This is a genomic window from Microbacterium sp. cx-59 (assembly GCF_020805625.1).
GTDB lineage: Bacteria > Actinomycetota > Actinomycetes > Actinomycetales > Microbacteriaceae > Microbacterium.
Genome location: NZ_JAJHGO010000011.1, coordinates 115111 through 218555, shown reverse-complemented (window position 1 = coordinate 218555; position 103445 = coordinate 115111). Strand labels below are relative to the sequence as shown.

At 69.7% G+C, this 103445-nt stretch carries 100 protein-coding genes and 1 pseudogene (1 of these 101 running past the window's edge); 22 read left to right on the top strand and 79 right to left on the bottom strand.

The genetic code is table 11. The annotated features are described in order from the left end of the window. Positions 1-453 precede the first annotated feature (453 nt). The 3 genes from LMI96_RS15970 to tyrS are packed head-to-tail and all read right to left on the bottom strand — an operon-like array spanning position 454 to position 3409. Positions 454-1302 carry a hypothetical protein gene (locus tag LMI96_RS15970; RefSeq protein WP_228362178.1) on the bottom strand — a complete coding sequence of 283 codons (849 nt, stop codon included), beginning with the start codon at positions 1300-1302 and terminating at the stop codon, positions 454-456. After that, positions 1299-2102, bottom strand: coding sequence for a DUF4184 family protein (locus LMI96_RS15965; protein ID WP_228362177.1), 804 nt, complete (start codon positions 2100-2102; stop codon positions 1299-1301). Before LMI96_RS15965 ends, LMI96_RS15970 begins: the two co-directional genes overlap by 4 nt. A gap of 2 nt (positions 2103-2104) precedes the next feature. Then, complete coding sequence (gene tyrS / locus LMI96_RS15960) at positions 2105-3409, bottom strand: tyrosine--tRNA ligase (RefSeq protein ID WP_223723483.1); 1305 nt, start codon at positions 3407-3409, stop codon at positions 2105-2107. A 62-nt stretch (positions 3410-3471) separates the two neighbouring features. Here tyrS and LMI96_RS15955 point away from each other — a divergent pair, with 62 nt between their 5' ends. Beyond that, positions 3472-4062 carry a hypothetical protein gene (locus LMI96_RS15955; protein WP_223723482.1) on the top strand — a complete coding sequence of 197 codons (591 nt, stop codon included), beginning with the start codon at positions 3472-3474 and terminating at the stop codon, positions 4060-4062. Between the two features lie 22 nt (positions 4063-4084). Here the strand turns inward: LMI96_RS15955 and LMI96_RS15950 are convergent, their stop codons facing one another. From LMI96_RS15950 to argC, 20 genes are all read right to left on the bottom strand, one after another. Continuing rightward, positions 4085-4729, bottom strand: coding sequence for a SatD family protein (locus tag LMI96_RS15950; protein ID WP_228362176.1), 645 nt, complete (start codon positions 4727-4729; stop codon positions 4085-4087). Positions 4730-4789: 60 nt separating this feature from the next. Beyond that, positions 4790-5557, bottom strand: a complete 768-nt coding sequence (locus LMI96_RS15945) for a phosphate ABC transporter ATP-binding protein (protein ID WP_223723497.1) — start codon at positions 5555-5557, stop codon at positions 4790-4792. A gap of 408 nt (positions 5558-5965) precedes the next feature. Then, positions 5966-6775 carry a sortase gene (locus LMI96_RS15940; RefSeq protein ID WP_228362184.1) on the bottom strand — a complete coding sequence of 270 codons (810 nt, stop codon included), beginning with the start codon at positions 6773-6775 and terminating at the stop codon, positions 5966-5968. Between the two features lie 206 nt (positions 6776-6981). Continuing rightward, positions 6982-7725: a hypothetical protein gene (locus LMI96_RS15935; protein ID WP_228362175.1), complete on the bottom strand. Its 744-nt coding sequence runs from the start codon at positions 7723-7725 to the stop codon at positions 6982-6984. A 1-nt stretch (position 7726) separates the two neighbouring features. Beyond that, on the bottom strand, positions 7727-8818 hold the full coding sequence (locus LMI96_RS15930) for a DUF916 domain-containing protein (RefSeq protein WP_228362174.1): 1092 nt from the start codon (positions 8816-8818) through the stop codon (positions 7727-7729). 150 nt (positions 8819-8968) lie between these two features. Continuing rightward, entirely contained in the window at positions 8969-10051 is a 1083-nt protein-coding gene (locus LMI96_RS15925) for a hypothetical protein (RefSeq protein ID WP_228362173.1), read from the bottom strand. A 31-nt stretch (positions 10052-10082) separates the two neighbouring features. Then, positions 10083-11183 (bottom strand): hypothetical protein, encoded by a 1101-nt coding sequence (locus LMI96_RS15920; RefSeq protein ID WP_223723477.1) that lies wholly within the window; start codon positions 11181-11183, stop codon positions 10083-10085. Positions 11184-11252: 69 nt separating this feature from the next. Beyond that, positions 11253-13748, bottom strand: coding sequence for a hypothetical protein (locus LMI96_RS15915; protein ID WP_228362172.1), 2496 nt, complete (start codon positions 13746-13748; stop codon positions 11253-11255). Positions 13749-13921: 173 nt separating this feature from the next. Then, positions 13922-15406 (bottom strand): phosphate ABC transporter substrate-binding protein PstS, encoded by a 1485-nt coding sequence (gene pstS, locus LMI96_RS15910; protein ID WP_228362171.1) that lies wholly within the window; start codon positions 15404-15406, stop codon positions 13922-13924. After that, on the bottom strand, positions 15403-16662 hold the full coding sequence (gene pstA, locus LMI96_RS15905) for a phosphate ABC transporter permease PstA (protein WP_228362170.1): 1260 nt from the start codon (positions 16660-16662) through the stop codon (positions 15403-15405). Before pstA ends, pstS begins: the two co-directional genes overlap by 4 nt. Next, a complete protein-coding gene (gene pstC / locus LMI96_RS15900) occupies positions 16659-17687 on the bottom strand; it encodes a phosphate ABC transporter permease subunit PstC (protein ID WP_228362169.1) in 1029 nt (342 codons plus the stop codon). The genes pstA and pstC overlap by 4 nt, the downstream gene beginning before the upstream one ends. A gap of 135 nt (positions 17688-17822) precedes the next feature. Then, entirely contained in the window at positions 17823-19589 is a 1767-nt protein-coding gene (locus LMI96_RS15895) for a PASTA domain-containing protein (RefSeq protein WP_228362168.1), read from the bottom strand. Next, positions 19586-20074, bottom strand: coding sequence for a hypothetical protein (locus LMI96_RS15890; RefSeq protein ID WP_228362167.1), 489 nt, complete (start codon positions 20072-20074; stop codon positions 19586-19588). Before LMI96_RS15890 ends, LMI96_RS15895 begins: the two co-directional genes overlap by 4 nt. Before the next feature lie 130 nt (positions 20075-20204). Beyond that, the gene (gene argH / locus LMI96_RS15885; RefSeq protein ID WP_228362166.1) at positions 20205-21635 is read right to left on the bottom strand and encodes an argininosuccinate lyase; all 1431 of its coding nucleotides are present in this window, start codon (positions 21633-21635) and stop codon (positions 20205-20207) included. Further along, the gene (locus LMI96_RS15880) at positions 21632-22759 is read right to left on the bottom strand and encodes a heparan-alpha-glucosaminide N-acetyltransferase domain-containing protein (RefSeq protein ID WP_228362165.1); all 1128 of its coding nucleotides are present in this window, start codon (positions 22757-22759) and stop codon (positions 21632-21634) included. Before LMI96_RS15880 ends, argH begins: the two co-directional genes overlap by 4 nt. A 5-nt stretch (positions 22760-22764) precedes the next feature. Then, the gene (argF, locus tag LMI96_RS15875) at positions 22765-23688 is read right to left on the bottom strand and encodes an ornithine carbamoyltransferase (RefSeq protein WP_223723468.1); all 924 of its coding nucleotides are present in this window, start codon (positions 23686-23688) and stop codon (positions 22765-22767) included. Continuing rightward, complete coding sequence (locus tag LMI96_RS15870; protein WP_228362164.1) at positions 23685-24941, bottom strand: acetylornithine transaminase; 1257 nt, start codon at positions 24939-24941, stop codon at positions 23685-23687. The genes argF and LMI96_RS15870 overlap by 4 nt, the downstream gene beginning before the upstream one ends. Next, the gene (argB, locus tag LMI96_RS15865) at positions 24941-25843 is read right to left on the bottom strand and encodes an acetylglutamate kinase (protein ID WP_223723466.1); all 903 of its coding nucleotides are present in this window, start codon (positions 25841-25843) and stop codon (positions 24941-24943) included. The genes LMI96_RS15870 and argB overlap by 1 nt, the downstream gene beginning before the upstream one ends. Continuing rightward, positions 25840-26997 carry a bifunctional glutamate N-acetyltransferase/amino-acid acetyltransferase ArgJ gene (argJ, locus tag LMI96_RS15860; RefSeq protein WP_223723465.1) on the bottom strand — a complete coding sequence of 386 codons (1158 nt, stop codon included), beginning with the start codon at positions 26995-26997 and terminating at the stop codon, positions 25840-25842. The genes argB and argJ overlap by 4 nt, the downstream gene beginning before the upstream one ends. Continuing rightward, positions 26994-28040, bottom strand: coding sequence for an N-acetyl-gamma-glutamyl-phosphate reductase (gene argC / locus LMI96_RS15855; RefSeq protein WP_228362163.1), 1047 nt, complete (start codon positions 28038-28040; stop codon positions 26994-26996). Before argC ends, argJ begins: the two co-directional genes overlap by 4 nt. Positions 28041-28411: 371 nt before the next feature. Here argC and LMI96_RS15850 point away from each other — a divergent pair, with 371 nt between their 5' ends. Continuing rightward, positions 28412-29542, top strand: coding sequence for an AAA family ATPase (locus tag LMI96_RS15850; protein WP_228362162.1), 1131 nt, complete (start codon positions 28412-28414; stop codon positions 29540-29542). A 70-nt stretch (positions 29543-29612) separates the two neighbouring features. Here LMI96_RS15850 and pheT read toward each other — a convergent pair whose 3' ends face one another. The 10 genes from pheT to infC all read right to left on the bottom strand — a co-directional run bounded on the left by pheT (position 29613) and on the right by infC (position 39079). After that, on the bottom strand, positions 29613-32132 hold the full coding sequence (gene pheT / locus LMI96_RS15845; RefSeq protein WP_223723462.1) for a phenylalanine--tRNA ligase subunit beta: 2520 nt from the start codon (positions 32130-32132) through the stop codon (positions 29613-29615). Continuing rightward, positions 32132-33178: a phenylalanine--tRNA ligase subunit alpha gene (gene pheS, locus LMI96_RS15840; RefSeq protein ID WP_228362161.1), complete on the bottom strand. Its 1047-nt coding sequence runs from the start codon at positions 33176-33178 to the stop codon at positions 32132-32134. The genes pheT and pheS overlap by 1 nt, the downstream gene beginning before the upstream one ends. A 79-nt stretch (positions 33179-33257) precedes the next feature. Next, positions 33258-34268 carry an amino acid ABC transporter permease gene (locus LMI96_RS15835; RefSeq protein WP_228362160.1) on the bottom strand — a complete coding sequence of 337 codons (1011 nt, stop codon included), beginning with the start codon at positions 34266-34268 and terminating at the stop codon, positions 33258-33260. Beyond that, the gene (locus LMI96_RS15830; RefSeq protein WP_228362159.1) at positions 34265-34921 is read right to left on the bottom strand and encodes an amino acid ABC transporter permease; all 657 of its coding nucleotides are present in this window, start codon (positions 34919-34921) and stop codon (positions 34265-34267) included. The genes LMI96_RS15835 and LMI96_RS15830 overlap by 4 nt, the downstream gene beginning before the upstream one ends. A gap of 57 nt (positions 34922-34978) precedes the next feature. Beyond that, on the bottom strand, positions 34979-35887 hold the full coding sequence (locus tag LMI96_RS15825; RefSeq protein ID WP_223723458.1) for a glutamate ABC transporter substrate-binding protein: 909 nt from the start codon (positions 35885-35887) through the stop codon (positions 34979-34981). A gap of 97 nt (positions 35888-35984) precedes the next feature. Continuing rightward, the gene (locus LMI96_RS15820) at positions 35985-36704 is read right to left on the bottom strand and encodes an amino acid ABC transporter ATP-binding protein (protein WP_374197495.1); all 720 of its coding nucleotides are present in this window, start codon (positions 36702-36704) and stop codon (positions 35985-35987) included. A gap of 170 nt (positions 36705-36874) precedes the next feature. Continuing rightward, positions 36875-37678, bottom strand: a complete 804-nt coding sequence (locus tag LMI96_RS15815; protein WP_228362158.1) for an RNA methyltransferase — start codon at positions 37676-37678, stop codon at positions 36875-36877. 87 nt (positions 37679-37765) lie between these two features. Then, entirely contained in the window at positions 37766-38152 is a 387-nt protein-coding gene (rplT, locus tag LMI96_RS15810) for a 50S ribosomal protein L20 (protein ID WP_223723456.1), read from the bottom strand. Positions 38153-38179: 27 nt separating this feature from the next. Continuing rightward, a complete protein-coding gene (gene rpmI, locus LMI96_RS15805) occupies positions 38180-38374 on the bottom strand; it encodes a 50S ribosomal protein L35 (RefSeq protein ID WP_223723455.1) in 195 nt (64 codons plus the stop codon). 48 nt (positions 38375-38422) lie between these two features. Continuing rightward, complete coding sequence (infC, locus tag LMI96_RS15800) at positions 38423-39079, bottom strand: translation initiation factor IF-3 (RefSeq protein WP_223723454.1); 657 nt, start codon at positions 39077-39079, stop codon at positions 38423-38425. Between the two features lie 210 nt (positions 39080-39289). Here infC and LMI96_RS15795 point away from each other — a divergent pair. Continuing rightward, a pseudogene (locus LMI96_RS15795) lies at positions 39290-39694 on the top strand (DUF1844 domain-containing protein); the annotation flags it as partial. Between the two features lie 116 nt (positions 39695-39810). On the opposite strand, the gene LMI96_RS15790 reads toward LMI96_RS15795, so the two are convergent. The 6 genes from LMI96_RS15790 to LMI96_RS15765 are packed head-to-tail and all read right to left on the bottom strand — an operon-like array spanning position 39811 to position 44126. Beyond that, the gene (locus LMI96_RS15790; protein WP_223723452.1) at positions 39811-40599 is read right to left on the bottom strand and encodes an SseB family protein; all 789 of its coding nucleotides are present in this window, start codon (positions 40597-40599) and stop codon (positions 39811-39813) included. Further along, positions 40583-41329: a bifunctional 1-(5-phosphoribosyl)-5-((5-phosphoribosylamino)methylideneamino)imidazole-4-carboxamide isomerase/phosphoribosylanthranilate isomerase PriA gene (gene priA, locus LMI96_RS15785; protein WP_223723451.1), complete on the bottom strand. Its 747-nt coding sequence runs from the start codon at positions 41327-41329 to the stop codon at positions 40583-40585. Before priA ends, LMI96_RS15790 begins: the two co-directional genes overlap by 17 nt. Before the next feature lie 58 nt (positions 41330-41387). Beyond that, the gene (hisH, locus tag LMI96_RS15780; RefSeq protein ID WP_223723450.1) at positions 41388-42035 is read right to left on the bottom strand and encodes an imidazole glycerol phosphate synthase subunit HisH; all 648 of its coding nucleotides are present in this window, start codon (positions 42033-42035) and stop codon (positions 41388-41390) included. Beyond that, positions 42032-42649, bottom strand: a complete 618-nt coding sequence (gene hisB, locus LMI96_RS15775; RefSeq protein WP_223723449.1) for an imidazoleglycerol-phosphate dehydratase HisB — start codon at positions 42647-42649, stop codon at positions 42032-42034. Before hisB ends, hisH begins: the two co-directional genes overlap by 4 nt. Next, positions 42646-43731, bottom strand: a complete 1086-nt coding sequence (locus LMI96_RS15770; RefSeq protein WP_223723448.1) for a histidinol-phosphate transaminase — start codon at positions 43729-43731, stop codon at positions 42646-42648. Before LMI96_RS15770 ends, hisB begins: the two co-directional genes overlap by 4 nt. 38 nt (positions 43732-43769) lie before the next feature. Then, positions 43770-44126, bottom strand: coding sequence for a LysM peptidoglycan-binding domain-containing protein (locus LMI96_RS15765; protein WP_223723447.1), 357 nt, complete (start codon positions 44124-44126; stop codon positions 43770-43772). A gap of 255 nt (positions 44127-44381) precedes the next feature. On the opposite strand from LMI96_RS15765, the gene lexA reads away from it, so the two are divergent. Together lexA and LMI96_RS15755 are read left to right on the top strand one after the other, a co-directional pair. Continuing rightward, positions 44382-45053 (top strand): transcriptional repressor LexA, encoded by a 672-nt coding sequence (lexA, locus tag LMI96_RS15760; protein WP_223723446.1) that lies wholly within the window; start codon positions 44382-44384, stop codon positions 45051-45053. 71 nt (positions 45054-45124) lie between these two features. Then, positions 45125-47284 (top strand): prolyl oligopeptidase family serine peptidase, encoded by a 2160-nt coding sequence (locus tag LMI96_RS15755; RefSeq protein ID WP_228362157.1) that lies wholly within the window; start codon positions 45125-45127, stop codon positions 47282-47284. A gap of 67 nt (positions 47285-47351) precedes the next feature. On the opposite strand, the gene hflX is transcribed toward LMI96_RS15755, so the two are convergent. After that, the gene (gene hflX, locus LMI96_RS15750; RefSeq protein WP_228362156.1) at positions 47352-48866 is read right to left on the bottom strand and encodes a GTPase HflX; all 1515 of its coding nucleotides are present in this window, start codon (positions 48864-48866) and stop codon (positions 47352-47354) included. A gap of 77 nt (positions 48867-48943) precedes the next feature. Here hflX and LMI96_RS15745 point away from each other — a divergent pair, with 77 nt between their 5' ends. Together LMI96_RS15745 and LMI96_RS15740 are read left to right on the top strand one after the other, a co-directional pair. Beyond that, on the top strand, positions 48944-49585 hold the full coding sequence (locus LMI96_RS15745; RefSeq protein ID WP_223723443.1) for a class I SAM-dependent methyltransferase: 642 nt from the start codon (positions 48944-48946) through the stop codon (positions 49583-49585). 59 nt (positions 49586-49644) lie between these two features. Then, positions 49645-50916, top strand: coding sequence for an MFS transporter (locus LMI96_RS15740; protein WP_308015784.1), 1272 nt, complete (start codon positions 49645-49647; stop codon positions 50914-50916). 26 nt (positions 50917-50942) lie between these two features. On the opposite strand, the gene dapF is transcribed toward LMI96_RS15740, so the two are convergent. The 15 genes from dapF to LMI96_RS15665 all read right to left on the bottom strand — a co-directional run bounded on the left by dapF (position 50943) and on the right by LMI96_RS15665 (position 65729). After that, on the bottom strand, positions 50943-51800 hold the full coding sequence (dapF, locus tag LMI96_RS15735) for a diaminopimelate epimerase (protein WP_228362154.1): 858 nt from the start codon (positions 51798-51800) through the stop codon (positions 50943-50945). 66 nt (positions 51801-51866) lie between these two features. Further along, entirely contained in the window at positions 51867-52289 is a 423-nt protein-coding gene (locus LMI96_RS15730; protein ID WP_228362153.1) for a GNAT family acetyltransferase, read from the bottom strand. Further along, a complete protein-coding gene (gene miaA / locus LMI96_RS15725; protein WP_228362152.1) occupies positions 52286-53206 on the bottom strand; it encodes a tRNA (adenosine(37)-N6)-dimethylallyltransferase MiaA in 921 nt (306 codons plus the stop codon). The genes LMI96_RS15730 and miaA overlap by 4 nt, the downstream gene beginning before the upstream one ends. Beyond that, the gene (gene miaB, locus LMI96_RS15720) at positions 53203-54753 is read right to left on the bottom strand and encodes a tRNA (N6-isopentenyl adenosine(37)-C2)-methylthiotransferase MiaB (RefSeq protein WP_228362151.1); all 1551 of its coding nucleotides are present in this window, start codon (positions 54751-54753) and stop codon (positions 53203-53205) included. Before miaB ends, miaA begins: the two co-directional genes overlap by 4 nt. Before the next feature lie 93 nt (positions 54754-54846). Continuing rightward, a complete protein-coding gene (locus tag LMI96_RS15715; RefSeq protein ID WP_228362150.1) occupies positions 54847-55380 on the bottom strand; it encodes a regulatory protein RecX in 534 nt (177 codons plus the stop codon). Between the two features lie 185 nt (positions 55381-55565). Beyond that, on the bottom strand, positions 55566-56618 hold the full coding sequence (gene recA / locus LMI96_RS15710; RefSeq protein ID WP_228362149.1) for a recombinase RecA: 1053 nt from the start codon (positions 56616-56618) through the stop codon (positions 55566-55568). Positions 56619-56861: 243 nt separating this feature from the next. Beyond that, complete coding sequence (locus LMI96_RS15705; protein ID WP_228362148.1) at positions 56862-57086, bottom strand: DUF3046 domain-containing protein; 225 nt, start codon at positions 57084-57086, stop codon at positions 56862-56864. Next, on the bottom strand, positions 57087-57395 hold the full coding sequence (locus LMI96_RS15700) for a helix-turn-helix domain-containing protein (protein WP_223723434.1): 309 nt from the start codon (positions 57393-57395) through the stop codon (positions 57087-57089). Between the two features lie 142 nt (positions 57396-57537). Further along, positions 57538-58074 (bottom strand): CinA family protein, encoded by a 537-nt coding sequence (locus LMI96_RS15695; protein ID WP_374197493.1) that lies wholly within the window; start codon positions 58072-58074, stop codon positions 57538-57540. Then, on the bottom strand, positions 58064-58648 hold the full coding sequence (gene pgsA, locus LMI96_RS15690) for a CDP-diacylglycerol--glycerol-3-phosphate 3-phosphatidyltransferase (RefSeq protein ID WP_228362147.1): 585 nt from the start codon (positions 58646-58648) through the stop codon (positions 58064-58066). The genes LMI96_RS15695 and pgsA overlap by 11 nt, the downstream gene beginning before the upstream one ends. Positions 58649-58675: 27 nt before the next feature. Continuing rightward, the gene (locus tag LMI96_RS15685) at positions 58676-61414 is read right to left on the bottom strand and encodes a DNA translocase FtsK (protein WP_223723432.1); all 2739 of its coding nucleotides are present in this window, start codon (positions 61412-61414) and stop codon (positions 58676-58678) included. Between the two features lie 54 nt (positions 61415-61468). After that, positions 61469-61963 carry a GNAT family N-acetyltransferase gene (locus LMI96_RS15680; protein WP_223723431.1) on the bottom strand — a complete coding sequence of 165 codons (495 nt, stop codon included), beginning with the start codon at positions 61961-61963 and terminating at the stop codon, positions 61469-61471. A gap of 23 nt (positions 61964-61986) precedes the next feature. Then, positions 61987-63663, bottom strand: coding sequence for a ribonuclease J (locus LMI96_RS15675; RefSeq protein ID WP_228362146.1), 1677 nt, complete (start codon positions 63661-63663; stop codon positions 61987-61989). Positions 63664-63769: 106 nt separating this feature from the next. Further along, a complete protein-coding gene (gene dapA / locus LMI96_RS15670; protein ID WP_223723429.1) occupies positions 63770-64741 on the bottom strand; it encodes a 4-hydroxy-tetrahydrodipicolinate synthase in 972 nt (323 codons plus the stop codon). A gap of 139 nt (positions 64742-64880) precedes the next feature. After that, the gene (locus LMI96_RS15665; protein ID WP_228362145.1) at positions 64881-65729 is read right to left on the bottom strand and encodes an endonuclease domain-containing protein; all 849 of its coding nucleotides are present in this window, start codon (positions 65727-65729) and stop codon (positions 64881-64883) included. 311 nt (positions 65730-66040) lie between these two features. Between LMI96_RS15665 and LMI96_RS15660 the strand changes: the two genes are divergently transcribed. Continuing rightward, positions 66041-66580, top strand: a complete 540-nt coding sequence (locus tag LMI96_RS15660) for an NUDIX hydrolase (RefSeq protein WP_228362144.1) — start codon at positions 66041-66043, stop codon at positions 66578-66580. Between the two features lie 32 nt (positions 66581-66612). Then, complete coding sequence (locus tag LMI96_RS15655) at positions 66613-67137, top strand: DUF6578 domain-containing protein (protein WP_228362143.1); 525 nt, start codon at positions 66613-66615, stop codon at positions 67135-67137. 21 nt (positions 67138-67158) lie between these two features. Here LMI96_RS15655 and thyX read toward each other — a convergent pair whose 3' ends face one another. Further along, a complete protein-coding gene (thyX, locus tag LMI96_RS15650; protein ID WP_228362183.1) occupies positions 67159-67857 on the bottom strand; it encodes an FAD-dependent thymidylate synthase in 699 nt (232 codons plus the stop codon). Between the two features lie 170 nt (positions 67858-68027). On the opposite strand from thyX, the gene LMI96_RS15645 reads away from it, so the two are divergent. The 4 genes from LMI96_RS15645 to LMI96_RS15630 all read left to right on the top strand — a co-directional run bounded on the left by LMI96_RS15645 (position 68028) and on the right by LMI96_RS15630 (position 70452). Then, positions 68028-68465, top strand: a complete 438-nt coding sequence (locus LMI96_RS15645) for a thioredoxin family protein (RefSeq protein ID WP_228362142.1) — start codon at positions 68028-68030, stop codon at positions 68463-68465. Further along, the gene (locus LMI96_RS15640; RefSeq protein ID WP_228362141.1) at positions 68458-69030 is read left to right on the top strand and encodes a DUF4395 domain-containing protein; all 573 of its coding nucleotides are present in this window, start codon (positions 68458-68460) and stop codon (positions 69028-69030) included. The genes LMI96_RS15645 and LMI96_RS15640 overlap by 8 nt, the downstream gene beginning before the upstream one ends. 95 nt (positions 69031-69125) lie before the next feature. Next, complete coding sequence (locus tag LMI96_RS15635; RefSeq protein ID WP_228362140.1) at positions 69126-69551, top strand: OsmC family peroxiredoxin; 426 nt, start codon at positions 69126-69128, stop codon at positions 69549-69551. Beyond that, complete coding sequence (locus LMI96_RS15630; protein WP_228362139.1) at positions 69544-70452, top strand: TIGR01777 family oxidoreductase; 909 nt, start codon at positions 69544-69546, stop codon at positions 70450-70452. The genes LMI96_RS15635 and LMI96_RS15630 overlap by 8 nt, the downstream gene beginning before the upstream one ends. A 36-nt stretch (positions 70453-70488) precedes the next feature. On the opposite strand, the gene LMI96_RS15625 is transcribed toward LMI96_RS15630, so the two are convergent. Together LMI96_RS15625 and dapB are read right to left on the bottom strand one after the other, a co-directional pair. Beyond that, on the bottom strand, positions 70489-70935 hold the full coding sequence (locus LMI96_RS15625; protein ID WP_223723421.1) for a tetratricopeptide repeat protein: 447 nt from the start codon (positions 70933-70935) through the stop codon (positions 70489-70491). After that, on the bottom strand, positions 70932-71744 hold the full coding sequence (dapB, locus tag LMI96_RS15620; protein ID WP_223723420.1) for a 4-hydroxy-tetrahydrodipicolinate reductase: 813 nt from the start codon (positions 71742-71744) through the stop codon (positions 70932-70934). The genes LMI96_RS15625 and dapB overlap by 4 nt, the downstream gene beginning before the upstream one ends. Before the next feature lie 37 nt (positions 71745-71781). Here dapB and LMI96_RS15615 point away from each other — a divergent pair, with 37 nt between their 5' ends. After that, positions 71782-72252: a GNAT family N-acetyltransferase gene (locus LMI96_RS15615; RefSeq protein WP_228362138.1), complete on the top strand. Its 471-nt coding sequence runs from the start codon at positions 71782-71784 to the stop codon at positions 72250-72252. A 266-nt stretch (positions 72253-72518) separates the two neighbouring features. On the opposite strand, the gene LMI96_RS15610 is transcribed toward LMI96_RS15615, so the two are convergent. From LMI96_RS15610 to LMI96_RS15600, 3 genes are all read right to left on the bottom strand, one after another. Further along, the gene (locus tag LMI96_RS15610) at positions 72519-73121 is read right to left on the bottom strand and encodes a histidine phosphatase family protein (protein WP_228362137.1); all 603 of its coding nucleotides are present in this window, start codon (positions 73119-73121) and stop codon (positions 72519-72521) included. Between the two features lie 56 nt (positions 73122-73177). Further along, positions 73178-74206 carry an aldo/keto reductase gene (locus LMI96_RS15605; protein WP_228362136.1) on the bottom strand — a complete coding sequence of 343 codons (1029 nt, stop codon included), beginning with the start codon at positions 74204-74206 and terminating at the stop codon, positions 73178-73180. A 209-nt stretch (positions 74207-74415) separates the two neighbouring features. Next, a complete protein-coding gene (locus LMI96_RS15600) occupies positions 74416-76695 on the bottom strand; it encodes a polyribonucleotide nucleotidyltransferase (protein ID WP_223723416.1) in 2280 nt (759 codons plus the stop codon). 327 nt (positions 76696-77022) lie between these two features. Here LMI96_RS15600 and LMI96_RS15595 point away from each other — a divergent pair, with 327 nt between their 5' ends. Next, positions 77023-77241: a hypothetical protein gene (locus LMI96_RS15595; protein ID WP_228362135.1), complete on the top strand. Its 219-nt coding sequence runs from the start codon at positions 77023-77025 to the stop codon at positions 77239-77241. 7 nt (positions 77242-77248) lie between these two features. Here the strand turns inward: LMI96_RS15595 and LMI96_RS15590 are convergent, their stop codons facing one another. Then, positions 77249-79213 (bottom strand): GDSL-type esterase/lipase family protein, encoded by a 1965-nt coding sequence (locus tag LMI96_RS15590; RefSeq protein WP_228362134.1) that lies wholly within the window; start codon positions 79211-79213, stop codon positions 77249-77251. A gap of 323 nt (positions 79214-79536) precedes the next feature. On the opposite strand from LMI96_RS15590, the gene LMI96_RS15585 reads away from it, so the two are divergent. Continuing rightward, positions 79537-80136 (top strand): DedA family protein, encoded by a 600-nt coding sequence (locus LMI96_RS15585; protein ID WP_228362133.1) that lies wholly within the window; start codon positions 79537-79539, stop codon positions 80134-80136. A gap of 28 nt (positions 80137-80164) precedes the next feature. Here the strand turns inward: LMI96_RS15585 and LMI96_RS15580 are convergent, their stop codons facing one another. From LMI96_RS15580 to LMI96_RS15570, 3 genes are all read right to left on the bottom strand, one after another. Beyond that, positions 80165-81352, bottom strand: a complete 1188-nt coding sequence (locus tag LMI96_RS15580) for an ATP-binding protein (protein WP_223723412.1) — start codon at positions 81350-81352, stop codon at positions 80165-80167. A gap of 99 nt (positions 81353-81451) precedes the next feature. After that, positions 81452-82096, bottom strand: coding sequence for an FMN reductase (locus LMI96_RS15575; protein ID WP_223723411.1), 645 nt, complete (start codon positions 82094-82096; stop codon positions 81452-81454). Further along, positions 82096-83298 carry an LLM class flavin-dependent oxidoreductase gene (locus tag LMI96_RS15570; protein ID WP_228362182.1) on the bottom strand — a complete coding sequence of 401 codons (1203 nt, stop codon included), beginning with the start codon at positions 83296-83298 and terminating at the stop codon, positions 82096-82098. Before LMI96_RS15570 ends, LMI96_RS15575 begins: the two co-directional genes overlap by 1 nt. Positions 83299-83429: 131 nt before the next feature. Here LMI96_RS15570 and LMI96_RS15565 point away from each other — a divergent pair, with 131 nt between their 5' ends. Beyond that, positions 83430-84587 (top strand): acyltransferase family protein, encoded by a 1158-nt coding sequence (locus LMI96_RS15565; protein ID WP_228362132.1) that lies wholly within the window; start codon positions 83430-83432, stop codon positions 84585-84587. Between the two features lie 37 nt (positions 84588-84624). Here the strand turns inward: LMI96_RS15565 and efeB are convergent, their stop codons facing one another. The 3 genes from efeB to efeU are packed head-to-tail and all read right to left on the bottom strand — an operon-like array spanning position 84625 to position 88096. Next, on the bottom strand, positions 84625-85944 hold the full coding sequence (gene efeB / locus LMI96_RS15560; RefSeq protein ID WP_228362131.1) for an iron uptake transporter deferrochelatase/peroxidase subunit: 1320 nt from the start codon (positions 85942-85944) through the stop codon (positions 84625-84627). Further along, positions 85941-87170 carry an iron uptake system protein EfeO gene (gene efeO / locus LMI96_RS15555; RefSeq protein ID WP_228362130.1) on the bottom strand — a complete coding sequence of 410 codons (1230 nt, stop codon included), beginning with the start codon at positions 87168-87170 and terminating at the stop codon, positions 85941-85943. Before efeO ends, efeB begins: the two co-directional genes overlap by 4 nt. Continuing rightward, the gene (gene efeU, locus LMI96_RS15550; protein ID WP_223723407.1) at positions 87167-88096 is read right to left on the bottom strand and encodes an iron uptake transporter permease EfeU; all 930 of its coding nucleotides are present in this window, start codon (positions 88094-88096) and stop codon (positions 87167-87169) included. Before efeU ends, efeO begins: the two co-directional genes overlap by 4 nt. A 188-nt stretch (positions 88097-88284) precedes the next feature. On the opposite strand from efeU, the gene LMI96_RS15545 reads away from it, so the two are divergent. Next, a complete protein-coding gene (locus tag LMI96_RS15545) occupies positions 88285-89289 on the top strand; it encodes an isopenicillin N synthase family oxygenase (RefSeq protein WP_228362129.1) in 1005 nt (334 codons plus the stop codon). A 198-nt stretch (positions 89290-89487) separates the two neighbouring features. Here the strand turns inward: LMI96_RS15545 and rpsO are convergent, their stop codons facing one another. Next, positions 89488-89757, bottom strand: coding sequence for a 30S ribosomal protein S15 (rpsO, locus tag LMI96_RS15540; protein ID WP_223723405.1), 270 nt, complete (start codon positions 89755-89757; stop codon positions 89488-89490). Between the two features lie 198 nt (positions 89758-89955). On the opposite strand from rpsO, the gene LMI96_RS15535 reads away from it, so the two are divergent. Further along, positions 89956-91254 (top strand): MFS transporter, encoded by a 1299-nt coding sequence (locus LMI96_RS15535; protein ID WP_308015782.1) that lies wholly within the window; start codon positions 89956-89958, stop codon positions 91252-91254. Between the two features lie 112 nt (positions 91255-91366). Next, positions 91367-92308, top strand: a complete 942-nt coding sequence (locus LMI96_RS15530) for a DMT family transporter (RefSeq protein WP_228362128.1) — start codon at positions 91367-91369, stop codon at positions 92306-92308. Positions 92309-92356: 48 nt separating this feature from the next. Here the strand turns inward: LMI96_RS15530 and LMI96_RS15525 are convergent, their stop codons facing one another. From LMI96_RS15525 to LMI96_RS15505, 5 genes are all read right to left on the bottom strand, one after another. Then, positions 92357-92914: a YceI family protein gene (locus LMI96_RS15525; protein WP_228362127.1), complete on the bottom strand. Its 558-nt coding sequence runs from the start codon at positions 92912-92914 to the stop codon at positions 92357-92359. 161 nt (positions 92915-93075) lie between these two features. Next, the gene (locus tag LMI96_RS15520) at positions 93076-93444 is read right to left on the bottom strand and encodes an FKBP-type peptidyl-prolyl cis-trans isomerase (protein WP_228362126.1); all 369 of its coding nucleotides are present in this window, start codon (positions 93442-93444) and stop codon (positions 93076-93078) included. A 165-nt stretch (positions 93445-93609) separates the two neighbouring features. Further along, positions 93610-94968 carry an NtaA/DmoA family FMN-dependent monooxygenase gene (locus tag LMI96_RS15515; RefSeq protein WP_223723401.1) on the bottom strand — a complete coding sequence of 453 codons (1359 nt, stop codon included), beginning with the start codon at positions 94966-94968 and terminating at the stop codon, positions 93610-93612. Continuing rightward, positions 94965-95963: an adenosine deaminase gene (gene add, locus LMI96_RS15510; RefSeq protein WP_228362125.1), complete on the bottom strand. Its 999-nt coding sequence runs from the start codon at positions 95961-95963 to the stop codon at positions 94965-94967. Before add ends, LMI96_RS15515 begins: the two co-directional genes overlap by 4 nt. Before the next feature lie 94 nt (positions 95964-96057). Continuing rightward, complete coding sequence (locus LMI96_RS15505) at positions 96058-97281, bottom strand: PrsW family intramembrane metalloprotease (protein ID WP_228362124.1); 1224 nt, start codon at positions 97279-97281, stop codon at positions 96058-96060. Between the two features lie 39 nt (positions 97282-97320). Here LMI96_RS15505 and LMI96_RS15500 point away from each other — a divergent pair, with 39 nt between their 5' ends. After that, on the top strand, positions 97321-98184 hold the full coding sequence (locus tag LMI96_RS15500; RefSeq protein ID WP_228362123.1) for a fumarylacetoacetate hydrolase family protein: 864 nt from the start codon (positions 97321-97323) through the stop codon (positions 98182-98184). Positions 98185-98242: 58 nt separating this feature from the next. On the opposite strand, the gene LMI96_RS15495 is transcribed toward LMI96_RS15500, so the two are convergent. From LMI96_RS15495 to LMI96_RS15475, 5 genes are all read right to left on the bottom strand, one after another. Continuing rightward, a complete protein-coding gene (locus LMI96_RS15495; protein WP_228362122.1) occupies positions 98243-98641 on the bottom strand; it encodes a DUF4190 domain-containing protein in 399 nt (132 codons plus the stop codon). Between the two features lie 89 nt (positions 98642-98730). Continuing rightward, positions 98731-100188, bottom strand: coding sequence for an aspartate ammonia-lyase (locus LMI96_RS15490; RefSeq protein WP_228362121.1), 1458 nt, complete (start codon positions 100186-100188; stop codon positions 98731-98733). Between the two features lie 128 nt (positions 100189-100316). Then, positions 100317-101225, bottom strand: coding sequence for a phosphodiesterase (locus tag LMI96_RS15485; RefSeq protein ID WP_228362120.1), 909 nt, complete (start codon positions 101223-101225; stop codon positions 100317-100319). A 55-nt stretch (positions 101226-101280) separates the two neighbouring features. Next, entirely contained in the window at positions 101281-101616 is a 336-nt protein-coding gene (locus LMI96_RS15480; RefSeq protein ID WP_223723394.1) for a peptidase, read from the bottom strand. Further along, on the bottom strand, positions 101613-102869 hold the full coding sequence (locus tag LMI96_RS15475) for an inorganic phosphate transporter (protein ID WP_228362119.1): 1257 nt from the start codon (positions 102867-102869) through the stop codon (positions 101613-101615). Before LMI96_RS15475 ends, LMI96_RS15480 begins: the two co-directional genes overlap by 4 nt. A 207-nt stretch (positions 102870-103076) precedes the next feature. Here LMI96_RS15475 and LMI96_RS15470 point away from each other — a divergent pair, with 207 nt between their 5' ends. Continuing rightward, positions 103077-103445, top strand: partial view of a molybdopterin-dependent oxidoreductase gene (locus tag LMI96_RS15470; protein ID WP_228362118.1) — the start only. 1230 nt of this gene lie beyond the right edge of the window; only the first 369 of its 1599 coding nucleotides appear in the window; its start codon is at positions 103077-103079; its stop codon lies beyond the right edge, outside the window.

Sequence of the window (103445 nt, the reverse complement as noted above, 5' to 3'; positions counted from 1 at the left end):
GTAAAAGAAAAATACTGACCAACCGGAATAAGGTCGGACAGCGAGTTTGAACTGACCAAAAGGATGCCATTACTGACAATCCATAACGCCAACCCTCGAAAGGGCTGGACTTGATCCAAAGGAATCTCCCTAGCCGAAGCTAGACGAGGTTATTTGGCATTTGACAAGTGCACGCTGTTGAGTTCTCAAGGATCGGACGCTCCCACCAGCTGACCTCACGGCCAACCCCGCAGGGCAACTTCCTTATCTTACCCGTCTCGGTCTCTCTGTCAAATCGTCGCGTCGTTCCGAAGAGGAACAGTGGGACAGCATCTGACTCGGACGAGCCGGGTTCCCCATCATACTCGCAGAACGAGTCTCACTCAAGGAGTGAAGTGAAGGGGGTGGTTCTCCGCTTGAGGGCGTCAGGCCTTCCGGCCTTCGCTCTTCCCTTTGGGGCGAACAAGTAAGAATTTACGTGGATCCCGGGGAGCGGGCAAATCCCGACATCCCCCCGGGCGTGTCGCCCGTGATTCCGCGGATCGACGATCCCCACCCCCGAACGCGGTGGATGACCGCGGTCTTCGGGTACTGCCCGGCGGGGTCGCCGATCTCGAAGAGATCGAGCATGAGCAGCATGGGGTACGACGTGGACTGGGCGATGCGCCGCACCACGATCCCTTCGCATCCGATCACCGTCTCCCCCGCTCCCCACACCACTGTCCACGTGTGCGGCCGAGTCCCCTCGAGCGGAAGAACGACCTCGCCCATGTCTGCGACCAGGCGGGGATCACGGTGCGCCTTGATCCCGACGCGCGCGGTTGTCTGCGGGCGCACCGCGTCGGCGTCGATCTCGAAGATGCAGATCTCGCCGGAGTCCTCCGCGCCGCAGTGCTCTGTGCCGACCAACCACGCCGCCAACATGCAGTGCGCGCCGTTGCTGGCGGAGACGGTGATGTCGATCCGTCCCCCGGATGGCGCCCAGAGCAGACGCTCGGGTATCTCCGTCCGTACGGTGAGTCCATCCGAGCGGTGCCGGTGCATCCCCTCCGCCGCGCCGAGCCTTCCGGCGGTCGTTCCCGTCTGCAGGTTCGAGACCCGGAGCGGCGCATCCTCCGGACGCCAGTCGAGCTGGTCGTCCTCGATGCGAAGCTCAAGTCCGCCCTCGGGCAGAACACGGTAACGAGCGGCCGACCGCTCGGGAGTCGTCCAGTGGGGAAGGTAGTGCGCCACCCACCGTTCCGGGGGCACCTCCCCCGAGAACGTCTCATCGAAGTCCGGCGGACCGTCCGCTGCCGGTAAGGACTCGACGCGCGGGGTCATTCTGCCGGCGATGCGGTGCGGGGCGCCCGAATTGCGCGCCGAATCTGGACCAGCACGCAGAGCGCGACCAGGAGCAGTGCCCAGATCGCGCAGGCCGGCGGAAGCACGCGATACGCGAGGTGAGCGACGGTGAACTCGCTCGTGAGAGGACCGTAGAGGGCGAGTCCCCCGAGCCAGCCGACCACGAGCACGACCGGGAGCGACACCCAGGCGGCGACCCGGACGGCCCCGGTGAGGAGGCGATCGACCCGTACCGGATGCTGCCGGCGCACCCAGAGCCATCCCGCGATCGCCAGAATCAGCAGCCCGAGCGCGCTCGAACCGTGCTGCACCCATTTGAGGCCGAGCAGCGGACCCCACTGCTCATCGAGTGCCGGCACGAGCTCGACACCGATCCGCCCCTCGTGGGTGAACGCATCCCACGCGATGTGGCTCGCAACGCCGAGCGCGAGCGACGCCAGCAGCAGCAGAACCGACCGCCACGACGGCCGCAGGGTTTCCGCCCAGCCGTCGGCGACGCCGCCGTCCCAGGACGCGGGAATCCGCGCCGCCAGCCATCGCGGGGAGAGCTCGCGCACCGCCGGCCGCAGCACGCACCGCCACACGAGCAGCAGCACGAGCGCGAGCAGCATCGTCGCCGGGATCCAGCGCGGGTCGTGCGTGACCGGATAGGTGATCGGCGTCCCACGGAGGAAGAGCGGAAGGTCGGGGGTCATCGCCCCGACGGCGATCGCCGCCGGCACGAGCGGTGTCCGCACGAACGGCAGGGCGACCACGGCATGGCTCGGCGTGAACGGCACCGTCAGCTCCGGATGACGACCCCGGCGAGCGTCTTCTTGCCGCGACGCAGCACCGACACCCCGCCCGGAAGAGACCCCGACACCACCGCGGACTCGTCGGTCACCCGCTGACCGTCGAGAGTCACCCCGCCTTGGGAGACCGCGCGCCGTGCTTCACCGAGACTCGACACGAGCTCGGTCGCGATCAGCGCCTGCGCCACGGTCGTGCCCGCATCGACCTCGGCGTTCGGGAGCTCGTCGATCGCCGATCGGAGGGTCGCCGCATCCAGAGCGGTCAGATCCCCCTGCCCGAAGAGCGCGTCGGACGCGGCGATCACGGATTCGGCCGCCCCCTCGCCGTGCACGAGCGCCGTCACCTCGAGGGCGAGCCGCTTCTGCGCCGCGCGTCGGAACGGCTCATCGCGCACGCGCACCGCGTACTCCTCGATCTCGGCCCGCGTGAGGAACGTGAAGACCTTCAAGCGATCGACGACGTCCGCGTCATCGGTGTTCAACCAGAACTGGTACATCCGGTACGGGCTGCACATCTCCGCGTCGAGCCAGACGGCGTTGCCCTCGCTCTTGCCGAACTTCGTGCCGTCGCTGTTCGTGATCAGCGGGGTGCCGATGGCGTGCACCGAGACGCCCTCGACGCGATGGATGAGGTCGGTGCCGCTCGTGAGGTTTCCCCACTGGTCCGAGCCACCGGTCTGCAGGACGCAGTCGTACTGGCGGTAGAGCTCCAGGTAGTCCATCCCCTGGAGGATCTGGTAGCTGAACTCGGTGTAGCTGATGCCGGCCTCGGAGTTCAACCGCGCGCTGACGGCATCCTTCTTCAGCATCGTGCCGACGCGGTAGTACTTACCGATCTCGCGGAGGAAGTCGATGGCCGACAGCGGCGCCGTCCAATCCAGGTTGTTCACCATGCGGGCAGCGTTCCCGCCCTCGAAGCTGAGGTAGCGCTCGACCTGGGCGCGCAGGCTCGCCACCCACTTCTCCACCGTCTCGCGGGTGTTGAGCGTGCGCTCGGCGGTCGGGCGCGGGTCGCCGATCAGGCCCGTCGACCCGCCCACGAGTCCGAGCGGGCGATGTCCGGCGAGTTGCAGCCGGCGCAGCAGCAGGAGCTGCACCAGGTTGCCGAGGTGCAGACTCGGCGCCGTCGGATCGAAGCCGCAGTAGTACGTGATGGGGCCGCCCGCCAGGAGGGCGCGCAGCGCCGCCTGATCAGTGGACACATGCACGAGGCCGCGCCAGACCAGTTCGTCCCAGACGTTCTCGAACGTCGGATCGTTGGCGGGGGCGGTCGCGCTCAGAGCGGGCGTAGACACGCGGATCAGCGTAGCAAGCCCGGCACCGGAGCCGCGTCGGAGGCACGTGCCAGACTGGCGCCATGCTGATCGTGGTCCCGGATGCCCTCCTCATCACGGTGCTGTCGATCGCCCTAGTGCTCGCGCTCTGCGCAGCCCTCGTCCTCGTGATCGTCGCGGTGCGGCGCCCCTCGAACGTTCCCCTGCTCATCGCCGCGGGGCTCGTCGTCGCCGCGATGATGGTGGTCGCCGTCGCGCCCCTCAACGTGCCGCTTCCGGTGGGGCTGCTGATCGCTCTGATCGGCGTTTCCCTCGGCGTCGTCGGGGGCAATCCGACAACCCGGCGCATCCTCGATCTGGCCACCCACGGCGAAGTGCGCGAGGGCGTGCGCGGCGGCATCCTCGTCTACGACTCCCGGAGCACCGACACCGACCGGATGCAGGAGGTACTGCGAGGCGGCACGGTGATCGGCTATCTGGAACGACTCGCCGTCGTCGCATCGCTCGTCGCGGGCTACCCCGAGGCGATCGCGATCGTCGTCGCCATCAAGGGCATTGGTCGCTTCTCCGAGCTCGCAACGCCCGCGGCGCGCGAGCGGTTCATCGTCGGGACGCTCGCGAGTCTGCTCTGGGCGGGTCTCGTCGGCGCGCTCGTGCGCCTCGCCATCTGGTGACGGCCGCCGACCGGCGCGACGATCAGTCGGTCTCCCCCACCCACCGGAACCCCTCGACGATGGCGTTGGCACCGGACGACGCGAGCAGTTGCGACACCGCGGACTGCGTCACGCCCTCGGATGCGGCGAGCGCCCGCTGCGGCGTTCCGATGCATCGCCCGTAGGTGAGCCGGCGGGCGCGGGCGCTCATCGCGGTGACCAGGTGATCGCGTGTGAGCAGTCCCGCATTGGCGATGCGCACGGTCTCCCGCATCCGGTCGTTTGCCTCGGCGGAGGCTGCCACCCACGTGCGCGCTCCCGACACCGTGCGCCCCTGGAGACCGTGCACGGTGTCGATCGCTTCGCGCGCCGCCCACCAGCCCGGTCCTTCGGCGATGGTGCCGACCGCCTCCGAGGCGATCGTGCCGGTCGCGCCGATGCCGATGCCGAAGCGGCAATCGACGCCGTCGGGGAGGGCGAGGCGCACGAGGAGCACGGCGCCGAGCGCGACGCCGAGGTCGGCGTAGACACCCTGGAGTTCGTCACCCACCGTGGGCGTCAGCATCCGTTCCGCGCCGGGCAGATCGGCGGTCGCACGCGCAACGGCCTGCTCGACGGCTCGTTGACCGGCTTCTCGGTCGACGAGCCGTCGGGAACCGACGATGTCTGCAATCACCGCAACACTCATTTGATGAGCGTATAGCTGATTACAGTGAAATATCAGTACAGCGCTGATATTTCGGAATGATCAGCCGAAGCGACCGTTGACGTAGTCGTGCGTGCGCGGGTCGATGGGGCTGGCGAACATCGCGTCGGTGTCACCGAATTCCACGATGTGTCCGGGCTGCCCCTGGGAGGCCAGGAAGAATGCGCACTGGTCGGACACGCGCTGCGCCTGCTGCATGTTGTGCGTGACGATCACGATCGTCACCTCGCGCGCCAGCTCGAGCATCGTCTCCTCGATCACGCGCGTGGAGGTCGGATCCAGCGCCGAGCAGGGCTCGTCCATCAGCAGGATGCGGGGCCGAACGGCCAGCGAGCGAGCGATGCACAGACGCTGCTGCTGCCCGCCGGAGAGTCCCCCGCCCGGCGAGCGCAGCCGATCCTTCAACTCGTTCCAGAGGCCGGCCTTCGTCAGGCAGGTCTCGACGAGGAAGTCGCGCCGATCGCGGTCGGCACGAACGCCCGTGAGCGCGAGTCCGGCGAGGACGTTGTCGTAGATCGACATCGCCGGGAACGGGTTGGGCTTCTGGAAGACCATTCCGATGCGCTTGCGCGCTTCGACCACGGGGAGCCCCGCGTCGTAGATGTCGTCACCGTCGAGGAGGACCTCGCCCGCGAGCGTCGCCGACGGAACCAGCTCGTGCATGCGGTTGAGGATGCGCAGGAACGTCGACTTTCCGCAGCCCGACGGACCGATGAGCGCGGTCACGCGACCGGCCGGCATCGTGAGGGAAACGTCCTGCAGCACCTGGTGATCCCCGAACCAGGCGGAGATCAGGCGCGCTTCCAGCACGGAGGGGTTCGTCAGCAGCGGATCGCCGCCGAGGATGGGGCCGGCGCCCGCGGCGGACACGACGACCGGCGCCGGACCGCCCGCCAGATACTCGGGCGGGACCGCGGGTGCCCCCTCGAGCGGCGCCCCGGCGATCGAGGGTCGCTCGAGGACGGTTCCGCGGCCGAGCGCACGGCCGAGGAACCGGGGCCCCGCGACGCGCTGCCGGCGGCGGGTCGCGGTAGCGGCGTCGTCCGTGTCGGTGACGTCGCCGGTGGACGCCGACGCGCGGAGAGCTTCGACGGGTGGGACGACGAAGGCCGAAGCACGGACCTCCGCATCCGGGTGGTCGATCGAGACGACCTCGGTGATCGTCTCATCGACCGCGTCAGCGGGTTCCTGTGGGGTGGTGGACAACTCAGACTCCGGTCAGATCAGGTTCGGGAGAAGGACGGCGACCTGCGTGGCGGTCAGCAGGCTCGCCAACAGGAGGACGGGGATGAAGGCGATCCAGGTCTTCCGCCACCCGAATCGGCGGAGCGCCCAGATGGCGCCGATCTCGGCGACCACGAGGAACTGCAGCGCGAAGATCAGTGCCCACACCGTGCGGGTATCGGTGGCGAGCGGCGTGTCCTGGGGCGGGAGGGTCACGAACGTCGTCTGCCGCGCCCCGCGCGGTTGCGCATCGCCCACGAGGGTCGCGTCGACGTACTGCACACCGACCGGCGCCAACGGACCGCCACGGGCGGTCGTGAGGATGAGCCGGCTCTCGCCGGAGCGCGGGTTCGCCGGAGCCGGGTCGCCGGCGTACCGCGTACCCATGACCTCGTACACGTGCTCGCCCTGACCCGTCGTCACCGAGAATCGGTCCCCCGGGGTGAGCTGCGACAAGCCGCCGAACGGCCCGCCGTACGCGAGAGCGCGCCCCATCAGAACGCTGACGCCGACCTGACCCGGCAGCACCGTGTCGCGGCGATGCCCCGGGCCGTCCATGAGGACGCTGCCCGAGGTGCCTTCGACGACGACATCGCGCAATCCGATCTCGGGGATCTCGATCAGCGCCACCGGATCACCGTCGGCGAGCAGCACATCCTCGAAGTCGCCCTCGCTGACCGGCGCCGTTCCCGCGGCGAGCTCGGCCCGGAAACGATCGTCGAGCTGCTGTTGCCGGGCGTGGTAGGTCAGGTTGCCGATGACCAGGAGCGACAGCAGCAGCATCGCGATCAGCGACGCCACCATGATCAGCACACCGCGGACGATGGACTGGCGCAGGGTCAGCGGGGGCAGGGGCGCGCTCGGCGGACGACGCGGTGGCCGCGGCGGCGCCGGGGGGCGCGACCCGCGCGGCGGGCGCGGCGGGCGCGAACCGCGCGGCGGACGCGGGGGAAGGTGCGGTACCGCGGGTGCGGCTGGGCCGGCAGGCACTGCCTGCGGAAGCGCGACGGTCATGCGGCACCGGATGCGGCGGGTGCCGCCGCGGGTGCGGCGAGTGTCGCGCCGAGCCGCATCAGCACCAGCGCGAGAACCACGAGGACGAGCCCGATGAGCCCGAGCCACGGGAAGACGAACACGACCGTCTCCCGGGTGACCGGAGCGGTCTGCTGCCCCGCGATCACATCCGGCGGATCGATGGTCACGCGCCCGCTCACCCACGGCCACTGGCCCGCGCCCGACAACCTCGCGTTGACGACCCGGGTCTCATCCGGCTTCAGACCCGTCACCGAGACACGATGCTCGGCGAGTTCTGCGCCCGTGGGAGCCACGATGCGGAAGTCCGCCGTGAGATCGATCGTGTCGTCGGACAGGTTCCGCAGCGACACCCACAGGTCGGTCGTGCCCTCGAACGGGTTCACCGTGGGACGGGACGACCCGTTGACGTCGCCGAGGTAGAGCCCGCCCGCGATGAGGATGTCGCTGGCGGCGGGTTCGGGGGCGGCCGCATCCGTCGTCACGCCGGTCGACGGAGCGCCACCGGAGCCGGACGAGGAGGAGCCGCGAACGGAAGGTACGGCGCCGGAAGACGGCCCGCCGGTCGTGGGCGCCGTCGTGCCGATCACCGGCACGCTGAGGCCGATCCCCCCGTCGCCGGAGGACGTGTCCTCCGCGTGGGCGGGGAGGGAGAGCAGCGACACCGTCAGCATCGCCGCGCCGGCGGCCACGAGGAATCGCGCGATGGGCTGCAGTCGCATCTCAGGCCCCCGATCCGACGGTCTCGCGGGGAGCCGCTGCCGCACGCTCGGCCTCGGCCTGCGTGAACGCCATCCACTCGGCCGCGCGCCTGTCGTCGCGGCGGCGGCGCCACCGCGCGATGAGCACGGCGAGCGCGGCCAGGAGCAGGATGCCGACGAGGATCCACGGAACGGCCCACATGCCGGCGTTGCGGTCCACCTGCGGCGCTTCGGGCACGGCGGCGGCGGCGCCGGTCTGATCGCCGCGCGAGTAGAGGGACGCCGCCGCATCCACGTACACGTACTGGCCCACCGGGCCGAGGTCGTACGTCACGGTACGCGATGCCCCCGGGAGGAGCTCGTCGAGGTTCTCGAGCCTCCGCTCGGTGAGATCGGAGCCGAAGAAGCTCTTGGCATACAGCACGAGGGTCGGTGCGAGCGCGACATTGCCCTGGTTCGTCACCGTCAGCGTGACGTTCGCCGTGCCGTCGAAGGGGTTCAGGGTGGGCGTGTAGGTCGCGGTCATCCCGGTGATGTTCAGCAGCGACTGCAGCTCGCCCGGTACGCGGACGTACATGCGGGTGCCGACGCGACGGTCGACGAGGATCTGGTCGGACGGCGTCTGCGCCGACACGATCAGCCCGCCGGCGTGGTCGCCGGGACCGGCATCCGCCGGGACGGTGAGAGTGAACCGCACGGGGCGGGAATCTCCCGCGGCGAGATCGAACTGCATCCGGGCCGATCCGTCTTCGAGCGCGATCCAGGCACCGGCGTCGGTGGGCGATGCGGCACCGTCGAGCAGGGCGAAGTCGCCGGCCTCGGTGTTGAACGCATCCGTCGCGTACACGGTCACCCGCTGCGACACCGTGCCGGTGTTCTCGACCAGGTAGCAGTCGGAGACCTGCTGACCGGGAACGGCGTCGTACGTGAAGCGGGATCGGCCGTCGCTCGCTCCGCTGTCGTCGCACGGACCGCCGGCGATCGACTCCGCGCCATCGGCGTGCGCGGCGAGAGGCGCCGCGACGGTCAGCAGACCGGCCGCGAGGAGGGTCGCTGTCAGCGCGATGAGCGTGCGCAACGCAAGGGCACCCGTTCGGGTTCGGGTTTCGAACACGGACTATTAACTCCATATCGCGCTGACCGCCTCGCGTCCGGGATGTGAACGCGGGGCGAACAGCGAAGAATCGATGACGCCGCACCCCGGCAGAAGGCCGGGGTGCGGCGGGTGAGACGGGGCGGATGCAGCATCCGCCCCGTCCCGGGATCACTTCGAGACGGCGGTGACCGTCAGGGTCGAGGTGTAGGTGCCCGCCGGCGTGCCGAGCGGCGCCGTCAGCGTGAGGGCGGCCGACAGGTCGGTCACGCCCGTTCCGGCGCCGGCGGCGGCCTCGGCGAACGTGCCCGCCGTGACGGAGCCGAGGAGCGATGCGACCTTCGTGACGCCGGTCGAGGTGCTCGTGGCGGCGACCGACGGAGCGATCGAGAGCACAGACGGCTCGAGTGTGTTGGTGCCGCTCGCGAAGGCGGCGACCGACGTGTTCACGGTCCAACCCGGCTTGGTGACGTAGCGCTTGTCCGTGACCTGGAAGGTCGGCAGCGTGCCGGTCGAGACCGACTGCCCCGACGAGTTGAGCGCGGCAGCGCCCAGCGTGGCCTTGGCACCCGTCGGGACGCTCAGGGAGAGCGCACCGTTGACGGGAGCGGCAACCGGCGCCTCGATCGCGACCTGACCGGTCGTGTTCGGGTCGACCGGGGGCTGCCCGGTGATGGCGGTCGGGTAGTCGTACGTCCAGTCGGCGGTGCCGGCCGTGATGTGCACCGTCGTGTACGCGCCGAGACCGACGAACGTCACGCCGTTGTTCTTCGTGTAGGCGTAACCGAGGCTGTAGTCGCCACCCGCGCTTTTGACCGCGGCGAACGACGCCGCGGGGAACTGGAACAGCGACGAGAACGGCTGGAGGATGCCTCGCTTGCCCGGCGCGAAGCCGATGCTGACGCGAGACGACCACCCGGAGATGGTCGATTCCTTGCCGACCGGCGCGATGAACACGTAGGCGTCCTCGGCCTCGGCGGGGGCGTCGGCGAACCACTGCTCGGGGTCCGTCTCCGAGGGCGCCGCGACGAGTCCCGACGTGTACTTGAGGACGGTGCCACCGGTGCCGGCCTGGTTGTTCCCCTTGACGACCTCTCCGGTGTCGGTGGAGTAGATGAAGTACGGCTGCGGCGTGCCGTTGGGGGTCCAGTCCCCCACGGCGGCCGATGCTGCGGTCGAGCCGAAGCCGGCCGCCGTCAGTCCGAGGGCGACGGCGAGACCCGCGGCCGCGGCCTTCTTGATCGAAAGCTTCATGATGATGTCTGTTTCCTTGTCTGATTCAGGCTCAGAGAGTGACGTACGCGAAGAGGGGCGCCGTCTGCGACGGGGCCAGGAATCCGAACTTCTCCTTGACGCGACGGGGGGTACCCGACAGTCCGGCCGTGAAGTTGGTGAGGCTGCCACCGATCGACGGATCGACGAGCGCGGCCAGAGCGGCGTCGTACTTGCCGTCGCCGGGGGTGATGCGCGCACGCTCGACGACCAGGTAGGTGTCGCGACCGAACGTGCCGTTCGAGTAGTACGCCGCGTTCGGCACCGTGGTGGTGCCGGTACCGGTGACCGGCTGCACACCGCTCACCGCGCTGCCGAGCGTCACGCCCGTGGACGCGGCGACCGTGTTGACACCGGCGGCGCCGGTGACCTGGGCCGTCCAGCTCGCGACCGAGAACGGGATGATCTCGCCAGCGGCGAGGACCGTGGCGTCGTTCTCCGCGGTCGTGTTGTTCGTGTCGATTCCGGCCTTCAGCGTCGGGCTGCCGATCGCGGTGAGGAAGAACGAGCGGGTGCCCGAGCCGGACTGCGGGAGGCGCGGGGTGACGGGAACGCCGTCGATCGAGGTGAGCGTGCCCTCGTAGACCTGCTTGAGCTGGGCCGCCGTGAGGTTCGCCCACGCGGCGGTGCCGCCCTTGTAGATGTACGACAGTGCGTCCCGACCGAACGGCACGTAGGCGAGCTTGCCGTCGGCGTTCTGGTTCGTGCCGGGGCCGCTCGAGGAGCGGGCGATGTCGACCTGGCCGGTGATGACCTTGCCGTTGAACGCTGCGCCGGTGATCGACGCCCGAAGAGCCGAGACGCCGTTACCGGAGCCGGAGGGGCGCAGGAAGAAGGGTCCACCGGGCTTGGTCTGGATCTGGCTGCCCGTGCCCGTGTTGGGGAACGCGTCGAACGAGCCGATCGTGTCTCCCGTGGCGGCGAGCACGCGCACACGCGAGCCCGTGACCGTGGTGCCGTTGGCCAGGGCGTTCGCTGCATCCTGCAGGGTGTCCGAACCGACCATCACGTAGCTGTTCGAGACGACCTCGGCCTGCGCCGAGCTCGCGACGATACCGCCGGCGACGACGACGCTGAGCGCCGCGGTCACGGCGGCGAACCGCTTGAACTTCATAGTGTTTTCTCTCTCTTCATCGGGTGGAAAGACGTACTACTTCGGGTGGGGAATCGTGCAGAGGAAAAGTCAGAGGCGTCGGCGAAGGCGGCCGACGAAGGGAACCGCGCCGGCGGCGAGCGCTCCGGCGAGGAGGCTGAGCGGCATCGCCTGGGCGAGGGCGCCGGTCTCGGGGTCGGCCGGTGTCGCGCCGGCGGAGAGCGCCGCGGCGGGGGCGCCGGATGCGGACGGGTCGGCCGCGACCGCGGGAACCGCGGCCACCGGAGCCGCAGCGGCCGCAGCGGGCGCAGCCGCCACGGGGGCGGCCGCCGCCGGAGCCGGCTGCGGGGCCGCGGGGGCCGCCACCGGGTCGGACTGGATGAGATCCGCCGCCGCACGGGACTGGGCCCGCCAGCCCTCTGGAATCGGCGCGTAGCCCGCGGGGAGCTGGCCCTGCAGCACGCCCGGCGTCTGACCGTCGGTCGCCGCGAACCGGATGAAGCGGGCGTAGCTGTCGTTCACGTCGGCGGAGTTCAGCGTCGCGTTCGTCGCGGCGTACACCGGGATCGCGAGCGGGTAGGCCGAGCTCGCCCGGGCCGCCCCCGCCGACGCGGCATCGAAGGAGTACACCTGCGGCTGGGTCGCGGACGGCGTCATCACCGCGGCGGCGGCGAGCAGCCCGTCGCTCGTCGGTGAGACGTACGTTCCCGAGGGGGTGAGCAGCGACGCGGTCACCGTCTCATACCGCTCGGATGCGGAGGTGTCGGTCATCGCGAGCACCTTGCGGTCGCCGACGAGGTCGCGGGATTTGCGCGTCCACTTCTTCGGCACGGCGATCGGATCCCACTCGCCGACGTTCAGGCCGTCCCCGCGGAGCGCGTAATACGCGCCGGAAGCGAGGTCGTTCGTGTATGGACGCCACGTGACGGAGTTGAGGACGCGGTCCTCCCCCGCGTACGCCTCGGCGTCATCCGCCTTCGGGAAGTCGTCGCGGGGCAGCTCGAGCGGCTCCACATCCTGCGTGCCGCTCCACTGGGCATTCGTCGACGCGTGCGGGTTGACGCGAGTGCCCCAGGCGTCGGGGGTTCCGGCGAGGAATGCCCGCGCGTCGTCGTCCGCGAGGATGTAGTTCCAGACGGCCCGCGCGTACCCCGACCGCCCCTGGGGCACCATGATGTCGGCGACCGCCGGGCTCACGATCGCCTGATCCTTCCAGGTGGGGTTGAGGGCGAGGAACTCCGGGTCGAACAGGATGTTGCGGGGATTTCCCTGCAGGTAGTCGATGGCGGCGTTCGTCGGCAGGGCGTCCGTGTAGGAGGACGTGAGGAGCTTCGCCAGCAACCTCGGCGTGAGCCGCATGTCGGTGAAGGGTTCGCGTGCCTGCTCCTGCACGTCGGCCGGGGCGGATGCGGACGGGTAGCGGTCGACGGCGAACGTGATGGCGATTCCGGCGAGCGCCACGGGCGCGTAGACGAGCGAGTCCGTCTGGCCCGTCGAGGTGTCCAGAGGCTGCGATGTGAGCGTCAGCGGCGCATCCGCGATCGTGTTCGACTGGGCGGCGGCATCCATGTCGGTCGTGGTGATCAGCGTGTACGCGTCGCCGTCCGCGGCGCCGCAGAGGTCGGGCTGCCACGACGACACCGCGTCCGAGATCAGCTCGCTGCCGGCGAGCTGCTGCTCGCCCGCGCCGATCGCGCAGTGGTTGCCGACGGGCTGGAAGTCGAGCTTCACCGCGACCCGGTGCTTCCACTGCTCCCAGAACAGGGGCGAAGCCGTGTTCGTCCCCGCGCCTCGCGGCACGACGACGAGCCAGCACGCGCGACCGGTGACCGCGCCATCCGCCGCGGTCTGCGCGTCGCCGCAGCCGAGCCCGGGCGACTGCAGCGAGGTCTGCAGCTCGAAGGTGACAGATCCGTTGCCGTTGGAGCCGGAGCCCGCCCACGGCACCTCGTTGGTCGTGTACTTCGTGAAGAACTCGTTCTCGTTCAGGTTGACGCCGGGGATGATGGCGCCCTTGTCGTCGACCTTCGCGATGGTCTTCGAGTCGCCGGTCACGGGATCGGGAACGGAGCGGAACGGGATGCCGGTGTACGAGCCGTTGAGCCCGCCCGTGCCGAAGTACGAGTAGCGGGCGTCCTCGGGGGCGATCGCGGCGGCCGAGGACGGCGAGTCCTCGCGCTTCGCGCCGGGAGTACCGAAGGCCCCGAACTGACAGGTGGTGCGCGCCGGCAGGAACTCGGCGTCATCGTCGACGACGTCGCCCCAGCACTGCATGATCTGCAAGAAGTTCTCGCCGCCCGTCTGGCCGCTCGGCAGCGTCGACTCCTTGCCTCCCGTCCACGACACGGTGACCGCTTGCGCCACGAGGTTGGTCGTCTGCGACACGGTGACTTTCAGGTCGGGCATGGGTGCGGTGCCGACGTAGATGTCCTGGTCCTTCGCCGAGACGGTGACGGCCGAGTTCGAGCCGTCATCGGCGTGCGCCGCGCCGCCGACGACGACCGACACCGACAGCACGGCGGCGAACGCCACGACACCTGCCAGCGAAGCGCGCGCGACCGTGCGTGCGCGTCCGGATCGGATCACCTGATACCCCAGTTCCGGCCACCCCCAGGCGGCCACATTCCGGCCGCTCCGGCGGCCATGACTGACGCTATGAAAAGCGTGCGAATCCGCCCTGTCCGCAGCACGAACGGGCGGGGCGTGCGGTCGTCCGGTTGCCCTCCGCCGGGTGAACGGCAGGTGACGGGCGCGCCGGATCAGCGCGTCGCGCGACGGCGACGCATCAGCAGCGGCGGCACGAGGACCGCGGCGAGCAGCAGGAGAGCCGCGGCGAGCATTCCGATCTGCGCGACACCACCGGCGTCGGAGGCCAGGGTGAACGGGGCGGAAACAGCAGCGGCGCCACCCGCGGCAGAGCCGGAGACGAGGTTGCCGTTCGCGTCGTACACGGCGTCGCCGCCGACCGCCGCACCGGATGCCGCGGCCGCCGCATCCGTCCCCGCGGCCGCGGCCGTTCCGCCACCGGCGGCGCCTGCCGCGGCGGGAGCTGCGCCCGTCGTCGGATCACCGCTCCCGGCAGCTCCGGTGTTGCTGCAGGAGTTCGCGTCGTACGCGCCGACCTGCGAGCCCGGGATCTTGCTGATCTGCTTGAAGGCCGCCTCGACCAGGTTGTTCGGCAGCGGCGAGTATCCGAGCGCGCCCGCCTGCTTCTGCCCCTGGCACACGACGTACTTGACGAACTCTCCGAGCGTGTAGCCCTTGCTCTCGTTGAAGATTCCGGTCGCCTGCGTCGGCACGATCATGTACGAGTAGCTCGACATCGGATACGCCGCCGGGTCGGGGTTGTTGTAGACCCCGTCGAGGATCTGGGTCAGATAGTCCGGCGAGCCCGTGTCCTCGTTGATGCGCGCGGCGCGCAGCGCCACCTCGACGTTCGCGGCGGTCGGCTCGACGTAGCTCCCGGCCGCGTTCTTCACCTTCACGACGGGAAACCCGGACTTCATGGCGTAGGAGTATTCGACGTAGGTGATCGAGCCCTCGCCGTAGTTCTGGCTCACGTAACCCGACACCCCGAGCGAGCCGCTCTGGGCCTTGTACGCCGACAGCTTCGACGTCGGGAACTGCGAGGTCATCGGGGTCGTCCAGATGCTCGGATACTGCGTCGCCATCCACTTCGTGAACTGCGCGGTCGACCCGGATCCATCGGAACGGACGACGGGCATGATGTCTTTGTCGGGCAGCGCGAGACCCGGGTTGTCGGCGACGATCGCGGGATCGTTCCACTTCTTGATCTGCCCGGCGAAGATCTTCGCGACCACATCGCCCGACATCTGCAGGTTGTCGACCTTCTTGCCGCCGATCTTGAGGTTGTACATCAGCGACGTACCGCCCGCCACGATAGGCAGGTAGGCGTAGCCGCGCTCGGAGATCTCGGGGGCGGATCCGTCTTCCGGGGTGCGCTGGAACGGGATCTCGCTGACCGCGAAGTCGACGGAGCCCTTGATGAAGTCGCTGCGTCCCGCAGACGATCCGGTGCCCGAGAAGTTCACGGTCATGCCGTAGTTGCTCGCGACGTTGCGACGCCACTGGTCCAGCGCGTTCTGCGACCACGTCGACCCCGACCCGGCGATCGCGACGTAGGACGCAGCGGACGCCGGAACGGCGGCGCCGAACGCGAGGGCGCTGACGATGAGCGCGACGAGCGCACCGCGGACGGCGCGGCGGCGGAAACGAGGGATCACGGGTTCTCCTGCGGGCGGGTGCGTGCCGGAACGGCGTAGTCGGGAAGCGTCGAGCGGGTGACGATGCGGATGAGGTCGTCCTGCGAGCGCCGGGTGGCCCGACGGCGCTGACCGTCGGAGAGGATTCCCGCGCCGCGCCCGCCGATGAGGCGAGCGACGACGAACAGGCTCAGCACGAGCAGGATGAGCACGGCGGCCGTGCCGAATCCGCGGGCGACCATGTTCGGTTCGGGCGACTGCACGAAGGTGAACACCTGGAGGGGCAGCGAGATCATGGGCCCGGAGAACGGGTTCGTGTTCATCTCGGCGGTGACTCCCGAGGTGAGGAGCACCGGCGACGTTTCACCGATCCCGCGAGCGGTACCGAGGATGACGGCCGTCGCCAGCCCCGAACGGGAGGTCGGCAGAACGACCTTCCACACCGTCCGCCAGCGCGACGAGCCGAGCGCGTAGGACGCCTCGCGGAGCTGGTGCGGTACGAGGCGCAGCACCACGTCGGCCGAGCGGATCACGATCGGCAGCATCATCACGGTGATGGCGATGGATGCGGCGAAACCGGAGCGTTCCTTGGTGACCAGGGTGATCAGCGCGGCGTAGACGAACAAGCCCGCGACGATCGAGGGCAGCGCCGTCATCGCGTCGGACACGGTGCGGACGAAGCGGGCGAAGCGTCCGCCGATCTCGTTGAGGAACACGGCCGTCGTGATGCCGAGCGGCACGGTGATCGCCAGCGCGATGGAGATCTGAATCAGGGTGCCGACGATCGCGTGCGCGATTCCGCCCACGTCCAGCGGATCCAGGGGTCCGGCGAACCGCATCGTCTCGACGAAGAAGTTGAGGTTCGACAGCGCCGGAACGCCGCGGCCGACGGTGTACAGCACGACGAACAGGAGCACCGCGAGAACGGCCAGCCCCGCGCTGCACAGCAGCACCGTCACGATCCGGTTCATCACGGCGAGACGGTCGGCGCGGAGGGAGACGAGCACCGCGTACGAGATCAGGAAGACGAGGTAGGCGACCACGACCCAGCCGACGGCGCCCGACAGCGGCGCGATCCACCCGAACAGCAGCGTCGCCACCGATCCGCCGGCCAGAAGCGCCCCGACGAGGTCGAAGGTGTCCTCCAGCGCGACCGTGCCGGGGCGGCGACGCTCCGGGCGCGCGCGGCCCTGGTACGGCCGCGGCACGGTCGTGCGCGCGGGGGCGGCGCGGCGTTCGTCTTCTGCCTGCCGTTCGGCGGCGGTGATCGTGGTCATGTGCTTTCCGCTCCCGACCGCGAACGGGCGACGACCGATGACGCCGTGAAGTTGATCACGAGGGTGATAAGGAAGAGGGCGAGGCCCGCGGCCATCAGGGCCGACAGCCCGAACTCGCTGGACTCGCCGTAGCGGAGCGCGATGAGGGCCGACACCGAGTTGGTGCCGGTCTTCAGCACCTCCCAGTTGATCGTGAAGATCGGCGAGATGATCATGTACACCGCGATCGTCTCGCCGAGCGCACGCCCGAGGCCGAGCATCGTGCCGCCGATGATCCCGCCGCGACCGAACGGCAGCACGACGGTGCGGATCATCCCCCACCGCGTCGAGCCGAGCGCGAGAGCGCCCTCCCGTTCGCCGATCGGCGCCTGCGAGAAGGCCTCGCGCATGATCGAGGTCTGGGTCGGGAGCACCATGAGCGCCACCACCATGCCCGCGATGAACGCCGACGAGGTGAAGGCGCTCGCGTCGGTGAGGCCGATCCCCTCCGCATCCGTCACGGCGAAGATCGGGATGGCGCCGAGGTACTTCGAGATCCACTGGGCAACCGGGATCACGTTCTCCTGCAGGAACTGCACCCCCCAGAGACCGAAGACGACACTCGGGACGGCAGCCATGAGGTCGACGATCGTCGTCATGGCGCGCTTGACCCCCGCCGGCAGCACCTCGCTGACCAGCAGAGCCGTGCCGAGAGCGAGCGGGAAGGAGAACGCCAACGCGATCGCGGCGATCGTGACGGTGCCGAAGAGCACGGCCGCGATTCCGAACGAGTCCGGCACGCCCTCCTGCGGGTTCCACTCCTGCACCCACAGGAACGAGAAGCCCGACGACGAGAGCGCCTGTCCTCCCCGCGCCGTGAGGAACACGCCGACGGCGAGCATGATCGCCACCGTCACCCCGCCCGCGGCGAAGCACACCGTGCGGAACACGCGGTCCGAGAACACCGGCAGCGAGCGCAGCGAGCGTATCGGTGCCTGCGCTGGCTTGTCGGCCGGCGCGATCACCTCCGTGACGGCATCCGTCATCGATTCCTCCGTCTTTCGGGCAGGCGGAGCCCTCCCCAGGGCATTCGCGTCAGCATCCCGCCACCGCGTGAACCACGAATGCTGGCCGCGTGTCCGGGAGGTGTCGTAATCCCGTTCGGCGGGTGCCGCGCGGCGTCATGGCGTCCCCTGCGTCGCGGTCGGCGAGGGCACCGGCGCGGGACTCGGACTCGACGGGGCGGGGACCGGTGTCGGGGTCACGGCGGGAGGAGCGGATGCGGGCGCCCAGAGCGTGACTCCGGTGCCCAACGCGACCACGGCGCCGGCCGCGGGCGCGGCGGCGACGACGACATCCGGTTCGCCCGCGCCGGCGTACTCCGCCGTGGGCACGAATCCCGCCGCACTCACCAGGGCCGCGGCCTCTGCGATCGATAGGCCCATCACCGCCGGGATCGCGTTCCGGCCCGAGGCGACCTGGACGGACACGGCGGTGCCGACCGGGCGCCGAGAGCCGGAGGCGGGGTCGGCGGCGACGACGACGCCCGCGGGCGTGGTTCCGTCGACGGCCGTCTCGGCGCCGACCGCGAAGCCCGCCGCGGCGAGCACACCTCGGGCGTCACCGACGGGCATCCCGACGATCGGGGGGACGTCGACGAGCACCGGAACGGTCTCGGTGGGCGACGGAGCCGACGTGGACGCTGTCACGGTCGGTGTCGGAGCGGATGAGACGGGAGGCGGGACGGCCGACGGCGCCGATCCCGCGGCCGCGGAGAGCGCGATGATGCCGATCAGCGCGACCGCGCCGACTCCCCCCGCGGCCCAGGCGGGCCAGCGCGGACGACGACCGGCCGCTGCTCCGTGCGGGGGTCCGGATGCGCCGGCCCCGGACTCGGGCACCGAGGTGCGGTAGACCCGGGTGGCCGCGCGCGCATCCGCGTCCGCATCCGCATCCGGATCCGTCGCGGGAATGCCGCCGCTCGGGAGGCCCGGCTGCGCCCGCGTGACCGCCGTGTCTGTGCGGATCGCGACGGTGCTTTCGGCGACGGCGGCCGCGGTGACGCCGGTGTCTGCCGGCGCGAGCGCCCGCCGCATCTCCCCCGCATTCGCGAACCGATCGGCCGGGCGCTTGAGCATCGCCGTCGTCACGACCCGGTCCATCGCGCGGTCGATGCCCGGACGCTCCGCCGAGGGCACCGGCGGGGGTGCCGTCAGGTGCGCGCGCACGACGACATCGCTGGCGCCGCGGAACGGAACGCGGCCCGTCAGCGCGAAGAACAGCGTCGCCCCGGCCTGGTAGAGGTCGCTGGCCTCCGTGACCGGTGCGCCCGACAGCTGCTCCGGTGAGGCGTACGGCACGCTCGCCACGACCCCGGCCGGGGCGGCCGCCGTGCCCGCCAGCAGCGCGTCCGACCCGCGCGTCGTGCGTCCGGGCACATCGGCCAACCCGAAGTCCAGGAGGCGGATGCGGCGGCGGAACAGCATCGGATCGAACGGCTCGAGCGCGTCGGACGCGATCATGACGTTGGCCGGGGTGAGATCCCGGTGCACCACGCCCTGGGCGTGGGCGGCGGCGAGCGCCTCCAGCAGCCCGTCCATCAGGACCCGCGCCGCGGCGCTCGGCAGCGGACCGTGGGCGCGGACGTGCTCTTCGAGCGTGACACCCTCGACCAGCTCCATCGCGATCCAGACGACCGGCGGATCGGTCTCCACCGTGCCGGCATCGAAGATCTCCGCCACCAGGGGATGCACGATCGACTGCGCGGCTCGCACCTCCTCGAAGAAAGCCGCCCAGACGGCGCGGTCGGCCGCGAGGTGCGGATGCAGCAGCTTGAGCGCGACCGGATGCCCCGCCTGCTCATCAACCGCCGCGAAAACGGCGGCCGTCCCGCCGCTGCCGCGGAGCGCCGTCAACCGGAACCGGCCCGCGACGAGGCCGTCCGTCACAGGGCGAACTCGGGAGCGGAGCGCTCGAGGTCGCCACCGGTCGCACCCTCGCGCGCCGCGACCGCCATCGCCGAGACGAGTCGCGCGGCGAGCTGTCCGGCATTCCGCGCGACCGATCGGTTCTCGTAGCGCCGGGCATGCAGCATCACCAGTTCGTCGTCGACGGTCGCGAACCAGCCGGTGGTCCGCATCCGTGGCTCCGGCGCGGAGTGCACGATGATGTCCGCGGCGCGCGTGAGCAGTTCCCCGGCGGCGTCGTGCGCGCCGCGCTCACTCGGGTAGAGCCCGCAGCTGCGGGCGAGCTCCCGGTGGTTGTCGCTCATCAGCCGCCATCCCACGACGGGCCCCGCGTGGGCGGCATCGATCGTGTGCAGGTGCACGCGCTCGGCGTGGAGCGCGAGGACTTCGGACGCGGTACGCATCCAGTCGAGCGCCGTGCGGTGCTGCAGCGTCGGAAAGCGCGCGTACAGGAAGTGCGCAGACATCGCTCCCCTTCATCGTCGGCGCACACGAATCAGGGCGCGTCCGAATGCTGCTCCTCACCGGCCACCTGGACGCGTCCGGGTGGTGAACGGAAGAAGAAGAAGCAGGGAGCGACGGGTGGCGGAGCCCCGCTCAGACCGAGAACGTATGCGCGAGCGCCTGGGTGCGGGCGACGAGCTCAGCGCGCTGTTCGGCGACCCGGACGCCCGCCGTCCCGCCGACCCCGGCGCGACTCGCGATCGAGCCGGCGACCGTCAGCACTTCGCGCACCTCGGGCGTGAGGTGCGCGGACACCGCGGCGAGCGTCGCGTCGGACGCCTCGTGCAGTTCGATTCCCTGCTCCTCGCAGACCTGCACGAGGGCGCCGGAGACTTCGTGCGCCTCCCGGAAAGGATGCCCGCGCTTCACGAGCCACTCGGCGACATCCGTCGCGAGCGAGAACCCCTGCGGCGCGAGCTGCGCCATCCGCTCGGTGTCGAACCGCAGCGTCGCGACCATCCCGGCGAACGCCGGCAGCACGAGTTCGAGGGTCGCGATCGAGTCGAACACCGGCTCCTTGTCCTCCTGCAGGTCGCGGTTGTATGCCAGCGGCAGACCCTTCAGCGTCGCGAGGAGCCCCGACAGGTTGCCGATCAGGCGCCCCGCCTTGCCACGGGCGAGTTCGGCGATGTCGGGGTTCTTCTTCTGCGGCATGATGCTCGAGCCGGTCGAGTACCCGTCGTCGAGGCGCACGAAGCCGAACTCGCGGGTGTTCCAGAGGATGATCTCCTCGGCGAAGCGGGAGAGGTCGACCCCGATCATCGCCGTGATGAAGGCGAACTCGGCCACCACGTCACGCGCGGCGGTGCCGTCGATCGAGTTCTCGGCCGGACGATCCAGTCCGAGCTCGTCCGCGACGAGCTGCGGGTCGAGCCCTAGCGTGGAACCGGCGAGCGCTCCTCCTCCGTACGGAGAGACGCGCGCCCGGACCGACCAGTCGCGGAGGCGTTCGAGATCGCGCACCAGCGGCCAGGCGTGCGCCTGCAGATGATGCGCGAGCAGTACCGGCTGCGCGTGCTGCAGGTGCGTGCGGCCCGGCATCGCCGCGTCGGCGTGCGCGTCGGCCTGCGCGACGATCGCGTCGATCAGGCGCACGACGTCGCGAGAGATGGTGCGGGCGTGATCGAGCAGGTACATCCGGACGAGCGTCGCGATCTGGTCGTTCCGGCTGCGCCCCGCCCGCAGCTTGCCGCCGAGCTCCGCGCCGACCTCGGCGATCAACGCCTGTTCGAGGGCACCGTGCACGTCCTCGTCGTCGGGCCCGGGCAGCAGGGTGCCCTCCGCGACGGCCGTGGCGAGGGCGTCGAGGCCCGCGTGCATCCGGGTCGCCTCGTCGCCGCTCAGGTATCCCGCGTGCGCGAGTGCGGTGGCGTGCGCGTGCGAGCCGGCCAGGTCGTACGGCGCCAGCACCCAGTCGAAGTGGGTCGAGCGGCTGAGGGCGGCGAGCTCGGGGGACGGTCCGGAAGCGAAGCGTCCTCCCCAGAGCGATCCGCGGTGGGTGGCGTCGTTTCTGTCCTCGTTCACGGCATCCAGCCTACCGAGCGCGGTGATCGCTCCGAGCGGCGCGACAGGCGCGCGAGGAGGGTCTCGAGGGGCCCGCGTCCGACGACCACGGCCCAGGCGGTGCAGGCGACGACGACCAGCACGGTGATCGGCCAGAACGGCTGCAGCGCCCGGAAGCCGGAGAGGTCTCCCGGGTCGCCCAGGGCCGCCGTGGCCCACACGGCCCAGACGAGCACCTGGGCACTGTAGGCGGTGAGCGGCATGCTGCCGGTGGCACGCAACGGCAGCACGAGGGCGCGGACGAAGCGAGCGCGGCAGACGAGCAGCGCGGCGCCCAGCACGGCGAGCGCGAACCCCGCACCGCCGAGCACCTCCGGAAGGCCGCCGGAGTGCGGTTCGACGCTGAGCACGATGTCGAGGTAGTCGGCCGGCTCGCCGAACACGGATGGCCGGGACAGCGTGCCGCCGATCCCGTACGAGACCAGCGCGACGCCGACACCGACACCGAGCAGCAGAGCGGGCACGGCGCGCCGACGCAGATCCAGACGCCCGACCGCGAGCCCGAGCACGATGAACCCCGCCCAGAGCGGGAACGGGTACGCCCAGCCGATCACGAGTGCCAACGACGCCCCGGCGGCCGTCTCCCAGATCGGCAGGAGCCCGAGCGCCGCCTGCACGAACGGCATGACCAGCAGCAGGCCCGCCGCCAGGACGAACAGCGCCTCCACGCGCAGAGTGAGCAACGGGATGGCGATGAGGAACAGCACCGCGTAGGCGGGCAGGATGACGTAGATCGGGACGCCGGTCGAGATGAGCAGGATGCCGAGCACCCACAGCACGACGGCGCGCACCGCCAGTCGGCCGCGGGCGGCGGCCAGCGCCGCGCCGGACACGGGTCGCGTTCCCCCGGTCGTCAGCGCGATCGAGACGCCCGCGAGCACCGCGAAGAGGATGGACGAGCGCCCGTCCACCACCGCGATCCAGGTACCAGGCCTACCCAGCGAGAACTCGCCCGTCTCCAGCAGATGCGCGGCGAGCATGCCGAGCACCGCCAGACCGCGGGCGAGATCGATCCCGGCGAGGCGCTCGCCACCCGCCAGACGCCGGATGTTCGTCCGCATCCGCCCGGCAGGTGGCTCCGCCATCTCGGTCACTGCTGCCGCAGCAGCCAGACCAGCAGCGCCTTCTGGGCGTGCAGACGGTTCTCGGCTTCGTCCCAGACGACGCTCTGCGGACCGTCGATGACCTCGGCCTCGACCTCGTACCCGCGGTCCGCGGGGAGGCAGTGGATGAAGATCGCCTCGTCGTCGGCGAGGGCCATCGTGTCGCGGGTGACCTTGTACTCGCCGAGTTCGCGCAGGCGCGTGGCCTTCTCTTCTTCTTTGCCCATCGACACCCACGTGTCCGTCACCACGACATCCGCGCCGGCGGCGGCCTCGGTCGCATCCGTGAACAGCGCGATCGACCCACCCGTCTCCGCGGCACGCACCTCCGCGTCGCGGATGACGTCGGCGCGCGGGGCGTAGGACTCGGGAGCGGCGACCCGCACATGCATCCCCGCGGTCACCCCGGCGAGGATGTACGAGTGCGCCATGTTCGACCGGCCGTCACCGAAGAACGTCAGCGTGAGGCCGGCGAGATCGCCCTTGTGCTCGCGGATCGTCAACAGGTCGGCGAGCAACTGGCACGGGTGGAAGTCATCGCTGAGGGCATTGACGACGGGCACGCGGGTACCGCGCGCCATCTCCTCCAGCCCCGCCTGCGCGTAGGTGCGCCAGACGATCGCGGCGACCTGACGCTCGAGCACGCGGGCGGTGTCGGAGGGGGTCTCCTTGCCGCCGAGCTGGCTGTTCGCGGTCGAGATGATCAGCGGAGATCCTCCGAGGTCGGCGATGCCGACGGCGAAGGACACGCGCGTGCGGGTGGAGGACTTGTCGAAGATCACGGCGACCGTCTGCGGACCCGCGAGCGGCTTCTGCGCCCAGCGGTCCTTCTTCAGTTCGATCGCGAGGTCGAGGATCTCGGACTGCTCAGCGGCGGTCAGGTCGTCGTCGCGCAGCAGGTGGCGGGTCATGCGGGGGCCTCCGTGGGGGCGGATGCGGATGCATCCGGTTCGTCGAGAAGAAGAGCGTCGCTCACCGTCGCGAGCGCCGCGGTGAACAACCGGATGAACTCGTCGATCTCGACGTCGCCGATCGTGAGCGGCGGCGCCAGGCGGATCGTCGAGTCGTTCGCGGCGTTCACGATGAGACCGTGCTCCTGCGCGGCCGCCGTCACGGCCTTCGCCACGGGACGGGTGAGCCCGACCCCGAGCAGTAGCCCGCGGCCACGGACCTCCGCGACGAGAGGCGACCCGATGCCGTCGATCGCCGACTGCAGCTGCGCTCCGCGGGTAGCCGCGTTGCCGACGAGGTCGGCCCGCTCGATCTCGTCCAGGACCGCGTTGGAGACGGCGGTCGCGAGCGCGTTGCCCCCGAACGTCGACCCGTGCGTGCCCGGGTAGAACAGGTCGCTAGCCGCACCGAAGGTGACGAGCGCCCCGATCGGGAACCCCCCACCCATGCCCTTGGCGACCGTGATCGCATCGGGGGTGATGCCGTCGTGCTGGAACGCGAACCAGTCGCCGGTGCGTCCGGCACCCGTCTGGACCTCGTCGATGATGAGCAGCGCACCGTGCCGGGTGGTGAGCTTCCGCGCCGCGGCGAGGTAGCCCTCCGGAAGCGGCAGCACGCCCGCCTCCCCCTTGATGGGTTCGATGAACAGCGCCGCGACCCGATCGTCCAGAGCCTCCTCGAGCGCGTCGACGGTCGAATCGATGAACTCCACCCCGGCGATCATCGGCAGGAACGGTTCCTGCATCGCCGGTTTGCCGGTCAGCGCGAGCGATCCCATGGTCCGACCGTGGAACGCGTCCTTCAACGCCAGCACGCGGGGCCGTTCGGTGCCGCCGTGCAACCGGGCGAGCTTGAACGCGGCCTCGTTCGCCTCGGCGCCGGAGTTGCCGAAGTAGACGCGGCCCGCCTCGCCCGCCCCCGAGATCCGCTTCAGCCGGGCAGCGAGCGCGAGCTGCGGCGGCGTCGCGAAGTAGTTCGAGACATGCGCGAGCCGAGCGGCCTGAGTCGCGACGGCTTCCACGAACACCGGATGCGCGTGTCCCAGCGAGTCCACGGCGATACCGGCGAGGAAATCGAGGTAGCGCTTATCGGCGTCATCCCACAGATACGCACCCTCGCCACGGACGAACATCGCCATCCGGTCGCCGAAGCTCCGCACGAGGTCGCGTCGGGCGTCCTCTTGCCACGTCACCGTCTCGGTCGCATTCGACATCACCGCACCACCTCTGTTCCGATTCCTTTTTCTGTGAACAACTCCACGAGCACCGAATGCGGCACACGGCCGTCGATGATGGCGGCCGTCCCGACACCGCCGGAGACCGCATCCAGGCACGCCTGCATCTTCGGGATCATCCCCGACTCGAGTCGCGGCAGCATCTCGCGCAGCTCCGTCGAATCCAGGTGCGAGACGAGCGAGTCCCGGTTCGGCCAGTCGGCGTAGAGCCCGGGCACGTCCGTCAGCACGACGAGCTTGATCGCGCCGAGCGCGACGGCGAGCGCCGCGGCCGCCGCATCCGCGTTGACGTTCAGCGAGTGGCCCGGACGATCCAGATCGGGAGCGATCGACGACACGACCGGGATGCGGCCGGCCTCGAGCTGATCGATGATCGGCTGCGGATCGACCTGCACGACATCGCCCACGCGGCCGAGATCGTGCTCGACGCCCTCGATGATCACGCCGCGACGGCGCCCCCCGAAGAGCCCCGCATCCTCGCCGGACAGCCCCGTCGCGACCGGCCCGTGGGCGTTGATCTTCGCGACCAGTTGCGGGTTGATCTGACCGGTGAGCACCATCCGGACAACGGTGATCGCCTCGGTCGAGGTGACGCGGTAGCCGCCCTTGAACTCGCTCGGGATCGCCAGCCGGTCGAGCATGTCGGAGATCTGCGGTCCCCCGCCGTGCACCACGACGGGCTTCGCGCCCACGTAGCGGAGGTAGGCGATGTCGGCCGCGAAGGCGTCTTGGAGCTCGTCGGAGACCATCGCGTTGCCGCCGTACTTCACCACGACGATCTGATCGCGGAAGCGCCGCAGCCAGGGCAGCGATTCGATGAGCGCCGCGGCTTTCGCGCTGGCTTCCGCGGGATCCGTGTCCTGTAGGTCGATATCAGTCATGAGGAGTACGCGCTGTTCTCGTGGACGTAGTCGTGCGTCAGGTCGTTCGTGCGGATCGTGGCGGTCGCGTCTCCGACTCGGAGGTCCACGACCACGTCGGTCGCGCGGGGCGTCAGGTCGACGTCCTCACGCGGCCGGTCGGGGCCGCCGGCCGTGCACACGCGCACGCCGTTCATCCAGACGTCGACGTCGTAGGGGTCGAACTCGGCCTCGGTCGTGCCGATCGCGGCGAGCACGCGTCCCCAGTTCGGGTCGTTGCCGAAGATCGCCGCCTTGAACAGGTTGTTCCGTGCGATCGACCGGCCGACCTCGACGGCGTCGTCTTCGGATGCGGCGTTCGTGATCCGGATGGTGATGTTGTGGCTCGCCCCCTCGGCGTCGCCCTGCAGCTGACGCGCGAGGTCGTCGCAGAGCTCGGTGAGCGCGGCACGGAACGCGTCCGGCGCCGGCACGACTCCGGACGCACCGCTGACCATCAGCGTCACCTGATCGTTCGTCGACATGCACCCGTCCGAGTCGAGCCGGTCGAAGCTCACGTGGGTGGCCGCCCGCAGATGGGCATCGGCGTCAGCGGCGTCGAGCACGGCATCCGTCGTGATCACCACGAGCATCGTCGCGAGCCCGGGCGCCAGCATCCCCGCGCCCTTCGCGATCCCCCCGATCGACCAGCCCGCGCCCCGGACCACGCTCGTCTTCGCGACCGAGTCGGTCGTCATGATCGCGTGCGCCGCGTCATCGCCGCCGCCCGGAGAAAGCGCCGCCACGCCGGCGTCGACGCCCTGCAGCACCTTCGCACGGAAGACCTCGTCGCCGGTTCCGATGAGTCCGGTCGAACAGACGAGCACATCGCCCGCGCCGATGCCGAGGAGAGATGCCGCCCGCTCGGCGGTCTCGTGCGTCGTCTGGAACCCGAAGGCACCGGTGAAACAGTTCGCCCCGCCGGAGTTCAACACGATCGCCTCGACGACACCATCCGCGATCGCCTGCTGCGACCAGATGATGGGGTTCGCCTTGGCGCGGTTCGAGGTGAAGACCGCGGCGCCCACCTTGAGCGGACCGCGGTTGACGACGACGGCGACGTCGGGCTTGCCGGTCGACTTGAGACCGACGGCGACGCCGGCGGCTTCGAAGCCCGAGGGGACGGTCACGCTCACGGCGCCACTCCGTTCACGGTGAGGGCGCGGTCCTCGGGGAGGCCGAGCGCGATGTTCATGGACTGCACGGCGGCGCCGGCGGTCCCCTTGACGAGATTATCGACCGCGGTCACCACGACGACGCGGCCCGCGGCACGGTCGATCGCGAGACCGAGGAGGGCGGTGTTGGCCCCCAGCACGTCTGCCGTCCGAGGGAAGACGCCCTCGGGCAGCAGCTGCACGAAGGTCTCCCCCGCGTACGCCTCTTCCCAGGCGGCCCGGATGTCTGCATCCGTCGCTCCGGGCGCGATCGGCGCCGTGCTCGTGGCGAGGATCCCGCGCGCCATCGGCACGAGAACGGGCGTGAAGGAGATGCGAACGTCGCTTCGCGCCCCCGCACCGACGAGCGCCTGCTGGATCTCAGGGATGTGCCGGTGCGTCCCGCCCACGCCGTAGGGGTTCGCCGTCCCGAGGATCTCACTGCCGAGTAAATTCGTCTTCAGGCTCTTGCCCGCACCCGAGGGGCCGACCGCCAGCACGCTGACGATGTCGCTCGGGTCGATCACGCCGGCCGCGACCCCGGGGGCGAGGCTGAGGCTGACGGTAGAAGCGTTGCATCCGGGTGCCGCGATGCGAGTGGCCCCCACGAGGTTCTGCCGCTGCTTGCCGCCCGCGACCGGCAGCTCCGGAACGGCGTACGTCCACGGTTCGTGGAAGTCGCCGCCGTAGAACGCCTCCCAGGCGGAGGCCGATGTCAGCCGGTGGTCCGCGCCCGCATCGATGACGAGCGGGGTGTCGGCGAGCGCATCCGTGTACTGGCCGGACTGGCCGTGCGGCAGCGCGAGCACCACGATGTCGTGGCCGGCGAGCACCTCCGGCGTCGTCGGCTCGAGCGTCAGGTGCGCCAGCGAACGCAGGTGCGGCTGGTGCGCGATGAGCGGCTGGCCGGCGCTCGCGTTCGCCGTCACGGTGCGGATCTCGATGTCCGGATGCGCGGCGAGAAGACGCAGGACCTCGCCTCCCGCGTAGCCGGAAGCGCCGGATACGGCGACCGAATAAGACATGCATTCCACCTTAGAGTCTGGGCTCGGCGCACGAGTGCGCCCCGGGGCGGGGACGGCGACACCCGCGCGCTCCGAAGTGCGTGCCGGGTCGCCTAGAGTCGGCGGTCGCCCAGAAGTCGGCGCGCACCGGCGAGACCCGAGAGGGTCATCGAGCACGGAAAGGCAGCCGAAGGCATGTCGCGACCCTAGCCGCGGTGCCCGCACGCGCGCAAATCGGGTACGCCGACGGGTGGGCGACGCGGCTCGCGGCGACAACTCCTCCAGATCCGCTCGTCCCGTCGCCTCCGAGGGCGACTGCCGCGATTCTGGAGGAGTTGCACGAGCCGTGCCGGGGACATGCCGGCGTCGGGGGTCTCTGCGACAGTGGACGGATGCTGCAAACGCTCGCTGTATCCGGATACCGCTCGCTCCGCGACGTCGTCGTGCCACTCGCTCCGCTCACGGTCGTCACCGGACCGAACGGGTCGGGGAAGTCGAATCTGTATCGCGCCCTCCGACTTCTCGCCGCGGCCGCGACGGGCGGGATGGTCGCCGCCGTCGCCCGCGAGGGTGGGCTGCCCTCCATGCTCTGGGCGGGCCCAGAAGGAGGTGGCTCGCAGGGCACCGTCCGATCGCGGCCCGTCGCGCTCCAGCTCGGGTTCTCCTCCGAAGAGCTGGGCTACCTCGTCGATCTCGGCCTTCCCCAGGTCGACGAGCGAAGTCCGTTCTCGCGCGACCCCGAGATCAAGCGCGAGCAGGTATTCGCGGGTCCGGTCGCGAAGCCCGCGACCGTCCTGATCGACCGCCTCCGTCAGTCGACCCGCGTCCGAGAGGGCTCCTGGGTGCACCTCGATCAGCGACTCGAGCCGTTCGAGAGCATCCTCACCGATCTCGCCGACGGCGACACCGGGCCCGAGCTTCTCGCTCTCCGGCGCGTGTTGTCCGGATGGCGGTTCTACGACCATTTCCGCGTGGATGCCGATGCCCCCTCGCGTCAGCCGCAGGTGGGCACCCGCTCCCACACCCTGGCGCACGGCGGCGAGAACCTGGCCGCTGTCTGGGCGACGATCCGCGACGCGGGTCACGGGGCCGCACTCGACCGGGAGGTCGATCGCGCGTTCGCTGGCGCCCGCATCGAGATCGAGGCCGTGGACGGCAGATTCCGGCTCCGGATGCGGCAGTCCGGGCTACTGCGCCCGCTCGACACGACGGAACTGAGCGACGGAATCCTCCGCTACCTCCTGCTGTGCGCCGCGCTCCTACCCGCGCGTCCGCCGGGACTTCTCGTTCTGAACGAGCCGGAGTCGAGCCTGCATCCCGCGCTGCTCGGCCCGCTCGCCCGACTGATCGTCGCGGCATCCGAAGCCACCCAGGTCGTCGTCGTGACGCACGCCGTCCGACTCGCCGACGGGCTCGGCGAGGCTGGCGCGCTCCGGCACGAGCTCATCCCCGACCCGAGCGGCACACGTATCGACGGTCAGGGAATGCTCGACCAACCCGCGTGGAACTGGGGCCGCCGCTGAGTCGATCCGGGTGCCGGGGCCACGGCACCCGGCACCCGGATCGCTCTCGAAGTGACTGCGTCCCGCAGCATCAGTCCCGCAGGGTCGCGCCGAAGCGGTCCGCCGCGACGGCGACACCGGCGAGCTTCGCATCCGTCGCCTCGGCGGCGGTGAGGGTGCGGTCCTCGGCGCGGAAACGCAGTGAGAACGTCAGGCTCTTCGTGCCATCCGCCACCCCCGCGCCCCGGTAGTCGTCGACCAGACGCAGCGATTCGAGCAGCGCGCCGGCGCCCTCGCGCAGTGCGGCGCGCACGTCACCCGCGGGAATGTCCGCGGGTACGACCAGCGACACGTCCTGGGTTGCCGCCGGGTAGCCCGACAGCGACTGTGCGACGACCGCGGATCCGGCGAGCTCGAGCACGAGGTCGAGGTCGACCTCAGCGACCGTCACCCGGGCGCCCAGGTCCGCCGCATCCGCCACCGCGGGCAGCAGTTCGCCGACGTACCCGACGGGCGTCCCGGCGACCGAGAGCACACCCGTGCGTCCCGGATGCAGCGCCGCACGCTCGCCCTGAGTGAGCGTGATCTCGACGCCGGCAGCCGACGCCAGCACGCGGACGGCGTCGACGACCTGGGTGAGTCCGGACTCCTCAGCCGGACGCCCGGGCTGCTTCGGCGTCGCGTCGCCGGTGACGAGCAGCGCCACGTGCCGATGCTGCGGCGGAATGGCGGCGTCGAGTTGCGCGAGCGTCGACGCATCCGGGCGCACCGCGAGCGGCGGCACGAACGGCGTGCCGTACTCGACGCCGGGCGCGGGCACGAAGACGACGCCCGCCTCGAACAGCGCCAGGTCGGTGAAGCCGCGGGAGGCGTTCCGGTGCGCCACCTGCAGCAGACCGGGCACGAGCGAACGCCGCAGGAACGGTGCCTGCCCATCGAGCGGGTTCGCGAGCTTGATGCTCGGAAGATGCGAGCCGTTGGCGCTCGAGTGCAGGTCGTTCTGTTCCGCGGTCGTGAACGGGAAGGACGGCGTCTCGACGAAACCGGCCGCAGCCAGCGCGTTCGACACGCGTCGGCGCCCCTGCTGGGCCGCCGTCCATCCGCGACCGGATGGCGCGATCGGCAGGACGGACGGAATCCGGTCGTACCCCTCGATCCGGGCGACCTCCTCGGCCAGCGTCCACTTGTCGGTGAGGTCGGGACGCCAGGACGGCGCGTCGACGAACCACTCGCCGTCGGTGTCGTGCACCGTCGCGCCGATGAGCTCGAGCGCGCCGACGATCTGTTCCGGCGTGTAGTCGACGCCGATCAACGCGGGCACGAACTCACGCGGAAGCACGATCGCCTCGCGCTCCCACGCCGCGCCGAGCGAACCGCCGAGCTCGTCGGTCGTTCCCCCTGCGTACTTCACCATGAGTTCGACGACGCGCTGCGCGGCGACGTACGGGATGGCCGGGTCGACACCGCGCTCGAAACGACGCGACGCCTCCGACGGGAGCTTGTGACGACGCGCGGTGCGGGCGATCGAGACGGTGTCGAAGATCGCCGCCTCCACCAGCACGTTGGTCGTGGTCGAGGTCATCTCGGTGCGCCCGCCGCCCATGACCCCCGCAAGGCCGATCGGCCCGGACTCGTCCGTGATGAGCAAGTCCTCCGGATGCAGCGTGCGCGCCTGTCCGTCGAGCGTCTCGAGCTTCTCCCCCGCCGCCGCCCGGCGCACGGTGATTCCGCCGGTCAGCGCGTCCAGGTCGTACCCGTGGATCGGGTTGCCGAGTTCGAGCATGACGTAGTTCGTGATGTCGACCAGCACGCCGAGCGAGCGGATGCCGGCGAGCGTGAGCCGCGTGATCATCCACGGCGGGGTGGGGCGTGTGGCGTCGACCCCGCGCACGGCACGCACGACGAACTCCTGCACGGCACGTCGGCCGCGTATCGGAGCCTGGTCGTCGATGACGATCTCGAACCCGGTTCCCGGGTCGTCGACCTCGCGCTCGGCGGGGTCGCGGAAGGCCGCGCCGGTCGCGTGCGAGTACTCGCGCGCGACACCCCGCAGCGAGAGCGCGTAGCCGCGGTCCGGGGTGACGTTGATCTCGACGGCGACGTCATCGAGTCCGAGCAGAGCGATGGCATCCGTACCGACCGGAGCATCGATGCCGAGTTCGACCAGACGCAGGATGCCAGAATGCTCGCTGCCGAGTCCGAGCTCCTTCGCCGACGCGATCATGCCGTCGGAGACGTGGCCGTAGGTCTTCCGCGCCGCGATGGGGAACGGACCGGGGAGGACGGAACCGGGCAGGGTCACGACGACCTTGTCACCGGGGAAGAAGTTGCCCGCACCGCAGACGATGCCGTGCACGTCGTCGCCGCCGTCGGCGGCGGTTTCCCCCTCGGGGGCGACCTGCACCTGGCACCATCTGATCGTCTTGCCGTTGGACTGCGGCTCCTCCTCGAATGAGAGCACCTGCCCGACGACGACCGGCCCGGTCACCTCGAACCGGTGCACGTCCTCTTCTTCGAAACCCACCCGGACCAGCGCCGCCAGAACGTCTTCGGGAGACGCTTCCTCGGGCACATCGACATACTCACGCAGCCATGACAACGGAACGCGCATCACACCACCATCCCGAACTGCTCGCTGAAGCGCACATCGCCCTCGGCCATGTCGCGCATGTCCTGCACGTCGCTGCGGAACATCAGCGTCCGCTCGATCCCCATTCCGAACGCGAAGCCCGAGTACTCCTCCGGGTCGATGCCCGCCGCGCGCAGCACGTTCGGGTTGACCATTCCGCATCCGCCCCACTCGATCCATCGCGCCCCGCCCTTGAAGGTGGGGTGCCACAGGTCGAGCTCGGCGCTCGGCTCGGTGAAGGGGAAGTAGTTCGCGCGGAAGCGGGTCTTCGCCTCGGGCCCGAAGAGCTGCCGGGCGATGTGGTCGAGCGTGCCCTTCAGGTGCGCCATGGTGATGCCCTTGTCGACCACGAGTCCCTCGAACTGGCTGAAGACCGGCAGGTGGGTCGCGTCGAATTCGTCGGTGCGATACACGCGCCCGGGGCACACGACGTAGATCGGCAGATCTCGCTCGAGCATCGACCGCATCTGCACGGGGCTCGTGTGCGTGCGCATCACGAGGTGACGGGCCACCGGGTCGACGAAGAAAGTGTCCTGCATCTGGCGCGCGGGGTGGTCGACGTCGAAGTTCAGCGCATCGAAGTTGAACCACTCGTGCTCGAGCTCGGGGCCTTCCGCGACCTCCCAGCCCATACCGATGAAGATGTCGCCGATCTGCTCCTGCAGGAGCGTCAGCGGATGCCGTGCGCCCACCCGGGCGCGGGAGGCGACGGCCGTGATGTCGATGCGTTCCGCATCGAGCTGAGCGGCGGTCTCGATCGCGACGATGTCGGCCTCACGTGCGGCCAGCGCCTGCGTCACTCGGCCGCGCGCCTGCCCCACGAGCTTGCCGAACTCCGCTTTGCGCTCGTTCGGCACGTGCCGCAGCTGGGAGTTCAACCGCGCGAGCGGTGACCCTTCGGCTGCGTGTTCCGCGCGGGCCGCCTTCAGCGCGGCGGAGCTATCGGCGGCGGAGATCGCCTGCAGGGCGGCTTCCACCGCGGCGTTCACCGCCTCGGGCGTGATCTCGTTCTCGGGTGCGTCGGACACGGGAGTCGAGTCTACCGAGCACCGGACGGTCCGCTGTCAGATGCTGTCGGATGCGGTCGCCCGGCCCGCGTCCGCCGCCTCAGCGCGCGTTCGCGCTGCCGCCGTCTCCCCCGCCACCGCCGTCGCCGAGACCTGCCCCGCCGGCGAGGCCGCCGCCCGCGAATCCGGTCTGATCGAAACCGCTGTTGGTCACCCGCGGTGGCCGGCCGCCCCGCTGAGCGACGATGAGTTCGGTGTCGGTGACGCTCTGGGTGGGCGCCTGTGCTCCGGCCACGGGTCCGCCCTTCGCGGAACGGCGCAGGCGCTTCTCCACCCGCGTCGCGACGAAGGAGAGGATGAGGCAGAGCCCGATGTAGATGATGGCGACGATGATCGTGGCCGGCACGATGGGCGAACCGAGGGCCGCCTGCGATCCGATGTACCGGGCGTAGAAGAGCAACTCCTCGTACGTGATGATGTAGCCGAGCGCGGTGTCCTTCAGCGTCACGACGAGCTGCGCGATGATGACCGGCATCATCGCTCGCACGGCCTGCGGCAGCAGGATCAGCCGCATCACGCCGCTCTTGCGGAGACCGAGCGCGTAGCCGGCCTCTTTCTGGCCTCGGGGCAGCGATTCGACGCCGGCGCGGAAGACCTCGGCCAGCACCGACCCGTTGTAGGCGATCAGCGCGATGACGACGGCCCAGTAGGGCTCCATCTTCACCCCGATGGCCGGCATGCCGTAGTAGAGCAGGAACATGAACACGAGCACCGGGATCGCCCGCAGCACCTCGATGACCGCCGTGAAGGGCCAGCGCACCCAGGCGTGCTCGGAGAGGCGACCGATCGCCAGCACGAAGCCGAGGATCAACGCCCCCACGGCCGCGACGACGAACGCCGACAGCGTGCTGAGCATGGCCTCGCCGATCTGCACCCACACGTTCGTGTAGGTGAAGGCCGACCACTTCTGCGCCGTGAACTGCCCCGTGACGGCGAGTCGCCAGACGAAGAACCCGACGACGGCCAGCACGACGAGGATCGTGAGGACGCCCAGCACCCGGTTGCGCGCGATCGCGCGAGGACCGGGGACGTCGTACAGCACACTGCTCATCGCGCCACCCTCCAACGGTTCTCGAGATTGCGCTGCAGCCAGGACAGCAGGAGCACGAGCGCCACGAAGACGACCGCGACCCACAGGATGACGACGAGCTGGTTCTCTCCGCGCTCACTGAGGTAGGCGCGCACCGATCCCAGGTTCACGACCGAGAATCCCGCCGCGACCGTCGTGTTCTTCAGAAGCGCGATCAGCACGCTCATGAGCGGGGGGATGACCGAACGAAAGGCTTGGGGCAGCACGACGAGCGACATCACCTGGCCGAACGTGAGGCCCAGGGCACGGGCCGCCTCGGCCTGTCCGACCGGAACCGTGTTGATACCCGAACGGATCGTCTCGGCGACGTAGGTCGCGGTGTACAGACCCAAGGCGCAGATCGCGAGCACGAGCGGCACGGGCGATGTCAGCCGCAGCCCGAACAACGGCGGCAGCGCGAAGGCGAACGCGAAGAACACGAGCGTGAGCGGAGTGTTCCGGATGGTGTTCACGTACAGCGTGCCCATCGCCCGGGCGATCGGAATCGGCGAGACGCGCATCGCGCCCACGACCGTGCCGACCACGACGGCGACGATGCCGCCGGCGAGGAACAGGATCAACGTGCCGAACAGGCCGTCCCACCAGATGTCGAGGTTGTCGGAAATGACGCCCACGTGCTGCCTTCCGTCAGGGGTTGCGGATGGGGGCGGCCGGCGGCCGCCCCCATCGGATCACTCGTCGACCGCGGGCTGCTCGCCCGAGATTCCTGCCGGAGCGAGGTGGAGGTCGAACAGCGCGGTCCACACGTCGCCGCCATCGGTCAGCAGCGTGTTGATGTGGTCCTTCAGCGCCGTGTCGCCCTTGGGCAGGCCGACGCCGTAACGCTCTTCGCTGAACGGCTCCCCCGCGATCTTCAGCGCGTCGGGCTCGAGCGCCACGTATCCGGCGAGGATGGCCTCATCCGTCGTGATCGCGTCCACCTGGCCCTGCTTGAGCTGCTCGACGCACTGCGAGTAGGTGTCGTTCTCGACGGTGTCGCCGGGGCTGTACTCGTCGCGGATGCGCTGCAACGGGGTCGACCCCGTCACCGAGCAGACGACCTTGCCGGCGAGATCGTCGGGCCCGGTGATCGAGTCGTCGTCGGCCGCGACCATGAGTCCCTGGCCGGTGATGAAGTACGGCCCGGCGAAGTCGATCTGCTGCTTGCGGCTGTCGGTGATCGAGTAGGTGCCGACGTAGTAGTCGATGTCGCCGTTCACGAGCGCCTGCTCGCGGTTGGCCGAGGGAATCGTGACGTACTCGATCTGGTCTTCATCGAATCCGAGGGACGCGGCGATCCACCGGGCGATGTCGACGTCGAAGCCGGTGCGCTCTCCGCTGACGGCGTCTTCGTACCCGAGCCCGGGCTGGTCGTTCTTCACGCCGATCTTGACGCCGTCGCGAGCGACCATGGCGTCGTAGGTCGGGCTTCCCTCGAGGGAGACGTCGGTGGCGACTTCCCAGAGCGCCTCGTCGCTCGTACCGCCGGTCGCGTCACCGCCGGCGCCTCCGGCCGTCGGTGATCCGCTGTTGCAGGCGGTCAGAGTAAGGGCGGCGACGGCAGCCAGCCCGAGGCCGGCGATCGTTCGGGACATGCGCATGATTCTCTCCTTGCTGTGGTGGGACTTCGGTGCGACAGTGCGGACGGTGCGGCGGAGCGCTTCCTCTCTCGAAGCAGAGATTCCGGGGGTGTGGGGGTCAGTGCGTGATGAGCTTCGACAGGAAGTCGCGGGCACGCTCGCTCTTCGCCGCCGTGAAGAAGGCTTCGGGGGCGGCTTCTTCGACGATCCGACCGTCGGCCATGAAGACGACGCGGTCGGCGGCCTTGCGGGCGAAGCCCATCTCGTGGGTCACGACGATCATGGTCATGCCGTCCTGGGCCAGGCCCACCATGACGTCGAGGACCTCGTTGATCATCTCCGGGTCGAGCGCGCTCGTCGGCTCGTCGAACAGCATCACCTTCGGCTGCATCGCGAGTGCACGGGCAATCGCGACGCGCTGCTGCTGGCCACCCGAGAGCTGGGCCGGAAGCTTGTCGGCCTGGTGAGCGACGCCCACCCGCTCGAGGAGCTCGCGGGCCTCGCGGTCCGCATCCGCCTTCTTCTTGCCCTTCACCTTGATCGGGCCGAGCGTGACGTTCTCGAGGATCGTCAGGTGCGAGAAGAGGTTGAACGACTGGAAGACCATGCCGACGTCGGCGCGGAGCGCGGCCAGGGCCTTGCCCTCGGCCGGCAGCTTCTGGCCGTCGATCTCGATCGTTCCGCTCGTGATCGTCTCGAGCCGGTTGATCGTGCGGCACAGCGTGGACTTGCCGGAGCCCGAGGGCCCGATGACCACGACGACCTCGCCCCGATTGACCGTGAGGTCGATGTCGGCCAGCGCCTGGAAGTCACCGTAGTGCTTCTGCACATCGCTCATCACGACCAGAGGGTCGCCACGGCGGACGGTGATGTTGGACGTCTTCGGCGCGGGTTCGGTCGGCGTCATCTCGCCAGGTTACGGATGTGCCGTGACGTTCACCCGCCCTCTTGACGGAAGCGTTACCGACTTCTAACGTTCGCGCGGCGCTTGTCACGCGCCGGAAACACTCACGACGTGCGCTGGGCGAAAGCGGACTCGTACAGGCACACGCTCGCCGCCGTCGCGAGGTTCAAGGACTCGGCGCTTCCGTAGATCGGGAGCCTCAGCGCGGCGTCCGCGAGCTCCAGGGCGTCGTCTTCGAGACCACGGGCCTCGTTGCCGAACAGCCACGCGGTGGGGCGCGCGAGGTCGCCCGCCGCGCGCGCGGTGAGCAGATCCTGTCCCTTGACGTCGGCCGCCACGACACGAAGGCCCGCGCCGCGGATCGCCGAAACCGCCGCCGCGAGCTCGCCGCCACGGGAGATCGGGATGTGGAACAGCGAACCCGTCGTCGCGCGCACGACCTTCGGGTTGTAGGGGTCGACGGTTCGCCCGGTGAGCACGACCGCGTCAGCGCCCGCCGCATCCGCCGCACGGATGATGGTGCCGAGGTTGCCGGGGTCGCGCACTTCCTCGCAGATCGCGATGAGGCGCGGCTCGCCCGACAACACGTCGCGAAGCGAGGTGGGGAACTGCCGCGCGACCGCGATGATGCCCTGCGGCGTGACCGTATCGGCCATCGCATCGATGACGGGTTCGGTCGAGTAGGTGACCTCGATGCCGGCGGATGCGGCGCCGTCCCGGAGGTCGGGGTGCCGCTCGAGCGCCGTCGGGGTGGCGAACAGATCGATGACTGCCTCGGGCCGATACGCGATCGCCTCGCGGACCGCCTGCGGACCCTCGAGGAGGAACAGGCCGGTCTCGTCCCGCGCGCTGCGCTTGGCGAGTTTGGCAACGGCCCGCACACGCGGTGATCGGGGGTTCTCCAGCACGGTCACAGTCTAGAGGCGCCACTCGGCCCGGAAACGACGAAGGGACGCCCTCCAGAGGAGGACGCCCCATCGAACGGGTGCTCTGGCTTACGCCGAGACCTTCGCCGCGTTGACATCGGCGGGCAGCGCCGACTTCGCGGTGGCGACGAGCGACGCGAACGTGGCCGGCTCCTTGACCGCGAGCTCGGCGAGCATACGACGGTCGACCTGCACACCCGCGAGGCCGAGGCCCTGGATGAAGCGGTTGTACGTGATGCCGTTCGCACGCGCCGCGGCGTTGATGCGCTGGATCCACAGGCGACGGAAGTCGCCCTTGCGCTTGCGGCGGTCGCGGTACGCGTAGACCAGGGAGTGGGTGACCTGCTCCTTGGCCTTGCGGTACAGACGCGAACGCTGTCCGCGGTAACCGGATGCGCGCTCGAGGATGACGCGACGCTTCTTCTGGGCGTTTACCGCCCGCTTGACTCTAGCCATTTCTCTTCCTACCTAACGTGCGTCGGCTCAGAGACCGAGGAGCTTCTTGGCGGTCTTCGCGTCGCCCTTGGCCAGGACCTGCTCCTGGTTCAGACGACGGGTGCGCCGGCTCGACTTGCCCTCGAGGTTGTGGCGCATTCCGGCCTGCTGCTTCATGAGCTTGCCGCTTCCGGTCAGCTTGAAGCGCTTCTTGGCACCCGAGTGGGTCTTCTGCTTCGGCATGTTCTCTTCCTTCGTGGTTCATCCCGCCGGAGCGGGAGGCTGGGGAGCCTATTCGGCTGTGGGGGCGGGCGCTTCGTCGGCCGACTCGTCGTCTCCGGCACGGGCCTGACGAGCGGCTTCCTTGTTCGCCGTGCGCTGCGCGTTCTGCTCGGCCTTCGCCTCGGACTTGTTCTTGTGCGGGGCGACCACCATGACCATGTTGCGGCCGTCGATCGTGGGATTCGATTCGACGGTTCCGAGTTCTGCGACATCCTCCGCGAACTTTCGGAGGAGGCGCACACCCTGTTCGGGACGCGACTGCTCGCGGCCACGGAACAGGATCATGGCTTTCACCTTGTCGCCGGCCTGCAGGAAGCCTTCGGCGCGCTTGAGCTTGGTGGTGTAGTCGTGAGCCTCGATCTTCAGACGGAACCGAACCTCCTTGAGGACGGTGTTCGCCTGATTGCGCCGCGCTTCCTTGGCCTTCTGCGCAGCCTCGTACTTGAACTTGCCGTAATCCATGATCTTGACCACGGGCGGCTTCGAGTTCGGGGCTACCTCGACGAGATCGAGGTCGGCCTCCTGGGCCAGGCGCAGTGCCACCTCGATGCGGACGACGCCGACCTGCTCACCCGCGGGTCCGACAAGGCGAACCTCGGGGACGCGGATGCGGTCGTTGGTGCGGGGATCGCTGATGCGTAACTCCTCTGACGTGACGGGTGCCACCGAGATGCGTTGTCGTACCTCGGGCGGAAGGGGATCACGCCACCCGGCACGACGCGACGAACGCCGGCTTTCCCGCACCCAGGCAACCTCCGATGAGGAGGTGGAGTGCGATGACCCGGTAGCCTGGAACGGCAAGCGCGGGTGGGATGTGATCCTCTTTCGATCGGAGCAGACGCTCCGGTGCTCGCCCACTCTAGCAGAAAGTGCAACGTGGACTCCAACGACGACCGCTCCCCCGAATCTCCGGCCCCCTCGGCCACGCGCGAAGAGCAGTGGGAGGCGCAGGACCGCGCCGCATCCGCTGCCACCCGCGACATCGCGGATGTTCCCGCGGTCGAGGTCATCACGACCACCGCGGTGCATCTGCTGAGCGCGGCGGCCGTCAAGACGGGTCTCGCCGACAACCCCGACCAGCAGATGGACCTCGACGAGGCACGCAAGCTCATCAACGCCCTGGCAGGGCTGATCACCGCCGCGGCCCCCGAGATCAGCGACATGCACGCGCGATCACTCCGCGACGGCCTCCGGTCGGTGCAGCTGGCGTTCCGCGAAGCATCCGTCATCCCCGACCCGATCGGCAAGGGGCCGGGCGAGAAGTGGACCGGTCCGGCCAACTGCCGCGCCCCCGCGGTGGCGGGGGGTGCGTGGGGTGCACCGGGGGGGGCCCCTACCCCGATTGACTCCACAGGCACCCCGCTCCGCGGCTCTGCACTCCGGTGACCTGCGGGGGGTCAGGGCGTCGAGCGGACGAGCTTCACCGTGAGCGAGTCGACCAGCACCGCGATGCGGTCATCGCTCGCCCAGCGGGTCGCGAGACGGGACAGCACCGCGTCGAGCTCGGACTTCTCGAGGCCGTCGATGAGGTGCAGTCGCACCACCAGTTCCGGACCGCGCAGCCGCGCCGTCGGATCCCCCGCCTCGATCTCCAGGTCCAGCACGGCGAGCTCGCCGCCGATGCTCTCCTGCAGCCCGCGGTACACGTCGGCGGAATGGAAGCTCGGCTCCCAGGGCTGGCCCTGCCCGATCGCCCAGACCGCGGGCCGGCGGAGCACGTGCTCCGTGTCGGACGTCGGGTCGATCACGATCAGATCGGTGTCGTCCTGGACGGCGGCCAGCGCCGTGCGGAGGCCCTCGGCGGGCACGGGACGAGCCGCGGGGTCCCAACGCTGCAGCGTCTCCACCGAGGTGAACACGGGCTGCACGCGCCGGCCGTCGGGCGCGGCGACGGTCACGATCGACAGCTCCTGGGTCTTGTCGACCGTCAGACCGTTCGGCGCAACGCCCTCCTCGCCCTTCCCCGCGACGAGCGGGATCAGCAGACGCGCGGAGCGGTACGCATCCACGATCGCCACCTGATCGCCCGCACCGTCCCGGAACGCGATGAGGGCCGCGAGGAGCGTGGGATCAGCCGACCCGTCGTCGTTCGCGTGCGTGTTCTCCTGAAAGCTGCGCCCCTCCCAGGGGACGCCCGCCGAGTCCGCCGAGTGATGATCGGCGTGATCGTCAGTTCCCGGCGACATCCAGCGCCTCGGCGAGCGTGAATGCTCCCGCATAAAGGGCTTTCCCGACGATCGCGCCCTCGACGCCGAGCGGCACGAGCTCGCGAAGAGCGGCGATGTCATCGAGGCTCGAAATGCCACCGGACGCGACCACCGGCTTCGGGGTGCGCGTGGTCACTTCGCGGAGAAGCTCGATGTTCGGGCCGCCGAGCGTGCCGTCCTTCGCCACATCGGTCACGACGTAGCGGCTGCAGCCGGCGTCCTCGAGACGGTCGAGCACGGCCCACAGGTCGCCGCCCTCGCGCGTCCAGCCGCGCGCGGCCAGCGTCGTCCCGCGCACATCGAGCCCGACCGCCACGGCGTCGCCGTAACGACCGATGACATCGGCCGCCCACTCCGGATTCTCGAGCGCCGCGGTGCCGAGGTTGATCCGCGTGGCACCGGATTCGAGTGCCGCATCCAGGCTGGCATCGTCGCGGATGCCTCCGGAGAGCTCGACCTGCACGCCCTTGACCTGCTTGATCACCCGGCGAAGGACCGCGGTGTTGTTGCCGCGCCCGAATGCCGCGTCCAGGTCGACGAGGTGGATCCAGGACGCACCCTGGCGCGCCCACTCGACGGCGGCATCGACGGGATCGCCGTAGCTGGTCTCGCTGCCCGCCGCGCCCTGCGTGAGTCGCACGGCCTTGCCGTCGGCGACATCGACCGCGGGGAGGAGGATCAGCTCGGGGGTAGACGCGAAATCGTTCATGGCTCCTTGCGCGCTCTCACGCGGGGCTTCTCCCCGGCCGGCGGCACGAGGTTAGACATTAGTCTGCCCGCAGCGTGCCGATCCAATTCGACAGAAGTCGGATGCCGGCGGCGCCCGACTTCTCGGGGTGGAACTGGGTGGCAGAGAGCGGTCCGTTCTCCACCGCCGCGAGGAACGGCGTCGCGCCGTAATCGCACCAGGTCAGCCGCGGGGCGGGAAACGGCTGCTGCGTTTCCAACGTCCATTCCTGAGCACCGAACGAGTGCACGAAGTAGAACCGCTCGTTCTCGATCCCGTCGAAGAGTGCCGAGCCGGAGGCCGCGGAGACCGTGTTCCATCCCATGTGGGGCAGCACGGGCGCGTCGAGCTGCGTCACCGTGCCGGGCCACTCGCCCAGCCCTTCCGTGTGCACGCCGCGCTCGACGCCGTGCTCGAAGAGCACCTGCATCCCGACGCAGATTCCCAGCACCGCGCGCCCCCCGGCGAGGCGGCGATCGATCAACTCGCCACCGCGACTCTCACGCAGGGCGTCGGCGACCGCGCGATACGCGCCCACTCCGGGCACGAGCAAGCCGTCCGCTTCCATGATCTCGGCACGGTCGGAGGTGAGCCTCGCGTCGGCACCCGCCGCGACGAGCGCCTTCACGGCGGAGTGGACGTTGCCCGACCCGTAGTCGAGCACCGCCACGGTGGGTGTGCGCGTCACAGAGCGCCCTTGGTCGACGGCACGCCGGTGACGAGCGGATCGAGAGACTTCGCCTGCCGGAACGCCCGCGCGAACGCCTTGAACTCGGCCTCGGCGATGTGGTGGGGGTCACGCCCCTCGAGCACGCGGACGTGCACCGTGAGACCGGCGTTGAACGCGATCGCCTCGAAGGCGTGCCGAACCAGCGAGCCCGTGAAGTGCCCGCCGATCAGGTGATATTCGTAGCCTGCGGGTTCGCCGGTGTGCACGAGGTACGGGCGTCCGCTGATGTCGACGACCGCCTGCGCGAGCGCCTCGTCGAGCGGAACCAGCGCATCGCCGTACCGGGAGATGCCGGACTTGTCGCCGAGCGCCTGGCGGATGGCCTGACCGAGCACGATCGAGACGTCCTCCACCGTGTGGTGCGCATCGATGTGCGTGTCACCGGTGGCTCGCACCGACAGGTTGGTCAGCGAGTGCTTCGCGAACGCCGTCAGCAGGTGATCGAAGAACGGCACCGAGGTCGAGATCGAACTCGTTCCCTCACCGTCCAGATCCAGAGAGAGATCGACCTGGGACTCGCTCGTGGCGCGCCGCAGCGAGGCGGTGCGGTGCGTCGCGGACTCCGTGCTCATGCGTTCGAGTCTATCGACGCGAGTGCATCGAGGAACGCCGTGGTCTCGGCCTCCGTGCCGGCCGTGACGCGCAGGTGGTGCGGGATGCCGACGTCCCGGATGAGCACACCGCGCTGGTACAGCTCGCGCCAGGTGCGGTCCGGATCGGAGACCCCGCCGAACAGCACGAAGTTCGTCCACGAGGCGTGCGCGCGGTACCCGAGCTCGGCCAGCCTCGCGCTGATTCGGTCACGCTGCGCCACGATGTCGTCGACCATGGCGAGCATGGTCGACGCGTGTCCGAGCGCGGCGGTCGCCGCTGCTTGGGTGAGCGCGCTGAGGTGGTACGGCAGCCGGACGAGCCGGAGCGCGTCGATGACGGCTGGGTCGGCGGCCAGGTATCCCACGCGAGCCCCCGCGAAAGCGAATGCCTTGCTCATGGTGCGCGACACCACCAGGCGCTCACGGCCGGGAAGCAGCGTCACCGCGGAGGGCGTGCCGTGCGGCGCGAACTCCTGGTAGGCCTCATCCACGATCACGATTCCGCGCGACGCTTCGTAGACGGCCGTCACGACGTCGAGTCCGAGCGGTGTTCCCGTGGGGTTGTTCGGTGCGCACAGGAAGACGACGTCGGGGTCGACCGCGGCGACCTGTTCGGCGGCGGATGCGGCCGACACCGAGTAATCCTCTGACCGCTCGCCGGCGACCCAGGTGGCCCCCGTCGCCCGGGTGAGGAGCGGATACATCGAGTAGGTCGGGGCGAAACCGAATGCGCGGCGTCCGGGACCACCGAACGCCTGCAGAACATGCTGGAGAACCTCGTTGGAGCCGTTCGCCGCCCAAATCTGCTCGCGGCGGAGACCAGCGCCGAGGTAGCCGGCGAAAGCCTCGCGGAGCGCGGTGAACTCGCGATCGGGGTACCGGTTCACGTTGCGAAGGGCCTCGTCCACCGCCGCCAGAATGTCGGAGGCCACCTCGGCCGGAACAGGATGCGTGTTCTCGTTGACGTTCAGAGCCACTGGCAGCGGCGCTTGCGGAGCACCGTACGGGATCATTCCGCGGAGGTCGTCGCGGATCGGAAGGTCTTCGAAGCTGAGGGACACGCGACCATCGTAAAGCTGTCGGGCTCTCGCCCTACCGCTCAGCTTCCGGCGGAGTACTCGGCCGGCACGGCCAGACGCTGTCCGGCGCTGACCGACGTGCCCTCGAGCGCGTTCAGGCGCACGATCTGATCGACGACGTCACGCGGGTCGGCCGACGGGGCGACCTCCTGCGCGATGGTCCACAGCGATTCTCCGGCGAGGACCGTGACGGTCTCGAACGAACCCGCGGGCGCGCTGTCGGCGCGGGAAGCGAGAGCAACCCCGCCGCTCAGGATGCCGACGCCGAGCGCGGCGGCGACCGGGAAGGCCACCACTGCCGCGAGGACACGGCGCCCGCGCACGGTGAGGCGCAGTCGGGTGGTGACGGGCGGGGCGGTGAAATCGATCGCGGTCATGACGACTCCTTCTGACGGGGAGAGATTCGTACCCGGCGCTCGGCCGGGAGAGCCGGATACGAATCTCTATTCCGAAGCTATCTTCGAACTTATGTGGTGTCAAGCAACCGATACCCTGAGGGAGATTCGAAGACGACACGCCACGCGGGTGCCTTCTCCGAGCCTCGAACCCGGATACGGTTTCGATACGACGACCACATCACCAACCTCCGACATTCGAATTCTTCGATGTCACCGGAAACGGAGCGAGTGACCATGACCGCACGCGAGAAGCCGCAGACGCGGCGGCGGAAGAGCCTGAGCGACAAGCAGCTCGCCATCCTCGAAGTCATCCAGCGCTCGATCGGCCGGTACGGATACCCGCCGAGCATGCGCGAGATCGGGGACGCCGTCGGCCTTAAGTCGCTCTCGAGCGTCACCCACCAGCTGAACCAGCTCGAGCTCAGCGGTTACCTGCGACGCGATCCCGGCAAGACCCGCGCCATGGAGGTGTTGATCGACCTTCCCGGCACTGCCGCCGAGAATCCGGCTGACAACGGGCCGACCGTCGGCGACGCCGCCCTCGTGCCACTGGTCGGCCGCATCGCCGCGGGCGTTCCGATCACGGCCGAGCAGCAGGTCGAAGAGGTGTTCCCCCTCCCCCGCCAGTTGGTCGGCAAGGGCGACCTCTTCATGCTCAAGGTGAGCGGGGAGTCGATGATCGACGCCGCCATCTGCGACGGGGACTGGGTCGTCGTCCGTTCGCAGCCGACGGCAGACAACGGCGACATCGTGGCCGCCATGCTCGACGGCGAAGCGACCGTGAAGACGTTCCGTCGTCGTGACGGCCACACCTGGCTGCTCCCGCGCAACTCCGCCTTCGAGCCGATCCTCGGCGACGAAGCCACCGTTCTCGGCAAGATCGTGGCGGTCCTGCGCGCCGTGTGACCTCGCGCACGCGAGCGCGACAGGCGAGCAACCCTGCGCGTGCCGACGCGGCCGCTGGGTAGCGTGGAGCTATGGAAAGCACTCTTCCCTACGGCTCCTGGCCCTCTCCGCTCACGGCCGCCGCGGTCGCCTCCGCCTCAGCGCGGTTCGACGGCGCCCGTTTCGTCGCCGGAGACGTGTGGTGGGCCGAGGGCGTCCCCGCAGAAGAAGGCAGGACGGCCGTGCGTCGCCGCCGGGGCGACGGAACGGTCGAGGATGTGCTCCGCGCACCCTGGAGCGCCCGCTCGCGCGTGCACGAGTACGGCGGCGGGGCATGGACCGCATCCGATGACGGTGTGCTCTTCTTCGTCGACGGCGCAGACCAGCGGGTTCGGGCCGTCCGCCTCGGCGAGGAGCCGGAGACCCTCACTCCTCCCGTGGACGGTGCCGCCTACGGCGGATTGACCTGGCAGCACGGCAGCCTGCTGGCGGTGCGCGAACAGCACCTCGGCGCGCGGACGCCGGCGCGTTCGATCGTGCGGATCGATCCCGACGGCGGCGGAGTGGAGGAGCTCGCCACCGGCAGCGACTTCCTGGCGCAGCCCGCCCTGTCGCCCGACGGCACACGCCTCGCCTGGATCGGGTGGGACCACCCTGCGATGCCCTGGGATCAGACGACGCTGCGCGTCGCGACCCTCGACGGCGAGTCCGAGGCGATCGCGCTGACCGATGGCGGGTCATCCGCCGTGCAACCGGTCTGGCTCGACAACGACACCCTGCTCTTCAGCGACGACCGTGACGGCCGTTGGAATCTCCGCCGGGCGTCACTCGCGCAGCCCCGCATGGACGAGGCCGTCGCCCCGGCGGATGCCGACACCGGCGGCGCCCTCTGGGTTCTCGGCACCCGCTGGTTCGCGTCACTGCCCGACGGACGCATCGTCGCGGTGCGCACGCACGGCGCCGATGAGCTCGTGGTGATCGAGCCGTCCAGCGGTTCGGTCCGACCCCTCGGCATCGACGCCACGGCGTCCGCGTCGATCGAGGATGTCGACGGTACCCGGGTGCTCCTGATCGCCGCCGGGCGCACGGCCACCACGGGCGTCTGGCTGGTGGACGTCGACGATCCAGGCAACGCGGTCGCGATCGCGGGAGCGGGTGCCGCGGCCGGGCCCGAGTGGACGCCCGTCGCGCGGCACATCACCGTGGACGGCCCGCACGGCGAGGTGCACGCGTTCGCGTACCCGCCGACGAACCCCGAGGTGACGGGCGACGACGACGAACTGCCGCCGTACCTCGTGTGGGTGCACGGCGGCCCGACGAGCCACGTGGGCCCGTCCGCATCCGCCAAGATCGCCTACTGGACGAGTCGCGGAGTGGGTGTCCTCGACGTGAACTACGGCGGCTCGACGGGATACGGCCGCGCGTACCGCGAGCGATTGAAGGGCCAGTGGGGCGTCGTCGACGTCGATGACGTCGTCGCGGCGGCATCCGGGCTCGCGGCCGCCGGACTCGCCGACCCGGCACGTCTGGCCATCGAGGGCGGATCCGCCGGCGGATGGACGGTCCTGGCCGCGCTGGTCGGCAGCGACACTTTCGCGGCGGGCGTCTCGCGCTACGGCGTCGGTGATGCACGCGCTCTCGCCGCCGACACGCACGACTTCGAGGCGCGCTACCTCGACGGGCTGATCGGACCGCTGCCGGAAGCCGAGCACGTCTACCTCGAACGGTCGCCGCTCAGCCGCCCCGATCGCTTCCGCGTGCCGCTGCTCATCCTTCAGGGCGCCGAGGACCGCGTCGTCCCGCCGTCTCAGGCCGAGGCCATCCGCGACGCACTCCGCGAACGCGGCGTGCCGCACGCGTACGTGCTCTACGAGGGCGAGGGCCACGGCTTCCGGCGTGCGGAGACCTCCGTGCACGCCCTCGAGAGCGAACTCGCGTTCCTCGGGAGGGTGTTCGGATTCGAGACGCCCGACGTTCCGCCGTTCGAGCTCACCATCGGCTCGCTCACGGTCGCCTCGACCGCGGTGGGCCGCGAGATCGTCGTCGTCGATGAGGTCACCGCGAACGCGGCGCGCGATCTCGCGGTGATCGTCTCGCGCGAGCCGGTGCGTCCCCTGTTCGCGCACGCCGTCGACGCCGACTGGGCACAGACCCTCTCGGAGCACGGCTTCACCGAGGTCGACCCGAGCGATCTGCCCGCCGGGTCCGCCTCACCGTACTTCGTGCTGCCGCCGACGCTCGACGGCGACTGAGCCGCGCACGACAGGAGCCGGGCCCGCGTCAGCGGACTCGGCTCCTGTTCTCGGCGTCAGCGAGCGATCAGCGCACGAACGGCGCCAACCGGCCGGCGAGCACGGCCGGCACCCGCACATGGAGCGCGGTGCCGTCTTCCTCGTGCCGCTCGAGAAGGATCATGCCGTGCTCGTGGATCGCCGACACGAGGTCGCCGCGGTCGTAGGGCACGAGCGCGTGGAGCTCGACAGCGGGAAGCGGCAGGGCCTCTTCGACGACCTGTCGAAGCTCCTCGATGCCCTCACCCGTCCGCGAGGAGACGAACAGCGCCGACGGGACGAGCCCGCGCAGCACCAGCCGGGTGTCGGCATCGACGAGGTCGGCCTTGTTGAAGACGACGATCTCACGCGTGTCGCGCGCGCCCACGTCACCGATCACGTCGCGCACCGTCGCGAGCTGCGCGGCGGGATCGGGGTGCGATCCGTCGACGACGTGCACGATGACGTCGGCGGAGCCGACTTCTTCGAGCGTGGAGCGGAACGCCTCGACGAGCTGGTGCGGGAGGTTGCGCACGAAACCGACGGTGTCGGTGAGGGTGAACACCCGGCCATCCGCCGTGATCGAGCGCCGCACCGTCGCATCCAGCGTCGCGAACAGCGCGTTCTCCACGAGCACGCCCGCCTGGGTGAGCCGGTTCAGCAGACTCGACTTACCGGCGTTGGTGTACCCGGTGATCGCAACGCCGGGGATCGTGTTGCGGCGTCGCTCCGCACGCTTGGCCTCGCGCGCGGGCCCGAAGTCGCGGATCTGCCGGCGCAGCTGCGCCATCCGGGTCCGGATGCGGCGTCGATCGAGTTCGATCTTCGTCTCACCGGGACCGCGGGAACCCATTCCCGCGCCGCCCGCACCGACCTGTCCGCCGGCCTGACGGCTCATCGAGTCACCCCAGCCGCGAAGCCGCGGGAGGAGGTATTCGAGTTGGGCGAGTTCGACCTGCGCCTTGCCCTCACGGCTCTTGGCGTGCTGGCTGAAGATGTCGAGGATCACGGTCGTCCGGTCGATGACCTTGACCTTCACGACATCCTCGAGCGCGCGGCGCTGGCTCGGAGCGAGCTCCGTGTCGGCGATCACGGTGTCGGCGCCGGTGGCGGCCACAATGCTCCGCAGCTCTTCCGCCTTGCCTCGGCCGACGTACGTCGCCGGATCCGGATGCGGGCGCCGCTGCAGCACGCCATCGAGCACGACGGCGCCCGCGGTTTCGGCCAGGGCGGCGAGCTCGCGAAGCGAATTCTCGGCGTTCTCCTGCTCGCCCTGAGGGTGCACACCCACCAGAACGACGTTCTCGAGGCGCAACTGGCGGTACTCGACCTCGGTGACGTCTTCGAGCTCCGTGGAGAGTCCGGCGACCCGTCGGAGCGCCGCGCGTTCCTCGCGATCCCACTGCGCGCCATCCGCGTCGGCATCCGTCACCGTCGACGCATCCTGCAACGCCTGGGCCGACCCGAGATCACCACGCACGCGAGCTCGCGCATCCGCGCGCGCCAAAACCCGGTCGACCGGGTCCGTCTGCGGTTCGTCGGTCGGTTCGGGGGTGTCGATCATGTATTCCTTTCGGGGCGCCGCGGCGCCCGCTTACTCTAGCTTCCCGTGTCACGGGCCTGAACCGCTACGCTTTCGGGATGGGGAGTGACCACTACTTCACCGCGTCACCTGCCAGTCCCGAGAACCTCCGCACGATTCGTGTGACCCTTGCCGGTCGCGACATCGATGTCATCACCGCCGGCGGGGTGTTCAGTCCGGACCGGTTGGATGCGGGAACCGCCGTGCTGTTGGCCAATACACCGCCGCCGCCGCCCGGCGGGCACTTCCTCGACCTCGGATGCGGCTGGGGGCCGATCTCGCTGTCGCTCGCGCTCACGTCGCCTCACGCGACGGTGTGGGCCGTCGACGTCAACCAGCGCGCTCTCGATCTCGTCCGGCGGAACGCCGAACAACTGGGTCTGACGAACATCAACGCGGTCGAGCCGGACGATGTTCCCGACGATGTGATGTTCCGCACGATTCGCTCGAACCCCCCGATCCGAGTCGGCAAGGACGAGCTGCACGACATGCTCGAGCGCTGGCTCCCCCGGCTCGACGAGCGCTCCGACGCGTGGCTCGTCGTCGCCCGCAATCTCGGCTCCGACTCGCTGCAGCGGTGGATCGGCGCGACGTTCCCGCAGGGGTACGGCGTGCATCGCGCGGCCACGGCGCGAGGTTTCCGTGTGCTCAAGGTCCGGCGGCACGGCTCCACGCCGACCGGCGCGATCCGTCTGCCCTGACCTGCGCGTGCTGGTACCCTCGCATCACGACGAAATGACGGGCTGAGGGCGCGATCCGGGTGGGGGACGCGCCGAACTGGAGCGCCGCTGTGTCGATTTCCCCCTCTCCCGTTCGCGGAATCTCTGCGTACCGGGTCCTCCCCCAGCGCGTGGGATGGAGTTATCTCCTCGCCACGACCTTGGGCCGCCTCCCCATGTCGATGGTGCCGCTGGCGATACTGACGCTCGCGACGTCGGCGACCGGGTCGATCGCGATCGGTGGCTTCGCGGCCGCCGCAGCGGCGCTCGGCGAGGCGGTCGGAGCGCCGGCATCGGGGGCTCTCGCAGACCTCCGCGGACAGCGCGGGGTCCTCCTGACCGCGACCGTTCTGCACGTGTCGTTCCTGATCGCCTTCACGTTCGGCGCGGGCGTGGTGCCGGATGCGGTGACGATCGCCCTCGCCGGTGTGGCGGGCCTCACCCTCCCCCAGGTGGGGGCGCTGTCGCGGGCGCGGTGGCTCGCGATCGCCCCCGCCGATCTCGACGCCGCGTTCGCGTTCGAGGGGGTCATCGACGAGATGGTCTACATCTTCGGGCCCGCCCTGGTCGGACTCGTGGCCGCATTCATCTCCCCGCAGGCGGCCACCCTGCTCGCCGCCGCCCTGATCGCCCTCTTCGCGACCCAGTTCGCGGTCCACCGCACGCACCGGCAGGTTCCGCTGCGGCCGCGCCGCCCGTCGACCCCGGTGCCGCGCCGTCCGGGGTACGGCCGCCGTCGGGCTCTCGTGGCGGTCACGTTCCTCGGGATGGTGTCGATGGGGGTCTTCTTCGGCGGCTCGCAGACCGGACTGGCCGCCTTCGCGCAGAGCGCGGGCATTCCCGATGCGGGCGCGCTGCTCTACGCCGTCATGGCCGTCGGATCTGCCGTGACAACCGTGTCGATGGTCGTGCTGCCGGGTCACATCGGACGCTGGACCAGGTGGACGACGGCCGCGGCCGGAATGACACTGGGGGCGACGTGCATGCTGCTGGCCCCGAGCGTTCCGTGGGTCATCGGCGCTGCGCTGCTGGCCGGCGCGTTCCAGGGACCACTGCTGCTCACGATCTTCGGGGTGGCGGGCTCGCTCGCTGAGGACGGACGCGCCGGCGCCCTCATGACCCTCACCGCCAGCGGTGTGGTCGTCGGCATCGGGATCGGCGCTGCGGTCGCCGGGCAGCTCGCGCAAGCTTCGGGCCCGTCGGGAGCATTCGGCACCGTGCTCTCGGCGAGTCTCGTGCTGTGCGCCATCGGACTGAGCGGCGCGGTCCTGTCGCGTCGACGACAGCGAGGCCTCGCGCCGGAAGCGCCGTAACGGCCGGCAGCGGGGGCGATCCGGCGTCAGGCCAGCGCGACCTCGCCATGGAACACGAGCGCGGTCGGTCCCGAGAGCAGCACATGGCCGTCCCGCATCCGCACCCCGAGTGTTCCCCCGGGCACGTCGACGGTCCAGTCATCGGGGGCACCCGCCCCGGCCCAGTGCCGTACCGCCAGCGCCGCTGCCGCCACACCGGTGCCGCAGCTCAGGGTCTCGCCGACGCCGCGCTCGAAGACCCGCATCCGGATGGCGCCGACGCCGCCCTGAACGAGAGGGTCTCGCGGCACGACGAACTCGACGTTCGCGCCGTGACGCGGCTCGGGGTCGAGCAGGGGGCGACGGGTGAGGTCGAGGTCGTCGAGTTCGGTATCCGCGAACACCGCGACGACCACATGGGGGTTGCCGACATCGACGCCGACGCCCGGACGCGGTACCGGCAAGCCGTGCGCCCGCACGAGTACGTCCTCGGACTCGATCCGCCACGGTCCGAGGTCCACCTCATAGCCGCGATCGCTCCGAGTGAGCGTTTTGATCCCCGCGCGGGTGCCGATCCGCAGTCCTTCGCCGACCGCGGCGAGCCCCTGGTCCTCGAGGTACCGAGCGAAGACGCGGATGCCGTTGCCGCACATCTCCGCCGTCGAGCCGTCGGCGTTGCGGTAGTCCATGAACCATTCGGCTCCGGATGCGGCGGCCTCGCGGCCCTCGCCGAGCGCACGCGAACGCACGACGCGCAGCAGCCCGTCTGCGCCGATACCGAACCGCCGGTCGCAGAGCGCGGCGACCTGGTCGTCGGTGAAGTCGAGGGCGCCGTCCGGATCAGCGACAATCACGAAGTCGTTGCCGGTACCGTGCCCTTTCGTGAATGGGACGGTCTGCGACATGCGTTCCAGTCTAGGCGCCGTGCGCTGCTCGTCCGGCGGACCCGTACCCGCTGCGCGCGTGCGGCGTCAGTCGGCGATGAGGCGCTTGCCGGTCGCCCACGTGTCGAACGATTCGTAGCCGATCGCCTCGTAGAAACCCCGAGCGCCGGCGTTGTCGGGCCGCACCATGAGCTGCACCTTCGGGCAGCCCATCGCGAGCAGCATCCGCTCGACCTCGGCGACGAGGGCGGCGCCCACGCCCTGCCCGCGGTGGGTCTCGGCGGTCGCCAGGTAGTACAGCCACCCGCGATGGCCGTCGTACCCGCCCATCACGGTTCCGACGATGTCCGGTCCGTCGGCCGCGACCAGGAAGAGCTCGCGCTGGACACGGAGTTTTCGCTCGATGTCACGGTGGGGATCGTTCCACGGACGCGTCAGTCCCGCGGCGTGCCAGAGTGCGACGGTCTGGGCGGTGTCGGCCTCGTCGAACGCCCGGATGCGGACGCTCACGGCGCTGCCGCCACGATCACGCGAGCAGACTCCGTCGGCGGCACCCACATCAGCCCTTCGTAACGGCGGAACCACGACACCTGTCGGCGCGCGTATCGGCGCGTCAGCGCCTGCGTCTGGGCGATCGCGTCGTCGCGCTCGAGCTCTCCGTCGAGCTCCGCGATGGCCTGCGCGTACCCGATCGCACGCCGCGCGGTGATGCCCTCGTCGAGACCGCGCGTCCGCAGCTCCCGGACCTCGTCGAGCAGTCCGGCGTCCCACATTCCCCGCACGCGCGCATCGAGGCGCGGAACGAGATCCTCTCGGTCGATGTGGACCCCGATGAGCCGGGTATCGCCGTGCCAGAGCCGCGGACTCTCCGGCAGAGCAGCGCCGTGCGTGCGCTGTCCTTGGCCGAGGACTTCCAGGGCGCGCACGATGCGGCGTCCGTTCTTGGGATCGACCCGTTCGGCGGTCACGGCGTCGAGGATGCGCAGTCGTTCGTAGAGAACCCCCGGACCCGAACGGTCGAGTTCTCCCTCGAGCTCCGCCCGCAACTGCTCGTCGCGTGGCGGGAACCGGAAGTCGAACACGACGCTCGAGACGTAGAGGCCCGACCCGCCCACCAGGACCGCGTCGGCACCGGTCGCGTGGATCCGGGTGATCGCCGCGCGTGCCGCATCCTGGTACCAGGCGACGGCGGCATCGTCGGTGACATCGAGCACGTCGAACAGATGGTGCGGGATACCGCGACGCTCGGCGACCGGGAGTTTCGCGGTGCCGATGTCCATGCCGCGGTACAGCTGCATGGCGTCGGCGTTCACGATCTCTGCGGTTCTGCCCTCGCTGAGGAGGTGCTCGGCCAACGCCAGCGACAGCGAGGTCTTACCGGTGCCGGTCGCCCCGGCGACCACCCAGAGCCGGGGCGGGCGAGTCACTGCGGGCGGCGGAGCGTCGGGAGTCCGAGCGACACCGCGCGCGGTGCGCCCGCCGAGCCCGCCGGCTCCGGGACACCGCACGATGCCGCCTGGGCGCGATCCCATGCATCGCCGGACCGCGTCCGGCGGATGCGCAGGGGCTCCCCGTCGGGGGCATCGGCGAGAAGGTAGAACGGCGCCGCGCGGCTCACGCGTACGGTGACGACGTCTCCGGGGCGGGGCACGGGCGACCCCGACGGCACGTCGAAGTGAACGAGCCGGTTGTCTTCGGCTCGCCCGCTCAAGCGGTGCGTCGTGGCGTTCTTCTTGCCCTCGCTCGCCGAGACGAGCACGTGGACCTCGCGGCCGACCTGCTTCTCGTTCTCTTCGAGGCTGATGCGGTCTTGCAGGGCGGCGAGTCGTTCGTACCGCTCCTGGACGATCTCCTTCGGGATCTGATCGGCCATCGTTGCCGCCGGAGTCCCTGCCCGGATGGAGTACTGGAACGTGAAGGCGCTGGCGAACCGCGCTTCCTCCACGACCCGCAGGGTCTCCTGGAAGTCTTCCTCGGTCTCACCGGGGAAGCCCACGATGATGTCGGTCGAGATCGCCGCGTGCGGCATCCGCGCGCGCACGCGTTCGAGGATGCCCAGGAACCGCTCGGAGCGGTACGAACGCCGCATTGCTTTCAGGATGCGGTCGCTCCCCGACTGCAGTGGCATGTGCAGTTGCGGCATGACCGCCGGGGTCTCTGCCATCGCGTCGATGACGTCGTCGGTGAAGGCGGCGGGGTGGGGACTGGTGAAGCGGATGCGCTCGAGCCCGTCGATCTCACCGGCGGCCCGCAGAAGCTTGCCGAACGCCTGCCGGTCACCGAACTCGACGCCGTACGAGTTGACGTTCTGACCCAGGAGGGTGACTTCCAGCGCGCCATCGTCTGCGAGCAGCCGGAGTTCGCTCAGGATGTCTCCCGGACGACGGTCTTTCTCCTTGCCGCGCAGGCTCGGGACGATGCAGAACGTGCAGGTGTTGTTGCAGCCGACCGAGATCGACACCCAACCGCTGTGGACACTGTCGCGTTTGGTGGGCAGCGTCGAGGGGAACACGTCCAGCGCCTCGAGGATCTCGAGTTCGGCCTCGTCGTTGTGCCGAGCGCGTTCGAGGAGGGCGGGCAGCGATCCCATGTTGTGCGTACCGAAGACGACGTCGACCCAGGGAGCCTTGTTGAGGACCGTGTCTTTGTCCATCTGGGCGAGGCATCCGCCCACGGCGATCTGCATGCCCTCGTGCACGTCTTTTCGGGACTTCAGATGCCCGAGCGTGCCGTAAAGCTTTCCGGCCGCGTTGTCGCGCACGGCGCACGTGTTGATGACGACGACGTCGGGTTCTCTTCCCGCCTCGACGGGCAGATATCCCGCGGATTCCAGCGACCCGGACAGCCGTTCGGAGTCGTGCACATTCATCTGGCAGCCGAACGTCCGCACTTCGTAGGTACGGGCACGGCCGTCGGGGGTGAACGCGGCGGGCGAAGGTGCGATCAGCGTGGGCGCGCTGGAGGGGACAGTCATGATGGGCTCATTCTACGTTCCGTGTCATGTCCTGCCCCCGACCTTCGCCGCGGGGATGCCCACCCCGCGGGCACCCGCTCAGCGCGCGTGCGCTCAGCGCTCGTCGAGGGCCTGACGAGCCGCGCTGAGCGCCACGTGGGACGGGTACCCGCGACGGGAGAGCTGCCCGGCGAGTCGACGGAGTTCCGCCTGCGCGTCGCGCCCCCCGATTCCGGCGGCCTTTCGCCGCGCGAACTCCAGCGCACGCTCCATGTCGTCGTCCGGAAGCTCAGCGAGCGCCGCATCCGCGACATCCCGCGGCACCCCGCGCTTGGAGAGCGTCTGTCCGATTGCCTGGCGGCCTTGTCCACGACGGTCCTGCCCGGCGTGGACCAGCTGCTCTGCGAGCGCACGATCATCCAGGTAGCCGAGTCGAATCGTCTCGGTCAGAATGTCATCGACCTGCTCACGAGTCAGTCCGTGTCCGCCCAGCACCACGCGGGCCTCCTGCACCGACAGCGATCGAGCGCGCAGCTTGCGGAGGAGAGACGCCTCCGCGGCTGTCGCCGCGGCTGCGGGTGCGTCGTCGTCCGCGCCGCTCGTCTCGTCGGTGAACGCCACGGGCTCCGTCTCGTCGGTGAACGCCACGGGCGCTGGCGCGGAGCCACCGGACGACCGGTCATCTCGCCACGTTCGGTGCCACTCGCCGCTCACGTCAGCCCCCCGCGGGGAATCCGAACGCTCGGCCGCTCCGCGATCCGGGGTGGGACCGCCGAACAGCGGGATGACGGGGGCGAGCCGGTCGGACTCGCCCCCACCTGAATCACGCACGCTCACGCCGGACGACGCTGCGCAAGCTCGTCGGCGACGGGAACTTCTTCGGCACGCGCACCGCCGATTCCTAGCTTGACCTTGATCTTCTGCTCGATATCGGCCGCGATATCGGGGTTCTTGAGCAGGAAGTTACGGGCATTCTCCTTGCCCTGGCCCAGCTGCTCACCGTCGTACGTGTACCAGGCGCCGGACTTCTTCACGATGGTGTGCTCGACACCGAAGTCGATGAGACTGCCCTCACGCGAGATGCCCGTGCCGTACAGGATGTCGAACTCGGCCTGCTTGAACGGCGGGGCCATCTTGTTCTTGACGACCTTGACGCGGGTACGGTTACCGACCGCGTCGGTGCCGTCCTTCAGCGTCTCGATGCGACGGATGTCGAGTCGGACGGACGCGTAGAACTTGAGCGCCTTTCCGCCGGCGGTGGTCTCGGGCGAGCCGAAGAAGACACCGATCTTCTCGCGCAGCTGGTTGATGAAGATCATCGTCGTGTTCGTCTGATTCAGTCCACCGGTCAGCTTGCGGAGGGCCTGCGACATGAGACGGGCCTGCAGACCGACGTGCGAATCACCCATCTCGCCCTCGATCTCGGCCTTCGGCACGAGCGCGGCGACGGAGTCGATGACGGCGAGGTCGATGGCGCCGGAACGCACGAGCATGTCGGCGATCTCGAGGGCCTGCTCACCGGTGTCGGGCTGGGAGACGAGAAGCTGATCGATGTCGACGCCGAGCTTCTTGGCGTAGTCCGGGTCGAGCGCGTGCTCGGCGTCGATGAACGCAGCGATGCCGCCCGCGCGCTGCACGTTGGCGATCGCGTGCAGGGTAAGCGTGGTCTTACCGGAGGATTCCGGACCGTAGATCTCGATGATGCGCCCGCGCGGCAGGCCGCCGACGCCCAACGCGACGTCGAGGGCGATGGAGCCCGTCGGGATGACTTCGACGGGGGCACGGTCGTCGCTGCCCAGCCGCATGACCGAGCCCTTTCCGAACTGCTTGTCGATCTGGGCGAGGGCCGATTCGAGGGCCTTTTCGCGGTCGGCGGGTGATGGCATGGGATGCTCCTTATTGCTCGCGGTCCGTCGCCTGTAGGCTGTCGCGTCCCGCCCGGATGGGCGGGTCCTGCGACAAGGCGGGATGTCGTTCGACGTTGTCCACGCTATGAGGGGGCTCCGACATTGTGGTCGGATCAGCCGCATCCGTGGACAAACGTGTCATCGACACCGTCTGTGCAGGAGCCTACGCGTCAGTCGAACGGATATTCGACGACACGCCGTCGGCGCGAAGGCCGTTTCTCGTCACCCGCGACGGGGCTCGAGGCGCCCGGCACCGTGGCGGCGCGCGAGCGGAACATCCATCTCCGCGCACAGCGCGAGCCACACCGCACGCGGCGGCTCGCCAGCGGCGATCGCCTGCGTGGCGGTGCGATCACCGAACTCCGACAGCACCAGATCCGACACGAGGTAGGCGCCTCGGGAACCGAACTCGTCGAGGACGGCGCGGTCGAACTCGCTCCGCCGCATTCAGCGGAGGGAGAGTTCGGGCGACGCCATCGCGACGAGGTCGTCGGGAACGACGTCCGGGAAGACCGTCAGGCCCTCGAGCACGGACAGGCGATCGGAGACTTCACGCATGATGGTCGAGATCGGTACATCAAGGGCTTCGGCCACCGACGCGAGGATCTCGCTGGAGGCTTCTTTCTGGCCCCGCTCGACCTCACTGAGGTAACCGAGCGCGACACTGGCGCGGCTCGCTACCTGGCGGAGCGTGCGGCCCTTCTGCTGGCGGAGGTCGCGGAGGACTTCACCGATCTCGTGACGAACCAGGATCATGTCGAACACCCTCCTCCTACCGTCTTGGCCGTGCCCGTGACGGACAACGGTACAACCTTGCGTCTTGCCAATCTAATCCCGAGCGCTGTGCGTCGGGTGGGAATGACTGTGACAACCGTGTGAACGCTCGTGGCATTCCCGCTCACAACGCCTCCAGCACCAGACGCAGCGCCCGCCGCACGGTCTCGGTCCGGATCTGCTCGCGCGTGCCGTCGAGCTGGAGCAGCTCGACCCGTGTCCCCAACGGCGTGGAGACCCCGACGTACACGGTTCCGACCGGCTGCCCGTCGGGAGACGTGGGCCCTGCGACCCCGGTGGTCGAGACTCCGACGTCGGCGTGCCGGGCACCGTCGGCCAGCGCAGCACGCACGCCTTCCGCCATCTGGCGTGCCACCTTGGGCTGCACGGGGCCGTCGAGTTGGAGGATGGCTCCATCGACTCCGAGCAGACGCTCCTTCAGGTCGGTGGAGTAGGTCACCATCCCCCCACGAAGGTGCGCGGATGCTCCGGGGACGCCGACGATCTCGGCGCACAGGAGTCCGCCCGTCAGCGACTCCGCGACCGCGATGGTCCACCCGAGTTCGGCGAGACGGGAGATGAGGCGTTCGGCGTCTGACCGGCGCCCGGCGACGATCGAGGTGGATTCGTCGATGCCCGGATCTTCGAAGTCAGCCGACACGGCCGCTCTCCCCCGCACGGGCGCGTCGGCCGCGCACTTCACTGACGATGAAGTCGATCCCGCTGGCGATCGTGAGAATGACGGCGATCCACATCGTGACCGTGTTCACGACCCCGATCCAGTCACCCAGAAGCGCAGGGAGGGGAAGCAGCGCGAGCGACAGCGCCACCGCCTGTACGAGGGTCTTCAGCTTGCCCATCCACGCCGCAGCCAGCACGTGATCGCTGACGACGACGAGCCGGTAGATCGTGACGCCGATCTCGCGGAAGAGGACCACCGCCGTCACCCACCACGGCAGCTCCGCGAGAATCGACAAACCGACGAAAGCGCATCCCGTCAGGACCTTGTCGGCGATCGGGTCCAGCAGCTTTCCGAGGTCGGTGACGATGTTGTTGGACCGGGCGATGTGGCCGTCGATGCCATCGGATGCGATCGCCACGATGAACAGCGCCGCGGCGCCCCAGCGCAGCGCGCCGTCCTGGCCCGCGTCAGCGAGCAGCATCCAGAGGAAGACCGGTGCGCACAGGATGCGGACGATCGTGATGGCGTTCGGGAGTTGGCGGGGAACCGTCACGGTGCGAGCCTATCGATCGAGGGGCGGTCAGTCGCGCCCGGTGAGACCCCAGGCGTCCTCGGAACCCTCGTCGCCATCGACGACCTCGTGGCCGTCGAACTGCGAGTCGACCGCATCCGGTCCGTAGGGATCGGCGGATGCCTGCTCTGCCGGGGCGTCCTGGCCCTTCAGGCGCGCCAGCACGCCGGGGAGCTGCTCCACCGTCACCAGAACATCGCGGGCCTTAGAGCCCTCGGAGGGCCCGACGATCTCTCGGGACTCCAGCAGGTCCATCAGCCGACCGGCCTTCGCGAATCCGACGCGGAGCTTGCGCTGCAGCATCGACGTCGAACCGAACTGGGTAGACACGACGAGCTCTGCGGCCGCCAGCAGAAGCTCGAGGTCGTCGCCGATGTCGGCGTCGATCTCCTTCTTCTCCGCGACTGCGGCGACGTCGGAGCGGTACTCCGGACGAGCCTGGCCGGTGGCGTGGGCCACGACCTTCTCGATCTCGTCTTCGGTGACCCACGCGCCCTGCACGCGGATCGCCTTCGATGCCCCCATCGGGAGGAAGAGCGCATCGCCCTGCCCGATCAGGCGATCGGCACCCGGCTGGTCGAGGATGACGCGCGAGTCGGTGACGCTCGTCACCGCGAACGCGAGCCGAGACGGAACGTTGGCCTTGATGAGCCCGGTGACCACGTCGACGCTCGGACGCTGCGTCGCGAGCACGAGGTGGATTCCGCTGGCACGGGCCAGCTGCGTGATGCGAACGATCGAATCCTCGACATCACGCGGCGCGACCATCATCAGGTCGGCGAGCTCATCGACGACCACGAGCAGATAGGGGTACGGCTTCAGCACGCGCTCACTGCCCTCGGGCAGCTTGAGGTCGCCCGCGACGACCGCGCGGTTGAAGTCGTCGATGTGGCGGAAGCCGAACGACGCGAGGTCGTCGTACCGCATGTCCATCTCCTTCACGACCCACTGCAGCGCTTCCGCGGCCTTCTTGGGGTTCGTGATGATGGGGGTGATCAGGTGCGGGACGCCCGCGTAGGACGTGAGCTCGACGCGCTTCGGGTCGATCAGCACCATCCGCACCTCGGACGGCTTCGCCCGCATCAGCAGGCTTGTGATCATGGAGTTCACGAAGCTCGACTTACCCGAGCCCGTGGAACCCGCCACGAGAAGGTGGGGCATCTTGGCGAGGTTCGCCACGACGAAACCACCGCCGACGTCTTTTCCGACGCCGATAGTCATGGGGTGGGTCGACTTCTGCGCATTGCCCGAACGGAGCACGTCGCCGAGCGTCACGGTCTCGCGATCGGTGTTCGGGATCTCGACGCCGATCGCGCTCTTACCCGGGATCGGCGCGAGGATCCGCACCTCGTTCGACGCCACCGCGTAGGCGATGTTGTTCGTGAGAGCTGTGATGCGTTCGACCTTGACGCCCGGACCGAGTTCGATCTCGTACTGGGTCACCGTCGGACCGCGGGAGAACCCGGTGACCCGCGCGTTGATGCTGAACTGCTCGAAGACGCTCATGATCGCGCGCACGATGATGTCGTTGGCCTCGGAACGCGTCTTCGGCGGCGTTCCCGCCCCCAACGCGGTGAGCGATGGCAGGGCGTAGGGCGAGGACGGGGGCAACCGATCCCCGCTGCCGCCGAAGCCGGCCGCATCCGGAAGTTCGGGCTGAGGACCCGTGTCGCCGTCGTCCTGCAGACCGCCGGCCGCGCGGCTTCCGGCCACGGCACGCTGTGCGGCGGCGATGACGGACGGGTCGATGACCTCGGTGAGCGCGTCGGGTGCGGGGGGTCGCGGCGGCACGGGTGCCGGGGGCGCCACCGGCTCGATGGCCTGCTCGAATCCGCCGCGCGTCGCGTCGCCGGAGAAGAGCAGCTCGGTCAGATCCTGGGATCCCGGCGCCGCATCCGGGTCTTCTTCACGGCCGGTCTTGTTCCGGCGCCACCACGGGATGGAATCGGTCTCGTCGTCATCGCCCGCGGCGACCGCACCGTTCTTCTTCGCGGAGCTGTCGAGCACGGTCGTCGCCGCATCGGGGTCGGGTCGCTCTGCGCCGAACATCCAGGCGTACAGATCGCCGAGGCGTCGACCGATGCGGTTCGGCGGAGTCTTCGTCAGGATCAGCACGCTCAGCGCGGCGACCAGTCCGAGCAGGATGCAGGCGCCGATCTGCGTGAGTAGGAGCGCGAGGGGCTCGCCCAGCATCCAACCGAACAGGCCGCCGGCCTCGCTGAGGGCCGGCAGACCGGAGTTCGGTTGCGGACGCCCACCGAGCACATGGCAGAAACCCGCGATCGTGAGGACGAAGAGGGCGAAGCCGATGCCGATCCGGCCGTTGTCGTGCACGGACGACGGATGCCGGAACAACCAGCCGGCGAGGAAGACGAGGAAGACGGGTAGCACGAACGCCAGGCGCCCGACCAGACCGCCCACGCTGTACGCGCTGATGTTGGCGGAGATGTCGGTGCCGACGAAGAACCACTCCGTGACCGCGCCGGCGACCGCCAGCAGCACCAGGAGGAACGGGAACCCGTCGCGACGCTGGTCTTTCTCCAGCGTCTCCGGGCCGAACGTGCGGAACAGGCCGCCCGTCAGATGCGCCACACCCATCCACGCGCGGACGATCACCGACGGCTTCTCGTCGTCTCCGACGTAGCGCTGCGGGGCCGGTGCCGGCTTCCGCGCGCGCGTCGAGCCGCCCTTGGCGGCTGTGCCGCTCTTCGCGACGGCACCGCGGGTCGAGGTGGAACTTCGTGGCATCCCCCCACGGTAGGCGGGAGGTCCGACGTCGGCCGGTAGCCACGCGGAGAAGCGTCAGTGCAGCCGTCGCACCATCGTGTCGCGGCCGAAGCCCGGCGCCGTCACCACGAAGCCCTCCGACCGGTACAGCGTCACGGCGTAGTTGTCGCGCTCGACACTCAGGCTGAGGCGCGCGTACCCGTCCGCGCTCGCGCGTTCCACGAGTTCGCGCAGCAGCGCGCGCCCGACCCCGTGCGCGCGCCAGATCGGACGCACACCGATGATGAGTTCGGGAACCCCCGTCGCGATGTAGCCGAATCCCGGCGCGGAGCGCGGCAGCATCCGGTACCAGGCGGCGCCGATCCCCTCACCCGTCGTGGCCTCGGCGACGAACCCCGAATCGCCCGGCCGCATCCACCCCGACACGTAGCGGCGGTGCTCCGGCGCATCCAGCACCTCGTGTCGCGGACGCGTCGCGCCGGAGCGCCAATTGGCCGCTTCGACGACCATGTCCGCGAGGAACGCCCCGTCCGCCTGCACGGCGGGTCGGATGCGATACCTCACGGACATGGCGAGATTCTCGCAGAAGTCGGTCAGGCCTCGATCACGAGCGGCACGATCATCGGCCGACGACGCAGGCGCTGGTTCACCCAGCGACCGATCGTGCGGCGGACGACCTGCGACATCGCGTGCGTGTCGCGGACGCCGGATGCTGCCGCCTCGCTCAGCGCGGCCGCGATCTTCGGCTTCACGTCCTCGAAGACCGAGTCCTGCTCGGCGAAGCCGCGCGCGTGGATCTCGGGACCGGAGATGATGCGTCCGGTCTGGGCATCGATGACCACGATCACCGAGATGAAGCCCTCTTCGCCGAGGATGCGGCGATCCTTCAGATCCGCATCCGTGATCTCGCCGACCGTCGATCCGTCGACGTACACGAACCCGATGTCGAGCTGGCCGACGACGTTCGCGACGCCGTCCCGGAGGTCGACGACCGTGCCGTTCTCCCCGAGGATCGTGCGCTCCGCGGGAACGCCCGTGTCCTGGGCGAGCTTCGCGTTCGCCATCAGGTGCCGGTACTCGCCGTGCACCGGCAGAACGTTCTTCGGCTTCAGGATGTTGTAGCAGTAGAGCAGTTCGCCAGCGGCCGCGTGGCCGGAGACGTGCACCTTCGCGTTGCCCTTGTGCACGACGTTCGCACCGAGCTTCGTGAGGCCGTCGATCACGCGGTAGATCGCATTCTCGTTACCGGGGATCTGGCTCGAGGCGAGGATGATCGTGTCACCCGGGCCGGGCTCGATCGCGTGATCGAGGTTCGCCATCCGCGACAGCACCGCCATCGGCTCGCCCTGCGAGCCCGTCGACATGTAGACGATGCGGTCGTCGGGAAGGTCGCGCGCCTTCTTGTAATCGATCAGCACGCCATCCGGAACCTTCAGGTATCCGAGGTCTTCCGCGATCGTCATGTTGCGCACCATGCTGCGGCCGAGGAACGCGACACGGCGTCCGTTCGCGGCGGCGGCATCGATGACCTGCTGCACGCGGTGCACGTGGCTCGAGAAGCTCGCGACGATGACGCGACGGGGCGCCTTGCCGATCACCTGGTCGAGAACCGGACCGATCGAACGCTCGAGCGGGGTGAATCCCGGGACGTCCGCGTTCGTGGAGTCGACGAGGAAGAGGTCCACGCCCTGCTCGCCGAGGCGGCCGAACGCGCGGAGGTCGGTCAGGCGGCCGTCGAGCGGCAGTTGGTCCATCTTGAAGTCACCCGTGACCAGCGCCGTGCCGGCGGGCGTGCGGATGGCGACGGCCAACGCATCCGGGATGGAGTGGTTGACGGCCACGAACTCGAGATCGAAGGGGCCGACCTTCTCCTCCTGGCCCTCCTTGACCGTCATCGTGTACGACTTGATGCGGTGCTCCTTGAGCTTCGCCTCGACGAGCGCGAGCGTCAGGCCGGAGCCGATCAGAGGGATGTCGTTCTTCAGCTTCAGCAGGTACGGGACCGCGCCGATGTGATCCTCGTGGCCGTGGGTCAGCACGATCCCGACGATGTCGTTCAGGCGTCCGCGAATCGGCGCGAAGTCGGGCAGGATCAGGTCGACACCCGGCTGGTGCTCCTCGGGGAACAGCACCCCGCAGTCGACGACGAGCAGCTTGCCGTCGTACTCGAAGACGGTCATGTTGCGACCGACCTCACCGAGTCCGCCGAGCGGCGTGACGCGGAGGGTTCCGGATTCGAGTGCGGGCGGATCGTACAGAGTGGTGGCCATAACGTGCCTTCCCGGATGCAGCGGGGCGCCGCATCCGCTCTCACCGCCTCCCGGCGGCCGCCCGCGCGGTGCGGGCTCCTCGTGCTCGCCTCGGGGCGAGCTCTTGTCAGCGTGTCGTGCCGTGCACCTTGGGCAGGGCACCGCCCGCGGCCGCATTGCGGTCGGGGCGGAAGTTGGAGAAGTCGGCGACGTCGCTCACGTGCGCGAGCTCGTCTTCGATGAGGGCGGCCTCCCACTCCTCGGGACCGACGAGCGGCAAACGCACGCGCGGGCTCGAGATGCGGCCGAGGCCGTGCAGGATGTACTTCGCACTCACGGTGCCGGGCACGTGCGTCATCACGGCACGAACGAGCGGCTCGAGCCGCTTGTGCTCGGCCGTGGCGGCAGCGAGGTCGCCGCGGTTCACCGCGTCGATGATCGTGCGGTACGGCGCCGCCGCGACGTTCGCGGTAACCCCGATCAGCCCGGTCGCACCGATCGCGAGGTGCGGCAGCACGTTCGCGTCGTCGCCGGAGAAGTACATCAGATCGGTCTGGTTGAGCACGCGGCTCACTTCGCTGAAGTCACCCTTGGCATCTTTGATGGCGAGGATGTTGGGGTGCTTCGCGAGTCGCAGGATCGTCTCGTACTTGATCGGAACGCCCGTGCGACCCGGAATGTCGTACAGGATGACCGGCAGATCCGTCGCGTCGGCGACGAGACGGAAGTGGGTGAGGATGCCGGCCTGGGTCGGCTTGTTGTAGTAGGGCGTGACGATCATGATGCCGTCGGCCCCGGCTCGCTCGCTCGCGCGGTACAACTCGATCGCGTGCGCGGTCTCGTTCGATCCGCCGCCCGTGATGATCTTGGCGCGGCCCGCGGCGACGTCCTTGCCGACCTCGACGAGGCGGAGCTTCTCGGGGTCGGTCAGGGTGGAGGTCTCCCCCGTCGTTCCCGTCACGACGATCCCGTCGGCGCCGGAGGAGATGACATCGTCGATGTGCTTCTCGACGGCCGGCCAGTCGACCTCGCCATCGGCAGTCATCGGTGTGATGAGGGCGACGAGCACCTGTCCGAAGGGGTTGCCCGTGTGCGTCATATCTCCAGGGTATCGGTTCGCACCCGGGCGGCGTGCGGCGGGCGCGGGCGCCGTATGGGCCGGCGTCCGTCGTACTCTCCGCAGTCGTCGGACCGGTGGGGCAGGTGTGCACGAACGAGGCTCGTGGGGCGGTCCGGGGCTAGCGAGTCCGACGACTGCGGATCACATCGAGCCGTGCGAGGACCGCGCGCTCCACGACGGGCCAGGAGTACAGCACCATCGCGTAGTCGAAACGCAGCGTCTCGTAGCCGCCCGCGGCGGCGGAGGCGTCCCGCAGGAGGTCGCGGTGGCGCTGCTCTGGTCGCGCGTGGTTCTCTTTTCCGTCGATCTCGAGCACCAGCACCCCGTCGATCAGGAAGTCGACCCGGCCGACATCGTCGATCCAGGCCTGGCTCACCATGGGGATCCCGAGGCGGTGAAACCGCAGCCGCACGATGGACTCCAGGCCGCTGTCGGCGCTCGGCCGCGCGATGTCGACGAGCCACCGATGCCGCGCCGGGAGACTGGCCCGCACTTCCGCGCGCATCGTGGTGCTGAGCAGCCCGAGCCGCCACGCCGATTCGAAGGCGGCGAAGAACGCCTCGCCGCCGAGGCACCTCTCGACCTGTACCAGCGCCTGCACGACGCCGACCACGCCGAACGTCGAGGTTCCCGCGTCCCGATGGGTGACGCAGGCGCATCCCGGATGCGGATGCGCTCTCCCCCGCGGACCGACCCAGACGTGCGAGCGCTGCTGCGGTTCGAACACCCAGATCCCGAGTCTCCGCAGGGCGCTTGCGCACGCGGACTCGCCGCCGTGGAGTGCCGCGACCCGGACGGACGGCTCCGCCTCCGGCAGCGCGTAGACGCCCTCGCGGACGCGGAGAACCGCATCCGCGGCGACCGCGCGGCGCAGGTCATCACTGCTCGCGCCGCGGACCATCAGCTCTCGGCTGCGGCAGACGCCGCCCTTCTCTTTCACGACATCGGCGACGGTGGACGGGCGCATCACGCCACTGTGCCGGATGCCGTGCACCCGCGACTGCGCCCGACGCCACCTGGGGGACAGAGCTCCCCACCCTGCCATGTGGGGAGGACAAGTGGCCCGTGCGGCGGGGCATCCGCGGGCGGCATCCGCGGGCGGCATCCGCGGCAGCGCACCCGTCGAGATCGCCTCGAGCGGTCGTGAGTCGTCGGACCGGTGGGGCTGATGTGAATGCGAGTGACAGGTGTGCCGAGTCAGCGGCGCCGGATCCGACGACTGCGGACCCGAACTCTCGGGCGCCCGACCCCCGCCCACCCGCGCCCTAGGGTGAGGGCATGGCCTGGCAGACCCGCGCAACCCGCACCGTCTACGAGAACCGCTGGATCCACGTGCGCGAGGACGACGTCGTCGGGCCCCACGGAGAGGGCATCTACGGGGCCGTGCGGATGCAGCATCCGGCGGTGTTCGTCGTGGCGATTGACGACGACGAGCGGGTCTGTCTGATCGGTCTCGACCGGTACACGACGGGCCCGTCCATCGAAGTGCCCGCCGGTGGGACGGATGGCGAGGAGCCGCTCGCGGCGGCCCAGCGCGAGTTCCGCGAGGAGACCGGCTTCGCGGCCGACTCGTGGGAACACCTCGGCACGATGAACGCCCTCAACGGGATCGCCGAGGCGCCCGAGCACGTCTTCCTCGCACGGGGAATCCGCCCGGCCGCGGATGCCGCTGCATCCCAGAACGAAGAGGGCATCGACGAGGTGCGGTGGGTGCCGTTCGGCGAGGTGCTGAAGATGATCTCCCGCGGCGAGATCACCGACGGCGAGACGATCGCCGCAGTCGCGTACGCCGCCATCCGCCTTGGACGCCTGGCCTGACGACGACTCAGCCGGCTCGGTATTCTCTCCGCATGACGCGCGTTTGGCTGACGAACTGGGAGTGGAGCTGCTGCGGCGATGCGTTCACCGTCGGTGACGAGGTCGATTTCGGCATCTTCCACCGCGGCCCCGACGAGTGGCTCCGCCACACGCTCGGCGTCGAGATCGCGGGCAGCGTGGATGCGGTCGAGTCCCACCACGAAGAGCTCTTCCCGGATCGTGTGCGGGGCCGCGTCACGGCGATCCACGCGGTCACCCAGGAGTACGTCGAACGCCAGGAACTTCGTCGCCCCGGGCACGGTGCGCCGCCGGACAGTGTCGCGCCGCTGGACGGCGAGGAGTGGACGGCGCAGAGCTTCGACCTCGGCGCCGGGGTGTTCGCCGGCATGAGACCGAGCCGCTTCATCACCGTGTCCGAACCCGTGCCGGGGACAGGCCGGCTCCGCGCTCGCCCCGCCGTGCCGTCGCCGGGTTCGGCTGACTCGGACCCGGACGACGGCGGCGATCCGGGCCGAGTGTCGTCGCCCGGATGGCTCGTGGACGTCGACGAGCGCTGACGGCGCCCGCCGTCAGCGGGGTTACGGGGAGACGCGACCGTTGGCGTTGAACGCGGCGTGCGTGAGCGGCATGAGCTCGCGCCACACCGTCTCCATCTTCTCGGCGCACATCTCGATCTCGCGCTGCGGGAAGGACGGGAAATGCGTTCCCTCGACCTTGGTGCGCAGCGACAGGAAGTTCATCAGCGACCGGGCATTGACCGTCACGTACATCGACGAGTAGATGTTCAGCGGCAGGACGATGCGCGCCACCTCGCGGGCGACACCCGCATCCAGCATGCGCTGGTACGCCGCGAAGGCCTGCACGGATGCGGCGCGGGTCTCTTCGGCGACGAGCGCGGTCTGCTCGGCCGTGCCGGGCAGGAACTCGTAGGCGCCGGGCTTACCGACCTGCACCAGGTTGCGCTCGGGGGCGGGCGTGTAGAAGACCGGGCGGAGCTCGCGGTAGCGGCCGGACTCTTCGTTGTACGACGCCATACGGTGCCGCATGAACTCGCGGAACACGAAGATCGGCGCCTGCACGTAGAAGGTCATCGAGTTGTGTTCGAACGGCGAGCCGTGACGGTCGCGCATCAGGTAGTTGATGAGACCGCGGTCGCGTCCGGTGGCTTCGGTGCCGGCGGCGGCGTCACCGAGCGTCTGCTCGCCCTGCGTCGACACCCGGGCGGCGAACAGCACATCGGAGTCGGAGGCGCTGGAACGCACGAGCTCGACCGTCATGTCACTGCGGAACTGGACCTCTGAGGGGGCTGCGGCATCCGTCACGTGCCCAGCGTAACCGCGTCCGCCGACACTTCCGCATCCGTCCCCTGCGTCGGAATATGACGGGCGCGAGACATCTTCGGTGGATTCGGGCGCACCCATAGGCAGCGCGACTAACGTGGAGTGCTGTGGACCTTCTCCTTGCCGTCGCCGTCTTGACCGCCCTGCTGGCGGTCACCGTCGGCCTCGGCCTGCTCCTGCGATGGGTGCAGACCCGGCCCCGTCACGTCGATCCGAGCGAAAGCGTCGATCCGCAGCGGCTCGGCGCCGACGCCCTCGGAGACCGTGCGACGCTCCTGCAGTTCAGCACCGAGTTCTGCGGTCGCTGCCCCGGAGTGCACCGGACCCTCGCGGATGTCGCCGCTCAGCGCGACGGGGTGCTCCACCTCGACGTCGACCTCACGCACCGGCCCGACATCGCCAAGCACTTCCAGGTGCTGCAGACCCCGACCACCCTGATCCTCGACCGCAAGGGCGTCGTCCGCACGCGCTTCGGCGGAACCCCCGGCCGCGACGTGGTCGAACTCGAACTCGCCCGCATCACCGAGGAGACCGCGCGTGTCTGATCAGTCCCGCCCGCCCCGCATCGACGTGCGCGGCCCGCGTTTCGTCGCCGGAATCACCGCCGTGCTTCTTCTCGTCGACGTCTTCCTCGGGCTCGTCGGAGTGTCGGCCGAGTCTCGATCCTTCGGCTGGTTCGCCTACCAGCCGCTGTCGAACGACCTCGCCGCACCGGGTGGGATGCTGGGCGCAGTGCTCGCCGCCCGCGCCTCCGACCCCGCCTTCATCCTGCTCGCCGTGATCGCCGCGCTGTTCGTGTGGGGCGTCGTCTCACCGCGGACAGCACCGTGGGGCGTGCTGTACCGGAAGGTCGTGCAGCCGCGGCTCCGACCGGCCACCGAGTTCGAAGACCCCCGTCCGCCGCGCTTCGCGCAGGGCGTCGGCCTGTTCGTCACGGTGATCGGCCTCGTGCTGCACCTGTCGGGCGTGCCGTGGGCCCTGCCGATCGCCGCCGCCGCGGCCTTCATGGCCGCGTTCCTGAACGCCGTCTTCGGGCTGTGCCTCGGATGCCAGCTGTATCTCGTGCTGCAGCGTGCGGGCCTCATCGGCCGCACCTCCGCCGCAGCATGAACGGGCCGACACGGTAAACCCCTGTCCTCCGATCGGCGCACGGCGTTAGCCTGTCCGATGGGTCGAACGGCGGCCACCATCGAAGGGAGCGCGCCATGAGCGTGACGAGCGAAGCGACCACGCAGTGGACCGGAACACTGGCACAGGGTTCCGGTGAGATCGCCCTGGAGTCGTCCAATCAGGGCCCGTTCGCGGTCAACTGGAAGGCCCGCAGCGAGGGTTCCACATCCGTCACGACGCCGGAAGAACTCCTCGGCGCCGCGCACTCCTCCTGCTTCAGCATGGCCCTCGCCCACTCCCTCGCGGAGAACGGGACCCCGCCGGAACAGATTCAGACGACCGCATCCGTCACGTTCATCCCCGGCACCGGAATCACCGGCAGCCACCTGAACGTGCAGGCCACCGTACCCGGAATCTCCGCGGACGACTTCGCGCGCATCGCCGCCGAGGCCAAGACCGGTTGCCCGGTCTCCGCGGCCCTCGCGGGAATCGAGATCACGCTCGAGGCGACCCTTGCCTGAGCCTCGCCGTGTCGTCGTCGCCGGCGCATCGGGTTTGATCGGCCGCGCGCTCGTCGACTCGCTCCGACGGGACGGCGTTGCGGTGACGACCCTCGTGCGTCGCGCACCCCGAACGCCGGGCGAAGTGGAGTGGTTGACGGATGCTGCGCCGCTCGACCCGTCGGTCCTCGCCGGCGCGCATGCCGTCGTCGCCCTGAACGGCGCGAGCGTCGGGCGGTTCCCTTGGACGCCCGGCTACAAGAGCGAACTGCTCTGGTCGCGCCTCACCCCGACGCGGACGATCGCCACCGCCCTGCGCGCGCTCGGGAGCGACGCGCCCGCGTTCGTCTCCGGAAGCGCCGTCGGGTTCTACGGCTCCGCACCGGGCGAGGTGATGACCGAGGACTCCCCCGCCGGCGACACGTTCCTCGCTCGGCTGTGCGTGGAGTGGGAGGATGCGGCGCGCGCCGCCGGCTCGCACTCCCGGGTGTCGCTGCTTCGCACGGCTCCCGTGGTCGACCGCGATGGGGTGCTTAAGCCCCTCATGCTGCTGACGAAGCTCGGCGTCGCGGGACCGATCGGGCGAGGTACCCAGGTGTGGCCGTGGATCTCGCTCGAAGACGAAGTGGGCGCCATCCGCCACGTCATCGACTCCGATATCGACGGTCCGGTCAACCTCACCGGGCCGACCCGGGCGACGTCCAACGATCTGGGGTTCGCGCTCGCGCGCCGGATGAATCGCCCGTACCTGGTGCGGGTGCCCGCGTTCGCCGCGGCTCTCGTGCTGGGTCGGGACGCGACCGAGGCGCTGCTCACCAACGATCAGGACCTGCGCCCGACCGTGCTGGAGAAGACGGGCTACCGCTTCGCGCAACCCACGGTGGAGGATGCGGTTGCCGCCGCAATCCCTCCCCACGCCTGAGTGCAGCGCGGATCAGGCGCCGTCGCGCAGCGCGGATCAGGCGCCGTCGCGCCCCTCGAGGCGGATCGCCGTGCGCACGGCGCCCCTCGCGCGGCGCCGATCGCCGGACCCGTCGTAAGCGAGACCCAGCCGGTACCAGGCACGCCAGTCCTCGGGTGCCGCCTCGACCGCCTCGCGGTAGCTCGGGAACACCGCATCCGCGTCTTCCCGCATCACGCGTCCGCTCGGGCGCACCGCGAGTTGCTCTTCGGGCAGGGCTCCCTCCGCCTCGAGCCGGCGACCGACTGCCGCTGCGCGCGCTCCGAACCAGATTTCACGGCCGATGGCCCAGGCAGCGATGATCGGCAGAATGATGAGCGCCACGCCCATCGCGATGCCGACGGGTTCGCCGCTCGCCACCAGCAGCCACGCGCGCTGAGCGACGAGCACGATGTAGAGCGCGAGCACCACGGTCATGACCGCGACGCCGATGCGTGCGCTCATGCGGTCGTCTCGCGGGCCGCCTGACCGGAGACCTCGCCCTCGGCGACGCCGGCCGCATCCGGAATTCCGGGAAGGCGGATGCCGATGTCGAGGAACGCGTCGAGTCCGACGAACACGCCCTCCGCGTCGCGCGCGGCGGCGAGGGCGAGCCGGATTCCGGGGGCGTAGGCGAGTGCCGGATCGATCGTGTCGTGCACGATCGTGACCGATTCGCCCGGACCGGAGAAGATGACCTCCTGGCGAGCGACCACGCCCGGGCGGCGCAGCGAATGCACCGGAACGCTCGCAACCTGCTGGCCGCGCGCGCGCTGGTCGACGTGCGTTGCGGCGACCGGGCCGACGGCCTCGCGGGCCGCGGCGATGAGCTCCGCCGTCCGCACCGCTGTGCCGCTGGGCGAGTCGATCTTCGTCTCGCGGTGCGCCTCGATGATCTCGATCGACGCGAAGAACGGCGCGGCGGCAGCAGACAGCGCGGTACCGATCACCGAGCCCAGCGAGAAGTTCGGCACGAATACCGCACCGGTGCCCGCGGCGGCGACGAGGGGCCGCACGAGCGAGATGCGCTCAGCCGACCATCCACTCGTGCCGATGAGCAGGTTGATGCCGCGCTCCGTGGCCGCCCGGACGACATCGAGCGAGACGGCCGGCGTCGACGCGTCGATCACCAGGTCGACACCCTCGATCGCCGAGATGTCATCGCGCGACGAGAGCACGCGAACGACCTCGAAGCCCTCCTCGGCGTCGGTCACGGCGCGGATGATCGCACCCAGCTTGCCGGTCCCGCCCACGATGGCCACGCGCGTCGTCATGAGTTCCACCCTAGGCGCACGCCGCTAGGCTCGGAGCATGCTGACCGTGCGAGCCGTCGCGGCCGACTCCCCCGCCGCCCGGGGCCTGCTCGACGAGTACTTCGCCATGCGGGCCGCCGGCTTCCCCGGGGGCGCCTACCGCACGACGTATCCCGATCCCGCCGCATTCGTCCCGCCGGCCGGGGTGTTCGTCATCGCGGAGGACGACGCGGGCGCGGCACGCGGATGCGGAGGCATCCGCCGCATCCCGGACGGCCCGAGCGGGCTCCGCTACGAGGTGAAGCACCTGTTCATGCAGCCGTCTGCGCGCGGCCTCGGCGGCGGGCGGATCGTGCTCACCGCGCTCGAGGCCAAGGCCCGCGAGTTCGGTGCCGCAGACCTCGTGCTCGACACCCACCACTCCCTCGATGCCGCGGCCGGGCTCTACGCGAGCAGCGGCTTCGCGGCGATCCCGCCCTACAACGACAACGCGAACGCGACGCGCTGGTACGGCAAGCCGCTCACCTGAGCCGTCACGGTACCCACGACCGCAGATGGGTCGGCCGGGTCGGAGACAGCATCCGGAACCGGCCGTAGCGAGGAGATCTGCCGAAGCGAGGACCGGATGCGGGGATGGCGCCCTCGCTTCGGCAGATCTCCTCGCTAGGGACGCCAACGCGGGCCGCGCCGCGAGCTGCACACCGCGGACGCCTTCCGGCCGCCGCGACCCCGCACGACCAGCTGCACCCCGCGCGACCAGCTGCACCCTGCGCCCCACCGAGCGCGACGGCGGCATCAGACGGGAGGAACCTCGGGGAGGCCGGTGCGCAGCTCGAACGGCAGATGCGCCAGGTCGTTGTGCGAGACGAGCACCCACGGACGACCCTTGCGCTGGGCGATGACGCTCAGACCGCAGTTCGCTTGGTTCAGCGTCATCCATCGCCAGTCCGGAGCATCGAGCACCTCACGCACGAACCATCCGATCACGGTGTTGTGCGTGATCAGCAGTTCGTGCACGTCGCCGGTCTTCCGTACGAGGAACTCGCCCAGAGCATCCGCCATCTGGGCTCGCCCGGCGTCGATCTCCTCTTCGGTGATGCTCCCGAAGAACGACTCGAACACGGCGGGCGTCTCCGGCGTCATTCCGGTCGGCACGCAGTCGAACAGGAGCGCCGAGGGTTGCGGCGAGATCGCGGGCAGCCGTTCGGCGACGGCTCGGGCCGTCTCGGCGGCACGAACGAGCGGCGAATGCCACACCGCGTCGAACGGGACTCCCGAGAGCCGGTCGGCGATCAATTCGGCCTGGCGCCGCCCCCGCGGCGAGAGCTGCCCATCGACGAGCCCGTGCTCCGCATCCTGATGCTCACCATGACGGACGAGATAGATGTAGTGGGTCACGCACTCACTCCATTGGGCTCCGGCACCCGAACGAGCGCCCTTTCGAGACTACCCGTCTACTCCGACGCGCGAGCGATCTCGGCGAGCTGGGCGCGCGTGAGGCGCACCCCGACGCCCTGCACGAGTTCTTCGACGTGTGCCGCGGCGAACGCATTCACGATCGGCGCGGCGACGACCCGCTGCGCGAGGAGCCACGCGACGGCGACCGCCGCGTCGGGCACGCCGAGCTCGGCGCCCACCGTGTCGAGCGCGCGCAGAACGCGGCCGCCGCGCTTGGTGAAGCTGCCGGCGATCTGCGCCGCGCGTACGGACTTCAGTGTCTTCTCGCGCGAGCGATGCACGCCGGCGAGGAACCCGTGCTCGAGCGGATGCGACGGGGTCAGCACGATGCCCTGCGCACCCGTGACCAGGCGCAGGTCCTGGTCGAAGTCGCTCGTTCGCATCAAGTTGTAGGGCACATCCAGCACCGTGATCCGGGGCACGCCCGCCGACGACAGGATGCGTGCTTCGACGAGCTGCTCGGCACGGAAGCCGAACGCCCCGAGCGCACGGATCTTGCCCGAGTCCATCAGCCACTCCGCCGTCGCGAGCGTGTCTTCGAGCGAACCCGCGCCGGCGCTGCTGTCGAGATAGAGGACGTCGATGCGGTCCGTGCGGAGCCGCGTCAGCGACGCTTCGACCGCACGAACGAGGTTCACGGGACCGAGCCCCGGGTGATCGGGGTGCTTGCCCACCCGCGTCGCGAGCACGATGTCGTCTCGGACGGCACGGGAATGCATCCACTGACCGATGATGTGCTCGCTGCGTCCGCCCGAGAAACTGTCCGCCGTGTGGACCGCGTTGCCGCCGAGTTCGATGTACGTGTCGAGGATGGCGTTGCTGTTGGTGATGTCGACGTTCCAGCCGAACTCCGCGCCACCGAGCATCACCGGGAACACCCGGAAGCCGCTATCGCCGAGGTCGACGCGGATACCGCTTCCGACCCCGGGGCCCTGCACCGGGATGGGCGCGGACGGATGCGTCGGAGACGTGTGAGGCACGCCGGGCGGCGCTGCCGCTTCCGACCCGATTCCGAAGATTCTCACACGCACCCCCTCCGCTCGGGTCGCGGACGCTGGCGGTGCATCTCGCGCCCCTGACGCGTACTCCGAGGGTAGGACAGTCCGTGGTAGCGCGGATTCACCACGGCGGACGTGGCGTGAACTTTCCATAACGCTTTGATCACGCGGCATCCGCCCCCACGCGACGACGCCCGCCCCTGCGATGCAGAGACGGGCGTCGAACGGGATGCGGATCAGCCTTCGGCGGGAGCCTCGGGGCCCTCGCTGGCAGCAGCGCGACCCTCCTGGTCAGCGGCCTCTTCGACCACCGGCTCCAGGGACAGCTTGCCGCGGTCGTCGATCTTGGTGATCTTGACCAGCAGCTTCTGACCGACCGAGAGCACGTCGTCGACGTTCTCCACGCGCTTGCCACCGGCGAGCTTGCGGACCTCGCTGACGTGCAGCAGTCCGTCCTTGCCGGGCAGCAGCGAGATGAAGGCGCCGAAGGTGGCGATCTTCACGACGGTGCCGAGGAACTGCTCGCCGACCTCGGGGTTGGTCGGGTTGGCGATCGCGTTGACCTGCGCGCGAGCCGCTTCCGCCGACGGGCCGTCGGTCGCACCGATGTAGACGGTGCCGTCCTCTTCGATCGAGATCTGCGCGCCGGTCTCGTCCTGGATCGAGTTGATCGTCTTGCCCTTCGGGCCGATCAGCTCGCCGATCTTGTCGACCGGGATCTGGACGCTGATCACGCGAGGCGCGGTGGGCGCCATCTCGTCAGGAGCGTCGATCGCGGCGTTCAGCACGTTCAGGATGGTGAGGCGCGCGTCCTTGGCCTGGGTCAGCGCCGCCGCGAGCACCGACGACGGGATGCCGTCGAGCTTCGTGTCGAGCTGGATGGCCGTGACGAACTCGCTCGTTCCGGCGACCTTGAAGTCCATGTCACCGAGCGCGTCCTCGGCGCCCAGGATGTCGGTCAGCGCGGCGTAGCGCGTCTGACCATCGACCTGGTCGGAGACGAGACCCATCGCGATACCCGCGACCGGGGCGCGCAGCGGCACACCGGCGTTGAGGAGCGAAAGGGTCGACGCGCAGACGGAACCCATCGAGGTCGAGCCGTTGGAGCTGAGCGCCTCGGACACCTGACGGATCGCGTACGGGAACTCCTCGCGGCTCGGCAGCACCGGCACGAGCGCGCGCTCGGCCAGGAAGCCGTGCCCGATCTCGCGACGCTTGGGGCTGCCCACGCGGCCGGTCTCACCGGTCGAGTACGGCGGGAAGTTGTAGTGGTGCATGTAGCGCTTGCTCGTGGTGGGGCTCAGCGAGTCGATCTGCTGCTCCATCTTGAGCATGTTCAGCGTGGTGACGCCCAGGATCTGGGTCTCACCGCGCTGGAAGATCGCGGAACCGTGCACGCGCGGGATGACCTGCACCTCGGCGTCGAGCGCCCGGATGTCGGCCAGGCCGCGACCGTCGATGCGCACGCCCTCGGCGAGGATGCGGCCGCGGACGATCGTCTTGGTGACCGACTTGTACGCGCCCGAGAACTCGAGCGTCGCGGAGGCGGGCAGCTGGCCCGACTCGACGGCGGCGAGCAGCTCGGCCTTGACGGCGTCCTTGACGGCGTCATCGGCACTCTGACGCTCCTGCTTGTCGGCGATCTGGTAGATCGGGACGAGCTGGTCGTAGGCGCGACCGGCGACGAAGTCGTAGGTCTCCTGGGTGTACGCGGGGAAGACCGGGTACGCCTGGATCTCCTTTGCGGCGGTGCTCGCGACGACGTTCTGCGCGGCAACGAGTTCCTTGATGAAGGGCTTCGACGCCTCGAGGCCCTGCGCAACGATCTCTTCGCTCGGCTTCACGGCCCCAGCCTTGATGAGGTCCCAGCTGTGCTCGGTGGCCTCGGCCTCGACCATCATGATCGCCACTTCGCCGTCTTCGAGCACGCGGCCGGCGACGATGAGATCGAACACGGCCTCCTTGAGCTGCTCAGCCTTCGGGAACGCGATCCACTGGTCGGCGTGCTCGCCGTGACCCGGGATGAGTGCCAGGCGGACACCGGCGATCGGGCCGGAGAACGGCAGACCCGAGATCTGGGTGGACAGTGACGCCGCGTTGATCGCGAGCGCGTCGTAGAACTCGCCCGGCGCGATCGAGAGGATCGTGACGACGATCTGGACCTCGTTGCGCAGGCCTTCGACGAACGACGGACGCAGCGGACGGTCGATCAGACGGCAGACCAGGATGGCCTCGGTCGAGGGACGACCCTCGCGGCGGAAGAACGAGCCGGGGATCTTGCCGGCGGCGTAGGAGCGCTCTTCCACGTCGACGGTCAGCGGGAAGAAGTCGAAGCCTTCACGCGGGTGCTTGCCGGCGCTGGTGGCCGAGAGGAGCATCGTCTCCTCGTCGAGGTATGCGGCAACGGCGCCCTGCGCCTGCTGAGCCAGTCGTCCGGTTTCGAACCGGACCGTGCGGGTGCCGAATCGGCCGTTATCGAGGACGGCTTCGGCGGCAGTGATTTCTGGACCTTCCAAGAGGTCCCTCCTTCTTTGTTTAGGCTCGCCGCCCCGTGTGGGCGACGAGCGACATGCGAAGGAGCAGGAACAGACAGTTATGGGCGCGCGGGTGTGATCCACATCTCGCCTGCGCTGGCCACCAGTAGAGAATCACCCGGCGCATCGACGGGGAACCCACCACAGGGGACCAGCATTCCTGCCGGTCTGCTCCATGAGCTCGTATGTAGTTGAACGATCGCCGGAGGCGACCGCATCAACCCTATCAGCGGGCACCACCTTCTGGCGGAGCCGGCACCCGCGACCTATCGTGAGGGGAACCACCCACCCCGCAGGAGGAGCACCGCCATGAGCGATCCGCACGATTCCACGCCGGCCGGCCGCGACCGTGACAGCGACACCGCCGGGACCGAACCCGTCGACGCCGGCGAGGCCGCCCTCACGGACGAGGGGTCGCTCGACGGTGCCGACGAGACGTCGCTCGAGCCCCGCGAGGAGCAGGAACTGCGCGCTCAGCTCGCGCGGGAGATGCGCTTCGACGGATTCGAACAGGGCATCCAGGGCTGACACCCGGTCATCGCGCCTGCCGCGACCGACGGTCCGCATCCGGACGCGGAAGCTCGACGTACGCGTCGTGCTTGGGTGACAGCCCATCCCCCGCGGTTCGCCCGCGCAGGCGTCGCCACACCCAGGGCAGGGCATCACGGCGCAACCATCCCGCTCCGGAGGGCTCATCCTCGTGGAATGAGGCGTCGAGGTCGCCGAGAGCCTCGGCGTCTCGAACGCCGAGCACATCGGCCGCCCGGTACGACAGGAACCGGTGCCCTCGCGACCGCAGGTGCACCTTGTCGTCGGCCCACATCTCCAGTTCGCCGATCTGCGGCAGCGCCTCCAAATCGAGGAGCAGGCAGTCGTGCGCACGAGCGATCCGTCGCACTTCGGAGTTGAAGATCGCGAAGCGGCGGGCGAACAACCGCGCCGCGCGCCGCCGCGGCAGGAACGGCGTGACGAGCAGCACGTCGCACCCGGCCGCCCGCAGGCGCGCGACCCCGCGCTCGAGCTCGGCCCCGAGGATCAGGGGGTCGGCGGCGTGCCCGATCAGGTCGTTCGCACCCATGAACACCGACACGAGATCGGGTCGGAGGGTGAGGGCACGCGGGATCTGGTCGTTCGTCAGGTCGCGCACGCGCCGGGATCGCACCGCCAGGTTCGCGTAGCGGAACGGCTCCCGCGATCCGGGTTCCTGCGCCAACAGGTGCGCGAGGCGATCCGCCCACCCGCGGTACGCCCCGGCCGGCGTTCGCGACGTGTCGCAGAGCCCCTCCGTGAGCGAGTCGCCGAGCGCGACGTATCGCGACCAGCGGGTCGGCGTCACCGCGGGCCGAAGCGCTGCCGGACGGATGGCGGCGCGCGACCAGAGCGCATCGTCGATGGGGCGCAGCATCCGCGCCTCCTCGTAGTGACCGACGAGTTGACTCGACAGCGCCGCCCAGGTGCGATCGGCGACCGCCGCACGCGACGCCGCGGCGAACGCGAGGCGCTTCGCCTCGTCGCCGAGCAGATCGGTGACCCGACCGCGCAGATCGCCGAGATCACCCGGCCGGTACAGCCAGCCGTCGATGCTCGAGCGCACGAGATCCTTCGGCCCGCCGATGCCGGTCGCCACGACCGGCACCCCACTCGCGTGGGCCTCCTGGATCGTCTGACCGAAGGTTTCACTCTCGCCCGGGTGCACGAAGACATCGAACGCGGCGAGCGCGTCGGCGAGCGCGTCGCCGGAGAGGTGTCCGAGGAAGATCGCGTGCGGCATCCGCCGCTCGAGCGCCGCGCGGGACGGTCCGTCGCCGACGATCACGAGCCGCGCGCCGGGAAGGCGTTCCAGCACCGCCAGGTCCTCGACCTGCTTCTCCGGGGCGAGCCGTCCGACGTAGCCGATGATGCGCTCGCCCGGGGCGACGCGCGCGCGCCACGCCTCGTCTCTTCTGCCCGGGTGGAAGCGCTCGCCGTCGACACCGCGTGCCCACGAGCGCAGCCGGTCGACGCCGAGATCCTCGAGCTGGCGAAGGGAGGACGTGGAGGGCGCGAGCGTCAGAGTGGCCCGGCGGTGCAGCCGGGCGACGTGAGAGGACGCGAACGCTGTCGCGTGGGGCACGCCATATCGCTGCGTGTACGCGACGACGTCGGTCTGGTAGACCGCGACAGATGCGGTGCGCAGCGCGTCCGCCGCCAGCACGCCCTGCCACCCCAGGACGAACGGGGAGGCCAGGTGGATCACATCGGGACGGAATTCGCGGAGGATTCCGGCGATCCGCGCCACACGGGCGAACACCACGCGGACCTGCGGGTACGACGGCAGCGGCAGGGACGTCAGCAACTCGGTGCGCGCCCCCGAGACCGCATCGATCGTCTCGGCCGTGCGCGGCGCAATCACCAGGGCCTCATGGCCTTCTGCCGCGAGGTGCCGGAGCACGTGCAGCACGGAGTTGGTGACCCCGTTCATATGCGGAAGGTAGGACTCGGCGATCAGCGCGACTCTCACGCATCCAGAGTGAGGCCGCGGTCGCGCGGTGGGGCGCCGACAGCGGGCGTATCACCGAGAGTTCACCGGATGCACCCGGTCACGTCACCGCCCGTGCTCCGGCCGGTTCCCGGCGGACCCGGGTACCCCCGAACGAGCGGCTGGGGCCCGAACACGGGCGATGGCATCGCTGTCGTCGGATCGGGCGCGCGGCGGGCGCCACATCCGTCACAGCAGCGCACATCCGCACCAGCGATCCGACGACTGCGGAGTCCCTCGCCCTCGAGCCGCGCCGGACGGGCCCCGTTCCTCCGTCGTTCATCCCCGGATGACATCCTCGCCATGTGCTCGACGAACTCGCCGCCCAGCTCGCGGCCGGGCCGTGGGCGCTCCCGCTCCTCGCCGTCCTCGTGCTCGGCGACGCGTTCCTCGTGATCATCCCCGGTGGCGCCGCCGTCACCGCCGCCGGCGCACTGGCCGCGGCAACCGGATCGCCCCCGCTCGTCGCGGTCATCGCGGTCGCCGCGGGCGCCGCGTTCACCGGCGACCTGCTCTGCTACGCCATCGGACGACGCGTCGGACTGGAGCGTTGGCGGTGGATGCGGCACCCGCGCGCGCGATCCGCGTTCGAATGGGCGGGAGCGCGCCTCGCGCGGCGCACCGCCTCCGCGCTCCTCGTCGCCCGATTCATCCCGTTCGCACGGCTGGCCCTCAATCTGACGGCCGGCGCGACGCGGGTGCCCGCGGCCCGGTACCTTCCCGTCGCCGCACTCGCGGCCACGGGTTGGGCCCTGTATCAAGCGATCGTCGGGGCGGTCGTCGCGTCGATCGTGCCGGGCGGTCCGGTCGTCGCGGTCATCGTGTCGGTGGTCGTCGCGCTCGCTCTCGGACTGGGGATCGACGTCCTGCTCGCTCGCCGGCAACGCCGCGCGGCGGCACGCTGAACCGGGAGCGCCGCACCGCGCCCAGACGTCAGTCGCGAGTGTCGGGCAGCACGACCCAGACGCGCGCGCCGCCGAGGGGCGAGTCGTCGATGCCGATGTGCCCGCCGTGCGCCTCGACGATGCGCTGGCATGTCGACAGGCCGATCCCGAGTCCTTCGACCTCGTCCGCGGTGCCGCGCTCCATCAGATCGAACACGCGCTCGCGTTCCTCGATCGCGATGCCCGGACCGTTGTCGTCGACCGTGATGCGCCAGCCGCCGCGTGCGAGCCGCATCGCACCGATCTCGATATAGGGGCTCACGCCGCTCGCGGCACTGAATTTCACCGCGTTGGCAACCAGGTTCTGCACCAGCGCACGAAGAAGTGTCGGGTCTCCCACGACCTCCACCCGTGCGTCGACCGAGATCCGTGCCGCCGTCTGAACGAGCGGTGTCTGCAGGTCCTCGACCACGGCCCGCACGATCCCCTCGACGTCGACCGCGCTCCGCTTCGGGCTCGCCCCGCCCAGGCGGGCGTAGTCGAGCAGGTCCGCGACCATCGACGTCATCCGGTTGGCCGCCGACTCCGCACGGGCCAGCGCGCGCGCCGCCTGCGGCGCGTTCGCCATGTCGGGGCTGTCGGTGGCGAGCTCGAGGAACCCGGACAGCGCCGTGAGGGGGTTTCGCAGGTCGTGACTGACCTGACCCGCGAACCGCGCGAGCTGCTCGTTCGATTCGGCGAGTTCGCGGGTGATGCGGCGCAACTCCAGGACATCGACGACCTGACCGGCAAGGAGCTTCAGACCTTCGCTCCGCGCGGGGGTGAGGTCGCCCGCATCCTCGTCGAACACGCAGAGCGTGCCGATCGGGATGCCGGAGGGCGTGATCAGCGGGCTCGACGCGTAGAACCGCACATGCGCGACCTCGCCCGTCACGAACGGGTTGGACTTGAATCGGTCGTCTTCGCGGGCATCGGTCACGACGACATGACCCGGTTCGCGGAACACGACCGCGCACATCGAGTCTTCGCGCGTACAGGTGGCCGGCTCGAAACCGACGGACGCGATCTGATGCTGGAACCGATCGTCGATGATGTTGATCACCGCGGTCGAAACGTTGCACATCGTCGCCGCCAACTGCACGAGCCCCTGCAGATCGGCGCTCGGCGGTTCACCCAGAACGCGGTAGTCGGCGATGACCTCGCGGCGGGTGACATCCTCGGCGGTGATCGTGCTCATGCTGCTGTGCCGTTCATCCCACTCAGCGTAACGGCGGCGCAGACGGTCGGCGCGGAAAACAACCGGCACCGGACGCAATGCCAGTGCCGGTTCATCTCGCTACTCCCCCGCCAGCCCACCGAGCAGGTGCCCGAACGAGGTGCCACCGCCGAGGTAGTTCGCCGGGTCGAACGGGTCGGAGCTCGTCGCGGCGTCGCGGCGGGCGACCGCCTCGGCCAGTTCACGGGCGGCCTTCTCGACGCGTTCGCCGAGCGGCGCGACCTGGTCGCCGGACCCACCCCAGTCGGCGGATGCCGCGAACACACCCGTCGACATGACGTCGGCGTGCAGGTACGCGAACAGCGGGCGGATGGCGTAGTCGATCGCGAGCGAATGACGCGGGGTTCCCGCGTTCGCGCCGATGAGCACCGGGGTGCCGCGGAGCGCATCGGGGTCGAGCACGTCGATGAACGACTTGAACAGTCCCGAGTAACTCGTCGAGAAGATCGGGGTCACGACGATGACCGCATCCGCCGACACGACCGAGTTGATCATCGACTCGAGCGCGGGCGGGGCGAACCCGGTCAGCAGGTTGTTCGTGATGTCGTGCGCGTAGTCCCGCAGCTCGAAGACGTCGGCCTGCACCTCGATGTCGCGACCGGCCAGTTCACGCACGGTGGCAGCCAGCATCCGGTCGGCGAGCATGCGTGTCGAGGACGGATTCGACAGGCCCGCGGAGACGACCGCGATCCGCCGCGCGCCCATCAGAGGCTCCGAACGGCCGCGGCACCGAATGCCGAGTCGGCGGGCTCCGGGGCGTCCTGGTAGGGCGAACCCGTGGTGAGGTTGTCGCCGCGGTTCGGCCGCGGGGTCGCCTGACGTGACGGTCCGTCACCGTAGGCCGCGGTGACCAGGTTCGCGTGCGTCGGCGCGTCGGGCACGGAGGCCGGGCGGTTCTTCGCCAGCTCGCGGCGCAGCACCGGCACGACCTCGCCGCCGAGGATGTCGAGCTGCTCCAGGACGGTCTTCAACGGCAGGCCCGCGTGATCCATCAGGAACAGCTGGCGCTGGTAGTCGCCGTAGATGTCGCGCATTCCCGCGTACCGGTCGATGACCTGCTGCGGCGAGCCGACGGTGAGCGGAGTCATCTCGGCGAAGTCCTCCATCGACGGCCCGTGACCGTAGACGGGGGCGTTGTCGAAGTACGGACGGAACGCGTTCACCGCGTCCTGCGACTTCGCCGCCATGAACACCTGACCGCCGAGGCCGACGATCGCCTGCTCGGGCGCGCCGTGTCCGTAGTGCGCGTAGCGCTGGCGGTAGAGGTTGATGAGGCGCTGGTAGTGCTCCGCGGGCCAGAAGATGTTGTTCGCGAAGAAGCCGTCACCGTAGTACGCGGCCTGCTCGGCGATCTCGGGCGTGCGGATGGAGCCGTGCCAGACGAAGGGGGCCACTCCGTCGAGCGGACGAGGAGTGGAGGTGAAGCCCTGGAGCGGAGTGCGGAACTTGCCTTCCCAGTCCACGACGTCCTCACGCCACAGCTTGTGCAGCAGCGCGTAGTTCTCGAGCGCGAGCGGGAGCCCCTGACGGATGTCCTTCCCGAACCAGGGGTAGACCGGGCCGGTGTTGCCGCGACCCAGCATGAGGTCGGTGCGACCGCCCGACACGTGCTGCAGCATCGCGAAGTCCTCGGCGATCTTCACCGGGTCGTTCGTCGTGATGAGCGTGGTCGCGGTCGAGAGCACCAGGCGCTCGGTCTGCGCGGCGATGTAGGCGAGGGTCGTGGTCGGCGACGACGACCAGAACGGCGGGTTGTGGTGCTCGCCGAGCGCGAAGACATCGAGGCCGACGTCTTCGGCGTGCTTGGCGATGGTCAGGGTCGCGCGGATCCGCTCGGCTTCGCTGGGCGTACGGCCGGTCGTCGGGTCCTGGGTGATGTCGCTCACCGTGAAGATGCCGAACTGCATTCCCGACCAGGTGGTGGTCTCGGTCACGATCTCTTTCCGATCTCGAATGCGCGGGGCATTCGTTCTATGCAGGTGAATATACATGGCATAACACCTGTCGGGCCAGAGTATTCCCGTAGTGTCGGAGCCCGATGAGCGATTCCACGAGCCCCGCCCCCTCGAAGCCCCGCCGCCGGGTTCCCTTCTGGGACAACGCACGGTTCGCGTGCGTTGCTCTCGTCGTCTTCGGCCACGCTGCGCAGCGCCTCATCTACGACTCGGATGCCGCCCTGTCGGTGTATCTCGTCGTCTACGCGTTCCACATCCCCGCGTTCGCGCTGATCTCCGGGTACTTCTCGAAGTCCGGAGCGCTCGGCCGTCGGCAGATGGCACGCGTGATCACCGACATCCTGCTGCCCTACGTCATCTTCGAAACGCTCTGGACCGTCACCAAGTGGCTCGTCGAGGGCGAGGCGAGCATCAATCCGACCCGGCCGTCCTGGACCCTGTGGTTCCTGCTCGCCCTGGGGATCTTCCGCCTCGTGTTGCCCTACCTCGCACTCCTGCGCTGGCCGCTGCTCTGGGCGGCGATCGTCTCCGTCGGCGTCGGCTACCTGCCGAACGTCGACTCGACGCTCTCGCTCTCCCGAACACTCGGCCTGCTCTTCTTCTTCACCCTCGGATGGTGGCTCCGCGAACACGACATCGTCGCCCGGTGGCGGCTGCTCGGCCGGCGTCCCTGGTGGCTGTTCACCGCCGCCGCCGGCGTTCTCGTCACCGCAGCCCTGATCGCCTGGATCTTCATCGATCAGTGGCGGGCAGTGGATCTGCGTACCTGGCTGTTCTACGAGGACGCGTACGCGGACCTCGGCGGAGTGCAGTGGTGGGCGGGCGGCCTCCGCATCGCTCTCATGCTCATCGCGCTCGTCATGAGCGCGGCCTTCTTCGTGCTCGTGCCGCGTTCGAACACCTGGTGGACCCATTTCGGCCAGTACACGATGTACGTCTATCTGCTGCACTCGTTCGTGCTGTACCCGTTCCGCGAATCGGGGGTGCTGCGCAACCTCGAGCCCGCCGTGTTCTGGATTCCGGCGATCGCGATCGCGTCCGTCCTGATCGCTCTGGGGCTCGCGACTGCACCCGTCCGCCGCGTCTTCCGGCCACTCGTCGAGCCGCGCTGGCCGTGGCTGTTCGCCGACCCCGCGCTGGCCGGCGCCGAGGGTCACCGCAGCGATCCGACGGGCTCGCGTCGCCCGGGAGTGCCCGCGGGCCGCGCCGGGACGCATCCGGATCCGCGCCAGAACGGCTGACCCGCGCTGACGCGATCCAGGCCAGGACAGGCCAGGCTCAGGCGAAGAGGCCGGCGCCGACGAACGACCCTTCGCGGGCTCCGGGCGGCACGGCCCAGATACCCGAACCGACGTGACGCAGGTACTCGCCCAGCAGGTCGGTCGAGAGCGCCTTCTGCACGGTGATGAACTGCTCCGGTGACCGCTGGTACGACAGGAAGAACAGGCCCGCCTCGAGAGCGCCGCGCGCGTCGTTGCCGTCGACGAAGTTGTATCCGCGGCGAAGGATGCGGATGCCGCCGTTCTGATCGGGATGCGCGAGGCGCACGTGCGAGCGGACGTCGATCTTCGGCGCGGATCCGTCGCCCGTCGCGGCGAAGTCCGGGGCGGCGAACTCGTCGCCCCCGGACAGCGGCGCACCCGCACTCTTGTCGCGGCCGATCGTGCGTTCCTGCTCGACGAGCCGTAGCCGGTCCCACGTCTCGATGGTCTGGCGGATGCGGCGAGCGACGAGGTAGCTGCCGCCCGCGAGCCAGGCCTGGCCGTCGCCCTCGCCGACCCAGACATGCTCCGCGAGAGCGTCCGTCTCGGTCTGCAGGATGTTCGCGGTGCCGTCCTTGAACCCGAAGAGATTCCGCGGCGTCGACTGCGCCGCACTCGTCTTGGAGGTGCGCCCGAAGCCGAGCTGCGACCAGCGCAGCACCGCTCGCCCGAACGCGATCCGACTCAGGTTCCGCACCGCATGCACGGCGACCTGCGGGTCGTCGGCGCACGCCTGGATGCAGAGGTCGCCGTTCGAGGCGAGCGGGTCGAGGTCGTCGCCGCGGAACTTCGGCAGCGTCGCGAGGGGCGCGGGGCGGCGACCCCCGATTCCGAATCGGTCGACGCCGTTCGCCTCAAACAGCGACGGGCCGAAACCGAACGTGATCGTGAGCGCGGCGGCGGGAAGGCCGAGCGCCTCCCCCGTGTCGTCCGGCGGCGCCTGGGGCGATCCACCGACGGCGCCGGACGCGCTCACATCGAGCCCCTGCGTCATCCGTGCGGCGGCGTACGACCAGTCCTCGAGGAGCGAGCGGAGGTCGGCCGCGGTCGCTCCCTCGACCATGTCGAAGGCTGCGAAGTGCATGTGGTCCTGCACCGGCGTCGTGATCCCGCCCTGGTGGTCCCCGTAGAAGGGATGCACCTCGGCGCTGGAGTCCGCGTTGCGGGTGACCGCGGTCGCCGCGACTGCGCCCGCCGTTCCGCCGACGGCGATCCCGGCCGCGCCCGCCCCGATGAGCCCGAGCAGACCGCGGCGGCTGATGCCGCGCCCGGTGCGTTCGGTGCCCGCATCCTGTTCCGGCGACTCCCCCTCGCTGATCGACTGCCCGTCGCTCATGACAGGACGGTCGAGGTGAGCCGGGAGAGCGGCTCGGCGAGCGCGTTGATCAGGTCGGTGAAGGTGCGGCGATCAGCATCCGTCAGCGTCGAGTAGTTGACGAACCCGGCGTCGAGGCTGCCGAACGTCGCGAGTTCCGCCTCGAGGTTCGCGTAGCCCGTGTCGATCTTCTCGGCGAGGGCTGCTCCGTCGTCGCCGGTCGCCACGGCGAGGTCGCGAACGAGCGAGTACGCCATCTTGGAGCCTTCGACGTTGGCGGCGAAGTCCCAGAGGTCGGTGCCGCTCCACCAGTCCTCTTCCCCCGAGATCTTGCCGGTCGCCACTTCATCCAGAAGCGCGATCGCGCCGTTCGAGATGCCCGCGATGCCCTGGTCGTCGAGGGCGGCCTGGAAGTCGTCGCTGTGCACGTAGTCGTTCAGCGTTCCCACGTCTGCCGTCAGCGCATCGGCGTAGCCGGCGCGCTCGTCCGTGGTGGAAGGCGCCCAGTCCTGCCACGCGGGGGTCTCGCCATCCGCATTCAGGGCGTGCTGCGCCGGAACCCACAGGTCCTTCTCGATGCGGTGGAACCCGGTCCAGTCCAGACCCTCCGCGACCGCGTCGACCTCGCGGTAGTCGATCTTCGGGTCGAGGTCGCCGAGCGACTCGGCCACCGGCTCGATGCGCTCGTAGTACGCGCGCACCTGGGGGAAGAGAGTGCGGGCCGTCTCGTCGTCGCCTGCCGTGTAGGCCGCCGTGAACTCGGCGACCGCGGGCACCAGCTGCTCGACCTGGTCCTTCACGAACGCCGCGTACAGCGTGACCGCCTGCTGCTTCTGCTCCGCATCGTCGCCGACGGCGGTGACCGCGTCGCCCGTCACGGTGAAGCTCGCGCGTCCGACGCCCTCGCCGACCATTCCGGGCTTGCAGAGGGTGTAGTAGTCGCCGGGCTGCGCCACGACGGTCAGCGTCCGGTTGGCGCCGGGCGCGATGTTCTCGACCTCGCCGACGATGCGCAGGCCGTCTTCGGCCAGCAGGTAGAACTCGCTCACCTGCGTGCTCGAGTTGGTCACGTCGAAGGCGAGCGTGCCGCTGGTGGCCGTTCCCGCCGACACCGCGCAGCCATCGTCGGTCGATTCGACCGAGAGAGCGTCGGATGCGGCGACGTCGGCCTTGGCGACGCAGCCCGTCAGGGCGAGCGCGGCGATGCCGAGGGCGGCAGCGGCGGTGAGTGCGCGGTGCGAGATCATGCGATTCCTTGCGATGCGGGAGCGACGACGTCACTCGTTCGTGGTGCGGGACGGCGACGGTGCCGGGCGCCGCGCAGGAAGAACGTTCCCACGACGACGACGTAGAGGACCCATGCGACGACCTGCAGCCACGACATGACGGGCATGAAGCCCACGGTGGCCTGCAGGATGGCGGCGAGGGCGCTGCCGGGGGCGACGACGGAGCTGACGTCGAAGGCCCAGCCGAACGGGAAGGCGGCGAGCCCGGTGAGCACTGCGCCGGTGTCGGCGGAGATCGGGGCCGCGGTCGTGAAGGGACCGGGCAGGACGCCGGCCTCCTGCAGATCGTGCACGGCGTACGCGAGGACACCCGCGGCGACGACGATCAGGAGAGCCCCGGTCCAGGTGAAGAAGATGCGCAGGTCGAAGCGCAGCATCCCGCGGGCGATCAGCCAGCCCAGCACGACGGCGATGACGAGTCCGAGAAGGGCGCCGAGCAGCGCGAGCGGGGCGTCTCCGAAGGACTGCACCATCGACCACAGCAGAAGCGTCGTCTCGATGCCCTCGCGCGCGACCGAGACGAATCCGATCACCACGATCCCCCACAGGGATCCGACCGCGAGTGCCCGGTCGACCTCGCCCTCGAGCGACTTCTTCAACCCACGGCCGGCCCGCTGCATCCAGAAGATCATCCAGGTGACCAGGCCCACCGCGAGAAGCGACATCGTGCCGCCGATGATCTCCTGCGCCTCGAAGGTCAGGCTGTACGCACCGAACGTGAGGACCCCGCCGATGGCGAGCGACAGGACGACGGCGAGCAGCACGCCCGCCCAGAGCCGCGGGAGAACGTCGCGTCGTCCCGACTGCGAGAGGTACGCGACCAGGATGCCGACGACGATCGCCGCTTCGAGTCCTTCGCGGAGCCCGATCAGCAGACTGGGAAGCACGAGCGTCTCCTTCGGGAACCGGCGGTTAGGTAACCCTAACAACGGAGGACCATATCCCACCGCGGCGGCGCGAGCAATTCGACACGCGATGACGGGCGTCACTCCTCCGGCATCGCGTGTCGCACCCCGCGGCGGTAACGGTCGGCAACATTGGCCATCGCTCGCCCGTGGCGACGTACCGTCGGGGTGTGAGCACGCTGAATCTTCCTGTCCTCGATCTCTCCCGCCTCGACGACGGCCCCGAGGCCGCCGCCCAGTTCCGCGACGATCTCCGCGCCGCGACGCACGACGTGGGGTTCTTCTACCTCGTGGGTACGGGCGTCACCTCGTCGCTGGAAGGGCGCCTGCTGCAGGCCGCGCGGGACTTCTTCGCCCTGCCCGACGAGGACAAGCTCGCGATCGAGAACGTCAACAGCCCGCATTTCCGCGGGTACACGCGGGTGGGCGGCGAGCGCACCCAGGGTCGCGTGGACTGGCGGGAGCAGATCGACATCGGGCCGGAGCGTCCGGCCGTCACCGATCCCGACGCGCCCGATTTCGCGCGACTCATCGGGCCGAACCTCTGGCCGAGCGCGCAGCCGGAGCTGCGCGAGATCGTGACCGAGTGGCACGACCGACTCACCGAGATCGCCCGCACCCTGCTGCGCGAGTGGGCGCTCGCCCTGGGCGCCGAGCGCGACTACTTCGATCGACACTTCGGCGACCCGTCCACGCTGATCAAGATCGTGCGGTATCCCGGAAAGGACGAGCCCGCGCAGGGCGTCGGCGCGCACAAGGATTCGGGCGTGCTGACGCTGCTCTGGGTCGAACCCGGCAAGGGCGGTCTGCAGGTCGAACGCGACGGCGCCTGGGTCGATGCTCCGCCCGTCGAGGGCGCGTTCGTGGTGAACATCGGCGAACTGCTGGAATACGCCACGCAGGGCTACCTCATCGCCACCAATCACCGCGTGATCTCGCCCCGGTTCCCCGACGAGCGCATCTCGGTGCCGTTCTTCTTCAACCCGGCGCTGGATGCAAGGCTGCCCCTCATCGAGCTTCCCGCGGAGCTCGCCGCATCCGCTCGCGGTGTCACGCAGGACCCCACGAACCCGATCCACGCGCTCTACGGCGAGAACGCCCTGAAGTCGCGGCTGCGCGCGCACCCCGACGTCGCCGCACTCCACCACGCCGACCTCCTCGCCGCCCGCCCCTGACCCGGACCGCGCGCCCCGCCCGGACCGCGCGCCCCGCCTGGACCGCGAGACTGGATCTGGACGCCGAGACAGTGGAGTTACCCCACGGTCTCGGCGCGAAGATCCCGTCTCGCGGTATCAACGAGGCGGGAACGACGAAGGCCGCCCCACACCGTGGGGCGGCCTTCGGAAGAAAGCGATATACGCGGGATCGCGTGCTTAGCGGCGAAGTCCCAGACGCTCGATCAGCGAGCGGTAACGCGCGATGTCGATGTCCTGGAGGTAGCCCAGCAGACGGCGACGCTGACCCACCATGAGGAACAGACCACGACGCGAGTGGTGGTCGTGCTTGTGCTCCTTCAGGTGCTCGGTCAGGTCCTTGATGCGCTGCGTCAGCATCGCAACCTGCACCTCGGGGGATCCGGTGTCACCGGGGTGCGTTGCGTACTCTTCGATGATCGCCTTCTTGGCGTCCTGTTCAAGTGCCATAGATTCGATCCCCTCTCTGCTTGTTGCGCGGCGCCCAACGCATGATGCGTGGGCTCTCTTTATCCGCGGCCGATCCAACGGCAACTGCACGAGTCTACCAGCGAACGGACTCCCGCGGCGACCGCTCCCCGCCCCCGGCGTCCGCCGCTCGGCTACGCTCGGACGAATGCAGCCTCGCCCCCGCCCCGAGGTCCGACCGTGCGGCGGCTGAGCCGGCAACTCATCGATCTCCGCCCGCTCACCACGAGCCCTCCGTTCGCGCGGATGTGGATCGGATCGACCCTCTCCGGCCTCGGTGGGCAGATGACGATCGTCGCCGTCATGCTGCACGTCTACGCGTTGACCGCATCCGACTTCGCCGTCGCCATGGTCGCCGTCGCCGGACTCGTACCGATGGTGTTCGCCGGGCTCTACGGCGGCATGCTCGCGGATGCGTTCGACCGCCGGGTCGTGGGCCTGTCGGCCGCGTCCATCACCTTCGTGTCGACAGCGCTCCTGGCGGGCCTCGCGTGGAGCGGCAACGAGACCGTGTGGTGGCTGTACGCGCTCAGCATCGTGAACTCCGCGGCGAACTCGGTCGTCCAGGCCACCCGCTCGGCCATCACTCCCCGGCTGGTCGCCCGTGAGCTGCTGCCGGCCGCGGCCGCCCTGCAGGGCGTGACCGTCGGCATCATGGTGATGGCCGGCCCCGCTCTGGCCGGGGTGCTCGTGGCGGTCGCCGGGTACGCCTGGACCTACACGGTCGACGTCGTGCTGATGACCTCGCTGTTCCTCGGCCTCTGGACCCTGCCCGCCCTCCGCCCCGAAGGCGTCGTGGTGCGGCCGGGCCTGGAATCGCTCCGCGACGGGCTCGCCTTCCTCCGGCGCGCCGCCAACATCCGCCTGCAGTACATCCTCGACATCGTCGCGATGACGTTCGGACAGCCCCTGGCGTTGTTCCCCGGGATCGGCGCCGTCCTCCTCGGGGGCGGTGCCATCACGACCGGCGTCCTCACGGCTGCGGTCGCCGCGGGCGCCTTCTTGTCGAGCCTGTTCTCGGGGCCGATCGGGCGCGTCCACCACCACGGCATCGGCATCCAGCGCGCGATCCAGGTGTACGGCGCCTCGATCGCCCTGTTCGGTGCGGTGCTCGTCGGCGCACAGGCCGGCTGGTTCGTGCCGGGAACCCCGGGCGCCCCGAACGTCGTCATGATCGTCGCGGCGTGTGTCGCCCTCGTCATCTCCGGCGCATCCGACAACGTGAGCGCGATCTACCGGTCGACCATGATGCAGTCGGCCGTGCCGGATTCGATGCGCGGACGACTCCAGGGCATCTTCATCGTCGTGGTCAACGGCGGTCCGCGTCTCGGCGCCCTCTACGCCGGCAGTCTCGCCACCGTGACCGCACTCTGGTTCCCGCCCCTGATCGGCGGCATCCTCATCATCGCCATCGTCGCCGTCCTCGTGCGAATGAGTCCCGCCTTCCGCGCCTACGACGCGCGCACCCCGGTGCCCTGACCGGCCTGCTCGCTTCGCGATCGGAGCGTTCGCGCGGCCGAATCCCGGCGGTTTCCCGCCATCGCATTCGCGCGCGGCGCGTCGTGTCGACCGCTCGGTCTACAGTCGCGGAGTGACCCACCCCGCCGCGACCCGCTCCGCTCCCGCCGTCCCCGCAGCCCCGGCCTCTGCCGCGATCACGATCCAGTTCGTGCTGACCGGGATCGTGTGGGGCTCGAGCTTCCTGTTCATGAAGATCGCCCTGGAAGGACTGTCGTCTGCGCAGGTGGTCTGGTCGCGACTCGTGCTCGGCGCGGTGACCCTCGGCCTGTTCGTGCTGGTCCGGCGGGACTCGCTCCCCCGGAACATCCGCACCTGGGGACATATGAGCGTCCTGGCGCTCTCGTTCTACCTCGTGCCGTTCCTGCTGTTCGCCTGGGCGCAGCAGTACGTCTCGTCGGGACTGGCGAGCATCTACAACGCCACGACGCCGATCATGACGGCGGTGATGGCGTGGCTCGTCTTTCGCGTCGAGAAGCTCGGCGCGGCCCAGATCGCCGGAATCCTCGTCGGGATCCTGGGGGTCATGGTGATCATCGCGCCGTGGCAGGGCCTCGATCTCTCGCAGAGCCTGATCGCCCAACTCGCGATCCTCGGCGCGACCGCCTGCTACGGCTTCAGCCTCGCCTACATGCGCCGGTTCGCCTCGCAGACGGGCATGAGCGCGCTCGTCTTCTCGTTCGTGAACATCGCGATCGCCGCGACGGTGATGCTTTTGCTGACACCCGTCGTCGCGCTCAGCCCGATCTCCCTCGACCCGGTGATCGTCGGATGCCTGCTCGTGCTCGGGTGCGTCGGCACCGGCGTCGCGTACGTCTGGAATCAGAACGTGCTCCGCGCGTGGGGACCGACGCGTGCCTCGACCGTGACCTACATCACCCCGGTGGTCGGCGTCGTCCTCGGCATCATCGTGCTCGGCGAACAGCTCGGGTGGAACGAGCCGGCCGGCGCGTTGCTCGTGTTCCTCGGCATCCTGCTCGCGCAGAACCGGCTCCGCCGCCGGCCGCGAACATGACACAGGGCGGATGCCGCAGCATCCGCCCTGTGAGAACCGATCGAACGATCAGGCCTGGATCGAGCCCTGCAGGTCGAGCTCGATGGTGACGTCCTTGCCGACGAGCACGCCGCCGGTCTCGAGGGCGGCGTTCCACGTCAGACCGAAGTCCTCGCGGTTGATGACCGTCTTCGCGGTCGCGCCGGCCTTGTAGTTGCCCCACGGGTCGGTGCCGAAGCCACCGAGCTCGAGCTCGAAGGTGACCGGCTTGGTGACGTCCTTGATCGTCAGGTCGCCGTCGACGAGGAAGTCGCCCTTCTCATAACGCACACCGGTGGAGCGGAAGGTCATGGTCGGGTACGTCTCGACGTCGAAGAAGTCGGCGGAGCGCAGGTGACCGTCGCGGCCCTCGTCCTTGGTGTCGACCGAGGTGACGTCGACGGTCGCCTCGACCGTGGTCTCGAGCGGGTTGCTGCCCGTGACGATGGTGGCGCTCTTCACACCGAAGGAACCGCGCACCTTCGAGATCATCATGTGGCGCACCGAGAAGGTGACCTCGCTGTGCGCCGGGTCGAGCACCCAGGTGCCCGTCTTGTAACCGGGGATTTCCAACGTCGAGTCGGTCATGTTCACTCCAAGTTCGCGGCCACGCATTTCGCGGCTTCGGATCCAGTCAACGGCACGTCGTCGACATTCATTCCCTCGAATGGAAAATTCTGAGCAAATTCTCGTCGACACGACACGACGATGCCCCCGGTGCGTGGCACCGGGGGCATCGGGAGAAGGGATCAGCCGACCTGCAGCAGGTCGATGATGAAGATCAGCGTCTTTCCGCCGAGGAAGTGTCCGCCGGCCGGGCCGTAGGCCAGGTGAGGGGGGATCACGAGCTCGCGGCGACCGCCGACCTTCATGCCCGGGATGCCGTCCTGCCATCCCTGGATCAGGCCGCGCAGCGGGAACTGGATGCTCTCGCCACGACCCCAGGAGGAGTCGAACTCTTCGCCGGACTCGAACTCGACGCCGGCGTAGTGCACGGTGACGTTGTCACCGGGCTTCGCCTCGGCGCCGTCGCCGACGATGATGTCGCGGATCATGAGCTCCGACGGGGCGGGGCCGGCGGGGGCGTCGAACTCGGGCTTGGTGCGGTTCTCAGTCATGAGTCCATCCAAGCACGCGCGGCAGCGAGCCGCGCCCTCGCCCGCCGCTCACAGGGGTATTGACATGATGCGAGGCCCGGAGCATCCTGATTCCAGGTCAACTCAGCGCCCGGTAGTCACGCAGGCATCGCCGCGGCACCGGGCGCTGAGTCTTTCCTCTTTCGGCTACGACCGTGGCAGACGCGCGCCCGGAGCGTCCCGCATCCGCTCGCGCAGAGTCGGGCCGGCCGGCTCGGAGACGAGTCCCTTGGCGCGCAGCCGCGGGAGCACCAACTCGCCGAACGCGGCGACGTCGCGGGTGCCGAAGACCGGCTCGAGCAGGAACCCGTCGAGTCCGGTTTCCTCGGCCAGCCGCTCGATGCCGTCCGCGACCTCGTCGGCGTCGCCGACGAGACGGAACCCGCGCGTGCCACGGCCGCGGAGCTCTTCGAGGATCTCCCGCACGGTCGGCGCCGGCCGACCGTCCCGCGGGAGGAATCGTTCGATGTTGCTCGTGCCCATCTGCCCGACCGGCCCGCCGGCCTCGAGCACCTGTCGGAGGTCGCGATCCGGATCGAGCGTGAGCAGGTCGATGCCGGTGTTGCCCGCGTACAGCGCGGCCACCACCTGATCGGACTGCATCGCGTGGAACTCGCCCCAGAGCCGCTCGGCGCCGGCGTGGGTCTCGTCCACGATCGCGGTGAGTCCCGCCATGATCCGGATGCTGTCGGGGTCGCGTCCGGCCTCTTCGGCCAGGCGTCGGATATCCGCGACGTTCTGCGCCGTGTGTGCCGGCGTCGTGCCCTGGATGAAGACGCCCTCCGCATGCGCGGCGGCCAGAGCACGGCCCTTCGGGGAGGTGCCCGCCTGGAAGATCACCGGCGTCCGCTGCGGCGAAGGCGGTGCGCCGAAGTAGCCGCGGGAGCGGTAGTGCGTGCCCTCGAATTCGGTGCGATGGATGCGGGCGGCGTCGATGTAGATGCCGGCCTCCGCATCCGCGATCAGCGCATCGTCGTCCCAGGAGTCCTCCCAGTAGCTGCGCGCCAACGACACGTACTCGTCGGCCATCTCGTACCGGGTGTCGTGGGCGACCATCGCGGGATGCCCGAAGATCTCGGCGACCGCGTTCTGCGACGCGCCGGTCACGACGTTCCACCCGATGCGGCCCGCCGTCAGGTGGTCGAGCGTCGAGAAGCGTCGAGACAGCGGCAGCGGGTGATCCATGCCGGTGGTCGCCGTCACGACGAACCCGAGCCGCTCGGTCTCACGCGCGAGCACGGGGATGAGCGTCGAGGGGTCGAGGCCGGAGAAGTTGATCGCCGCCGACAGCGAGGCGGGACTGATGTCGCCGTCCTGCATCGGGTAGCCGAATCCGTCGGCGAAGAACAGGAAGTCGAAGCCGGTACGGTCCATGACCTGAGCCATCCGCACCCAGCGCTCCGGATCGAGGTAGTCGACCGCGTCGTTCTCGGGATGGGCCCAGCTGTACGTTCCGCCGACCTGGGGCGCGTACACCTCGAATACACCGAAATGCAGATTCGTCATTCGCTCTCTCCTTCGGCCAGCCATGCCGCGATGCCGGCCTTCGCGCGGGTCTTCAGCGCGTCCGAGGCCAGCGTCGTCTCGAGGGAGCTCCAGGCGCAGTCCGCCAACTGGCGGTCGGTCAGCCCGATCGAATCGCGCGCCACGATGTACTCCTCCCCCACCCCCGGCCCGAACAGGATCGGGTCGTCGGCGTTGATCGAGCAGCGGACCCCCGCGGCGAGGAGGGCCGGCAGCGGGTGGTCGGCGAGGTCGTCGACGACATCGAGGAGGAGATTCGAAGTCGGGCACACGTCGAGACAGGTTCCGCGCTCGGCAAGCACGGCCACGAGCGCGGGGTCCTCAACGGCGCGGACCCCGTGCAGCACCCGCACGGCGCCGAGATCGTCGATCGCCTCCCACACCGATTCCGGTCCGACGAGCTCGCCGGCGTGCGGGGTCGACTGGAGCCCCGCCTCGCGGGCGATGCGGAACGCTTCGACGAAGTCACGGGCCGGATAGCCGCGCTCCTCGTTGGCAAGTCCCAGCGAGACGACGCCGCGGCCGGCGCGGGACGCGGCGACCGTGGCGAGCGCGATCGCGGCGTCGAGGTCGTCGGTGCGATCGACCGTCACCATCAGCCCGACCTCGACACCGTGACGATCTCCCGACTCGGCGGCCGCCTCGATGTGCGCGTCGAGCGCCGCTTCCAGAGACCCGAAGGCGTCGACGTAGAACTGGGGGCTGACGCCGAACTCGACGTAGACGACGCCGTCGGCGGCCGCATCCGCGACTGCTTCATCGATCAACCGGCGCAGGTGCGCGGGTTGAGCGAGAACGGCCAGGAGTCCGTCGTACATGCCGGCGAAGGCTGCGAAGCCGGCGAAGCCCGTGACGGGCGGGATGCGGACATCCATCTTCTCCGCGAGATCGGCCAGGGTGTCCGGGCGGATCGCGGCTTCCAGATGAAGGTGCAGGTGGCCTTTGGGCAGTGTCCTCGGATCACGACGTGCGGTCATGGGTTCTCCCGTGCGGTGGTGGCTGAACTGTTCGGTTCAGAATGTCTCCGACCACGGTAGCCGCCGTGTGTTTCTCGCACGTGTCGCGAACTTGTCAGAGCACGAAGAGAGCCTGTCGCGATGCCACGGCGCGCTGCAGCAGAGCCCGTTCGTCGGCGGATGCGGTGCGGTCGCGCCCCGAGATGACGCGCTGCCGGGCGGCGGCGAGCGCCGTGGCGTCGGCGATGAATCGGCGCATCACCGCGCTCTTGTCTCCCGGCAACGTGCGCGCCCACGCGAGCGCCCGGCGCCTCCCGGCCCCGGTGGCGAGCATCTCGACCTCTTCGGCGGTGAACCAACCGGCCGCGGCGTAGTCGCCGAGCCGGGCGCGGGTCAGCCGGGACTCCTCGCGTCGCAGCATCAGGATGCCGCCGATGAAGACCAGGAACAGCGGCACCTGCAGCGCCGTGTACAGCGCGAAGAAGTCGCCGAGGAGAGCCGATCCGTTCCAGAGCGCGTGCAGGATGACGGCGCCGACGAGACCCGCGAGCCAGGGCGCGATCGCGGCCCGCACCGACGCACCGCGCCGGGCCGCCAGCCCCAGCGCGAACCCGGTCACGGCGGTGAACATGACGTGCGCGAACGGGGACAGGATGCCGCGCACGAAGAACGTGGCACTCGCGAGCTGCGGCCCGCCCTCGATCCAGGCCTGGGCGAAGTACTGGATGTTCTCCGTGAACGCGAACCCCGCCCCGATCAACCCGCCGTAGACGATGCCGTCGACGGGACCGTCGAACCACCGTCGCGCCGCGACGAAGAGGAGAAGCACGCCCAGCCCCTTCGCGATCTCCTCGACGACGGGCGCCTGGATCACCGACTGCAGCACGTCGCCGATTGCGCTGGAGCTCCGTCCGATCGTGAGAAGGATCAGCAGGTCGACGCCGAGCGCGATCGCCACCGAAACGATGGCGCCCCAGCCGAGAGCGATGGCGACGAGCCCCTTCGGTTCGGGCTCCCATCGGTCGACCAGACGCAGGGCGAACAGGACTCCCGCGAGCGGCACGAGCGCCAGGATCATGCCGAGCAGCGATGCCCCGGGCCCGATGGCACGGAGGAAGTAGCCGACCAGGACGACCGCGACCAGGATCAGGACGCCGCCCAGCCACACGTAGAGCCCGACGGCCCGCCGCGGTGCCGCCGGTAGCGGCGCCTGCGCCGTCGGGGGCGGAGCGATCGGTGCCGCCACGGCCGCGGGGGGCTGCGCGAGGGCAGACGGGAACGTCGGCGGAATGAGCATCGGACGCGGGGCACCCGCGCTCGCGGGGTCGGGAAGCGTCATGGCGACAGCCTAGGGGCGCGCTCCGGGTAGCGTGGAGGAATGCGATTCGCCCATGTGACGCCGGATGGGACCCAGCAGCCTCGCCTCGTCGTTGTCGACGCAGACACGGGCCGCTTCGTCGACGATCTCTTCGACGGGGCTCCGTCGACCCTCGAACAGCTCATCGCGGGCGGCGACGACCTGCTCGAGCGCGTGCGAGATGCCGCAACCGACGGGCCCCCGTTCCCGCTCGCCGATGCGACGTTCGCCGCCGGCGTGCTGACACCACCCGTCGTGCTCGCGATCGGACTGAACTACGCCGCGCACTCGGGCGAGCTGGGGTTGAAGACCGATAAAACCCCGACCGTCTTCGTCCTCTGGCCGAACTCGCTGTCGGCGCACGAGAGCACCACGGCGTGGCCGCGTTCGCTCAGCGAATCGGTCGACTACGAGGCCGAGCTGGGTGTCATCATCGGCGCCGCAGCGAAGAACGTCTCCCCCGAAGACGCCCTCGACCACGTCTGGGGCTACACGGTGGTCAACGACATCACCGCCCGCGACATCCAGTTCTCGGAGGCGCAGTGGTCGCGCTGCAAGTCCTTCGACGGCTTCACCCCCGTCGGGCCGTACGTCGTCACCGCCGACGAGGTTCCCGATCCGCAGGACCTGCACATCTGGGCGATCGTCGACGGGCACATGGTGCAGGATGCCTCGACCGGTCAGATGATCCGCGGCGTCGCGACCCTCGTCTCGCACCTCTCGCAGTCGGCCACGCTTCTGCCGGGCACGCTCATCTCGACCGGCAGCCCCGGCGGCGCCGGCTACTCCCGTGATCCGCAGATCTTCCTGCGCGACCGCTCGACCGTCACGGTCGGAGTCGACGGGATCGGATCGCTCACGACCCACTGCCGCATCCGGGACTGACTCCCGGAACGACGAGAAGGCGGGGTGGCCCGAGCCGCCCCGCCTTCTCGCACCTGATCTAGCCGCAGGTGACGGTGACGCCGTCGATCATCTGAGTTCCGCCGCCCATCTCGAGGCACTGGTTGTACAGGTCGGTGCCCGCCGCGATCAATCCGCCGATGAGAATCACCGCGACGATGATGCCGACGATCCCCAGCACGATGCTGATGATGATGGCCCAGACCGCCGGGGTGTTCTTGACGCCCGCCTTGCGACTCTGCACGAGGGCGATGATGCCGAGGATCAGCGCGATCAGCTGCACGAAGAACGCGAGGATGAGGGCGACGATGCCGAGCGTCTTGCCGGGGACGGCAGCGCCCGGTTCGGGGGCACCGCCCGCGGGGGCACCGGCGGGCGGCGGCGCCGCCGGGTAGGCGGACGGGGGCGGGGTGTACGGCGTGCCGGACGGGTCGGTCATCGTTCCTCCTGGTGGTGGCGGTGAATTCTCCGAACGTAGCGGCTGGCTTTCCCGGCGGGCGAACTTCATCGCCGGGTTGACAACGGCCCTCAGCGTGCGGGCAGATCGGGGTCGATGATCGGGATGGCGGCCGTGATCGCCTCCAGCCCCGACAGGCGCGCGGGGGAAAGCTGCTTTATCACTTCCTCCCGCGACATCAGTCCCGCCTCCACCACGAGATCGGCGACGCTCCGGTGCGTGAGCAGTGCCGTCTTCGCGAGCGCCGCGGCGGCCGCGTACCCGATGAAGGGCGTCAGCGCGGTGATCACCCCGACGGAGGAGCCGACCATCGAGCCGAGCCGATCGCGATTGGCCGTGATGCCCTCGACGCAGTTGACGCGTAGCGTCCACATCGCCTGCCGCATCCAGGTGATGGACTGGAAGATCGAGTGGGCGATGACCGGCTCGAACGCGTTCAACTGCAGCTGCCCGCCCTCCACCGCCATCGTGACGGTCATGTCGGCTCCCGCCACCGCGAAGGCCACCTGGTTCACGACCTCGGGGATGACCGGGTTCACCTTGCCGGGCATGATGCTCGACCCCGCCTGCCGCGCCGGCAGGTTGATCTCCCCGAACCCCGCCTGCGGTCCGCTGGAGAGGAGCCGGAGGTCGTTGCAGATCTTCGACAGCTTGATCGCGTTCCGCTTCAGCGACGACGAGAACGACATGAAGGAGCCCGTGTCGCTGGTGGATTCCACCAGGTCGGCCGCCGTCTCGAGGTCGAGCCCCGAGATCTCCCGCAGGTGATGCGCGACGGCCGGCGCGTAATCGGCGTGGGTCGTGATCCCGGTCCCGATCGCCGTCGCGCCCATGTTGATCTCGTGCAGGAGCGACGCGTTCTCGCGCAGACGCATGAGGTCTGCCTCCAGCGTCGAGGCGAATCCGTGGAACTCCTGGCCCAGGGTCATCGGCACCGCATCCTGCAGCTGCGTGCGGCCCACCTTCAGGACGTCGTGGAACTCCACGGCCTTCGCGAGGAATGCCCGCCGGAGAAGTTCGAGCTCGTCGAGGAGCGTGAGCAGCGACAGCGACAGCCCGACCTTTATCGCCGTCGGGTACACGTCGTTGGTCGACTGGCTGCGGTTCGTGTGGTCGATGGGCGAGAGGAAGGCGTAATCGCCTTTCTCTCGTCCGGCGAGTTCGAGCGCGACGTTGGTGATGACCTCGTTGGCGTTCATGTTGGTGGAGGTACCGGCTCCGCCCTGAATGACGCCGACGACGAACTGATCGTGGAAATCACCGTCGATGATGCACTGCGCGGCGCGATCGATCAGGTCGGCGCGGGCGGGGTCGATGACCCCGATGCCGCGGTTCGCGCGCGCCGACGCTTGCTTCACCATCGCGAGGGCGGTGATGAGTTCGGGATACACCGAGATGGGTCGCTTCGAGATCGGGAAGTTCTCCAGAGCGCGCGCCGTGTGGATGCCCCAGTAGGCGTCCGCCGGGATCTCGAGAGTGCCGAGCGAGTCGGTTTCGGTACGGGTACGCGTCGTCGCGTCCGATTCCATGCGTTGTCCTTGCCGTCGAGGAGAGGGGGGGGTTCGTCCGGGTGTTCCGAGCCTAACCGGCGGCCTGTGCGAGGAGACTGGACGGCTCGTACAGATGCGCCGGCACGACCGCCACTTCGTACAGTGGGTCAGGCTGGCTTGCGCGAGAACGCCTCGAGACGCCCTTCCGGCGTGAGCGCCGCCATCCGCGCCACGAACTCCGGGCCGAAGAAATCGGCCGTGTCCGCGTCGACCACGGGCACGACGGCGTGGGTGATCGTGTGGTCGTAGACGTGCACGAGGTGGAAGGACTGGCCCGCATCCATGCCGTTGACGGCGTCGGCGGGGCGGGCCAGATCCATCGTGTAACAGGTCGCGGACGCGACGCTCACCGGGATTCCGGCGAAGGTTCCGGATGTCGAATAGTGCAGGTGCCCGGCGAGGATCGCGCGTACGTCCGTGCCCGCGATGACCGCGGCCAGGCGACTCTGCTCGCGGAGCTCGAGGATGTCGAAGAACGGCACGTGGCTCGGCAGCGGCGGATGATGCAGCGCGAGGATCGTGCCGAGCGCGGCGGGTTCGGCGAGGACGTCTGCGAGCCACGCGAGCTGCGCGTCATCGAGATCGCCGTGATGCCAGCCGGGCACGGTCGAGTCGAGCGCGATCAGACGCAGCCCGCCGAGATCGTGCACCGCGGTGATCGGCGACGTGTCGGGCTGCTCGTCGAGCAGGCCGACCCGCAGGGGCGCACGCTCGTCGTGATTGCCGGCGACCCAGATCACGGGCGCGCCGATCCGTGCCGCGACCGGCTCGACCGCACGACGGAGCGCGGCGTACGCCTCCGGTTCACCGAGATCGGTGAGGTCCCCCGTGAACACGATGGCATCGGGCGCGGCGTCGAGCCGTTCGATCGCGGCGAGCGTGCGCCGGAGGTTCTCGCCCGTGTCGTAGCGGCCGCCGAGCGGCCGATTGCCGGCGAGGAAATGCGTGTCGCTGACGTGCACGATCGTGCGGAGCGCGGGCGGGTACTGCCCGAAGGGCTCGGATGCGGCGGCCATGCGTTCAGCCTACGACCGGGCGCCGACGGCAGTCAGGGCCGACTCGACGCGAACGTCAGAGGCCGACCACGATGAGGAGCAGACCGCTGAGGACCGCGATCGCGCACACGGCGAAGGCCGCCACGGCCGCGGCGAGCGCGAGACGCTTCTGACCCGCGGTGAGGGGGCTCCGCTTCGCGGCCTTCGCGGCGGCTTTCGCCGCTCGCGCCCGCTGCTTCTCGGACTTCACCGTGATGGCGTCGGTGAACTCCGCGGGCGCGACGACCGGCGAGCGACCGGCACGCACCAGCATCCGAAGTCCGAGCGCGTACGATCCCACCACCACGACGGCCGCGATGAGCGCCGCCGCGAACACCTGGACGAACGCCCACCAGTCGATCTCGACACTCATCGGTTGCGCTCCTCGTCGTGTGCGCGGGCATCGGGCGTGTCGGCGCGCTCCTGCCGTTCGGTCGCCGCGCGGCGCTGGCCCCGGGTGGGCGGCGGTGTGCGGGTGACCTTCACCGCGCGTCCGGAATCGGCGACTTCGCTCATCGCGTTGGCCGCGCTCACGCGGTCCCGCCGCGAGCGCAGGAAGATCGCCAGCACGATGACAACCGCCAAGACCGCGTCGATGAAGATGCCCCAGTTGCCGAGCCACGCCACGAGGAGCGCCGCGGCGGCGCCGACCAGGGCCGCCGCCGGGAGAGTCAGCAGCCAGCCGATCGTGATGCGACCGACCGTGCGCCACCGCACGGTCGACCCGCGGCGGCCGAGACCGGACCCGATGACCGACCCGGACGCGACCTGCGTCGTGGAGAGGGCGAAGCCGAGCGCGCTGGAGGCGAGGATGGTGGCCGCCGTCGAGGTCTCCGCCGAGAACCCCTGTGCCGGCTTGACGTCGATGAGCCCCTTACCGAGAGTGCGGATGATGCGCCACCCGCCCATGTAGGTGCCGAGGGCGATCGTGAACGCGCACGCGAGAATCACCCACAGCTGCGGATCCGCCCGGGCGGGGTCCTGCCATCCGGCCATGATCAGCGCGAGCGTGATCACGCCCATGGTCTTCTGCGCGTCGTTCGTCCCGTGCGCGAGAGCGACGAGGGACGACGAGAAGATCTGCCCCCACCGGAACCCGTCGCGTCCGTCGGGACGCCCGTCATTGCGGCGGGTGACGGCGTACGCGATCTTGGTGACGGCGAAGGCGATCAGACCCGCCGTGAACGGCGCGATCAGCGCCGGCAGGATGACCTTGCTCAGCACGACCCCGAAGTCGATCGCGAGCACACCGACGCCGACGACCGTGGCGCCGATGAGGCCGCCGAACAGGGCGTGGGACGAACTCGATGGCAGTCCGAGCAACCAGGTCAGCATGTTCCAGGTGATGGCGCCGATCAGGCCGGCGAAGATCAGCGGAAGAAACTCACTCGGGGTGATCTGGTCTTCGCGGATGATGCCGTGCGAGATGGTCTTCGAAACCTCGGTCGACAGGAATGCTCCGACGAGGTTGAGACCGGCGGCGAGGAGCACCGCCACCTTCGGTTTCAACGCCCCGGTGGCGATCGGCGTCGCCATTGCGTTCGCGGTGTCGTGGAAGCCGTTGGTGAAGTCGAAGAAGAGAGCCAGGACGACGACGAGGACGACGATCAGTGCTGCGGTTTCCACCGTTCGCTTTCGGTTCGAGGAAGACGAGGACGAACCGAGACGATCGGCGGCGCGAACGAAGAGTTCACCAGTGGTTCAGCATCCGTTTACCGGGCCACCCGAAATCCTGACACCGGGCCGCGCTCGGGTCAACTCGCCGCCATCCGATACCGTGTCCGCGCCGAACAACCAGTGCCCGAGCGTCCGTTCGCGCAGGAGGAGATACCCATGAGCGCCACTCCGAAAGCGCGCTGGCTGTTGTGGAGCGCCCTGTCCGGCGTCATCTCGGCCGCCATGTTCTTGGCCGTTGCCGAACTCACCGCGCTCATCGCCGTCCGCGGCGCGAGCCCGCTGGAGGCGGTCGGGGCGTTCGTGATCGACATCGTCCCACAGCCGGTCAAGGAGTTCGCGATCGCGACGTTCGGCGAGTCCGACAAGATCGTGCTGCTCGCCAGCCTCGGCCTCGCCGCCGTGATCGGCGCGGCCATCGCCGGCACCCTCGAGTACCTCAAGCCGCCGCTCGGTGTCGTGCTGTTCGGTGCGGTCACGATCGCCACCGCGGCCGCCCTCGTCACCCGTGCTGCGGCCGGCCCGCTG

What these genes read in the sequence shown, in the direction of transcription:
- LMI96_RS15970 (WP_228362178.1), bottom strand. Translation starts at nt 1,302, where the DNA reads ATGACCCCGCGCGTCGAGTCCTTACCGGCAGCGGACGGTCCGCCGGAC.
- LMI96_RS15955 (WP_223723482.1), top strand. Translation starts at nt 3,472, where the DNA reads ATGCTGATCGTGGTCCCGGATGCCCTCCTCATCACGGTGCTGTCGATC.
- LMI96_RS15950 (WP_228362176.1), bottom strand. Translation starts at nt 4,729, where the DNA reads ATGAGTGTTGCGGTGATTGCAGACATCGTCGGTTCCCGACGGCTCGTC.
- LMI96_RS15940 (WP_228362184.1), bottom strand. Translation starts at nt 6,775, where the DNA reads ATGGTGGCGTCGCTGATCGCGATGCTGCTGCTGTCGCTCCTGGTCATC.
- LMI96_RS15935 (WP_228362175.1), bottom strand. Translation starts at nt 7,725, where the DNA reads ATGCGACTGCAGCCCATCGCGCGATTCCTCGTGGCCGCCGGCGCGGCG.
- LMI96_RS15925 (WP_228362173.1), bottom strand. Translation starts at nt 10,051, where the DNA reads ATGAAGCTTTCGATCAAGAAGGCCGCGGCCGCGGGTCTCGCCGTCGCC.
- LMI96_RS15920 (WP_223723477.1), bottom strand. Translation starts at nt 11,183, where the DNA reads ATGAAGTTCAAGCGGTTCGCCGCCGTGACCGCGGCGCTCAGCGTCGTC.
- pstA (WP_228362170.1), bottom strand. Translation starts at nt 16,662, where the DNA reads ATGACCACGATCACCGCCGCCGAACGGCAGGCAGAAGACGAACGCCGC.
- pstC (WP_228362169.1), bottom strand. Translation starts at nt 17,687, where the DNA reads ATGACGGATGCCGTCACGGAGGTGATCGCGCCGGCCGACAAGCCAGCG.
- LMI96_RS15890 (WP_228362167.1), bottom strand. Translation starts at nt 20,074, where the DNA reads ATGTCTGCGCACTTCCTGTACGCGCGCTTTCCGACGCTGCAGCACCGC.
- LMI96_RS15880 (WP_228362165.1), bottom strand. Translation starts at nt 22,759, where the DNA reads ATGGCGGAGCCACCTGCCGGGCGGATGCGGACGAACATCCGGCGTCTG.
- argF (WP_223723468.1), bottom strand. Translation starts at nt 23,688, where the DNA reads ATGACCCGCCACCTGCTGCGCGACGACGACCTGACCGCCGCTGAGCAG.
- LMI96_RS15870 (WP_228362164.1), bottom strand. Translation starts at nt 24,941, where the DNA reads ATGTCGAATGCGACCGAGACGGTGACGTGGCAAGAGGACGCCCGACGC.
- argB (WP_223723466.1), bottom strand. Translation starts at nt 25,843, where the DNA reads ATGACTGATATCGACCTACAGGACACGGATCCCGCGGAAGCCAGCGCG.
- argC (WP_228362163.1), bottom strand. Translation starts at nt 28,040, where the DNA reads ATGTCTTATTCGGTCGCCGTATCCGGCGCTTCCGGCTACGCGGGAGGC.
- LMI96_RS15850 (WP_228362162.1), top strand. Translation starts at nt 28,412, where the DNA reads ATGCTGCAAACGCTCGCTGTATCCGGATACCGCTCGCTCCGCGACGTC.
- pheT (WP_223723462.1), bottom strand. Translation starts at nt 32,132, where the DNA reads ATGCGCGTTCCGTTGTCATGGCTGCGTGAGTATGTCGATGTGCCCGAG.
- LMI96_RS15835 (WP_228362160.1), bottom strand. Translation starts at nt 34,268, where the DNA reads ATGAGCAGTGTGCTGTACGACGTCCCCGGTCCTCGCGCGATCGCGCGC.
- LMI96_RS15825 (WP_223723458.1), bottom strand. Translation starts at nt 35,887, where the DNA reads ATGCGCATGTCCCGAACGATCGCCGGCCTCGGGCTGGCTGCCGTCGCC.
- LMI96_RS15820 (WP_374197495.1), bottom strand. Translation starts at nt 36,704, where the DNA reads ATGAGCGATGTGCAGAAGCACTACGGTGACTTCCAGGCGCTGGCCGAC.
- rplT (WP_223723456.1), bottom strand. Translation starts at nt 38,152, where the DNA reads ATGGCTAGAGTCAAGCGGGCGGTAAACGCCCAGAAGAAGCGTCGCGTC.
- rpmI (WP_223723455.1), bottom strand. Translation starts at nt 38,374, where the DNA reads ATGCCGAAGCAGAAGACCCACTCGGGTGCCAAGAAGCGCTTCAAGCTG.
- LMI96_RS15790 (WP_223723452.1), bottom strand. Translation starts at nt 40,599, where the DNA reads ATGTCGCCGGGAACTGACGATCACGCCGATCATCACTCGGCGGACTCG.
- priA (WP_223723451.1), bottom strand. Translation starts at nt 41,329, where the DNA reads ATGAACGATTTCGCGTCTACCCCCGAGCTGATCCTCCTCCCCGCGGTC.
- hisB (WP_223723449.1), bottom strand. Translation starts at nt 42,649, where the DNA reads ATGAGCACGGAGTCCGCGACGCACCGCACCGCCTCGCTGCGGCGCGCC.
- LMI96_RS15765 (WP_223723447.1), bottom strand. Translation starts at nt 44,126, where the DNA reads ATGACCGCGATCGATTTCACCGCCCCGCCCGTCACCACCCGACTGCGC.
- lexA (WP_223723446.1), top strand. Translation starts at nt 44,382, where the DNA reads ATGACCGCACGCGAGAAGCCGCAGACGCGGCGGCGGAAGAGCCTGAGC.
- LMI96_RS15755 (WP_228362157.1), top strand. Translation starts at nt 45,125, where the DNA reads ATGGAAAGCACTCTTCCCTACGGCTCCTGGCCCTCTCCGCTCACGGCC.
- hflX (WP_228362156.1), bottom strand. Translation starts at nt 48,866, where the DNA reads ATGATCGACACCCCCGAACCGACCGACGAACCGCAGACGGACCCGGTC.
- LMI96_RS15745 (WP_223723443.1), top strand. Translation starts at nt 48,944, where the DNA reads ATGGGGAGTGACCACTACTTCACCGCGTCACCTGCCAGTCCCGAGAAC.
- dapF (WP_228362154.1), bottom strand. Translation starts at nt 51,800, where the DNA reads ATGTCGCAGACCGTCCCATTCACGAAAGGGCACGGTACCGGCAACGAC.
- miaB (WP_228362151.1), bottom strand. Translation starts at nt 54,753, where the DNA reads ATGACTGTCCCCTCCAGCGCGCCCACGCTGATCGCACCTTCGCCCGCC.
- recA (WP_228362149.1), bottom strand. Translation starts at nt 56,618, where the DNA reads ATGCCATCACCCGCCGACCGCGAAAAGGCCCTCGAATCGGCCCTCGCC.
- LMI96_RS15705 (WP_228362148.1), bottom strand. Translation starts at nt 57,086, where the DNA reads ATGCGGCGGAGCGAGTTCGACCGCGCCGTCCTCGACGAGTTCGGTTCC.
- LMI96_RS15700 (WP_223723434.1), bottom strand. Translation starts at nt 57,395, where the DNA reads ATGATCCTGGTTCGTCACGAGATCGGTGAAGTCCTCCGCGACCTCCGC.
- LMI96_RS15685 (WP_223723432.1), bottom strand. Translation starts at nt 61,414, where the DNA reads ATGCCACGAAGTTCCACCTCGACCCGCGGTGCCGTCGCGAAGAGCGGC.
- LMI96_RS15680 (WP_223723431.1), bottom strand. Translation starts at nt 61,963, where the DNA reads ATGTCCGTGAGGTATCGCATCCGACCCGCCGTGCAGGCGGACGGGGCG.
- LMI96_RS15675 (WP_228362146.1), bottom strand. Translation starts at nt 63,663, where the DNA reads ATGGCCACCACTCTGTACGATCCGCCCGCACTCGAATCCGGAACCCTC.
- dapA (WP_223723429.1), bottom strand. Translation starts at nt 64,741, where the DNA reads ATGACGCACACGGGCAACCCCTTCGGACAGGTGCTCGTCGCCCTCATC.
- LMI96_RS15665 (WP_228362145.1), bottom strand. Translation starts at nt 65,729, where the DNA reads ATGCGCCCGTCCACCGTCGCCGATGTCGTGAAAGAGAAGGGCGGCGTC.
- LMI96_RS15660 (WP_228362144.1), top strand. Translation starts at nt 66,041, where the DNA reads ATGGCCTGGCAGACCCGCGCAACCCGCACCGTCTACGAGAACCGCTGG.
- LMI96_RS15655 (WP_228362143.1), top strand. Translation starts at nt 66,613, where the DNA reads ATGACGCGCGTTTGGCTGACGAACTGGGAGTGGAGCTGCTGCGGCGAT.
- thyX (WP_228362183.1), bottom strand. Translation starts at nt 67,857, where the DNA reads ATGACGGTCGAGCTCGTGCGTTCCAGCGCCTCCGACTCCGATGTGCTG.
- LMI96_RS15635 (WP_228362140.1), top strand. Translation starts at nt 69,126, where the DNA reads ATGAGCGTGACGAGCGAAGCGACCACGCAGTGGACCGGAACACTGGCA.
- LMI96_RS15625 (WP_223723421.1), bottom strand. Translation starts at nt 70,935, where the DNA reads ATGAGCGCACGCATCGGCGTCGCGGTCATGACCGTGGTGCTCGCGCTC.
- dapB (WP_223723420.1), bottom strand. Translation starts at nt 71,744, where the DNA reads ATGACGACGCGCGTGGCCATCGTGGGCGGGACCGGCAAGCTGGGTGCG.
- LMI96_RS15615 (WP_228362138.1), top strand. Translation starts at nt 71,782, where the DNA reads ATGCTGACCGTGCGAGCCGTCGCGGCCGACTCCCCCGCCGCCCGGGGC.
- LMI96_RS15595 (WP_228362135.1), top strand. Translation starts at nt 77,023, where the DNA reads ATGAGCGATCCGCACGATTCCACGCCGGCCGGCCGCGACCGTGACAGC.
- LMI96_RS15580 (WP_223723412.1), bottom strand. Translation starts at nt 81,352, where the DNA reads ATGAGCACGATCACCGCCGAGGATGTCACCCGCCGCGAGGTCATCGCC.
- LMI96_RS15575 (WP_223723411.1), bottom strand. Translation starts at nt 82,096, where the DNA reads ATGGGCGCGCGGCGGATCGCGGTCGTCTCCGCGGGCCTGTCGAATCCG.
- LMI96_RS15570 (WP_228362182.1), bottom strand. Translation starts at nt 83,298, where the DNA reads ATGCAGTTCGGCATCTTCACGGTGAGCGACATCACCCAGGACCCGACG.
- LMI96_RS15565 (WP_228362132.1), top strand. Translation starts at nt 83,430, where the DNA reads ATGAGCGATTCCACGAGCCCCGCCCCCTCGAAGCCCCGCCGCCGGGTT.
- efeB (WP_228362131.1), bottom strand. Translation starts at nt 85,944, where the DNA reads ATGAGCGACGGGCAGTCGATCAGCGAGGGGGAGTCGCCGGAACAGGAT.
- efeO (WP_228362130.1), bottom strand. Translation starts at nt 87,170, where the DNA reads ATGATCTCGCACCGCGCACTCACCGCCGCTGCCGCCCTCGGCATCGCC.
- rpsO (WP_223723405.1), bottom strand. Translation starts at nt 89,757, where the DNA reads ATGGCACTTGAACAGGACGCCAAGAAGGCGATCATCGAAGAGTACGCA.
- LMI96_RS15525 (WP_228362127.1), bottom strand. Translation starts at nt 92,914, where the DNA reads ATGACCGACTCGACGTTGGAAATCCCCGGTTACAAGACGGGCACCTGG.
- LMI96_RS15520 (WP_228362126.1), bottom strand. Translation starts at nt 93,444, where the DNA reads ATGACTGAGAACCGCACCAAGCCCGAGTTCGACGCCCCCGCCGGCCCC.
- LMI96_RS15515 (WP_223723401.1), bottom strand. Translation starts at nt 94,968, where the DNA reads ATGACGAATCTGCATTTCGGTGTATTCGAGGTGTACGCGCCCCAGGTC.
- add (WP_228362125.1), bottom strand. Translation starts at nt 95,963, where the DNA reads ATGACCGCACGTCGTGATCCGAGGACACTGCCCAAAGGCCACCTGCAC.
- LMI96_RS15505 (WP_228362124.1), bottom strand. Translation starts at nt 97,281, where the DNA reads ATGACGCTTCCCGACCCCGCGAGCGCGGGTGCCCCGCGTCCGATGCTC.
- LMI96_RS15500 (WP_228362123.1), top strand. Translation starts at nt 97,321, where the DNA reads ATGCGATTCGCCCATGTGACGCCGGATGGGACCCAGCAGCCTCGCCTC.
- LMI96_RS15495 (WP_228362122.1), bottom strand. Translation starts at nt 98,641, where the DNA reads ATGACCGACCCGTCCGGCACGCCGTACACCCCGCCCCCGTCCGCCTAC.
- LMI96_RS15490 (WP_228362121.1), bottom strand. Translation starts at nt 100,188, where the DNA reads ATGGAATCGGACGCGACGACGCGTACCCGTACCGAAACCGACTCGCTC.
- LMI96_RS15485 (WP_228362120.1), bottom strand. Translation starts at nt 101,225, where the DNA reads ATGGCCGCCGCATCCGAGCCCTTCGGGCAGTACCCGCCCGCGCTCCGC.
- LMI96_RS15480 (WP_223723394.1), bottom strand. Translation starts at nt 101,616, where the DNA reads ATGAGTGTCGAGATCGACTGGTGGGCGTTCGTCCAGGTGTTCGCGGCG.